The organism is Sphingobacterium sp. FBM7-1, assembly GCF_020687765.1.
Taxonomy (GTDB): Bacteria; Bacteroidota; Bacteroidia; order Sphingobacteriales; family Sphingobacteriaceae; genus Sphingobacterium.
This window is the reverse complement of record NZ_JAJEWJ010000008.1, coordinates 1-115,343: the sequence shown is the minus strand read 5'-3', so window position 1 is coordinate 115,343 and position 115,343 is coordinate 1. Positions and strand designations below refer to the sequence as shown.

Annotated in this window: 87 protein-coding genes and 1 riboswitch (1 of these 88 running past the window's edge); of the genes, 26 read left to right on the top strand and 61 right to left on the bottom strand. The window is 44.3% G+C overall.

The window, feature by feature from the left end; genetic code table 11:
* Positions 1 to 1,398 carry the 3' portion of a protein-disulfide reductase DsbD family protein gene (locus LKO28_RS13220; protein ID WP_227695419.1) on the top strand. The gene continues 327 nt to the left of window position 1, outside the view, so only the last 1,398 of its 1,725 coding nucleotides appear in the window; the start codon falls outside the window, past its left edge; the stop codon is at positions 1,396 to 1,398.
* A gap of 29 nt (positions 1,399 to 1,427) precedes the next feature.
* Positions 1,428 to 2,402, top strand: a complete 975-nt coding sequence (gene pfkA / locus LKO28_RS13215; protein WP_227695418.1) for a 6-phosphofructokinase — start codon at positions 1,428 to 1,430, stop codon at positions 2,400 to 2,402.
* Positions 2,403 to 2,432: 30 nt separating this feature from the next.
* On the opposite strand, the gene LKO28_RS13210 is transcribed toward pfkA, so the two are convergent.
* Entirely contained in the window at positions 2,433 to 3,119 is a 687-nt protein-coding gene (locus tag LKO28_RS13210) for a response regulator transcription factor (protein WP_227695417.1), read from the bottom strand.
* 14 nt (positions 3,120 to 3,133) lie between these two features.
* On the bottom strand, positions 3,134 to 4,993 hold the full coding sequence (locus LKO28_RS13205) for a sensor histidine kinase (RefSeq protein ID WP_227695415.1): 1,860 nt from the start codon (positions 4,991 to 4,993) through the stop codon (positions 3,134 to 3,136).
* A gap of 107 nt (positions 4,994 to 5,100) precedes the next feature.
* On the opposite strand from LKO28_RS13205, the gene LKO28_RS13200 reads away from it, so the two are divergent.
* Together LKO28_RS13200 and LKO28_RS13195 are read left to right on the top strand one after the other, a co-directional pair.
* Positions 5,101 to 5,754, top strand: coding sequence for a 4'-phosphopantetheinyl transferase family protein (locus LKO28_RS13200; RefSeq protein WP_227695413.1), 654 nt, complete (start codon positions 5,101 to 5,103; stop codon positions 5,752 to 5,754).
* Positions 5,755 to 5,835: 81 nt separating this feature from the next.
* Positions 5,836 to 6,666: a UDP-2,3-diacylglucosamine diphosphatase gene (locus LKO28_RS13195; protein WP_227695412.1), complete on the top strand. Its 831-nt coding sequence runs from the start codon at positions 5,836 to 5,838 to the stop codon at positions 6,664 to 6,666.
* On the opposite strand, the gene LKO28_RS13190 is transcribed toward LKO28_RS13195, so the two are convergent.
* Positions 6,663 to 7,184 carry an NADPH-dependent FMN reductase gene (locus tag LKO28_RS13190; protein WP_227695411.1) on the bottom strand — a complete coding sequence of 174 codons (522 nt, stop codon included), beginning with the start codon at positions 7,182 to 7,184 and terminating at the stop codon, positions 6,663 to 6,665. The genes LKO28_RS13195 and LKO28_RS13190 overlap by 4 nt on opposite strands.
* A 406-nt stretch (positions 7,185 to 7,590) precedes the next feature.
* Here LKO28_RS13190 and LKO28_RS13185 point away from each other — a divergent pair, with 406 nt between their 5' ends.
* Genes LKO28_RS13185 through lepB form a run of 5 tightly spaced genes read left to right on the top strand, consistent with a single transcriptional unit; the run spans position 7,591 to position 12,314 of the window.
* Positions 7,591 to 8,388 carry a ParA family protein gene (locus LKO28_RS13185; protein WP_227695410.1) on the top strand — a complete coding sequence of 266 codons (798 nt, stop codon included), beginning with the start codon at positions 7,591 to 7,593 and terminating at the stop codon, positions 8,386 to 8,388.
* Position 8,389: 1 nt separating this feature from the next.
* Positions 8,390 to 9,307, top strand: coding sequence for a ParB/RepB/Spo0J family partition protein (locus tag LKO28_RS13180; RefSeq protein ID WP_227695409.1), 918 nt, complete (start codon positions 8,390 to 8,392; stop codon positions 9,305 to 9,307).
* Positions 9,307 to 10,056 (top strand): DUF5683 domain-containing protein, encoded by a 750-nt coding sequence (locus tag LKO28_RS13175; protein WP_227695408.1) that lies wholly within the window; start codon positions 9,307 to 9,309, stop codon positions 10,054 to 10,056. The genes LKO28_RS13180 and LKO28_RS13175 overlap by 1 nt, the downstream gene beginning before the upstream one ends.
* 13 nt (positions 10,057 to 10,069) lie before the next feature.
* A complete protein-coding gene (dapB, locus tag LKO28_RS13170; protein WP_227695407.1) occupies positions 10,070 to 10,810 on the top strand; it encodes a 4-hydroxy-tetrahydrodipicolinate reductase in 741 nt (246 codons plus the stop codon).
* 13 nt (positions 10,811 to 10,823) lie between these two features.
* Positions 10,824 to 12,314, top strand: coding sequence for a signal peptidase I (gene lepB, locus LKO28_RS13165; RefSeq protein WP_227695405.1), 1,491 nt, complete (start codon positions 10,824 to 10,826; stop codon positions 12,312 to 12,314).
* Positions 12,315 to 12,352: 38 nt separating this feature from the next.
* Here lepB and LKO28_RS13160 read toward each other — a convergent pair whose 3' ends face one another.
* A complete protein-coding gene (locus tag LKO28_RS13160) occupies positions 12,353 to 13,072 on the bottom strand; it encodes a pyridoxine 5'-phosphate synthase (protein WP_227695403.1) in 720 nt (239 codons plus the stop codon).
* Between the two features lie 25 nt (positions 13,073 to 13,097).
* The gene (gene nagB, locus LKO28_RS13155; RefSeq protein ID WP_227695402.1) at positions 13,098 to 13,898 is read right to left on the bottom strand and encodes a glucosamine-6-phosphate deaminase; all 801 of its coding nucleotides are present in this window, start codon (positions 13,896 to 13,898) and stop codon (positions 13,098 to 13,100) included.
* Positions 13,899 to 14,030: 132 nt separating this feature from the next.
* Between nagB and cdaA the strand changes: the two genes are divergently transcribed.
* On the top strand, positions 14,031 to 14,825 hold the full coding sequence (gene cdaA / locus LKO28_RS13150) for a diadenylate cyclase CdaA (RefSeq protein ID WP_227695401.1): 795 nt from the start codon (positions 14,031 to 14,033) through the stop codon (positions 14,823 to 14,825).
* A gap of 5 nt (positions 14,826 to 14,830) precedes the next feature.
* Here the strand turns inward: cdaA and LKO28_RS13145 are convergent, their stop codons facing one another.
* The 4 genes from LKO28_RS13145 to metE all read right to left on the bottom strand — a co-directional run bounded on the left by LKO28_RS13145 (position 14,831) and on the right by metE (position 23,610).
* Positions 14,831 to 19,402: an efflux RND transporter permease subunit gene (locus LKO28_RS13145; protein ID WP_227695400.1), complete on the bottom strand. Its 4,572-nt coding sequence runs from the start codon at positions 19,400 to 19,402 to the stop codon at positions 14,831 to 14,833.
* 38 nt (positions 19,403 to 19,440) lie between these two features.
* The gene (locus LKO28_RS13140; protein ID WP_227695399.1) at positions 19,441 to 20,544 is read right to left on the bottom strand and encodes an efflux RND transporter periplasmic adaptor subunit; all 1,104 of its coding nucleotides are present in this window, start codon (positions 20,542 to 20,544) and stop codon (positions 19,441 to 19,443) included.
* A 236-nt stretch (positions 20,545 to 20,780) separates the two neighbouring features.
* Positions 20,781 to 21,152 carry a hypothetical protein gene (locus LKO28_RS13135; protein WP_227695398.1) on the bottom strand — a complete coding sequence of 124 codons (372 nt, stop codon included), beginning with the start codon at positions 21,150 to 21,152 and terminating at the stop codon, positions 20,781 to 20,783.
* A gap of 145 nt (positions 21,153 to 21,297) precedes the next feature.
* Positions 21,298 to 23,610, bottom strand: a complete 2,313-nt coding sequence (gene metE, locus LKO28_RS13130; RefSeq protein WP_227695397.1) for a 5-methyltetrahydropteroyltriglutamate--homocysteine S-methyltransferase — start codon at positions 23,608 to 23,610, stop codon at positions 21,298 to 21,300.
* Between the two features lie 71 nt (positions 23,611 to 23,681).
* A riboswitch (SAM riboswitch) is annotated at positions 23,682 to 23,783 on the bottom strand.
* A gap of 409 nt (positions 23,784 to 24,192) precedes the next feature.
* Here metE and LKO28_RS13125 point away from each other — a divergent pair.
* Complete coding sequence (locus tag LKO28_RS13125; protein WP_227695395.1) at positions 24,193 to 25,362, top strand: alpha-hydroxy acid oxidase; 1,170 nt, start codon at positions 24,193 to 24,195, stop codon at positions 25,360 to 25,362.
* A 40-nt stretch (positions 25,363 to 25,402) separates the two neighbouring features.
* Here the strand turns inward: LKO28_RS13125 and LKO28_RS13120 are convergent, their stop codons facing one another.
* The 25 genes from LKO28_RS13120 to LKO28_RS13000 all read right to left on the bottom strand — a co-directional run bounded on the left by LKO28_RS13120 (position 25,403) and on the right by LKO28_RS13000 (position 51,114).
* Positions 25,403 to 26,449 carry an AI-2E family transporter gene (locus tag LKO28_RS13120; protein WP_227695393.1) on the bottom strand — a complete coding sequence of 349 codons (1,047 nt, stop codon included), beginning with the start codon at positions 26,447 to 26,449 and terminating at the stop codon, positions 25,403 to 25,405.
* A 38-nt stretch (positions 26,450 to 26,487) separates the two neighbouring features.
* On the bottom strand, positions 26,488 to 27,270 hold the full coding sequence (locus LKO28_RS13115; RefSeq protein WP_227695391.1) for an enoyl-CoA hydratase/isomerase family protein: 783 nt from the start codon (positions 27,268 to 27,270) through the stop codon (positions 26,488 to 26,490).
* A 4-nt stretch (positions 27,271 to 27,274) separates the two neighbouring features.
* Positions 27,275 to 29,809, bottom strand: coding sequence for a DUF5686 and carboxypeptidase-like regulatory domain-containing protein (locus LKO28_RS13110; protein ID WP_227695390.1), 2,535 nt, complete (start codon positions 29,807 to 29,809; stop codon positions 27,275 to 27,277).
* 431 nt (positions 29,810 to 30,240) lie between these two features.
* Positions 30,241 to 31,626, bottom strand: a complete 1,386-nt coding sequence (locus LKO28_RS13105) for an NADH-quinone oxidoreductase subunit N (protein WP_227695389.1) — start codon at positions 31,624 to 31,626, stop codon at positions 30,241 to 30,243.
* Positions 31,627 to 31,645: 19 nt separating this feature from the next.
* Positions 31,646 to 33,091 (bottom strand): NuoM family protein, encoded by a 1,446-nt coding sequence (locus LKO28_RS13100; protein WP_227695388.1) that lies wholly within the window; start codon positions 33,089 to 33,091, stop codon positions 31,646 to 31,648.
* 16 nt (positions 33,092 to 33,107) lie between these two features.
* On the bottom strand, positions 33,108 to 35,027 hold the full coding sequence (gene nuoL, locus LKO28_RS13095) for an NADH-quinone oxidoreductase subunit L (RefSeq protein ID WP_227695387.1): 1,920 nt from the start codon (positions 35,025 to 35,027) through the stop codon (positions 33,108 to 33,110).
* Positions 35,028 to 35,059: 32 nt separating this feature from the next.
* Positions 35,060 to 35,389 (bottom strand): NADH-quinone oxidoreductase subunit NuoK, encoded by a 330-nt coding sequence (gene nuoK / locus LKO28_RS13090; RefSeq protein ID WP_227695386.1) that lies wholly within the window; start codon positions 35,387 to 35,389, stop codon positions 35,060 to 35,062.
* Positions 35,389 to 35,895, bottom strand: coding sequence for an NADH-quinone oxidoreductase subunit J (locus tag LKO28_RS13085; protein ID WP_227695385.1), 507 nt, complete (start codon positions 35,893 to 35,895; stop codon positions 35,389 to 35,391). Before LKO28_RS13085 ends, nuoK begins: the two co-directional genes overlap by 1 nt.
* A 1-nt stretch (position 35,896) precedes the next feature.
* Positions 35,897 to 36,421 (bottom strand): NuoI/complex I 23 kDa subunit family protein, encoded by a 525-nt coding sequence (locus tag LKO28_RS13080; protein ID WP_227695383.1) that lies wholly within the window; start codon positions 36,419 to 36,421, stop codon positions 35,897 to 35,899.
* A gap of 4 nt (positions 36,422 to 36,425) precedes the next feature.
* Positions 36,426 to 37,463 carry an NADH-quinone oxidoreductase subunit NuoH gene (gene nuoH, locus LKO28_RS13075; RefSeq protein WP_227695381.1) on the bottom strand — a complete coding sequence of 346 codons (1,038 nt, stop codon included), beginning with the start codon at positions 37,461 to 37,463 and terminating at the stop codon, positions 36,426 to 36,428.
* A gap of 12 nt (positions 37,464 to 37,475) precedes the next feature.
* Positions 37,476 to 38,486 carry a 2Fe-2S iron-sulfur cluster-binding protein gene (locus LKO28_RS13070; RefSeq protein WP_227695380.1) on the bottom strand — a complete coding sequence of 337 codons (1,011 nt, stop codon included), beginning with the start codon at positions 38,484 to 38,486 and terminating at the stop codon, positions 37,476 to 37,478.
* A gap of 22 nt (positions 38,487 to 38,508) precedes the next feature.
* A complete protein-coding gene (nuoF, locus tag LKO28_RS13065) occupies positions 38,509 to 39,855 on the bottom strand; it encodes an NADH-quinone oxidoreductase subunit NuoF (protein ID WP_227695379.1) in 1,347 nt (448 codons plus the stop codon).
* A 2-nt stretch (positions 39,856 to 39,857) separates the two neighbouring features.
* Positions 39,858 to 40,382 carry a complex I 24 kDa subunit family protein gene (gene nuoE / locus LKO28_RS13060; RefSeq protein WP_227695378.1) on the bottom strand — a complete coding sequence of 175 codons (525 nt, stop codon included), beginning with the start codon at positions 40,380 to 40,382 and terminating at the stop codon, positions 39,858 to 39,860.
* Positions 40,375 to 41,610 (bottom strand): NADH-quinone oxidoreductase subunit D, encoded by a 1,236-nt coding sequence (locus LKO28_RS13055; RefSeq protein ID WP_227695377.1) that lies wholly within the window; start codon positions 41,608 to 41,610, stop codon positions 40,375 to 40,377. Before LKO28_RS13055 ends, nuoE begins: the two co-directional genes overlap by 8 nt.
* An 18-nt stretch (positions 41,611 to 41,628) precedes the next feature.
* Positions 41,629 to 42,132 (bottom strand): NADH-quinone oxidoreductase subunit C, encoded by a 504-nt coding sequence (locus LKO28_RS13050; RefSeq protein WP_227695376.1) that lies wholly within the window; start codon positions 42,130 to 42,132, stop codon positions 41,629 to 41,631.
* Entirely contained in the window at positions 42,125 to 42,679 is a 555-nt protein-coding gene (locus tag LKO28_RS13045) for an NADH-quinone oxidoreductase subunit B (RefSeq protein WP_190315471.1), read from the bottom strand. The genes LKO28_RS13050 and LKO28_RS13045 overlap by 8 nt, the downstream gene beginning before the upstream one ends.
* A gap of 20 nt (positions 42,680 to 42,699) precedes the next feature.
* On the bottom strand, positions 42,700 to 43,080 hold the full coding sequence (locus LKO28_RS13040; RefSeq protein ID WP_227695374.1) for an NADH-quinone oxidoreductase subunit A: 381 nt from the start codon (positions 43,078 to 43,080) through the stop codon (positions 42,700 to 42,702).
* Positions 43,081 to 43,185: 105 nt separating this feature from the next.
* Positions 43,186 to 44,925 (bottom strand): tetratricopeptide repeat protein, encoded by a 1,740-nt coding sequence (locus LKO28_RS13035; protein ID WP_227695372.1) that lies wholly within the window; start codon positions 44,923 to 44,925, stop codon positions 43,186 to 43,188.
* Between the two features lie 167 nt (positions 44,926 to 45,092).
* A complete protein-coding gene (locus tag LKO28_RS13030) occupies positions 45,093 to 46,052 on the bottom strand; it encodes a PstS family phosphate ABC transporter substrate-binding protein (protein WP_227695371.1) in 960 nt (319 codons plus the stop codon).
* 290 nt (positions 46,053 to 46,342) lie between these two features.
* Positions 46,343 to 47,218, bottom strand: a complete 876-nt coding sequence (locus tag LKO28_RS13025) for an energy transducer TonB (RefSeq protein WP_227695370.1) — start codon at positions 47,216 to 47,218, stop codon at positions 46,343 to 46,345.
* A gap of 19 nt (positions 47,219 to 47,237) precedes the next feature.
* On the bottom strand, positions 47,238 to 47,789 hold the full coding sequence (locus tag LKO28_RS13020; protein WP_227695369.1) for an ExbD/TolR family protein: 552 nt from the start codon (positions 47,787 to 47,789) through the stop codon (positions 47,238 to 47,240).
* Between the two features lie 18 nt (positions 47,790 to 47,807).
* Positions 47,808 to 48,458 carry an ExbD/TolR family protein gene (locus LKO28_RS13015; protein ID WP_227695368.1) on the bottom strand — a complete coding sequence of 217 codons (651 nt, stop codon included), beginning with the start codon at positions 48,456 to 48,458 and terminating at the stop codon, positions 47,808 to 47,810.
* 90 nt (positions 48,459 to 48,548) lie between these two features.
* Complete coding sequence (locus LKO28_RS13010) at positions 48,549 to 49,382, bottom strand: MotA/TolQ/ExbB proton channel family protein (RefSeq protein ID WP_227695367.1); 834 nt, start codon at positions 49,380 to 49,382, stop codon at positions 48,549 to 48,551.
* A gap of 434 nt (positions 49,383 to 49,816) precedes the next feature.
* On the bottom strand, positions 49,817 to 50,167 hold the full coding sequence (locus tag LKO28_RS13005) for a translation initiation factor (RefSeq protein WP_227695366.1): 351 nt from the start codon (positions 50,165 to 50,167) through the stop codon (positions 49,817 to 49,819).
* 68 nt (positions 50,168 to 50,235) lie between these two features.
* The gene (locus tag LKO28_RS13000; protein ID WP_227695365.1) at positions 50,236 to 51,114 is read right to left on the bottom strand and encodes a diacylglycerol/lipid kinase family protein; all 879 of its coding nucleotides are present in this window, start codon (positions 51,112 to 51,114) and stop codon (positions 50,236 to 50,238) included.
* 394 nt (positions 51,115 to 51,508) lie between these two features.
* Between LKO28_RS13000 and metK the strand changes: the two genes are divergently transcribed.
* Complete coding sequence (metK, locus tag LKO28_RS12995) at positions 51,509 to 52,762, top strand: methionine adenosyltransferase (RefSeq protein WP_227695364.1); 1,254 nt, start codon at positions 51,509 to 51,511, stop codon at positions 52,760 to 52,762.
* 52 nt (positions 52,763 to 52,814) lie between these two features.
* Here the strand turns inward: metK and LKO28_RS12990 are convergent, their stop codons facing one another.
* The 7 genes from LKO28_RS12990 to LKO28_RS12960 form a co-directional block, all read right to left on the bottom strand.
* Positions 52,815 to 55,265 (bottom strand): DUF4982 domain-containing protein, encoded by a 2,451-nt coding sequence (locus LKO28_RS12990; protein WP_227695363.1) that lies wholly within the window; start codon positions 55,263 to 55,265, stop codon positions 52,815 to 52,817.
* Positions 55,266 to 55,297: 32 nt separating this feature from the next.
* Positions 55,298 to 56,329, bottom strand: a complete 1,032-nt coding sequence (locus LKO28_RS12985; RefSeq protein WP_227695362.1) for an arabinogalactan endo-beta-1,4-galactanase — start codon at positions 56,327 to 56,329, stop codon at positions 55,298 to 55,300.
* Positions 56,330 to 56,341: 12 nt separating this feature from the next.
* On the bottom strand, positions 56,342 to 57,412 hold the full coding sequence (locus tag LKO28_RS12980) for a DUF5111 domain-containing protein (protein ID WP_227695361.1): 1,071 nt from the start codon (positions 57,410 to 57,412) through the stop codon (positions 56,342 to 56,344).
* A gap of 22 nt (positions 57,413 to 57,434) precedes the next feature.
* Positions 57,435 to 59,006 carry a RagB/SusD family nutrient uptake outer membrane protein gene (locus tag LKO28_RS12975; RefSeq protein WP_227695360.1) on the bottom strand — a complete coding sequence of 524 codons (1,572 nt, stop codon included), beginning with the start codon at positions 59,004 to 59,006 and terminating at the stop codon, positions 57,435 to 57,437.
* Positions 59,006 to 61,990, bottom strand: a complete 2,985-nt coding sequence (locus LKO28_RS12970) for a SusC/RagA family TonB-linked outer membrane protein (protein WP_227695359.1) — start codon at positions 61,988 to 61,990, stop codon at positions 59,006 to 59,008. The genes LKO28_RS12975 and LKO28_RS12970 overlap by 1 nt, the downstream gene beginning before the upstream one ends.
* A gap of 27 nt (positions 61,991 to 62,017) precedes the next feature.
* Positions 62,018 to 64,588 carry a hypothetical protein gene (locus tag LKO28_RS12965; RefSeq protein ID WP_227695357.1) on the bottom strand — a complete coding sequence of 857 codons (2,571 nt, stop codon included), beginning with the start codon at positions 64,586 to 64,588 and terminating at the stop codon, positions 62,018 to 62,020.
* 162 nt (positions 64,589 to 64,750) lie between these two features.
* A complete protein-coding gene (locus LKO28_RS12960) occupies positions 64,751 to 68,629 on the bottom strand; it encodes a helix-turn-helix domain-containing protein (RefSeq protein WP_227695356.1) in 3,879 nt (1,292 codons plus the stop codon).
* A gap of 308 nt (positions 68,630 to 68,937) precedes the next feature.
* Between LKO28_RS12960 and LKO28_RS12955 the strand changes: the two genes are divergently transcribed.
* The 4 genes from LKO28_RS12955 to LKO28_RS12940 all read left to right on the top strand — a co-directional run bounded on the left by LKO28_RS12955 (position 68,938) and on the right by LKO28_RS12940 (position 80,430).
* Complete coding sequence (locus LKO28_RS12955) at positions 68,938 to 72,930, top strand: hybrid sensor histidine kinase/response regulator transcription factor (RefSeq protein WP_227695355.1); 3,993 nt, start codon at positions 68,938 to 68,940, stop codon at positions 72,928 to 72,930.
* Between the two features lie 197 nt (positions 72,931 to 73,127).
* Positions 73,128 to 76,178, top strand: a complete 3,051-nt coding sequence (locus tag LKO28_RS12950; protein WP_227695354.1) for a SusC/RagA family TonB-linked outer membrane protein — start codon at positions 73,128 to 73,130, stop codon at positions 76,176 to 76,178.
* 31 nt (positions 76,179 to 76,209) lie between these two features.
* Entirely contained in the window at positions 76,210 to 77,904 is a 1,695-nt protein-coding gene (locus tag LKO28_RS12945) for a RagB/SusD family nutrient uptake outer membrane protein (protein WP_227695353.1), read from the top strand.
* 24 nt (positions 77,905 to 77,928) lie between these two features.
* Positions 77,929 to 80,430, top strand: a complete 2,502-nt coding sequence (locus LKO28_RS12940; protein ID WP_227695352.1) for a sugar-binding domain-containing protein — start codon at positions 77,929 to 77,931, stop codon at positions 80,428 to 80,430.
* A gap of 74 nt (positions 80,431 to 80,504) precedes the next feature.
* On the opposite strand, the gene LKO28_RS12935 is transcribed toward LKO28_RS12940, so the two are convergent.
* Together LKO28_RS12935 and LKO28_RS12930 are read right to left on the bottom strand one after the other, a co-directional pair.
* Positions 80,505 to 82,463 (bottom strand): family 43 glycosylhydrolase, encoded by a 1,959-nt coding sequence (locus tag LKO28_RS12935; protein WP_227695350.1) that lies wholly within the window; start codon positions 82,461 to 82,463, stop codon positions 80,505 to 80,507.
* 16 nt (positions 82,464 to 82,479) lie between these two features.
* Positions 82,480 to 84,174: a BNR repeat-containing protein gene (locus tag LKO28_RS12930; protein WP_227695349.1), complete on the bottom strand. Its 1,695-nt coding sequence runs from the start codon at positions 84,172 to 84,174 to the stop codon at positions 82,480 to 82,482.
* A 214-nt stretch (positions 84,175 to 84,388) separates the two neighbouring features.
* Between LKO28_RS12930 and LKO28_RS12925 the strand changes: the two genes are divergently transcribed.
* The 3 genes from LKO28_RS12925 (at position 84,389) to LKO28_RS12915 (ending at position 86,352) form a co-directional block, all read left to right on the top strand.
* Positions 84,389 to 85,456 carry a glycoside hydrolase family 43 protein gene (locus LKO28_RS12925; protein ID WP_227695348.1) on the top strand — a complete coding sequence of 356 codons (1,068 nt, stop codon included), beginning with the start codon at positions 84,389 to 84,391 and terminating at the stop codon, positions 85,454 to 85,456.
* Between the two features lie 92 nt (positions 85,457 to 85,548).
* Positions 85,549 to 85,938 carry a hypothetical protein gene (locus tag LKO28_RS12920; RefSeq protein WP_227695347.1) on the top strand — a complete coding sequence of 130 codons (390 nt, stop codon included), beginning with the start codon at positions 85,549 to 85,551 and terminating at the stop codon, positions 85,936 to 85,938.
* 159 nt (positions 85,939 to 86,097) lie between these two features.
* Positions 86,098 to 86,352: a hypothetical protein gene (locus tag LKO28_RS12915; protein WP_227695346.1), complete on the top strand. Its 255-nt coding sequence runs from the start codon at positions 86,098 to 86,100 to the stop codon at positions 86,350 to 86,352.
* 71 nt (positions 86,353 to 86,423) lie between these two features.
* On the opposite strand, the gene LKO28_RS12910 is transcribed toward LKO28_RS12915, so the two are convergent.
* The 6 genes from LKO28_RS12910 to LKO28_RS12885 form a co-directional block, all read right to left on the bottom strand.
* Positions 86,424 to 87,650 carry a DUF4998 domain-containing protein gene (locus tag LKO28_RS12910; RefSeq protein ID WP_227695345.1) on the bottom strand — a complete coding sequence of 409 codons (1,227 nt, stop codon included), beginning with the start codon at positions 87,648 to 87,650 and terminating at the stop codon, positions 86,424 to 86,426.
* Between the two features lie 35 nt (positions 87,651 to 87,685).
* The gene (locus LKO28_RS12905; RefSeq protein ID WP_227695344.1) at positions 87,686 to 88,894 is read right to left on the bottom strand and encodes a DUF4959 domain-containing protein; all 1,209 of its coding nucleotides are present in this window, start codon (positions 88,892 to 88,894) and stop codon (positions 87,686 to 87,688) included.
* Between the two features lie 27 nt (positions 88,895 to 88,921).
* Positions 88,922 to 90,901 carry a RagB/SusD family nutrient uptake outer membrane protein gene (locus LKO28_RS12900; protein WP_227695343.1) on the bottom strand — a complete coding sequence of 660 codons (1,980 nt, stop codon included), beginning with the start codon at positions 90,899 to 90,901 and terminating at the stop codon, positions 88,922 to 88,924.
* 3 nt (positions 90,902 to 90,904) lie between these two features.
* Complete coding sequence (locus tag LKO28_RS12895) at positions 90,905 to 94,132, bottom strand: SusC/RagA family TonB-linked outer membrane protein (protein ID WP_227695342.1); 3,228 nt, start codon at positions 94,130 to 94,132, stop codon at positions 90,905 to 90,907.
* A gap of 312 nt (positions 94,133 to 94,444) precedes the next feature.
* A complete protein-coding gene (locus LKO28_RS12890; RefSeq protein ID WP_227695341.1) occupies positions 94,445 to 96,406 on the bottom strand; it encodes an alpha-L-arabinofuranosidase C-terminal domain-containing protein in 1,962 nt (653 codons plus the stop codon).
* Positions 96,407 to 96,423: 17 nt separating this feature from the next.
* The gene (locus tag LKO28_RS12885) at positions 96,424 to 97,968 is read right to left on the bottom strand and encodes an alpha-N-arabinofuranosidase (protein WP_227695340.1); all 1,545 of its coding nucleotides are present in this window, start codon (positions 97,966 to 97,968) and stop codon (positions 96,424 to 96,426) included.
* A 365-nt stretch (positions 97,969 to 98,333) separates the two neighbouring features.
* On the opposite strand from LKO28_RS12885, the gene LKO28_RS12880 reads away from it, so the two are divergent.
* The 3 genes from LKO28_RS12880 to LKO28_RS12870 all read left to right on the top strand — a co-directional run bounded on the left by LKO28_RS12880 (position 98,334) and on the right by LKO28_RS12870 (position 102,485).
* On the top strand, positions 98,334 to 100,010 hold the full coding sequence (locus LKO28_RS12880) for a BCCT family transporter (RefSeq protein WP_227695339.1): 1,677 nt from the start codon (positions 98,334 to 98,336) through the stop codon (positions 100,008 to 100,010).
* A complete protein-coding gene (locus tag LKO28_RS12875) occupies positions 100,000 to 100,887 on the top strand; it encodes a universal stress protein (RefSeq protein ID WP_227695337.1) in 888 nt (295 codons plus the stop codon). Before LKO28_RS12880 ends, LKO28_RS12875 begins: the two co-directional genes overlap by 11 nt.
* A 95-nt stretch (positions 100,888 to 100,982) precedes the next feature.
* Positions 100,983 to 102,485 (top strand): acyl-CoA dehydrogenase family protein, encoded by a 1,503-nt coding sequence (locus LKO28_RS12870; protein WP_227695335.1) that lies wholly within the window; start codon positions 100,983 to 100,985, stop codon positions 102,483 to 102,485.
* Positions 102,486 to 102,527: 42 nt separating this feature from the next.
* Here the strand turns inward: LKO28_RS12870 and LKO28_RS12865 are convergent, their stop codons facing one another.
* The 4 genes from LKO28_RS12865 to LKO28_RS15470 all read right to left on the bottom strand — a co-directional run bounded on the left by LKO28_RS12865 (position 102,528) and on the right by LKO28_RS15470 (position 105,750).
* Positions 102,528 to 103,367, bottom strand: coding sequence for a LytR/AlgR family response regulator transcription factor (locus LKO28_RS12865; RefSeq protein ID WP_227695333.1), 840 nt, complete (start codon positions 103,365 to 103,367; stop codon positions 102,528 to 102,530).
* Positions 103,303 to 104,409 carry a hypothetical protein gene (locus LKO28_RS12860; protein ID WP_227695332.1) on the bottom strand — a complete coding sequence of 369 codons (1,107 nt, stop codon included), beginning with the start codon at positions 104,407 to 104,409 and terminating at the stop codon, positions 103,303 to 103,305. The genes LKO28_RS12865 and LKO28_RS12860 overlap by 65 nt, the downstream gene beginning before the upstream one ends.
* A gap of 129 nt (positions 104,410 to 104,538) precedes the next feature.
* A complete protein-coding gene (locus LKO28_RS12855; RefSeq protein ID WP_227695330.1) occupies positions 104,539 to 105,507 on the bottom strand; it encodes a hypothetical protein in 969 nt (322 codons plus the stop codon).
* 117 nt (positions 105,508 to 105,624) lie between these two features.
* On the bottom strand, positions 105,625 to 105,750 hold the full coding sequence (locus LKO28_RS15470; RefSeq protein ID WP_262906116.1) for a hypothetical protein: 126 nt from the start codon (positions 105,748 to 105,750) through the stop codon (positions 105,625 to 105,627).
* Positions 105,751 to 106,143: 393 nt separating this feature from the next.
* Here LKO28_RS15470 and LKO28_RS12850 point away from each other — a divergent pair, with 393 nt between their 5' ends.
* A complete protein-coding gene (locus LKO28_RS12850; protein WP_227695328.1) occupies positions 106,144 to 106,389 on the top strand; it encodes a DUF6364 family protein in 246 nt (81 codons plus the stop codon).
* A 1-nt stretch (position 106,390) separates the two neighbouring features.
* Positions 106,391 to 106,813 carry a type II toxin-antitoxin system VapC family toxin gene (locus LKO28_RS12845; protein WP_227695327.1) on the top strand — a complete coding sequence of 141 codons (423 nt, stop codon included), beginning with the start codon at positions 106,391 to 106,393 and terminating at the stop codon, positions 106,811 to 106,813.
* 101 nt (positions 106,814 to 106,914) lie between these two features.
* On the opposite strand, the gene LKO28_RS12840 is transcribed toward LKO28_RS12845, so the two are convergent.
* From LKO28_RS12840 to LKO28_RS12825, 4 genes are all read right to left on the bottom strand, one after another.
* Entirely contained in the window at positions 106,915 to 107,922 is a 1,008-nt protein-coding gene (locus LKO28_RS12840; RefSeq protein WP_227695326.1) for a TQO small subunit DoxD, read from the bottom strand.
* 49 nt (positions 107,923 to 107,971) lie between these two features.
* Entirely contained in the window at positions 107,972 to 108,346 is a 375-nt protein-coding gene (locus LKO28_RS12835) for a hypothetical protein (protein WP_227695325.1), read from the bottom strand.
* A 28-nt stretch (positions 108,347 to 108,374) separates the two neighbouring features.
* Positions 108,375 to 108,668 (bottom strand): hypothetical protein, encoded by a 294-nt coding sequence (locus LKO28_RS12830; protein ID WP_227695324.1) that lies wholly within the window; start codon positions 108,666 to 108,668, stop codon positions 108,375 to 108,377.
* A gap of 148 nt (positions 108,669 to 108,816) precedes the next feature.
* Positions 108,817 to 110,238, bottom strand: coding sequence for a hypothetical protein (locus LKO28_RS12825; protein ID WP_227695323.1), 1,422 nt, complete (start codon positions 110,236 to 110,238; stop codon positions 108,817 to 108,819).
* Between the two features lie 152 nt (positions 110,239 to 110,390).
* On the opposite strand from LKO28_RS12825, the gene LKO28_RS12820 reads away from it, so the two are divergent.
* On the top strand, positions 110,391 to 112,313 hold the full coding sequence (locus LKO28_RS12820) for a heavy metal translocating P-type ATPase (RefSeq protein WP_227695322.1): 1,923 nt from the start codon (positions 110,391 to 110,393) through the stop codon (positions 112,311 to 112,313).
* Between the two features lie 437 nt (positions 112,314 to 112,750).
* Here LKO28_RS12820 and LKO28_RS12815 read toward each other — a convergent pair whose 3' ends face one another.
* Positions 112,751 to 113,692 (bottom strand): hypothetical protein, encoded by a 942-nt coding sequence (locus tag LKO28_RS12815; RefSeq protein WP_227695320.1) that lies wholly within the window; start codon positions 113,690 to 113,692, stop codon positions 112,751 to 112,753.
* Positions 113,693 to 114,168: 476 nt separating this feature from the next.
* Here LKO28_RS12815 and LKO28_RS12810 point away from each other — a divergent pair, with 476 nt between their 5' ends.
* Complete coding sequence (locus LKO28_RS12810) at positions 114,169 to 114,375, top strand: hypothetical protein (protein WP_227695319.1); 207 nt, start codon at positions 114,169 to 114,171, stop codon at positions 114,373 to 114,375.
* A gap of 81 nt (positions 114,376 to 114,456) precedes the next feature.
* On the opposite strand, the gene LKO28_RS12805 is transcribed toward LKO28_RS12810, so the two are convergent.
* From LKO28_RS12805 to LKO28_RS12795, 3 genes are all read right to left on the bottom strand, one after another.
* Positions 114,457 to 114,657, bottom strand: coding sequence for a hypothetical protein (locus tag LKO28_RS12805; RefSeq protein ID WP_227695317.1), 201 nt, complete (start codon positions 114,655 to 114,657; stop codon positions 114,457 to 114,459).
* The gene (locus tag LKO28_RS12800; protein WP_227695315.1) at positions 114,641 to 115,150 is read right to left on the bottom strand and encodes a DUF5675 family protein; all 510 of its coding nucleotides are present in this window, start codon (positions 115,148 to 115,150) and stop codon (positions 114,641 to 114,643) included. The genes LKO28_RS12805 and LKO28_RS12800 overlap by 17 nt, the downstream gene beginning before the upstream one ends.
* A 4-nt stretch (positions 115,151 to 115,154) precedes the next feature.
* The coding region (locus LKO28_RS12795) for a fibronectin type III domain-containing protein (RefSeq protein WP_227693547.1) at positions 115,155 to 115,343 on the bottom strand (189 nt) is incomplete at its 5' end.

Sequence of the window (115,343 nt, the reverse complement as noted above, 5' to 3'; positions counted from 1 at the left end):
ATATTCCCCATGGTTCCGCTTACCGTCAGCTTTTTCACAAAAAAAGGAGGATCCAGGGCAAAAGCTATATCACAGGCGCTTTTATATGGATTGTTTATCATCGTTATATATGTGGCATTGGGTATGCTCATTTCCATAACCTTCGGATCTGATGCACTCAACAGGTTATCAACCAATGGCATTTTTAACTTCCTGTTCTTTCTGATCTTGGTCATCTTCGCGGCTTCCTTTTTCGGTGCGTTCGAACTTACTTTACCCAGTTCCTTTGTTAATAAGATAGATGCACAGTCGGATCGAGGCGGGTTGCTAGGCTTGTTCTTTATGGCTTTTAGTTTAGCGTTGGTGTCTTTCTCCTGTACCGGGCCAATCATCGGGACGCTACTGGTCGAAGCGGCATCCAAGGGCGAACGCCTAGGCCCTGCTATCGGTATGTTAGGCTTTTCGATTGCATTGGCTATACCCTTCGTACTGTTCGCTTTCTTCCCGTCGATGCTCAAGTCCCTACCCAAATCAGGCGGCTGGCTCAATAGTGTTAAGGTGGTGTTGGGTTTCCTGGAATTGGCATTGGCGTTAAAGTTTCTGTCCAACGTAGACCTGGCCTATCACTGGAACTGGCTCGACCGGGAAGTGTTCCTTGCACTTTGGATAGCCATCTTCGGATTATTAGGTCTGTATCTTATCGGTAAGCTGCGCTTCGCGCACGACAGCCCACTACAGCACCTCTCTGTTCCACGGACACTCTTGGCCGTTATCGTGTTCGCCTTTGTGGTATACATGGTGCCCGGCATGTGGGGGGCTCCGCTAAAGTCGATATCCGCGTTTTTACCTCCTTCGGCTACACAGGATTTCGACCTTTCCACCGTAAATTTCGGTACGCCGGTTGCCGGGACGACCGAAACCGGTAAGCAGAAAAAGTATTACGAGATCTTTCATGCCCGCGGTACGCCCAAAGGTTTCGATCCGTATTACGACTATGAGGAGGGTCTCGCAGCAGCAAAAGAACTTAACAAACCGGTGCTTATTGATTTCACGGGGTGGAACTGTGTGAACTGCCGAAAGATGGAGGCTAACGTATGGACCGATCCAAAGGTAGCAGCACTGCTACGCGAGGAGTTCGTGATGGTAGAGCTATTCGTGGACGACCGAACAGAGCTGTCGGCAAAGGAACAATACATTTCCGAATATTCAGGCAAGCGCATCCGGACAATCGGCGCAAAAAACAGTGATTTTCAGGCTGCTGCATTTAACAGCAATTCTCAGCCGCTATATGTTATCGTAGATACGGAAGGTAATGTTTTAATACCGCCCAGCGGTGCTGACTATAATGTGAACAGCTACGCCGCTTATTTACAAAAAGGGATAACTGCCTTTAAGGACGCTGAAAACTCGCTAAAATAACAACGTTTTAATTGAAATAAAATAAGGAAATGAAAACTATAAAAAATATCGCCGTTCTGACATCTGGAGGGGATGCTCCAGGCATGAATGCTGGGATCCGTGCCGTCGTCCGTACCGGAATCTATAATAACTTAAACGTTTTTGGTGTGCGTCGCGGCTACGATGGTTTAGTAAAAGGAGAGATTCTTCCAATGGATGCAAAATCCGTGGCAAACATCATTCAACGTGGTGGAACCATGCTTAAAACAGCCAGAAGCGAAGAATTTAAAACTTATGAGGGCCGTAAACAGGCCTACGAAAACATACAAAAGCTCGGGATCGATGCCTTAATTGTTATTGGTGGAGATGGAACCTTTACGGGAGCTTCTAAGTTTATCGAGGAGTTTGATGTTCCGATATTGGGCATGCCGGGAACCATCGACAATGACCTTGCCGGAACAGATTTCACCATTGGCTACGATACGGCTATTAATACCGTTGTGGATGCAGTGGATAAAATACGAGATACCGCCGAATCGCACGATCGTGTATTCGTCATTGAAGTGATGGGGCGAGACTCCGGTTTGATTGCGCTGCGCTCTGGGATTAGTACAGGTGCCGAAGCCGTATTAATTCCCGAACTAAATGTGGACTACGACGCCATCATGAAACGTTTGGATAAGTCCCGTAAAAACAAGTCTTCCCGTATTATCATTGTTGCTGAAGGAGATAAAGAAGGCGGTGAAGTCGTTGCTGACAAAATCAAAGAAAACTTCCCCCATTATGATGTGCGCCTTTCTATATTGGGCCATATTCAACGGGGCGGTAGACCAAGCTGTATGGATAGAGTTTTAGCGAGTAGGTTGGGGGTCGCTTCAGTAGAAGGACTCTTAGAAGGAAGACGGGGTGAAATGGCCGGATTAATCTGTGGACAAGTTCAATTTACACCGTTCAACAAGGCGATTAAGCATATTGACAAGATTAACGAGAACCTGACTCGGATTGTCGAAATATTATCTCTATAACGTAAGTTAAAATGGCGCATATGCGCCATTTTAACTTACCAATAATTTGTAGCCCTTACCGTGCACATTAACTATTTCCACATTGGGATCTTCCCTGAGGTATTTACGAAGCTTACTAAGAAATACATCCATACTACGACCGGTGAAATAGTTATCGTCATGCCATATTTTCACTAATGCTTCCTCTCGTGTAAGCACGTCATTTTTGTTCAGACACAAGAGACGTAATAGCTCTGCCTCTTTGGTGGACAGTTTCTGCTGCTGCCCTTTAAAAGAAATGATCTGGCTGGTGTAATCAAAGAAATAATCGCCGATCTCAAATTTATCGACCAACTCTTCATCCTTTTCTTTCGAAACCCTTTTCAATAAGGCATTAATCCGAAGCAACAATTCTTCCACTCGGAATGGTTTGGTAATATAATCATCTCCCCCTAATTCGAATGCCTGCGTTTTATCTTCCATCATCCCTTTCGCAGTTGCATAGATTATGGGCACAGTTTTGTCCATTTTTCGGACGTCCTTACCCAACGAGAAACCATCTTTTTTGGGCATCATGACATCAAAAATACACAGGTCGTATTTATCTTTACGAAAGGCCATAAGGGCTTCGTCGCCGTCCTGGGCCAGGGTAACATCAAATTTCCCTTTTAATTCTAAGTAGTCTTTCAGAAGTTCCCCTAAGTTAGGGTCATCTTCCGCGAGTAATATCTTTTGCATATGCTTGTTAGTTTTTATGCTTCACGATCCAGTGCAGCTCCTTTTAACGGGAAAATTAACTCAAAGATTGTGCCTCTGTCTTTTTCACTTTTCACCTGGATTTTACCGTTCAGTCGTTTTACGATATCATTAACGTAACTTAATCCCAGACCAAATCCTTTCACATTATGTACATTTCCCGTCGGAATGCGATAGAACTGGTCGAAAATTTTTTCTTTTTGGTCTTTCGTCATACCCATACCTTTGTCGGCTACAGTAATGCCAATATGGTTTTTGGTGTTATAGGTTTTTACCGTGATCTCCGGTGCACCTCTACTATATTTAATGGCATTGTCCACTAAATTAAAAAACACATTCGATAAATGAAGCTCATCACCGATCACCAAATCCTTCTGCGCAGCGATATCAGTATGGAGTGTCCCTTCGGCGCGTTGGAGCTGCAAATTCATACTATCCAAAACGCCCGAAACTACTGCATTGATATTAACATCTACCTTTTCTATCTTTAAATTCTCCTTTTCGAGTCGGGCAATATTCAGCACACGTTCAATATGATTCCCCAACCGGACGTTCTCATCATAAATAATATGCGCCAATCGATTTACCCGCTTACCATCTGCAGCGATCTCCGGGTCACGAAGGGATTCGCTCGCAATCATAATGGTAGCCACCGGCGTTTTGAACTCATGGGTCATGTTGTTCATGAAGTCCGTTTTCATCTCTGAAATTTTCTTTTGCTTAAAGATGATGCTTAACGTGTACGCAAAGGCCCCGATGAGTAAAGCCAAAAGCGCTACCATAGGCAGCAGCATATATCCCATCGTGTCACGAATAACAGACGACTTATTCGGAAAATAAACAGATAGAAGCCCCGGTGAACTGTTTAAATCATTCTCAAATAATTTGGTACTGTATTTTGCAAATTGTTTCCTCGCTTTGGGATTATTATGTTGCAACGTCTCGTAGATGATATAGCTTTGGTCGTCCCGTACTTCAATATTAAATGGAACATAGATATCTCGTTTATTAAGTTCAGCATCCAATTCCTTTTTTAAATATTTAACATTTAATCGCTCCCGAAATGGCTTTTTTGCCAGCATCATACTGGATTGTACATCTTTCAGGATATGCTCACTCTTTCCTCCGATTATTGCCAATGTATCAAACAGCGTCGTAGCTTCTTGCAATTTCCGAGCATTTAATACGACTAGTTGTCTTTCCAATTCTTGTAGCTGTTCAACTATTTCACCATTTACACGCGGAATAAGTGTTGCGGTTTGCATCGCCTCCACTTGATTGTTCCTAAAATAAGGGATAATAAATCGTGTACTGTCGTCTTTGGCCGGAACCAGCGGTACTTCTCGAGTGGCAGATAACCGAATATCGGTATCGAAATAGCCTTCGCCCAAGTATTTATTATCCACATTGAAATTTATAAAACTTTGGTAACGCTTCCTTCTTATATATGTTTCGTAAAATGAATTATTTACATAAATAGCGTTAGGGACAAGTGTCTTTAAGTTTTCTTCTGCTTCTCGATAACGTTGTTGATGATCAAACTGCTGACGTTGTAGTTTCTTGATCTGTTCTTGTATTTTCAATTGGCTCGCCAAAAGCTGCTCATTGCGTTCCCGCATGGCTTGATCAGCTTTAAACTTTTCCTGATTAATACGATCCTGCTCCCGTGCAAATTCAAAAATCTCTTGCTTCTCAATTTTACTAGCAACCGAAGCAAGTGCCGCCGTGACAGCTTCGTCAAAAAGCTGTGACTTCTGTTTAAAGGATTCCCTTACGAAATAGTACTGCATAGCCATGACACCTACAAGGGCTATGGACATTAACCATATAATCAATGTAATACTACGCTTTTTCATCTCAATCCACAAAAATAGGGAGGCTTATCGTTAACGGCTAGCCTTTAACACTATTTAACAGCAAATAAGTTGAAAATTAATTTTTTTAAATACCTTTAGGTACTTATATGGCATTAGTATATCTACGTGAGTTAAATAGTGAGACAAAATTCGCTATATGGAAAATCGAGGAAACAGCTACAGAATTATTGGAGCGCTTACAACTCGATGAACGGGAGCAATCAATATTGGAACGCATCACCAAGGGAAAACGAACACTACATTGGTTAGCGTCACGTGTGTTGCTGCGCTATCTTCTCAAAACGGATTTCTTTATTTCCTGCCCATCCGATGAGAACGGAAAACCGTATTTACCGGACTACCCGTATGAAATATCCTTTACACATTCGTATGATTACGCCGGCCTCATGATGAGTCAAAAAGGACCCTGCGGCATCGATCTTGAGCTCGTAAAAGATAAGGTAGTACGTATCAAAGAAAAATTCATGAAACCGAGTGAATTGGCCTTTATTCAAAACGACCATATCGAGCAATTGTATGCGTGTTGGTGTGCTAAAGAAGCCGTTTATAAACTACAAGGCAACAAAGGAGTATCGTTTTTAGAAAACATAACTATCTCACCTTTCCGCTATAATGCGCAAGGCGTGATGACTGTGATGCTACAAAAAGGAAGCATAACCCGATCGTTTGATGTTTACTACGAAAAATTCCAAGATTACATGCTGGGATACGTCGTGGATGAACAACCCAAAGAACACTAACACAGCAGCAATTTGATAATTTGTTAACCCTTAGCACACCTTAGGTTAATAAGAATAGGTTTACTTTGGAAAAATAAACGAATGAAACGAAGTGTTGAGTTAGTGGTTATCTCTGATGTTCACCTAGGAACATATGGTTGCCGTGCGAAAGAACTGCTAAGATACCTGTCTTCTATCGCTCCTAAAAAACTTATTCTCAATGGAGACATCATCGATATCTGGCAATTTAGAAAAAGTTATTTCCCCGAATCACATCTGCAGGTATTAAAATACATATTGGATTTGGCTTACACGGATTGCGAAGTCGTATATATTACCGGTAATCACGATGAAATGTTGCGAAAGTTCGGAAAGATGCAATTCGGCCGAATAGAACTTACGAATAGAAAACTGCTAGAGATTGACAATAAGAAAGCTTGGATTTTCCATGGCGATGTTTTTGACGCGTCTATACAGCATACTAAATGGCTCGCCAAGTTAGGGGGATGGGGATATGACCGATTGATCCAACTAAACAACATCATGAATTGGGGACTAACTAAACTAGGCTATGAAAAATACTCGCTATCTAAACGTATCAAAAATTCGGTTAAAAAAGCCCTCAAATTCATATCCGATTTTGAAGAGACTGCATCACATCTCGCGATCGAGAATGGCTATGATTACGTGATATGCGGCCACATTCATCAGCCACAAATACGGCAGATAGAAACTAAAAAAGGATGTTGCACCTACCTGAATTCTGGCGATTGGATTGAAAACCTTAGTGCACTGGAATACCATAAGGGGCATTGGAGTCTATTCAGCTACGAGCATCATAAACCTCATTTGGAACAACGCCCGATAGCGGATAGAAACTTGCACAATAATGTGGAAGACCTGTTGAGAAGTATTATAAGCGGACCTATTTAAAATCGTGCTATTTCGTCGATTTGCTCACGGATGAATTTTGTGGTTAACTCGTCAATAAGTTGATCCTCGTTATCTAACTCGTCGTGCACTTTTGGCAAATGGATTTTTAAGGGTAGAACATGCATACGCATATAATTGCACACACCTGTGAAATGATCAACCCCCCGTATATTTCCATATTTTCCCGTAGACACCCCTACTAAAGCTGCTTTTTTGTGAAAAAAGGAGGCTGGAAAAGAACAGGCGTCTATAAAAACTTTTAATATGCCTGGGAAGCTTCCGTTGTATTCGGGGATGATAAATACAAATTTCCTAGCCGCTGAAACGACAGCCTGTATAGGCTCAAATTCGGCACTTCGCTTCCCATATAAGTCTGTCACGGTAATATCGCTCGGCAAATCAGCCAAGGATAATAACTCCCAAGACTCCCCTTTCCGTTGCAACTCCTGCTGATAATATTTTGCAATTTTTAAAGAGTTACTGCGTTCGCGATTCGTGCCCGATATAATTAAATTCATCTAAATATTTTCATTTATTTCTTGATGAGAATCCGATGTAAATAATGATAGCTTTATAGTCACATTTATGACATCTCGATTTCATCTATTTATTTTTTGCGCTTTAATTGTCAGCCGAAGCCCTTGATGATTGCAATAATTACGACACCGTATACTTAATGATCATTTTAATCATATCGGATTCGTATTACACAATCATGCTGTTACAAAAAGCCCGCATGCTATATATATACGGTAATGCTATTTTTTGTATCTTAGCAACCTTAGCCGTTAGGTTAGAGCTTTTGCCAAAAATACGATTTTTAACATCATTTAAGCATTTGCTTTATCTAAGGAATGTAAATTTGCCTGTAACTTTGGGGAAGTTTTATTCGAGCGGTATTTAGATAAAAAAGAGTTCAATCTCATGGGAAAAATTATAGCAATAGCCAATCAGAAAGGCGGTGTAGGAAAGACGACAACTTCCATCAATCTGGCTGCGAGTTTGGCTGTTTTGGAGCACAGGACATTGTTGGTAGATGCCGACCCGCAAGCGAATTCCACTTCAGGGATTGGTTTCGACCCTCGGGTTATCAAGGCAAGTGTATATGAATGTTTGGTAAACGACCTGCCCCCTCGCGAAGCAATCCAACAAACAGACACGCCTAATCTCGATTTACTACCAGCACATATTGACCTCGTTGGCGCAGAAATTGAAATGATCAATATGCACGAGCGAGAGTTCAAAATGAAAAAGATGCTAGATGAGGTAAAGGACGATTACGATTTTGTTATTATAGACTGTTCGCCATCGCTGGGCCTCATCACGATCAACGCCCTTACTGCGTCCGACTCGGTTATTATCCCGGTACAATGTGAATACTTTGCGTTAGAAGGATTAGGAAAATTGTTAAACACCATTAAAATCGTACAAACCCGTTTAAATACGAGTTTAGAAATAGAAGGTATTTTGTTAACCATGTACGATGTTCGTTTACGTCTTTCCAACCAAGTAGTAGAAGAAGTTCGTACGCATTTCAGTGATCTCGTTTTTGACACTATTATTCAGCGCAACACACGACTAAGTGAAGCACCGAGTTTTGGTATTTCGGTGATTATGCACGACGCCTCATGTAAAGGCGCTATCAATTATCTAAATCTCGCTCGCGAAATACTACAAAAAAACGGTCTAGTTACAGAAAATTCGCAAACAGCAACAGTATAACATGGCATTACAGAGAAAAACAGGATTAGGAAAGGGCTTGGGTGCATTATTGCAAGGTGATGATGTACAGCTGTCCAAGAACACGGGTAAAGTAGATGCTGTAACAAAAGAAAATACTCCTACGGCCGCCGGCAGTATTAACTTTATCAAGGTTAGTCAGGTCGCGGTGAATCCGTTTCAACCTCGTGCAGATTTCGATGAGCAAGCCCTTCAGGAGCTTTCCGAATCAATTAAAGTACAAGGATTGATACAGCCGATCACGGTGCGTCAAGTCGGTAAAAATGAGTACCAGCTCATTAGTGGGGAGCGACGTCTGCGGGCCGCAAAATTAGCAGGCATCGACGACATACCCGCTTACGTGCGTACGGCAAATGACCAACAGATGTTGGAAATGGCCCTTATCGAAAATATCCAAAGAGAAAACCTCAATGCTATCGAGGTGGCCTTGAGTTTCCAGCGCATGATTGAAGAGTGTAATTTAAAACAAGAAGAACTAGGTGAACGAGTGAGTAAAAATCGCTCCACCGTAACCAATTACCTTCGTTTGTTGAAGTTACCTCCTGTTATCCAAGCTGGAATTCGAGATGGCCAAATTTCGATGGGACATGCACGCGCGCTTATCAATGTGGGCGAAGTAGAGAAGCAATTATATGTTTATCAAGAAATTATCGACAAGGGATTATCCGTCCGAATGGCGGAAATTTTAGTACGAAACATACAACAACAGAGCAAGCCGAAGAAAAATCCGGTTGGAAAGCAATTGGATTTTCAGTACCAAAAGATTGAAGATGATTTAGCTTCAAGATTCTCTACACGTGTAAAGTTAAACCTGAAAAACAGCAGAGGCAAAGGAGCCATTGAGATCCCGTTTGAGAGTGAAGACGACTTAAGTCGGATCTTGGAATTATTGGACTGGTAATGCAGCGTTATATATTTATATTCTTCTTTAGCATTTCAGCCTTACTCCATAACGCACAGGCTCAGGAACGGGATTCTATCTTGACAAGCGCAGACACTTCGACGATAGACTTATCAGCAGACTCCCTGCACGCCGCGCAAGATAGCGTGCACGAAGAGACCAGAAAAGAACGTAGAGCGAGAGAAAAAGCGGAAAAAGAAAGAGAAAAATATTATTATAAAGATATAAAAAAGGATTCCGCTCGTTTGGAAATCGAGCAGATTTCCCGCACCGCTTGGAGACGTTCTTTAATTTTACCCGGGTGGGGACAATACACGAATAAAGGATTGTGGTGGGTAAAGGTTCCCATCATATACGGAGGTTTAGTTACCGGATATGTGGTATTCGATTATTGGCAATGGTATTATAAAAAGTTTCTGGATGAATTGGAGTATCGCATAAAATACCACGATGCCCCCAACGATCCTGATCTCATAAATTGGAGAACACAGGGCTTGGTCCAACAAAAAGATTATGGCCGTAGAAATCGGGATTTGACCGTTCTGGTAACAATTGGCTTCTGGGGCTTGAACGTTGTTGAAGCTTATGTAGACTCCATGTTGAAATATCGTTGGAATATCGGTTCTGACATGACCATGCGCGTCCGCCCCACACTTATGCCAAACACACATAGGGCACTAGCTGGATCGCATCCTTTAACAAGCTTTGGAGTAACCCCGGGAATCAAACTTACAATGAAATTAAATTAACCAGTTAAAAGATATGAAGGTAGTTATTTTAGGTTACGGCAAAATGGGACAGCTTATCGAAAAATTCGCGATGAAGCGTGGTCACGAAATTTTTCTTGTTGTCGATAAATATAACCGTGATTCTATTTCAGCAAATGATATTGCGGATGCAGATGTAGCCATCGATTTCAGTGAACCGGCAGCGGCATTGGATAATATCCATTTATGCTTCGAAGCAAATTTACCCATCGTGGTGGGAACCACGGGCTGGTACGATCACCTGGACGAAGTAAAATCGATCTGCGAAGACGAAAACCAAACGATGCTCTATGGTTCTAATTTTAGTATCGGCGTAAATGTTTTTTTCCATGTCAACAAATTGCTGGCAAAAGCAATGAATCCCTATAAACAGTATGATGTGCAAGTGGAAGAAATACATCATATTCACAAACTCGATGCACCGAGCGGAACGGCGATTACCATCGCAGAAGGAATTTTAGAAAATACAGCTGCGAAGACAAATTGGGTGAACAATGTTGTCGATGCCGGAGAAGAAGTCATCGCAAAGCCTGATGAATTACTCATTGAAAGCCTTCGTATAGAAGAAGTACCCGGTACCCATACCGTATTATACAGTTCGGAAGTGGATCAGATTGAATTTAAACACACAGCACATAGCCGTGCCGGTTTCGCTTTAGGAGCAGTCGTGGCCGCAGAATGGATACAGGATAAAAAAGGTTTTTATCAAGTAACCGAAATGTTTGACTTTATTTAACAGTGTAGGATTTATGTACTATATCATCTTTGCCCTATTAACGATTGCCTCCTTATATGGATTGTGGCTGTTATTCAAAAAGGCAGGAAAACAAGGTTGGGAAGCTATCATCCCCTTTTACCGCGAATATATTATGGCGCAGCTGACTGCCCGCCCCACTTGGTGGGTTGTCTTATTGCTCGTACCTATTGTAAATATATTTATTTTTTACGCCCTGTATCTCGATTTTCTAAAAAGTTTTGGGAAGCGCCGCTTTTGGGAAACAGTTGCCGCGGTAATATTGCCGTTTATATTTTTGCCCTTATGGGGTCGAGACCCCAATATTAAATACTTAGGTCAATCTAACACCGAAGCGTTTCAACAAAAATATCCGTATAAAAAAACGGCCGTGCGAGAATGGGCGGACGCCATTATTTTTGCGACCATAGCGGCATCCCTGATTCGCGGCTTCCTGATCGAAGCCTACATGATTCCCACAGGATCCATGGAACGCACCTTATTAGTCGGAGATTTTCTATTTGTTAGCAAACTCAATTATGGTCCACGTATCCCTATGACGCCGCTCGCTTTTCCCTTTGCACATCACACTATGCCAATCACCGGTGGGAAAGCCTATTCTGAAGCCATACAACTTCCCTATAAACGTTTACCCGGTTTTCAAAATATAGAACGGAATGATGTCGTTGTATTTAATTTCCCTGCAGGAGATACGGTGGCCTTAGAATATCAGGAAACAACCTATGCAGACCTGGTCCGGGCGATGGGAAAAGAAACCGTTCACAATCAATTTACAATTACAACCCGACCTATCGACAAACGCGAGAACTACATTAAACGCTGCGTAGGCATGCCCGGAGATATTATATCATTGGAACGCGCAGAACTGCTTATTAACGGAAAACCTGCGTTCACACCTCCCGAAATGCAACACGCCTACTTCGTTTACACAGATGGCTCAGGGCTTAATCGGGAAAGGATGCATGATTTGCGCATCGATGTCCAGCAAATGTCTGATCCGAGTATTTTCTTGATGCATATGACGGTGAATCAAGCCGAGATGATCAAAGCTTGGGGAAATGTAAACGACGTTGAAATGATGATTGAGGAAAGTATCGTTGTTTATCCGCATCATAAACAGTATAATTGGAGCGTCGATAACTTCGGCCCGCTTACTATCCCTGCAAAAGGTTGGACGGTAGCCTTAGATTCGCTTACCATTCCGTTATATGAGCGTGCCATACGGGATTATGAAGGGAACATCCTAGAGAAAAAAGCCGGAGATTATTATATTAACGGCGAAAAAGCAACAAGCTACACCTTCAAGCAAAACTATTATTGGATGATGGGGGACAACAGACATAACTCCTTAGATTCTCGTTCTTGGGGTTTCGTTCCGGAAGACCATATCGTCGGTAAAGCATTGTTCACCTGGATGAGTTGGGATGAAAAAGGCAGCTTTCTCTCTAAAATTCGATGGAACAGAATATTTAAGGGAATTAATTAAGCTGCATTAAAAGCATAAGGGCAAAAGAATTTTTGCCCTTATGCTTTTAATGCAGCTAGATATCGTTTTATGGTTTCTTCCAATCCCAAATACAGTGCATCGGCAATCAGCGCATGACCAATACTTACCTCTAAAAGCCCGAGAATATGCTCATTAAAGTATTTTAAATTATGAAGATCCAGATCATGCCCTGCATTTAGTCCAAGCCCTACTTCCTGTGCTTTTCTAGCAGCTCTTATATAAGGCGCTATCGCTTTTTTATCATCATAACCATATTCCGAAGCGTACGCTTCTGTATAAAGTTCGATTCTATCGGTGCCCGTCTCCGCGGCGCCTTCCACCATCTCCTCCTTGGGGTCGACAAAAATAGACACTCGAATCCCCGCATCTTGAAAGCGTTTTACCATATCCTCCAAATAATCCCGGTTTTTAATGGTATCCCATCCATGATTGGATGTAATCTGACCAAGTGCGTCCGGAACTAATGTAACTTGGGTTGGTTTATTTGCTAATACCAAATCCACGAACCTTGGCTCCTGACAATTCCCCTCAATATTGAATTCTGTGCTAATCGCTGCTTTCAGATCATAAACATCTTGATAGCGTATATGCCGTTCATCGGGGCGCGGATGCACCGTTATTCCTTGTGCACCAAAACGTTCGCATGCCAACGCTGCCGCCACTACATTTGGAATATTCCCACCTCTCGAATTTCGAAGGGTTGCTATTTTATTAATATTTACAGATAACTTTGTCATAACACGTTGTCTTTCTATGTAAAGTTTACGCCTCAAGGCCCGTTAATAAGGAGGCAGCTTCATTATCTAGCACAAACTCCACCTGTTCGCAAGTCTTCAAAAATGTAGCAGGTATCGTTGCAGTAACCTCCGTCTCCATCGTTTTCTGAACAATTTCAGCCTTTCCCCTTCCCCAAGCCATTAATAAGATTTTTCTGGCTGCCATTATCGTATCAATTCCCATCGTAATTGCTTCGGTAGGTACGTATTCTTTACTGCCGAAGGCGGGTGCGGCATCCGTGCGTGTCAGGTCATTCAACTCCACTAACCGCGTTTTTGAAAAGCGTGTTGCACCAGGTTCGTTAAAACCGATGTGTCCTGTACGCCCAATACCTAAAAGCTGAATATCGATTCCTCCCACTGCCTTAATTTTATTTTCATAAGCCGAACAGTAGGCCTCTATTTCAGCTCTCGCCAAAGTACCGTCTGGAATATGAACATTCTCCGGTTTGATATCGATATGATCGAACAAGTATTTCTTCATAAACGCGACATAGCTTTGAGAAGAATCCGGCTGCATCGGAAAATATTCATCAAGATTAAAAGAAATTACGTTATTAAAACTGAGCTCTTCTTCGCGATGTAAACGAACAAGCTCTTCATAAACATAAATAGGCGTGGATCCTGTTGCAAGTCCTAGTACGATCTGTTTATTGTCTCGTTGCTTAGCGCGAATTAACGATGCTATACGCTGCGCTACATCAACTGAAGCTGCTTTCGCGTCCGGATAAACAGAAATAACGGGTCGTTCGGGATTGGATTGCTCCAAAGGAAAATTTTTTACCATAATATATACTTGCTTAAATTTCTCTATTCTAAAGATAACAAGCAAAGTAACACAAAACAAACGAAGCTACCTATAATGCGGGTATATCATTTTTAATAAAATTCAAAAAAAAGCTTAAATTGCAAACAGATAATGAACAATTTTGATCCAAACATTCTCAGCGGTTTTCGACTACTAGACATTATTGATATTTTTCTGGTAGCTATTATCATCTATTATATCTATAGTTTGATCAAGGGTACTATTGCGGTGAACATCCTCCTAGGAGTTGGTCTATTCTATGGTATCTATTTGGTGGTAAAACAGATGGAGATGCGCTTGCTGACGGAGATTTTTGGAGGATTCATATCTGTTGGTTCCATAGCGCTCATTGTCGTCTTTCAACAGGAAATACGCCGCTTTTTAATTCATATCGGAAAAAACATTTCGCTCCGGCGGAAGAAATTTTTCTGGTCATTTCTGAATACCAAGAAAACCACACAGATAGACAATGGCGAACAAATAAAACCAATTGTAGAAGCCTGTCGCAGCATGTCTCGCTCGCGTACGGGCGCCCTACTCGTCTTTTCTCGGTACTTTGATGAAGAATATTATCAATCTAGCGGTGAATATATCGACGCACCGGTATCCAAACGCTTATTGGAAAGTATATTTTTCAAAAACAGCCCGCTACATGATGGTGCCGTCGTTATTGTTGACTTTCGCATCATGACGGCGAGCTGTGTATTGCCTTTGTCCGATAGTGAGGATTTACCGCCGCAGTTTGGGTTACGTCACCGGGCAGCGATCGGTGTCACCGAAGTATCTGAAGCTATTGCCGTTATCGTTTCGGAAGAAACGGGCGAAATATCGTTTACAAAAGACGGAAACGTCAATATGAACCTCAGTCCAGAAGAGCTGGAGAAAATTTTGAAAGAGGAGCTTTAACAATTCTATTGCCAGCCTCCTCCTAGAGCTTTGTAGATAACAATCTCGTTCAACAGTTCCTCTTTCTGGATTTCCACCTCATCCAACTCAGCAGCTACCGCATCTTTTTGCGCCGTGATAATTTCCAGATACGATACACGGCCAGCGATAAACAATTCGTTGGCAGCCGATACCGCCCCTCGAAGTGCTTCAACCTCTTCTTGCACATATTGTTGTCGCTGTTCAATATGGTCTTGGGTTTTCACAGCGTTCGAAACTTCGTTATACGCATTAAGCACCCGCTTTTCATATTCCAAAAAGTTCAGCCCATACATTGCCTTATACGTCTCATACTGGCTTTTAAGCTGGCGCTGATTGAAAATCGGCGCCGTCAGCCCGCCCGCTAAGCCGTACGTCAATGACTTATCTAAATCTACAAGCTTGTTAAAAGTAAACGATTGTAAGCCAATAAATGGCGACAATACCACACTCGGCAAGAACGCCGCTTTCGCAAACCTCACATCTTGTTCTGCCCCGATAAGTTGGAAGGAGGCCTCCCGAATATCAGGCCGCAGACCAAGCATTTGAAAAGGTGCGCCCACATCGAGCTTCTCGAATAAAGGCTGCGCGCCAAAACCGGTCTCTGTGCGTTGTACCTGTGTATTAAAGCTTCCTGTCAAATAGTTAATATGGTGCTCTAACAGCGTAATTTCCTGTCTAACCCTTTCCCGTTCCGCTCTGGAGTTGGCCAAAAAAGCTTTAAATTGCTGCACGCCCAGCTGGGTAGTACGCCCCGCTTCCTTCTGCAGTTCTGTAATTTCCAACGCGCGCTCATTCAACACAATATTGTTATTAAAAACGTTGATTTTCGCATCCAAGCTCAGCAACTCGTAGTAGGCGGAAGCGATATTTGTTACGAGCTCCGTTTCGACGAGTCGGCGCGCTTCATTCTCTGCCAGTAAACTATTAAACGCAGCGTTTTTCTGAGCACGTAGCTTACCCCATAAGTCTAGCTCCCAGGAAGCACGAACGCCTACAAAGTAGTCAGGTAGCGCAGGTTCCGGGATCTTTTCATCATCCTTCAGGTTTTCTGAAAAATTCGAATCGTAATTACCGATACCTTCTTCGGTATAGAATCCATACTTCCGTAAACCTGCTTCCGCCGCTAAATCTAAACTAGGCAGTAAGGCAGCCTTCCGTTGCCTAAAACTCGCTTGCGCAATTTCAATACGTTGAATAGCTTGCTGCAAATCGTAATTATAAACTAAAGCAGAGTCAATCAGTGTCTTTAAGTAAGGGTCGGTAAAAACATCCTTCCAAGGCAGGTGCGCAATTGTAATGGTATCTGTATTTGTAGACACCAAGCTATCCCGATTAAACTGTGTTGGTAATGCTGCATGCGTTCCTTTGTCCAGCTGTTTCGGCACGCTACATGATACGATCAAACCTGTGGCCAGCAATAACGTCGCAACCTTAGGAATCATTTTTTTCTTCTTTTCTTTTTTTCTCGGCGAACAAAGTACATATAATCCCGGGATAATAATTACACCCACCAACGTTCCTATCAACATCCCGCCCACAGATGCCGTACCAATCGTTTTATTTCCAACAGCTCCCGCACCTGATGCCAGCATCAACGGTATAAGTCCTGCTATAATCGCAAATGATGTCATCAATATGGGACGCAGCCTCACATATGCCCCTTCGATAGCTGCCTGTAATACGCTCATGCCTTGCTTTTGTTTTAACACCGCGTATTCCACAATCAGAATAGCATTCTTCCCGAGTAGACCAATCAACATAACCAAGGCCACTTGTGCATAAATATCGTTTTCCAGCCCGAGTAATTTAAGGAACAAGAAAGAGCCGAAAATACCCGCTGGCAATCCGAGGATAACTGGTAACGGCAACAAGAAACTCTCATATTGAGCCGAAAGCAATAAATACACGAAGACCAGACACAACGCAAAAATATAAACAGCCTGGTTTCCCGAGATAACCTGCTCCCGTGTCATACCGGACCATTCAATCGCATACCCCTGTGGCAATTCCTCGGCCAGTCGTTGGATCGTTTCAATCGCCTGTCCCGTACTGTAGCCAGGAGCTGGCTGTCCGTTCAACATCGCCGATGTGAACATATTATAACGTGTAATCTGCTCTGGCCCATAAATACGTTTCATCTGGATGAAAGAAGAATAAGGTACCATTTCGCCGTCTGCAGTCTTCACAAACAGATTTAAGACATCTTCCGGTGTCTGACGATAATGCGGGTCGGCCTGTACCATAACCTTATACATCTGTCCGTAACGAATAAAATTCGTCGCATAAAAACTTCCCATTAGGGTCTGCAGCGTCGTCATCGCATTTTCCACAGAAATTCCTCTTTTGGCGGCCATATCGTAATCGACCTCGAGCATGTACTGCGGAAAGCTCACATCAAAACTCGAAGAAACTCCTTCAATAGCCTCTGAATTATTGAGAGCTGTTATAAAATCCTCGACAACTTCCGCTGTTTGATTTAAGTCTTCATTCCCGCTGCGATCCAATAACCGTAATTCGAAACCAGAAGCGTTACCAAAGCCTGGAACCGTAGGCGGCGGAAAAAATTCGATTTCCGCATCGGCGATGTGGGCTGTTTTCTCCTGCAACTCCCGCATCACGTCGTCAACGGTCACATCTCGCTCATCCCACGTTTTGAGGTTAATCATCCCCATACCATAAGAAGCACCTGACACTTCGGTTAACAAGCTGTATCCCGCAAGTGTTGATACCGTCTCGACAGACTCTAAGCTTCTCGCGATCTCCCCCACCTCGTTCAATGCCCGCTCGGTACGGTCTACCGTTGCACCCGGAGGTGTCGTCACATTCACGTACACCATCCCCTGATCCTCGGTAGGAATAAAGCCAGATGGCAATATACTACTCGCACCCCATGTAGCAATAAAGAAGAAAATAAGCATCCCCACCGTTACCATTCTGCGTCCCGCAATGCGCGTCAGAAGGCTTCTGTAGCCACCTGCTGTTTTATCGTACGCCGTATTAAACTTTTTAAAGAACCTGCTTAACCAACTGTTAGATTCTTTTTTATCATGTGGCGAGCGAAGGATAAGGGCACATAAGGCAGGTGTAAGAGTTAACGCGTTGATTCCGGAAATCACAATAGCCGCGGCTAGCGTAAGCGAAAACTGTCGGTAGAACACGCCCACCGGCCCCGAGAGAAAGGCGACTGGAATAAATACCGCAGACATGACCAATGTAATCGCGATCACGGCCGATCCCACCTCTTTCATAGCGGCAAGTGTGGCCTCCATCGGAGGTAAATGTTCTTCCTCCATCTTGGCAAAGACGGCCTCCACCACGACAATACCGTTATCCACCACAATACCGATGGCCAAGACAAGCGCAAATAGTGTTAATAAGTTAATGGAGAAGCCCATCATTAACATAAAAAACAGGGCTCCGATCAAACTGACGGGAACGGCAAGGATAGGAATAATAGTCGCTCTAAAATCTTGAAGAAAGATAAACACGACCAAGAAAACCAGAATAAATGCTTCTAAAAGTGTTTTTACAACACTAGACATCGAGGCATCCAAAAAACGGGAAACATCATATCCCATGCTATATTCCATTCCTGGCGGGAAGGTCATCGTTTTCAGTTCTTCCATGCGATCCTTAACACGCTGGATTACATCCTGCGCATTGGATCCCGGCAGCTGCTTCATCATAATGGATGCTGAAGGGCGACCATCCGCCTTGGAAGCCATTTCATATTCCAACGAACCAAATTCCACATCGGCTATATCCCGAATCCGGAGAATAGAACCATCCGAATTTGCCCGGATCGGCACATTCGCATACTCATCGGGCTCAGAAAAACGACCTGGATAACGCAATACATACTGCTGCATGTTTACCGTCTTATCCGATCCGATCCCGGTTTGTCCCGGGGCAGCCTCAATATTCTGTCTCCGTAGCGCCTCAATAACCTCCTCGGTAGAAATCTGGTAAGCAGCAAGACGATCCGGCTTCAACCAGACCCGCATAGCGTAGTCTTTGAATCCCATGATTTCGGCAAAACCTACCCCCTCGATACGTTTCAGTTCTTTTAAGATATTGATATCCGTAAAGTTGTAGATAAACCGCTCGTCAGCCGTTTCGTCCGTTGTATAGATATTGAGGTACATCAACATACTGTTGACCTCCTTCTCGGTGATAACACCTGCACGTATTACCTCTTCAGGAAGCTCATCTAATACGGTGGATACTCTGTTCTGTACGTTAACCGCAGCGATATCAGGGTCTACTCCCACATTAAATGCTACTTGGATGAGTGTCGTTCCGTTATTTGTAGTAACGGTATTCATGGATGTCATACCCGCGACACCGTTGATCGCACGTTCCAAGGGAATCGCGACCGCATCGGTACTCACTTCTGCGTTGGCACCAGTATAGTTAGCCGTTACGACCACAGAGGGCGGCACAATATCCGGAAACTGTGTAATAGGCAGTGTAAATAAGGCCAAAAGTCCTAGCAAGGTGATAAAAATAGATATCACCAACGAAAGAACCGGCCGTTTTATATAAGTTTCAAACATGAAATTATTTGCTAAAAATTAGTGTATAACCAATATCGTTATTGTTGAGTCAAGGGTTTTATTTTCATACCATCACGAAGCCCGCGCACGCCTTCAAAAACAATTTTTTCGTTCCCCTCCAGACCGCTCTCTACGATATAATAATGTCCTACACGTGATCCTGCCTCGAAAGGCGTCATCTTCACCGTTTCATTTTCACCTACAACATACACATATGCTTTATCTTGAATTTCGACCACCGATTTTTGATGTACAAACCGCGTATCTCCGGTCGATACCGGTACACCAATCTTACCCGACGCACCGTGCTTTAGCAATCCTTCCGTATTAGGGAATTCGGCACGCAGCGATATAGAGCCGGTCCCGGGATTGAATTCACTCTCTACAATCTTCGCTTCTCCACCATAGGGATACTCCTCGCCATTTGCTAAAACAAGCTTGACCGCCCTTTTAAAAGTATTGCTACGGAAATTAGAATCAGTAGCCAAATCCAGGTATTCCGATTCTGAAATATCGAAATAAACGTTGACTTTTCCCAAGTCTGATATCGTCGTGATCAACGAACCTTCTTCAAGCAAAGAGCCTTCTTTGAGTTGAATTCGGTCAATACGCCCATTAAAAGGAGCTCGGATAAGCGTTTGGGAGAGTTTGGTTTGCATTTGGTTCTTCACCGCTTTAGCCTCTTCTATTTTCGATAGCGCGGCTTTGTACTGCACAGCTATAAGATCTGCTTCGGTCGCAGAAACAATATTCTTCGCTACTAGTTTTTTGGTCCGTTCCTTCTCTAACTCTACCTTTTTTGCTTCCGAAACGGCAATATCAAGTGCTGCTTCTGCTTTTGCATAATCTGCTTTGTACTCTTCGTTGTTAAGTTGGAAAAGAACTTGGCCGGCCTTAACCAATGCCCCTTCATCTACATATATTTTTTCCAAAAATCCGGTTAAACGGGACCGCAACTCCACATTTTTTGTTGCTTGTATATCGGCAATATATTCTTTGTATACCGTCGTATCCATGACGGTAAGATTTACTACGGGCAGTTGTTTTACCGCCTCCGCGCTGCTTTCTGTACTCTTAACGGTGCAACTACTGGCGAACAACGCCAATCCCAATACCGGGAACACCAATGAAAGTGTCTTCATTTATTATTACTAAAAAAGTGATTAAAATCTGTATTAATGTTAAGCCTCTTGCAATAGGTAACATGTTTAACTATTTCCCTCTACAGGACTTGTTTACTCCTGCTTACGAGAAAAAATGCTTAAAGTCAATGGAATAACATATAGTTCCTTATCTATTGCTACGCGTGGGGGACAAACCCAAACATTAATACCTGCGAAATTGTTCGAAGATGTGGGGAACTATTGGGAATTAAAAGCTAAAAGGGCTGTAGCCTATGCAGGTGTGTGTAATAATTCGGTATAATTATTCGTTTTTTACCATCGTATACCGGATGCTTTACATATCGAGCTAGTTGTTCAAACGGAAACAACAATGTCAACACCAACACAAAGAGCGATAAGGACAAAGCCTGATACTCGTGCGAACGATATTCATCGTATAAGATTTCTACATCCGCCGCATCTTTATCAATCGGCAATGCTAAAACGTCATCAAGAACGATCTCCAAAAGCGATTCCCCATTTAAAAGAGAATCATCATACCGCATAGCATACCCAGATTCTGGTTGGTAAACCAGAATATTCAAGTAACATAGCAATATAATGGAATGAACAATCTTAAATAACATGTCGAGCAAAAATACTAAGCTTACGTTAAGTAATTGACCTCCTATTGTAAAAAAAATGTTGCCCGTTCATTTGTATCAAAAACGATACAGCCCGAAGAATCCTTCGGGCTGTATCCACTTTTATAATACTAAATTGGTGTCGATATTACTCTGCGCGTAAAATCTTAGCTGCTTCAACCATCGATTCTAACGCTGCTTTTGTCTCCGGCCATGCACGGGTTTTTAAACCACAATCTGGGTTTACCCATAGTTGTTCGGCGGGTACCACCGCTTTAGCCTTACGAAGCAAATGCACCATCTCCTCTGTGCTTGGCACACGTGGCGAATGGATATCGTATACCCCAGGACCAATATCGTTTGGATATTTGAAATCGCCCGCAAATGCATCCAGCAATTCCATTTGAGAACGTGAGGTTTCTATCGTGATAACATCCGCATCCATAGCTGCGATATCTTCAATGACATCATTGAATTCCGAATAACACATGTGGGTGTGGATCTGCGTATCATCTTCTACATTGGATGAGGAAACACGGAAAGCACGGACCGCCCAATTCAAGTAATCTTTTTGTCCTGCCTTACGTAGCGGCAACCCTTCCCGAATAGCCGGCTCATCGATCTGGATGATTTTGATGCCTGCTTTTTCTAATGCCTGCACCTCATCCAAAATGGCTAAGGCTATTTGATAAGTTGTCGTCGAACGCGGTTGATCGTTACGTACAAATGACCATTGTAAAATCGTAACTGGCCCGGTCAACATACCTTTTACCGGACGATCGGTCAAGGACTGTGCATACGCAGACCAACGAACAGTCATATCCTCCGGACGATAAACATCCCCATAAATTATTGGCGGCTTCACACAACGGGAACCGTAAGACTGTACCCATCCATTCTTCGTGAATGCGTAGCCTGCCAATTGTTCACCAAAGTATTCCACCATATCATTACGCTCAAACTCTCCATGCACTAAAACATCAATATCCAAGTCTTCTTGCAAACGTATCGTTCTTTCCGTTTCTTCAGCAATCTCTTTATCGTATTGCTCTTGCGTAATGACGCCTTTTTTCAAATCTGCTCTCCACTTGCGGACATCTTTCGTCTGTGGGAAAGAACCGATGGTGGTCGTAGCAAAACCCGGCAAGTTAAATTTAGCCTGCTGTGCGGCTTTACGAACCGAGAACGGAGAAGTACGCGTTGCGTCGTCATCTGTAATATTCGCGGTACGCTCCTTGACCTCCGGTCTGTGAATCAGAGGTGATGTGCGGCGACTTTCCGCAGCAGCTTTATTCGCATCAAAGCGTGCCGCTGTTTTTACATCCACTTCACCATTCGCCAATACGGATAGATCTTTCACTTCGGCTAACTTTTGTTTTGCAAACGCTAACCAATTCTTTACCTCGGCAGGCAACGATTCTTCATTATCTTCGTTATCCAAATCAAACGGAACATGAAGCAACGAGGAAGACGGAGCAACCCATACCCGTTCTGCACCGAGCGCTTCCACGGCCTGTTTAATTTTTTCTAATGATTTCTCATAGTCGTTTTTCCAAATGTTTCGTCCTTCAACAACCCCCAACGAAAGTGTTAAGGATGCCGGAACCTTTGGCAAAATGGTATCGAGTTGATTTTCTCCACGCACAAGATCGAGATGAAGCGCGTGTACGGGCAAGTTCACAGCAGTTTCCTCATTATCCTGAAGTGCTTCGAAATAAGTTGCTACGATTAATTTAATGTTTTTTGCGGCAGCTGCTAATTTCTCAAACACCTTACCATATAAAGACCGCGTAGCCGCATCAATATCCAAAGCCAAGTAAGGCTCATCGATTTGTACATATTGTGCACCGGCATCGGCCAACTTCGCTAAAATTTCTTCATAAACAGGCAACAAACGATCAATCAAGTCGATACGCTGAAAACCTTCTTCTTTTTCTTTACCAATTAACAGGTAAGTTATCGGGCCAATCAGTACAGGTTTCGTTTCAAAACCTAAAGATTTGGCCTCCTTATACTCGTTCAAGAATTTCTCCGAAGTTAACTGGAATGTTTGATCTTTCGTAAATTCCGGAACAAGATAGTGGTAGTTAGTATCAAACCACTTCGTCATTTCCATCGCGGTAACGTCAACACCCTCTTCTTGGAAACCACGTGCCATCGCAAAGTATAGATCAAGGTTATATTGACGGTCAATTCGATCCAATAGGGAGTTGTAACGTGCTGGAATAGCTCCCACGGTTAACGACAAATCCAAAACTTGATCATAAAAAGAAAAGTCGTTTGATGGGATCAGGTCGATGCCTGCTTCCTGCTGTGTCTTCCAATTGCTTTCCCGGATTTTAAGTCCAGCTTGCAATAATTCTTCCGCGCTGATTTTCTTAGCCCAATATGCTTCATTGGCCTTTTTCAATTCGCGGAACGCACCCACTCTGGGGTATCCTAAATTGTTTGTTAATAACATAAATATAGTTGTTGTGTTTAAATTCTTTTACCGTTTGCTTTGGAGAAAAGGACACTAGAAGAAGTGTACTCAGCTTATCTTTCTCCTAATCAGGAGTAGAATGTAGCACCTTGTCAAGAGACAGGTTGCTAAGGCTTCTTCGGGTCTACTCCCTCTGCCTTTCTCTATAAGCGAGGCTAATATATGAATAAAATGGGATTTCACCAAATTTTATTTATGCTCCTTTTTTAGAAAAAGGAGCGTAAAAATCGCCGCTTCGAATGTTTTACATTAGGGATGGTACTAGGAATGAGTTTGTACAGTTGTAAAACATTCGGATGCGGCCTCAAAAGTTAAGAAGGGATAATACAATTGCACAATCCTCCTTTAACCTCTGAATGCCACATGTAAAATTTTGAAATATGTAAAAATATTATAGATGCACTACCCACTCTTTCAAAATTTTAAAGTGGCGAGTTTTTTTGGTTACTTTTTTTGCGAAAAAAAAGTAACAGCCTCGCGGCTCGAGCGACACACAACAGGACAGTAAATATTGAAATTGTGTGTATATTCGCTACACTTTTTAAAATTACTTTTTCAGAAATGAGTGAGAAAATCGTATATCGATATAATTCAAAATATCCTTCTATCGCAGATTTACGGAAAAAAGCGAAATCCAGGATTCCAAAATTTGCATTTGATTACCTCGAGGGAGGCTGCAACGAAGAATGGAATTTAGCAAAAAATGAAAGCGACTTCGACGATATTATACTGAAACCACAATACCTTCGCGTAGCTGGAGATATTGACATGTCCGTTGAGCTTTTTGGAAGACGCTATAGCGCGCCTTTCGGTATCTCTCCCATCGGGCTCCAAGGATTAATGTGGCCTAATGCGCCCGAAATTCTTGCGAAAGCCGCTGCCAAACATGATATTCCATACACCTTGAGCACGGTATCGACCAGCAGTATCGAACGTATTGCAGAAGTTTCAGAAGGAAAGGCCTGGTTTCAACTCTACCATCCTACCGAGAATAGGCTTCGTGACGATATCCTACGCCGCCTTGAAGCTGTAGAATGTCCTGTACTCGTTGTCTTGGTCGATGTACCTTCCTTCGGACTTCGCTACCGCGAAATAAAAGCGGGATTGTCCATGCCTCCTAAGATGAATATCTCCAACATTACACAAGCGATGATTCGCCCATTGTGGGGTATCAAAACATTGCAACATGGCATCCCTTCTTTTGCGACGTTAAAGCCCTATATGGAGAAAGGCCTCGATTTAGCACAGCTTGGGAAGTTTATGGATCGTACGTTTACCGGTAAAGTAAACATCGAAAAAGTGAAAGCGATTCGCGACATCTGGAAAGGTGCACTCGTCGTTAAAGGCATTACAACGGATGAAGATATGGAAGCGGTAATCGGTATTGGTGCGGACGGTGTGATCGTATCCAATCACGGTGGACGTCAAATAGACGCCGGAGAGTCCTCTATTAATTCCCTGATTCACCTAGCCGGAAACCCTACTTATAAGGAGAAAATCAAAATTATGCTGGATGGTGGTATACGCTCCGGTGTAGATTTAGCCCGGGCACATGCGGTGGGTTCTGATTTTAATTTTATGGGACGTCCGTTTATGTATGGTGTCGGCGCCTTGGGCGACGAGGGTGGAGAACATACTGTTAATTTGTTCAAAGCCCAACTCTATCAGGTGATGCAGCAGCTGACCTTGGAAAACGTCAGTCAATTCCCAGAAAGATTATTGAAACGATAAGGTAGCAGGAGCTGTATCGCTACTTATCGATACAGCTCCTTTATTCTTGTTTTTCTCTTAGCTGTTCTTGTTGTAAAGATAAACGCTTATTCGTTTTGTATATCTTCAATGCCAAAAGAAAATAAGCTAACAGCAACGGACCATATACCAGCCCTATAAGACCAAACAAGGGCAGTCCAATAATAACCCCCACTACGGTAATCAATGGGTGGATATTGCCAACTTTCTTATTGATAATAAAGCGGAGCACATTATCGATATTGATAACCAGCGCGAATCCCCAGATGAGCAATCCTATTCCCTGCCAGGTTTGACCTTGAGACAGTAAAACCAACGTGGCGGGCACAAAGATCAACGGAGGTCCCAAGAGCGGGATAAAAGATAATATAGCGCAGATTACGCCCCAAAACAACGCATCACCCACACCAAATATCCAAAATCCAATGGCGAGGCATCCACCTTGAACAATCGCTACAATCGTTTGTCCCACAATATTGGAATAGGTAATGTTTTTTAACTCCGTGCCAAACACGACCGCCTGCTCTTCATCAAAAGGAAAATAGTATAATATGCCGTTTTCAAAGCCTTTATAATTCACCAGCATAAAGTACAAGATAAAATACATCACGGTGATTTCCAGAAATATGTTTGCTGCACCACCCAATACCGCTGTCAACAGCTTACCGAAATAAGCCGCACTTGCTTCGAGTTGCTCTTGCAGGAGATCTGGTTTTCCCAATGTATCGCCGGCAAATTGATTCACGGCGTCTATCACCTGTTTTATCCAAGCGGGATTTTCCTGTAACGCTATGGCCTTTCGGACCAACATACTGCCAATACCTATAAACGGCAAGACAATGATAAAAACAGAAAGGATAATAATCAGCACCGCAGACAAAGGTTTCGGCCATCGCCATCGCTCGATCAGGAAAATATTTAAGGTGCGAAAAAGCGTATACATGACCAGTGTCCCCAGAAATGCACCGAAAATGCCCCGCGTTGCGTAGAGGAGAATCCCTCCCAAAGTCAGCACGATTAAGAGAATAATAATATTTCTCTCCTTTTGAGAAAAAACAGGGTTGTTCATACTGTTAACGACGTCTATACCGTAGAAGAAACAAAATATCAAAAGTTTGGTTTTCGCTTTGCTAAGAAAGCGGACACGCCTTCTTTAAAATCTGGACTATCGAACGCAGCGGCAAATGCGTCCCTCTCTTCTTCGTAACCTTTCTCCGGTTCCATCAACCCTATATTCACGGTGCGGATAGCGGCAGTGATCGCCGTTTGGGAACGTCCGAACATCTTCTCCAAAAGCCGCTCACAGGTAGCCATCAATTCATCTGCCGGCACGGTGTAATTTACCAAGCCCCACTGCTGTGCTTCTCGCGCATCGATCATTTCCCCGGTCATGATCATTTCCAAGGCTTTTCCGCGCCCAACCAACTGGGGTAATCGTTGTGTACCGCCGTACCCAGGAATAATGCCTAAGGACACTTCGGGAAGCCCCATCTGGGCATTTTCAACGGCTACCCGAATGTGGCAAGCCATCGCAAGCTCCAACCCACCACCTAACGCAAACCCGTTGATCGCAGCAACTACCGGCTTTGGATAGGTGTACAACTCATCCATCACTTCTTCCTGTCCGAATTTTGATAAGAGCCATGCCTCGTCGGAGGAGAAATCTTGAAACTCCTTAATATCGGCTCCTGCCACGAAAGCCTTGTCTCCTGCGCCGGTCAAAATAACCCCGCGCACCTGATCATTCGTTTTTAAGTCGGCTAGTATTTCCGCCAACTCCTTTAGGACTAAAGTATTCAACGCATTCCGCTTATCGGGTCTATTCACCGTGATGTAGGCTATATTTTTCCAGATCGCTAGCAGGAAATAAGTATATCTCTTTTCTTGCATGGGTTTAAAAGTTTAAGTGGAGGCTCACGCGATACCTGTCTTGGTCGACATTCGGTAAGCCAATATAACTTAGCCGACGTATATATTCAACACGCAACAATCTAAAAATATTATCGATACCGACCTTCCCTTCCCAATAAGGCACCTTTTTATCAAATACGTGCGTCATGATATGGCCGTCCGCATCGGTATCAAAATGAACCACATCCTTACTAATATAGGGGTTGTTCGCGTCGCTTAGCCGACCATAAAACATCTTGCCTCCCCAAATCTCCCGTAGTTTCAGTTTCTTGATCAATGGAATCTTATTGAGGATAAATCCCTCCAGTTGATGTTCAAATGCCAAACGTATGTACGCATCGGCGACAAATTCCATACTACGCATCATCGAAAAATCGATTTCATGTCGCGTATCTTCGTCGCGGAAAACGTTCGGCATCTCCAATAGAGGATAAGGTAGCGCACCCCAGATCTTCCCACCGCTCAACGTCATATCTGCAAAGCCCAGTTGGTTGAGGAAAAAACGCTTAGACACCGAGCCACGCAACGCATCAAAAGCATAGTCACCGTCCCAGAAGCCCTTCAACCCCCGGTTATATTGCAGTGTAAATACTGGATATTTCTCGATGATCGTATTGCGGCTGAGATTACGGTAGTAAAATTTCTCTTTGGGCGCCCAGCGTAGTATAAACTCCATTTCATTGGTATTGATATGAGCAATATCCCGAGGTATTTCACCAGATGAAATAAATTGTAAATCTCCAATTGCCCGCCTACGGTGATGGATAAAAGAACTTTGTAAACTCACGTGATTGCCAAATTCTATCAAATGTTTGAGTTGATACGCATACGTATCCATCCATTTCGTCGGACGATTGCTTCGTATAGACTGAAAAAAACTGTCGCCTTTTTTGAAACCGAGCATTCTCCCCGGATCAAAAATATCATGTTGCACCGCTACTTGTAAATAATGAGCCGGAAACCGGGCCACAGATTGGCCATTTAGCGAAAAAGTAGGCCGGACGAAGTATTTAAACGCACCGTCTTGCGTGCCGTAAGCTAAATACCCTTCGATAAACAACTTCTCCGAAAAGCCAAGCGTCGTCCGTCCGCTTAATCGTATCCGGTTGCCCTCGATATTATTTCGCGAATACAAATACTCTAGTGGGCCAAACTCGATCGGTCCAGCTGGATAGAACCCTTGTGCCAGCAGATAACCGGCAGCAAGCATTGTTCGAAACGTACGGTTATCGTTCAAAGAATCTACATTAGCATAAACGCGGTTTTCCACCTTCGATAGCTGTACGGGACGTTGCTGTTGAACAAGGATTTCATTGTCTTTCGCTGTTTTCAATGTCTCTATAGGAGCTCCTTTAAAAACATCGTCCGAGAAAGAGGGGGAAAAATCGTAATCATAGTTATGCGTAGTCTTCCGGCCATATACGGCATCGCTTCGGTTCGTCCCAAACATAATATCCACATCACTACGCTCCAAGAACATATACCGTTCTGCATTCGGACGAAATTGCAAGTCAATCGTTATATCATTTACCCAATTCAGATTCGCTTCCTTATTCGCCCGTAGGGTCGCCCCCTGCACCGCAAACCGACCATCTGTCGTTATCCGTAATTTACCACTAAGCAACAAATCTGTCTTGTTTCTAGGCTCGAAATTCAGCTCTATTAAACGGCCATCTTCTGTATCAATCGTATCTGTAATATAATACTTATAGAAAACCGGCGCATTATTGGCTATCGGACTGAGGAATAATTTATTGATCAGAAAGATGTTTTCATCATAAATCTCAACCTCCTGAAAGAGATAGGATAAATACGATTGGATATTGTGGTTGTTGACATATCGGTCGTCAAAATCTGTCTGCTTGATGGATTTCACCCGCTTTTTAAACGCCTTGGGATCATTCTTGGAATAGACATCGCTTAGCTGCTCCTGCATAAAAATGGTAAGCAGTTTATTCCCCGGCGATGTCAATGTATCCACATTATCGAAAAAAAAGCTTAAGCTTCCCATCCGCTTATTATACTGCTCCGGCGGGTTTACAAGTCCAAATTGCAATTTGTCATACTGTTGAAAAGACAACTTCGGTTGGTTCTCCAAGCGATTGGAGCGTTTGTGTTTGATGACCTGGTGGATAATATCCACTGCTGGATTTCGATTCCGGTATTTCTGACGACGGGAAATTTCCACGGCGTCAATAAGCTGCTTATCACTTTCCAATGCGATTTGCAAATGCTGCGGAAGGGAATCAACGCTTATGATAAGCTGTTTATAGCCAACAGCAGATACCACAAGTTGCAGCGGAAACGGACTCGTCGTTGTTAAGAAAAATTGCCCTGAAGCACCACAGGATGTTCCATCCGATGTCCCTCGTACTTGTACACTCGCCTGCGGAACACCTTTTCCTGCTACATCGTCTATAACGGTTCCACTGATTTTTTGTTGAGCCAGACCTTGCTGTGCAGCAACGCCAAGGGTAAATATCAATATCAATAATTTCAGCAAGCTTATTCTCCTCATATTCAAAATGGCTCTCCCCCTAAAGATACGATTTGCTTTTAGTTTTGATAACGGTTTTCTCTTCATTTTTTCCTTGATAAAAAAACGAAGCAAAAAAACCGATCGAAGTGAGCTGATGGACACCAAAATAAACGCGAATCCATAAATCAAGGCTGAATATAGTTTTGCTATTTGCCATCGAATTTATTTTTTATGGAGATGGCGCTATGATGAGCATCTATATTTATACACATCATGGTTTCTTTGTCTATTCCTAAGTAGCATGGAACCCGCATAACCGAAAGACATTATTGACCACTTTTACTTCCGCAATTGTACTGCCCTCTATTAACATTGAATGTCACATCCGGATATTTGAGGTCTGTAGAAATTCATATTAGCACTACCCTCTTTCTCAAATATCCGAAGTGACGATTTTTTGGTTCTTTTTTCTAAAAAAAGAACGAGAGAATACTATCGGGATAAACCCCAATGATCAGCGTCGATGCGGCGGCTACAACCAATACAAACTTATAACTGGCTGGAATATGCTGTTCTGCTACTTCCTCTTCAGGTTTGCGAAAGTACATATTTACCACCACGTGCAAGTAATAATATACGCCAATTGCTGCGTTAATAACCGCTAGGATTAACAACGTGATGTTATAGGTTCCCATGACGTTATTGAACATCATAAACTTGCCCATGAAACCTGCCGTCAAGGGGATACCCGCAAGCGAAAGCATGGCTATGGTCAATACCAACGCGAGCATAGGTTCTCTTTTTGCCAACCCGTTAAATGACTCAAAATTTTCTGAGCCCGTACTACGTTTCACGATAATAAGTGCTCCGAAAGCCACTACGGAAGCTAGTGAATAGGCCGTCGCGTACACCAACATACCGGATGCAGAAGTTACACCGATGGATACGATAGCAAAGAGCATATAGCCGGCATGTGAAATACTGGAATAGGCCATCATCCGCTTAAAGCTAGCTTGCAACAAAGCCGTGATATTCCCCACAAATAGTGTAATGATAATAATGGTCAATAATACTGGTGTCCAAAAGTCGTGTAGAGGAACCAATACCATACTAAATAACCGCAGAAACCCCACAAACGAGGCAACTTTTACTACCGTACTCATATAACTTGTAATCAGGATTGGTGCTCCGTCATACACATCCGGCGTCCAGAAGTGAAAAGGTGCGGCTCCCACTTTAAAACATAAAGCACAAAGTAATAAGAGTACACCGCCGTAGAACAAAGGAGAGATCTCCGAGGATGTCTGTACATAAGCTTGTAACTCCCCAAGATCGAAGGTACCTGACGCGCCGTATAAGAGTGTAATACCGAACAGAAGAAAGCCCGTAGAAAATGCGCCCATAAGGAAGTATTTTAGCGCAGCTTCATTCGAAGCTAAATCTGTTTTCCGGATGCCCACCAAGATATACAATGCCACGGACATCACCTCAATGCCAATAAATAGCATGGCAAAATTATGATATGCATTGACAAGCAATGCGCCCATCAGCGAAAAAATAATCAACGAAAAATATTCAGAAAGGTACGTGCTGACATGTTTAAAATATTCTTTCGAAAGTAGGATAATGAAGCCTGTGATAACCACACAGAGCACTGAAAAAGACAGTGCTAAGCGATCAAAAATCACCATCCCATGGAATAACGGAAACGCTTCGCTGTTCCATTCTCCCACGAGAAACCCTAATGTAACGACCAAGCCCAGCAAGGTGACAGGAATAAGCGCATTCTTTGCTTTGAATAAGCCCAGATATAACACCACGATTCCCAAAATACCCAATGTAATAATTGCCCCCATAATATTCTACAGTCGCTAGTTAAAATTTAATTTGATTCAATAAGTTTGTTACTGAGGCCTCTGAAAGCTGTAAAATCGCTTTTGGCCACACGCCTAAAAACAGGGTGAAAAACACGATAATCGCCAATACAACCAATTCGTATCCTTTTATATCCAGTACACCTGCATAACGTTCAGGCAATACGCCCAACATCGATTTTTGATACAAACGCAACATATAAACCGCTCCTAAAATCAAGGTGAGGCCTCCGAAGACCGCATACCATACACCATAGCCGAATACGCCTTTCAACAATAAAAACTCCCCAATAAAGCCATTAGTCAAGGGCAAGCCTACTGCGCCCATTAAGATGATGAGAAAGGCTGTTGCTAAACGTGGCGCCTTGCTTGCTATTCCTCCCCAATCCGTCATTGTACGCGTGCCCGTTCGTTCCTGTAGAATATCTAGGATAAAAAATAGTCCTACCACACTCAAACCATGGTTTACCATCTGGATGATAGCACCTTGCAATCCGTCAATATTCCAAGAGAATACCCCTGCGGAAATTAGTCCGACGTGCGCAATCGACGAATAGGCAATCAAACGTTTGGCGTCCTGCTGTTTAAAGGCAATAATCGAAGCGTATACGATACCGATAATACAGAGAACCATCACGACTTGGCTATAAGCCAACGCTCCCAAGGGAGCTATCGGCAACAACCAACGGATTAAGCCATATACCCCCATTTTAAGCATAATGCCGGCTAATAGCATCGTCCCAGCTGCAGGTGCGTGTGTATAGGTATCTGGTTGCCAGGTATGGAATGGAAAAATCGGAATTTTGATCGCAAACGCCAAAAAGAAGGCCCAGAATATCCATCTTTGGGTAGATTCTGATAAATCTAAGGCGACGAATGCGGACCATTCAAAGCTCGGAGTAGCGCTTTGATTGTACAGATAAATAAGTGCGATCAACATCAGCAAGCTTCCGAAAAACGTATACACAAAGAACTTAAGATTAATCCGGATACGGTCTCCGTCTCCCCAAAGGGCACAAATAAAATAAATCGGAATTAATGCCACTTCCCAACCTACGTAGAATGTAAAGGCATCTAAAGCCAAAAATACCAGTAAAAGACCCGCTTGCATAAAGGAGATCAATGCAAAGAAACTTCCTTTATGGGCTTTCTTAAAAGCGGCTAAGACAATAAGTGGTATTAAACCATTTGTCAGCAAAATCATCGGAAGGCTGATGCCGTCTAAGCCAATATGAAATTGAATTCCTAAAGATTCTACCCATGTCCAACGCTGTTCAAATTGTATACTCGCATCCGGTACAAATCCGCATAGGAAAGGAATAGAAAGCCCTAACTCTAATAATGCCACAAACAGCGCTATCCATTTAGCTCGTACCGCATCTTTGATAAAACATAATACGATAGCCGAAATAACAGGAACTAATAGTAATATAAATAGGTTACTCATTGTTTAAAAGTCAAAATTATATACTAAATACGGCATACAGCAAAATCACGATTACACTCACCACCATCATCATCATATAAAACCCGACATAGCCGCTTTGCCACTGTCTTATGCCTCTTCCAGCACACAGGAAAAAATTTCCTATTCCATTTACAAATCCATCTATACCTGTACGGTCTATATAGTTGTAAAATCCTACCGACAACCTATTCAAAGGCCGTACGATAAGCGCATCATAAAACTCATCTACATATAACTTACGATAAGACAATTTATGTAGCCCTTTCGATGCTTGTGTATCGGCAGCCGGCAAAGTTTCTTTTTTCACATACCGGTTGTAGGCTACAAAAGCCATAATCAACGCACCACCAGCGGATATCCCCATCAGTAAATACTCCGTGCTATGGCTTAACGTCAACGCCTCTGCGTGTACACTTCCAGCTTCGAAAATCGGAGCCAAGAAAACTGCTAGGTTATGTTGCCCGCCCAATGCCTCGGGAATATTGATAAATCCGCCCACAATAGATAGTACCGCCAAAACAACGAGGGGCACGGTCATCTGCCAAGGCGACTCATGCAAATGCTTTTTCTGTTCTTCTGCACCCCGAAACTTACCAAAAAAAGTCAGGTATAATAAACGGAACATATAGAATGCCGTGCACAACGCTGTTAAAAAGCCGATTGCCCACAAAATAGGTTGATGCTGAAAAGTATGTGCTAATATTTCGTCTTTGGAAAAGAATCCAGCAAACGGTGGGATACCACTAATCGCAATGGTACCGATAAGCATCGTTATAAAGGTGACGGGTAGCGCTTTTCTCAAGCCTCCCATACGCCGCATATCCTGTTCGTCGTGCATAGCATGGATTACTGATCCTGCACCTAAGAACAACAATGCTTTAAAAAATGCGTGGGTCAAAACATGAAAAAAAGCCCCGGTGAACGCACCTACCCCGAGGCCCAGAAACATGTATCCCAATTGGGATACCGTCGAATATGCCAACACTTTTTTAATATCGGTTTGTGTAATCGCTATAAAGGCAGCCAGCAAGGCTGTTGCCAAACCGACAACTGCCATGATCTCCATGGTTATTGGAGAAAGCGTAAATAAAATATTTGACCGAACGACCATATAGATACCTGCTGTTACCATGGTCGCCGCGTGGATCAAGGCTGATACGGGCGTCGGTCCAGCCATCGCATCTGGTAACCAGGTAAACAAGGGGATCTGCGCAGATTTACCCGTTGCCGCTACAAATAATAAAAGCGTAATGACAAGTAACGCAGTACTTCCTACAGGCATATTTGCTGCTTCCGCAAATACAGCACCATATTCTAAGCTACCGAAAGTCTCCAGAATAAAAAACATGGCAATAAGGAAACCCAGATCTCCGATACGGTTCATCACAAAAGCTTTCTTCGCAGCGGAAGCATATGATGTATTTTTGAACCAAAAACCGATTAACAGGTAAGAGCATAGGCCTACACCTTCCCATCCGATGAACATGACCAAATAATTCGAGCCTAACACCAGGATGGTCATGAAGAAAATAAAGAGGTTAAGGTAAGCGAAAAACTTCCCAAATCCATCATCAGCCGCCATATAGCTAGCGGAATAAAGGTGAATGAGGAAACCTACACCCGTAATAACTAAAAGCATAATAGCACTCAACGGATCTACTAAAAAAGAAAGCGCTACATTTAGTTTGCCAACGGTAAACCAATCAAAAAGATGGACGAATATCTCTCCGGAAGCACCGGTATCCCGCGCTGCCGCGACTTCAAAATAAACGAGCAAGCTTAATACAAAAGAAAGGAGTACCGTACCACATCCCACCACGGCTGTAACCGCCTTCGGCACACGATTTCCTATTAAGCCGTTTATCACAAACCCTATAAAAGGAATCAACGGGATTAGCCAAATTAATTCAGACATATAATTTCTTACTAAAAAATTCTACTATTTAGTTACCACCGCAATTTACTCAATGACTCCACATCCACCGATTTAGTATTTCGGTACACCATAATGATAATTGCCAGTCCAACCGCTACTTCTGCAGCAGCTAAAGCCATAATAAAAAATACGAAAACCTGTCCTGCCGGATCTCCCCGATAGGCTGAGAAAGCGGCCAACAACAGGTTAACCGCATTCAACATCAATTCAATAGACATCATTATGATAATCACATTCCTACGAATAAGCACACCCGTAACACCAATAGCGAACATGATACTACAAAAAATGATGTAGTGGTTGAGCGGGACGCCCTGAATCTGCGTTACTATATTCTCCATTATGCTTTTTTAATCTCTTTAACTTCTTTTTTTGCCAATAATACCGCTCCAATCATCGCTATTAGCAATAAAATTGCTGAAATCTCAAAAGGCAGCAGAAACTCATTAAACAACACATTGCCCAAATGTTTCACGAGGCCTATCTCCGTATTGCCGGTTACCAGCTCGTTGGATGGCTCTATGACACGGAAGGCTCCTAGGAGCGTGGCAAACAAGCACATCCCGGCGATAACACCCATAATCTTGACCAGATTTGACTTCATTGGCTCCGTATCCTCGTTTAGGTTCAGTAGCATGAGGACGAATAGAAAGAGCACCATAATTGCGCCCATATATACGATAAAATTGACGACCGCTAGAAACTGTGCATTCAATAAAATATAATGAACCGACAGCGTAAAAAACGTCACCACCAAATACAGCACGCTATGTACCGGATTTTTAGTGAAAATTGTCATCAGCGCGAAAAAAATGGCGATAAAGGCAACAAGATAAAATAGAGACATGCTAGTTCGTTTTTTCCGGGTTTAGTTTTGTAATATCAAATACAGGCTCGACCAACTTATCTTTCCCGTAAATAAAATCCTTTCTTAGGTAATCTGCCGTCACATGTGGACCATCCAAATAAATTGCCTCTTTCGGGCAAGCCTCTTCACAAAGGCCACAAAAAATACAACGCAGCATATTAATTTCATAAACCGCCGCATATTTCTCTTCGCGATATAGATGCATCTCCTCTTTTGTCCGCTCTGCTGCTATCATCGTAATTGCCTCTGCCGGACAAGAAAGTGCACAAAGCCCACAAGCGGTACAGCGCTCACGTCCCTCCTCATCGCGTTTCAGTGAATGCAGCCCCCGGAAATTCTTTGAATAAGGCCGCTGTTCCTCCGGATATTTTACTGTCGGTATTTTCTTAAAAAAATGTCGTATCGTAATACCCAGGCCTTTTGCAATCGCTGGCAGGTACATGCGTTCCCAAAAATTCATGGGCTTCTGTTCGATAACTTTTTTTCTATTTGATAAAGATTGCATAGTCCTAAAAATAAGTATCCTTCACAATGATCACTGCGGCAGTCAAGACAATATTTGCTATCGCCAGCGGAATCAATATCTTCCATCCGAGACCCATCAGTTGATCATAGCGGAAACGTGGCAATGTCCAGCGTACCCACATGAAGAAAAAGATAAAGCCGAAAATCTTCAGGAAGAAAACCAACACCCCGATGATCGTAATCCAATTCTCGGACAGACCCAACTCATACATAAACGGGAAATTATATCCGCCGAAGTACAGGGCAGCCATCAGTGCCGATGAAACAAACATATTGATATACTCGGAAAACATATACAGACCGAGTTTCATCGACGAATATTCCGTATGGTATCCCCCGATAAGCTCGGTTTCACACTCAGGCAGGTCAAAAGGAACACGATTACACTCCGCAAATGCACAAACCATAAAAATCAAGAAACCGATCGGTTGTGCCCAAATATTCCAGTTGACAAAACCCGACTGCTGGGCAACGATTTCTCCCATAGATAAAGTTCCCGTAACCATCAACAAGGCAATGATAGAAAGCCCCATGGGAATTTCGTAGCTAATACTCTGCGACGCTGCACGTACTGCCCCCATTAACGAGAACTTATTGTTTGATGCCCACCCCCCAAGCATAATACCATATACACCTAGTGCTACCACACCAAAAATATATAATACCCCTACGTTAATATCCGCAACCTGCAAAACTACCTCACGACCACCTATAGTCAGTGTTTGACCCCACGGAATAACAGCCGAACTAATACAGGCCGTGATAATCGCCAGCGTTGGCCCCAATACAAACAGGGGTTTGTGCGCGCCTGCTGGAATAATTTCTTCTTTAAAAAAGAACTTCCCACCATCACAAAGAGGCTGTAAGATTCCGCCGAACCCTGCTCTGTTCGGTCCGTGGCGATCCTGCATAAAGCCCGCTATTTTACGCTCCGCCAAAGTCGAATACATCGCTATGACCAAGGAAATCGTGAAAACAATCACGACTAAAATTAATTTTTCTAAAATAAAAGCTCCTTCCATCTGTTTCTTTCCTTATTTTAAACGTTCCGTCCTTGCGAGCTGTTCTTCATTCGCTTCCTGCAACCTCGGGTTTTCTTTGATCACCGGAGGTGGATTAAACACATCGTAGTGATTCGAGTTGATAACCGACTGCTTACTGATAGGCGTAGGCTCTTCCAATACCCAATCGGCCGTTTTCTTTTTCCCAAAACGACAAGTATCGCAGATAAACTCTTTTACCTCGTTATATTCGTCTTTACGTGCGGTGACGCGCAATACTTCCTCTCCCTTATACCACAAAGTAACCTTACCGGAGCAAGTGGGGCAGTCGCGATGCCCATCTACCGGTTTAGAGAACCATACCCGATTCTTAAAACGAAACGTTTTATCCGTCAATGCTCCTACCGGACATACATCAATGACATTTCCGATAAAATCATGGTCCAATGCGTTCTCAATATAGGTCGATATTTCCGCATGGTCGCCTCGATTTATGACACCATGCTCGCGTTGTTCCGTTAACTGATTCGCCACATACACACAACGATAGCATAAAATACAGCGGTTCATGTGTAATTTTATCTTATCACCGATATCGATAGGCTCAAACGTACGTCGTTTAAATTCAAATCGTGTATCCGCTACGCCGTGTTCATAACTTAAATCCTGCAGCTTACATTCACCGGCCTGATCACAAACCGGACAATCCAAGGGGTGGTTGATCAATAACATTTCCACCACGCCTTTACGTGCTTCCAGGACATCCGGCGATGAAATATTTTGCACTTCCATACCGTCCATAACAGTTGTTCTACAGGAAGCAACCAGTTTCGGCATTGGTCGCGGATCTCTCTCTGAACCCTTAGAGACTTTAACCAAGCAAGTACGGCATTTCCCTCCGCTTCCCTCTAAAGACGAGTAGTAGCACATAGCAGGAGGCACGATTTCCCCGCCGATCTGACGCGCCGCGTTCAATATCGTCGTTCCCGGCGCCACTTCGACCGGAATCCCATCTATCGTTATTTTAAATTTTTCGTCTGCCATTTGTTTGTTTCTTTAATGACCATCACCCTTCACTCATCACCCGTTCATTGACCAATCCATAATTCCTCGTCTGTGCTTCCTGTGGGTTCAAAACATGCCATTCAAATTCCTCTCGGAAATGCCGGATAGCACTTGCTACCGGCCAGGCGGAGGCGTCCCCTAACGGACAGATGGTGTTACCATCAATACTCTTCTGTATATCCCATAATAAGTCAATATCAGCCATGTCCCCGTATCCGTACTCAATTTTATGCAGTACTTTCTCCATCCATCCTGTACCTTCCCTACATGGCGAACATTGCCCACAACTTTCGTGATGGTAAAAACGCGTATAATTTAAAGTATTGCGCACGATACACTGGTCCTCATCAAATGCAATAAAGCCGCCAGAACCCATTGCCGTACCCGTTACAAATCCACCATCTGCCAACGACTCATACGTCATCAGCCTCGGTTCTCCCTTTGCTGTTTTCAGAGCCAAATGAGTTGGCAATATGGGCACCGATGAACCGCCAGCGACCACCGCCTTCAAGCGCTTTCCATTTGCTATCCCACCACAATATTCATCCGAATAAATAAATTCCTCCATGGGTAAACCCATGTCGATTTCATATACCCCCGGGCGCACGAGATTCCCCGAAGCAGATATCAACTTCGTACCTGTACTGCGCTCGATACCGATTTTCGCATATTCTTCACCGCCATCGTTTATGATAGGTACCGTTGCCGCAATTGACTCCACGTTATTGACCACGGTCGGACAACCATACAATCCCGCTACCGCCGGAAACGGAGGTTTAATCCGCGGATTGCCGCGTTCGCCCTCAAGCGATTCCAACAGCGCCGTCTCTTCTCCACAAATATATGCTCCACCTCCGGGCTGAACGTGTATATCTAGATCATAGCCTGTTCCTAAAATATTTTTACCGAGAAAACCTGCTGCTTTCGCTTCCGCAATCGCCTTTTCCACAATGCGAATCTGTGGCATCATTTCCCCACGGATATAGATATACGACGTATTTGCGCCCAATGCATAACTGGAAACGATCATACCCTCCACCAACAAATGCGGAATATAGGTCATTAAAAAGCGATCTTTAAATGTTCCCGGCTCGGATTCATCTCCGTTGCAGACTAAATAACGTGGAACACCTTCCGGCTTTGCCAAAAATCCCCACTTCATCCCCGTCGGGAAACCAGCGCCACCACGACCACGAAGTCCAGACTTTTTCACTTCCTCTACCACATCGTCCGGCGACATCGTCTTGAGCGCCTTTTCTACCGCACGATACCCTTCTTTTTGACGATACACTTCAAAAGTATGGATACCAGGGACGTCGATATGTTCCAACAATAACTTACGTGCCATACTTATTTTCTTTGTGCTTTTTGCTTCAGTTCATCAATCAATTGATCCACGCTATCTTCCGTCAGGTTTTCATAGAATGTATATTCCGGACCGATTTGCAGGACCGGGCCAAACCCACACGCAGCCATACACTCTACACCTCGCCAGGAAAATAGTCCGTCTGTCGTTACCTCACCTTCTTTAACACCAAGTTTGTTTTCTATGTACTGCATGATACGCTCAGCCCCCACCAAGCAACACGGACCCGTGCGACAAACCTCCAATACATATTTGCCTTTCGGTTGAAGAAAAAACATCGTATAAAATGTAGCTACTTCGTATACCTCAATGGGCCGTATACTGAGATAAGCAGCGACTTTATCCATAGCGTCCAAGCTCAGCCAGCCATATTCCGCCTGCACGAGGTGCAAAATCGGCAAAAGCGCAGATTTCTGTCGCCCCTCTGGATAACGCGCGACCACTTCCGCAAACTGTTCCAATAAAGGAGCGTCAAATTCTACCAGCATATTTTCTTTAACACTAAGCATCTAATTCTCCCGCAATAACGTTTAAACTACTCATATTGATAATCGCATCAGAGATAAGCATCCCGCTGCTCATGGGTGCAAACATCTGATAATTGACGAAGGATGGTCTTCTAAAATGCAAACGATAAGGCGTTCGCCCTCCATCATGTATAAGATAAAATCCCAATTCGCCATTTGCACCCTCTACCGCATGGTAAACTTCCGATTTTGGTGTTTCCCATTCGCCCATCACAATTTTAAAGTGATAAATCAGCGCTTCCATATTCGTATATACCTGTTCTTTCGGCGGCAAATAAAATTCCGGCACATCGGCATGAAATACACCTATAGGTTCTTTTTTTATTTTCTCTAAAGCTTGCTCGATAATGCGTAGCGATTGCCACATCTCGTCATTTCGTACCATGAAACGGTCGTATACATCGCCGTTTGTCCCGACCGGAACGTCAAATTCAAACTCCTCGTATGATGAATATGGCGCCGTCGCCCGGACATCATAATCTACGCCCGTTGCACGAAGAATCGGGCCTGACCAGCTGTAGTCCAGCGCTACTTCCGGCGTTACCGCCGCAACACCTGCTGTTCGCTCGATGAATATACGGTTACGAACAAACAGATTTTCAAATTCTTTCAACACTGGCGGGAAACGTTTTAGAAACTCCTCGATTTTACGAAAAGCTACTTCGTTAAAATCACGTTCAAACCCACCAATACGTCCGATATTGGTCGTCAGGCGCGCACCACAAATTTCCTCGAAAATTTCGTAAATAAACTCCCGCTCCTGCATCACATAGAGGAATCCAGAGAAAGCACCCGTATCCACACCTAAGATACCATTACAAATGATATGGTCAGCGATACGTGCTAACTCCATTACAATAACCCGCATGTACTGCACCCGCTTGGGCAGTTCAATGTCCAGCAACTTTTCTACAGTCATGTGCCACCCCATATTATTTATCGGCGACGAACAATAGTTTAGTCGATCCGTTAAGGGTGTAATCTGATAAAAAGGACGGTGTTCCGCGATCTTCTCAAAAGCGCGGTGTATATAACCGATCGTAGAGACACCACTTACAATACGCTCCCCATCAATCTGCACAACATTTTGAAACACCCCATGCGTAGCCGGATGCGTGGGCCCAATATTGAGCGTAATCAGCTCATCCTGCGGATCGTTATCAAAAAACACAGCTGCATTCGGGGTTATCTTGGTTATCGGTTTACTCATTTTACTCTCCTCTAGGATTTAACGTCCAAAATAAAAATCTTTCTTATCTACCCGATTCGGGTCTTCAAGTGGATATTCCCTACGCATTGGAAAGACGTCCAATTCGTCCATATTCAGAATACGACGTAAATCGGGATGCCCTTCAAACACTATTCCGAAAAAATCATAGGTTTCGCGTTCCATCCAATTGGCACCATTCCATAGCGCCGTGGCCGACGGAACTGTCGGGATCGGCCCACTGATAAATACCTTTATCCGCAGGCGCAGATTCTGTAACAGATTATGCACATGGTATACCACACAGAACGGTCGTTCGTCATTCGGGTAATGTACTGCAGTAATATCCGTCAGGTAATTAAAGCGCAATCGCTCATCTTCTTTAACAAAAGCGAGCAAATCTAAAATATTACTAGCTTCCGTGACTACGGTAAGTAAACCGTGCGATTCTGTGAGGACACGCACCTGCTCCCCAAATTGTTCCTGCAGATGATTTATAACGATTTGATTATCCAGCTTATCCATTATCTGTCACTATTCCATATTTTTCCAACAAAGCCTTATATTCCGGCGTATTCCGGCGATTTAGGGATTCATTCTTCACGATTTCCTGTAATTTCAACACCCCATCCAATATGGCTTCGGGGCGCGGCGGACAGCCGGGAACATACACATCCACCGGAATAATCTCATCTATACCCTGCAACACCGAATAAGTATCAAAAATCCCACCGCTGGAAGCACAAGCCCCCACGGCTATTACCCAGCGCGGCTCCGCCATCTGCGTATAAACCTGTTTTAAGACCGGCGCCATCTTTTTGGCTATTGTCCCCATAACCAGCAGCATATCTGCCTGTCGCGGCGAGAAACTTGGACGTTCCGCACCGAAACGAGCTAAATCATATGTGGAACCCATCGTTGCCATAAACTCGATTCCGCAGCATGATGTTGCAAACGGAAGCGGCCATAGGGAGTTTGCCCTGGCCAGCCCGATCACTTTATCTAAAGACGTCGCAAAAAATCCTGCTCCCTCTACGCCTGGTGGCGCTTCCGCCAATGTCACTTTACTCATGATTTTCTGTTATTTTGCTATTAATCCCAATCCAGCGCACCGCGTTTTACCTCGTACACTAAACCGAGAACGACAATACTCAAAAAGATCCCCATTTTCCATAGGCCGTCCACGCCCATTTCTCTAAAATTAACCGCCCAAGGGTACATAAATATAACCTCCACGTCAAACACCACAAACAAGATGGCCGCCATAAAATATTTAACGGAAAAAGGTTGCCTCGCGTTACCGATGACCTCCACACCCGACTCGAATGCACCCAACTTATTTTCGGTACGAACTTTCGGCCCAATCAAATGTGTTCCGATAATCGTTAATACACCAAACGCGACAGCCACTCCCAATTGTATGAGGATGGGAATATAATCTACAGGGGTGCTATCAAAGGTTACACTTTCCATATTTTCAGTTTCCTAGTTATGTTCTGCTTCAAACAAATATATCATTTTTTCGCAACAAAAAAAGGGGCTATAATCAGCCCCTTTCTTATTTGTTATCATTCTAAATTACAGTTGATCAACGAATTGTCCAGCAAATTCATCATCCGGACTAACCTTAATTGTTTCTTGGAAATGTCCTTTGGCTTTTTCTGTTTCTCCTTTCAAATAAAAGTAGTAACCCAAGTAATTATTTGCATCGACAATGTAGGAATTTACTGTAGTTTCGGGCAATTCCGTATTCTGCACACTCTGCAACAATTGCGTAAAAGAATCCACAAACAATCCTTTTGCATTTTCAGGATCATACATTACACCATCCAACGCCAATTCAGACAAACCTTTGTAATACAAAGAGTTTACTAGATATTTTTTCTTTACATCCTCTTTTTCCGTGGCGATAACAGTAGCAAATGATTTAATAGCTTCATCAAGCACTGGTTTTGCCGCGGCAATTTTCTGTACTCCCAACTCGGGGGTTATCTCTTCGCCTTCCGCTGGAGAAACCAATCGAGACCCTTTAGTATACTGGCCTAGACCCACGAAATAATTAGCATCGAAGTAATAATCCGATTCGGGATTCACCGCTGGGATACGAAAGATTTTAACTGCTTCCTCTACCTCGCCGTCCTGATACTTAGCAAATGCTGTTTCGGCGATTTCAGTTTCCAAATTATCCTCCTCGGTTTGGTTCTCAATCGCTTGCTTCAACAAAGCCTCACCTTTTTCCGCATCACCTACGCTCAAATTGGCCAATCCCGCATATAAGTAATCACGTGGAATCAAACGCTCCTGCTCTACCTTAGAGAATAAGGTATTCATATGCTCCGCAGCTTTCGCGTAATCTTTGTCCTGATTGTACGCGATATACCCTAAATAACGGTACACCTTCGCGTCCACACCTGGCATATTTGCTAATTCCTGCGCCACCGTTTTCAATTCTTCATAGTTACCGGAATAAACTAAGAAATCCGCATAGCGTGTTTTCGCTTCCACAGTAGCATCCCCTGTTAAGCTTAGGTATTTTTGATAAAATTCTAATGCTTTCTGGTTAATTTCACGATAAGAATCTTCCGGCGCTTTAAGAGACGATAGATAATATGTTTCTGCAAGTTCACGGTACAATGGAGCGTAGTCTGGATTCTCGCCCGACAGTTTAGTCAGCGATTCGATAACCACGTCATAAGCCTGCGCCCTTCTTGAGATCAAAGCCTGCCCGATTTTCGGAGCCAACAAACTCTCGTCAAGGTATTCGGCATCGCGATAACTTACAAAAGCTTGGCTACTTTCACCCATGCCAGCGTAAGCATCCCCCAGCGCAATTAATATATCTGGATCTTTTTGGTTTTTCGCCTTCGCTTGTGTTAGATACTCAATAGCTTTGGTATAATCCGGCTCTGGCGCTTTGACATATGCCTGTCCGACATACAATAAAGGCAAATACTCCCTTCTTCCTAAGTCAGATACAGCTGTTGAAAACTTTGTTTCCGCAGCCACTTTATCACCTTTCATCAGGTCGACAATACCTAACCCAACATTATTCAATTTTTCCTTAGGCGCGTTGGTTACGCCCTGATTAAAGGCATACGCAGCAGAATCGACTTTATCGTTAATTAGGTGGATCTGTCCTAGATAGAACCAATTCTCACCATCTTTTGCTTTCTTTTCTACCAACCTCTGGAGCATACCTTTTGCCTCATCATATCGCTCTTCGGCTATAGCCGCCTTCGCATCCTTTAAGCTCTGTGCACTAACAGAACCTACTGCACCCGCCAATAATAGACTTAAAAATAATTTGCTTCTTGTCATAATCTATTTGTATTCTATTTTTCCTTTATACTAATTAACTCACGAATTTAACAGGAATTATTACAAAACCTAAACGAATTACATCTTTTTTTTCCTTGCACATATTCCTTATACTTTGTTTAATCTCTTGTACTTTGACTAAATATCTGGGGAAATGTTTAATTGACTCAAAGTGGGATCTCGTCCCTAATAATAATGTCACGGCCGGGCATGTCAGCAGGAACCAAGCCTGATTTCAATACGATACGCTGCCCTCTATCCCCCGTCAAAAATGCAGAAAATCCAATACCTAATCCTAAGTTAGGCTGATAGTTTTGCACGTAAAAAGTGCGGCGCAGGGGGTATTGCTCTGCGGCGATGGTAGACTGACTTGGCTTATAATATATATTATCCGCCAACTCCCCAATTGTGTTTTGGACGCTTAAGACACGAATATTATCCTTACCAGGAAACGATGTGATTAAATCTAAATATATGTTAAAACCCAAAACCCCAATTTTATTTGGATCGTTCGCAACCGCCTCAAGCACTTTCTCGCTGCTCGCCTGTGCTTCCACAAAATTAGCGGCTACTTTATCCAGCTTGCCCAATTCCTTTAAATGACGGAATGTACTCGAATTCAAATTATCAAAAACAATTTTCTTCTGATCGACACTCTCGCCCTTCATCGCTTGAATAAGATACGAAATAGTAACGGTCGTATCCGGCTGTTTAGTATTAGCGACAACCACAATCGCATCTGTCCATACTGGAAATACCCGGGGTTTAATAGAACGTTTCTCGAAATAATCGTACTCCTTCTCGTTGAGCTCCCTCGCTAAGATAGCAACTCCTGCCGTTTTGGATAGTAATTCACGGACGGCCAGCAACTCGGGCTTAGCGATAATGTTCAATTTTGTGTTGGGATAAGCCGACAAAAACACCTCTTCTTGTTCTTTAATCAGCGGCAAAACTGTCTCGTCCACCACCACATTAAGTTCACCTATCAAGATATCTTCCTTCGCGCCACTGCTCGTAACCTTCTCTTCGGACGAAGTACTCCCCTGTTCTGTACGTGTACAGGTGGAACAACCTGAAAAAGCCCATAGTATAACTATTAAAAAACCTAAATTAAGTATGTACTTCATATTATTCGAATAACGAATGACTAATAATCAATCTTTTTGTAATCGCTTTTATCTAATAAAATTATTCTGCCATAACCGGGCAAAACGCAAGAAGGAATAAACGATGAGCAAAATACCAAACACATTTTTATAGGCGGCATCAATGTTTAATGGAAATTTATCCCAAAAAATAATTAGAATCCCCAAAATAAAATAGAAGGCAAACATCGCTAGCCCTAAAATAGACAGAAATCGCTTTGTTGGCGATTTCTGTCTAAATTTTTCTTTGTTGTTATACAAACTAGTCATGCTTATTGCTGAAGGTTCAACGTAATAGGCAATGTATAAGCCACCCGAACCGGACGACCGTTCTGAATACCCGGTTTCCAAGGTTTCGCTTTTTTCAACACATTTACAGCGGCAGTACCAGTACCATACGACAAGTCTTTTATCACTTTGATGTCCGTTAAGCTACCGTCGCGTTCCACTACGAAAGAAACAACAACTTGTCCCTTTACTCCCGCATCTATAGCACCTTGCGGATAGCTATAATTACGCCCTACCCATTCCCGAAAAGCGTTCAAGCCTCCGTGTGGTTCAGGATTAACCTCTACCGCAGTGAAGATCTTGTCAGCACCACCATCCGGGTCGCCTGTAGCACTACCAGTAATTTGCCCCTCTACCTTCTTCGGACCAAATTCTCCAGTAGGCACACCCGAAGCACCTTTAGTACCTTTCAGGGTAATCCGTGCTGGCGTTTTATTTTCCTTTTTTATCTCCTCCTGGGAGACCACTTCCTCTTTTACCTGGCTTTCAGGCACCACTTTCGGCTCTGGGAAACGCACCAAATCCTCGGCTGGTGGTTCTTGTGCAATCCGCTGAACTGGTTCCTCTTCCTGTGGAAGTGGCTCTTCTTCCTCTTCTTCGGGCTCCGGTATATCCAAATCTTCCAGGGTTACTTCCGTAATTACAGGAGCTTCTTCCACTGGCTTATCCGGAAACACCTTAATGTTAAACATTTTTGGAGCACTCAAAACAAGAACAACCGAAACGATAGAGAATAGCGCAACATTGGTTGCCTTTGATGAAAACTTACGTAAGTCATAGGCACCATACTCTTTATTTCTATTCTCAAAAACGACATCAAGCCATTCTTTTTTGAATATATCTAATTTAGAACCAAACATACTTTACTTAATTATGCGATTAATCGTTAAAAAGACCTTCGCTTTTTAACACTTCTATTTCGTCACTATTGATTTTTGAAATCATGTAGCGCTTCACATCCACAATACGCATTTCATCCAGAATATCTACTAGATTGCGTTGTACAGATTTCTCGCTAGGCCTGATCACGACGATCAAATCTTTCCCGTCAGCACGCTGAGGAACCTCTTTCTGCATTCGGAGCAATACTTGACGAATCCCATCTTTACCATAATCTATCGTTGTAGGCGGGTAGATCGGTTTCGCTAATTGACCATAATACCAAGAGATTTTGTCGTCCGATCCCAATAAAAGCGTAATGGAACGATTATCTGCTATTTCCAAATTATCGTTGGCATCCATCTTATTTTTATCAGGCATAGCTACGTCCATAGCTTGTGGCGTATTGAGTGACGTGGTTAACATGAAAAAGGTAATCAATAAGAACGCTAAGTCAACCATGGCGGTCAGATCGACCTTACCACCTGCTTTCTTGGCTCTTACTTTTCCGCCTTTTCCGCCTTTACCACTATCTTGATTTAATTCTGCCATTTTATTCTCGTTTATGCGTTAATTCTCGTGTCTCAACCCGGTCACAAAACTAAATTTGTTTTGTTTCTGATTACGTAGCGTTTCAATAATTAGGTTGATTACCGGATACTTTTCTTCGGCATCTGCCTTAATAGCTACTTTCATCGGCCCTGGATCCACGAAGTTCTGTTCCCCTTCTCGAGAGCGATTAAACTCAATCGTTGCCCGACGCGCTTCTTGCACCCAAGAATACAATTCATTGGAGTTGGTTTCCGTACTATCTACAGGAATACCTGGTTGAATGCTCTCTGTTCTTTGTTCATCTGGCAGTGAAAGCAACTGACGAAGATTTTTAATCGGAACACCAAATTCATCCAACTGCTTAAACTTCTCATATTCCTCAGCAGAAAAATTAACATTATATTTCTGCGACATGTTCTTCAACGTTATCTCCCGCACATTCGGGTTTTTCACGCCAAAGAAAATTTTACCATCAGCCACCGAAATAATTCCCAGACCATCATCTGGCAGTTTTTCCGGGCTCGTAGAAGCAGGGGTATCGACCACCAAAACTTCAGGCTGACGTGCCGTTGCTGTTAATACGAAGAATGTAAGAAGCAAGAATGATACGTCACACATCGCTGTCATGTCGATGGAGGTACTAGCTCTTTTTACCTTTGCTTTACCCATTATCTTTACTTCCTTTAATTAACAATTCTTATCTTTTTATAACTATGATGTATATCTTTCACAAATTCCATAAAAGAATTTGTGATTTTTTTATTTGTGGTTTGCAGCGTACGTCTGTACAATAGAGAAACCAGCCTCATCAATAGAATACGTTAATTTATCTATTTTAGCAGTCAAGATGTTATAGAAAACAATCGCGAAAGTAGATGTTGCGATACCTGTTGCCGTGTTAATCAACGCCTCGGAGATACCGTTCGCTAATTTTGCTGAATCTGGAGCGCCACCGGTTGCCAAAGCAGAGAACGCCTTGATCATACCTGTTACTGTACCTAACAAACCAACCAACGTACCAATAGACACCAAAGTAGCCAAAACATTCATGTTTTTCTCTAACATCGGCATTTCTAATGCGGTAGTTTCTTCGATTTCTTTTTGGATAGCTACGACAGATTTTTCTGCATCTAAGCCCACGTTGGCTGAAACATCTTTGTATTTCAATAAGCCTGCTTTTACCACGTTTGCTACAGATCCTTTTTGTTTGTCACACTCCGTGATTGCAGAATCAATATTACCGCCGTTAATCAACGATTGCACTTTTCTCACAAAGTTACCCACATTACCTGTACCGGAAGCTCTACCGATAACAATGAAGCGCTCTACCGCGAATACAAATACCATTAAGAATAATCCTAAAAGAACGGGCACTACAGCACCGGCGTGGTAAACCATCCCTAAGTAATTACCAGGAAGAGGTTGGTTATCGGGATTGTTGTCGATAAAGTTGGAAGGATTTCCCATTACGAATTTATATACGACGAAACCAATCACGAAACAAATAATGATTGCTAAACTCGCAAATAAATTTCCTGAATTTCCGCTTTCTTGTTTCTTAGCAGGAGCAGTAGTTTTTGGTGCGTTTGCCATTTTACTAATTTTTAGATTTTTACTGTTGTTTAATATTTAATATTTAATTCAATTTGTGCAATCCAAGAGCATTTATTTTGCTATAGCGCAAAACAAATATACTATTTTGTGTTAAAAATAAAATTTTCCAGACATTAATTTATACATCTTTCAATGCGTCGCATATTAGTAAACCATCAGCGGTTCCGTATCCTTTCTAAATATGCTATTAGCTTTACGGATTAACGTTAATACCGCGCTAATATTTTACAATGAAAACCATTTTTTTTGGTTTATGCAAATTAAAAAATCATTAACAGAAAAAAATAAGTAAGTATTTACTCACGAAAGGGAAATCAAGTTTTTAACGAAAACATCATCAAACGATTGTCATAATTTCTAGTGTCAGGCAGCCATTTTCCGCGTAGAAGCACCACGTGTATTAGTATAACCCTCTAACCTCCAACCAATTTAACAATATACCCATCGCTGCGCAGCAAATCAAAAACTTTCTGCTTAAAATCACCCTGTATCAAGATCTCTCCGTCTTTTGCAGCTCCGCCAACGCCACATTTTTGTTTTAACTTTTTTGCGAGATCGTTCAAATCGCCATCTGTACCAATAAACCCTTGTACAATTGTAACAACTTTTCCTTTCCGTGCCTTGCGGTCCAATAAAACCTTTAGCTTTTGCTGCGAGGCCGGTAAAGTCTCTTCTTCTTCCGTACTTTCAGCGTCTACATATTCAAAATCGTCTGACGTCGAATAAACGATACCTTCAAAACGTTGCTTCTTTTTCTTTGTCATATATTTCTAGTTCTTACAAAATGCCTATGCCTTTTTCATCCGACGGCATTAGCAATCCATCCTTTGTCTCAACAAATAACTTTCAATGATCTCGGTTTGATCGTGATATCCAGCTTCTCTCCCATTTCTACAGGCTCTCCATCTACGTGTACCGGACCTTTTTCGTCCCGTAGAATCGTAATTTCCTTTCCGGGGATTATTTCCACATATTCCGACTGATCAGCACTTTTCGTAAACAAATGGAACACCATCTTTGGAAATAGATAAAGCGGAAATTTCTTCACAATACACACATCTAACACCCCATCATTGATCGACGCATGGGGAGCGATATATGCGTTATTACCGTACTGCGGCGAATTGGCGACACTCACCATAAAGGCTTCTCTCTTATGCTCTTTCCCGTCGATCGTTAGGGTATAGATACTAGGTTGGAAATCACTTAGCACATTAATCGCGGAACGCAAATAGCCGATCGGTCCTCGGATATTGTCCGTAGCAAAGCGATCACTCACCGAAGCATCGAAACCTAAGCCCGCAATATTAAAGAAATGACGTCCGTTGACCACACCTGTATCGACTTCAACGGTTTCGAAGCGATTTATACGTCTAATAGCGGCGGATTCGTTAAGTGGGATACCTAAATAAAGTGCTAATCCGTTTCCTGAACCTTCTGGTATAATCCCTAAAGGCATATCCGTACCTAATATAGCAGAACCTAGCTCATTGATTGTACCGTCTCCTCCCACCGCCACAACTGCATCATACCTTTCGGCAATTGCCAATCGTCCCAATTCAAAGGCATGGTTAGCATGATCGGTGATTTTGAATGTCGGATCAAATTTTTCTAAATCCAGCACTTCTAGCACTTGCTTATTAAACGCCGTCTTCTTTTTCCCTCCAGAAATGGGGTTAATAACAAACAATATTCGCTTACGTTGACGCATAACTTTATTCGGAAATAGTTTATAAAGATAATGGATTCTTTGTTACTTTCTTAGCCATTAGCAATTAGTTTAAACGGTAGGGTTAGCACTTCGTGATTTTTTCGCAAAAAAATGAAGTTGAGAAATAACAAAAGGATATCTAGCCTTAACTGTTTGTCTATTATTTTTTCGGGCAAAAAAGTGGAAAAAAGATTAATTCTCATTTTTTGAATAAAGAATTGTACTTTTGTACACGAAAAATGTGGACTGATTTGCGTGCTACATATTAATTAATATGGCAGAAGGAGATTGCAACCACAGTAAAAAAAAGTGCTAAAACCAGAATTACAGTCGTTTTTCCACTTCTACTTAGACAACTCCTTTCGTACGTTCAATCAAAAAGATATAGATAATAATGGCTTATTTATTTACATCCGAATCGGTGTCGGAGGGACACCCTGACAAAATAGCGGATCAGATTTCCGATGCATTGATTGATAACTTTTTGGCGTGGGATGAAAACGCCCGCGTCGCTATTGAGACCTTGGTAACAACCGGACAAGTTGTTTTAGCCGGCGAAGTAAAATCTAAAATCTATTTAGATGTTCAGAAAATTACCCGCTCGGTGATTCAGAAAATAGGCTACACCAAGTCTGAATATATGTTTGAAGCAAACTCTTGTGGCATCTTATCTGCCATTCACGAACAATCTGCGGAAATTAATCAAGGTGTGGATCGTAAAACCAAACAAGAACAAGGAGCCGGTGACCAAGGCATCATGTTTGGCTACGCGAGCAACGAAACCGAAAACTATATGCCCCTGGCTTTAGATCTCGCCCATCGCTTGTTGTATGAACTAGCTGCATTACGCCGGGAAAATAACGAGATAACCTATCTACGCCCGGATGCAAAGTCTCAGGTTACACTGGAGTATAGCGACGATCATAAACCACAACGTATTGATACGATCGTCATTTCTACCCAACATGACGATTTTGCGACAGAAGAAGCGATGTTGGAAAAAATCACACACGATGTCAAAAACATTCTGATCCCGCGTGTAAAAGCACAATTAAAACCAGATTTACAAAAGTTGTTTACCGACGACATCAAATTCCATGTTAACCCGACTGGAAAATTTGTTATCGGCGGGCCTCACGGCGACACCGGCCTGACCGGGCGTAAAATTATCGTGGACACTTATGGTGGGAAAGGTGCACACGGCGGCGGTGCATTCTCCGGAAAAGATCCATCTAAAGTAGACCGTTCAGCAGCCTACGCGACTCGCCATATCGCTAAAAACCTAGTAGCGGCTGGTGTAGCAGACGAAATTTTGGTACAAATATCCTATGCTATTGGCGTCAAGGACCCTATGGGCATCTACGTAAATACTTATGGTAAAAGCAACGTTCCTTACAACGACAGCAAGATTGCAGCGAAAATAGGGGAAATTTTTGACATGACACCTTACGGTATCGAGACCCGTTTAGGGCTTCGCAATCCCATCTATTCCGAAACCGCAGCTTATGGTCACATGGGAAGAACACCCCAAACTATTACCAAAACATTTGAAAGTTCTAACGGCGAACAGAAAACCGTGGAAGTGGAATTGTTTACTTGGGAGAAATTGGATTACGTGGATGTCATTAAAGAGGCGTTTGGATTATAATTCAAAGCTTAATAAATAGCAAGAACGCCACCCTTTTGGGGCGGCGTTCTTGCTATTCTACCTTCACACGTATCTTCCCACTCTTCAACCCCTGGCTTTTCGCTTCCAGCTGAATATCTCCCGATTGTTCCCCAGCCTGCACAATCGCCGTCAGCTGCCCGTTGAAAAGGTGCATTTTTGGCTCATGGAATAGATCCAGACAGGTTGGATCACCGTTTGCAGCTGCCCGGTATTGGCCTGCACCGGTTACGGAGAAATGTACCAGCGCATCCTCGTTCGGACATAAGTTACCCTCCTTATCCAACACCTTTACGCGTACATAGGCCAATGATTTTCCATCTGCCGCAATGACCTTATGCGGGGTCTCCAACACAATTTGATGGGCCTTACCCGCTGTCCGGACGATCTTTTCCTCCGCTGGCTTTCCTTCGTCATCATAGGCCACCACTTTCAGTTCACCAGGTTCATATACCACATCCGTCCACATCAAGCGGTAGCGATGTTGTACCGTCTCCTCCGTTTTCCGGCGCACACCTTGGCTCTTACCGTTAATAAATAACTCCGCACTTGGATAGTTCGTATAAACAAATACCGGAGTCACCTGTCCTATGCGTTCCGGCCACGTCCAATGCGGCAGTACATGTAAGGTGTTCTCCCGTTTATTCCACACACTCTTATAAAGATAATAGCGATCCTTGGGAATACTCGCCAAATCGATAATACCAAACATCGAACTATGGTTCGGCCAAGCATCCGTATCATAAGGAGAGGGCTCCCCAAGATAGTCAAAACCGGTCCATACAAACTGTCCCAGTGACCAAGCATGGTCGTCGGCCATAGCTAAGTCTTCGTCTGGTAAATTTGACCAAGAACAGTATTCCAGATCGTAAGAGGAGGACTGATGATCAGCATACACCGCCTCCGCTTTTTTCTCGACCGGAAATTTATAAACCCCGCGAGAGCTTACTGTCGACGTGGTTTCCGCTCCCAACAGCAGATTTTGGGGTAGTTTTGCATAAGCCTCCTGATAGCGGTGCACCCGGTAGTTAAATCCGGGAATATCGAGCATGCTCGCAAAACCATTTTCCAGCACACAGCTTATCTGATCCATCCCGCATGTTACCGGACGGGTCGGATCTTCCCGATGGCAGATATCCTGCAAGAAACGAGCTACTTTATATCCCTCCGGACTACACTGCGTAGGCACTTCGTTGCCGATACTCCACATCACCACCGATGGATTATTACGGAAATGACGGATCATATTCACCATATCCCGTTCGGCCCATTCGTCGAAGAAACGGTGGTAGCCGTTCAGGCATTTGGCAATATCCCATTCGTCAAAAGGTTCGATCATCATCATCAAGCCCAGTTCATCACACAATTCCACCAGTTCCGGCGCCGGCATATTGTGTGCCGTACGGATCGCATCACAGCCCATCTCCTGTAGCAGCTCCAGTTGGTACCGCAGCGCAGAAACATTGATCGCCGCCCCCAATGGCCCTAGGTCGTGGTGGTTACACACACCCTGAAACTTGCGGTGCTTCCCATTCAGAAAAAAGCCTCTTTCGGCAACAAATTTAATGTCTCGAATACCAAATCGTGTTTCGTAGCTATCCAACAGTTTGTCGTCGACAAAGATACGCGATACGGCCTTATACAATGCCGGGCTCTCCGGGCTCCACAGGCTAGGATCCAACACTTCCAAGTGCTGTACAAACGGTTGCCCATAGTTTATCTTTTGTGCATTGTCTTTAGACGACACCACCTTACCCTGTCCATCAATAATATCGGTGGTAACGCGAACCATCTTACCATCTGCATTCTCTATATTAGTCTCTAGCCGTACTGATGCCAACGTGTCCGAAACAAAAGGCGTCGTGACGTACGTTCCCCACACCGGCACATGCACCTGATCCGTTACAATAACGTGCACATTCCGGTAAAGGCCGGCTCCCGGGTACCAGCGAGACGATTGCGGTCTATTTTCCAACCGCACAGCCACCAGATTATCCTTGCCGGAGGGATTTATGAATTCCGTCACATCACAATGAAATGCATTATATCCATACGGCCAAAAGCACACCTCCTTTCCGTTGACATACACCCGAGCTTCACTCATCGCACCGTCAAACTTTAATACAACACGTTTATTCGATCGCTCAAAAGATGTCACATCAAATGTATTTCTATACCACCCCACACCGACATACGGCAATCCTCCCGTGCGTCCCGTTTTTACGGTAGCCACCTTTTCTCCATTCTGCGTAACGGCCACCTCCTGCAAATCATGTGCCCGGTCAAACGGACCGTAAATAGCCCAGTCGTGCGGCACCGTTACCTTATCCCATCCATGATCATCAAAGTCGGTTAACTCCGCTTGTTTAACATCTCCCTTGGTAAACCGCCAATCTTTTTCTAACAAAAATGTCTCCCGCAACTCCTGCGCAGCAAGCACGAAAGGGCAAAAGAGTAAAAAATATAAAAAAACACGTATCATCATAAAACTATCCAAAAAAAAAAGAATCTTACTTTTTACTTAAAGGCCTCCCATGCTTTCGTTGGCCGACCACTATCATCCATCGCGCCCAACGTATAGCCGTTCCAACCATTGTACGACAAGGGTTCCCAATAGAAAACACCTAACACCTGACCAGCCGGAAATTGCCGGCTCCTATCGATCAACTCCGTCAGAAATGCCTTAGCAGCATCCTCTTCGTCCCAGCTCATCCCCACTTCACAGATCATCACCTCCGAATCATAGCGCGCAATCATATCCTGCATATTCTGCACACACTGCTGTGTACGCTCCTGCCAGTTATCCTTATCTGGGTAGAGCGACATGCCGATCACATCCCATTTACCGCCGTTGGACTTCAAACCATCGAACAACCAACGGAACAAGCTGTTATCATAGCCATTATGCACGTGCACAATGACTTTCGCTGCTGGAAAAACAGCCTTCACCGCGTCGTACCCCGCATTATTCAATGCCGCATAATTTGCCATACTTTCCGATGCCTTTCCGTCCTCCCACAGCATGCCGTTTCCGGTTTCATTGCCAACCTGCACCCATTCTGCAGTTATTCCGTTATCCTTCAACAACTGCAAGACTTCTTTCGTATGTTCCGCTACGGCTGCCTTCAACTCATCCAACGATAAAGATCCCCAAGCAGCTGGTTTATTTTGCTGTCCGGGATCTGCCCAATGATCACTATAATGGAAGTCAATCATAATACGCATGCCCAGATGATGTGCCCGATATGCTTTTACCAATACATCCTCCTTGTTGCACCACCCGTTCGCCGGATCTACCCATACGCGCAGCCGCACCGCGTTCATACCTAACGACCGCAGCAGTTTTAGACCATCTGTTGCGATACCGGCCTGGTTATAGAACGACACGCCGGCCGCCTCCATTTCGGTTATCCAACTGATGTCAGCACCTTTCGCAAAGCTATCTTGATCCGGTATTGCCGGCGCCGCATTATCGTCCTTGCAGCTCCCCATTCCAAAAATACCTATACACATCCATAACCAGGATAATTTCTTTATATATACTTTCATATCTTATATAGATTATAAAGGTTCAACACTATAACGGAATGCCTTCGGATCCCGCAAATCGAGAATCAACCGATAGGTACCCACCTCTTCATAAGCAAAACCATCTGCATCTGCCGTATAGAGATTACATACCCCTTCTGTTTCCGATCCTCCAAAAAACCAACTCCAACTCTCGTTAATCAGTATTTTCATCCCCCATTGCTCTGGAGCAGCCGTCGTGATGGTTGCGGTCCAAACTTGTTGCTCCTGATCGTACACCATGGGATTCGCAGACGCACTCCATCCGTTGAAGTCGCCCGTAACCGATAAGCTTCGAACAACCGTCTCGCTCCACGCCATCGCATTGACATCCGCCCGGAGATAAAGATATCCGCCGTTATTCGTCCAACAATTCCAACGATCATCGCCAGCATACAATACATATTGATTCCCGTCCACCGGATAAGATCCGTAAATCGTACTCGCATCTGCACTTGCTTCGTTCGCTAAGTAAAAATTATACCATTGGTCTACCTGCACAAAACCATCATATATGCCATCTTCCAACCGCGCGCAAAGTTTCCACGGAAATGCAGAGAAATCACCATTGGCCATAAAGAGATAGTCGCCATCCTCCACCGGTTCAAACGCAGTCACCGCCAACTCCAGCACATTGCTATACAGCGGTTCCACATTTGGTGCCAACCGGCAGACTACACGCGCATATATCGGCTGCTGCTCCAACGGCACAAAACCCAAGGCCAGTACCATACTATTAAGCTGCTGGTGGGTATAGCTCAGCGAAGCACTTACTACATCAACCGATCGGCCGACAGATGCAAACGATGCGTTGGTTGAAAATTGCACCGTTGTCTTCATTTGCGATAATGCTATTGTTTCAGTGCTTTGCAGCTCGCTTATGTTCCACATCAGTTGTAACGCCACCGCTTTCGGTGTCGTCGCCTCCAAAGGCACTTCTGTTTTGGAAGCTGTCAATGTCGCCGGTTCCACACCCGTTATAGTCGGCGTGCCTCCTTCTTTTTCACAGGCGGCCAGCAACAACAGTATGAAGCCAACCACCACATAGTCATATAATTTTTTCATGGTTTTTTAATTGATCATTATGCTAATATCCCGTATTTTGAATCAAATTTGGATTTGCGGCCATATCCGTAACCGGAATAGGATACAAGTTAAACTTGGCATCCGTTGCCCGGCCATCGACTACGCCACCTTTCCACTGCCACAGGTAACTCCTCCCTGTAAACCGTCCGAAGCGGATTAAGTCTGTTCGGCGGGTTGCCTCCCAGAATAATTCCCGTCCTCTTTCGTCCAAAATAAAATCCAAGGTCAACTGTGCCGTAGAAATTTTACCCTCCTCACTACCAAATGCCCGGTGTCGGATCTGATTCACCAAATCCAATGCCTGCTGCAGATCTCCACCACCACCGCGGACAACCGATTCGGCATACATTAAATACACATCCGCCAAACGGATCATCGGAAAATCCGTACTCACCATTCCTTCATCTGTTACGAACGTCCCGTCATCTTTCAGATTCGTAAATTTCACGATACTGTATCCTTGGCTAGAGGATGAAGGGTCATCAATATTCAAGGTTTGACCGTCCGTCCAGAAGTTGCCACGCGTATCTGCCGCATTAAAAATCCCGACAAACTCCCGCAATGTCCGGAAGCTGTTCCACCCTGACAGCACACCATAATCTTCCGCTTTCATGCTCCCCACAATAGGGCCATTCACCAAATACGTCGTCGCTCCCCAAGTACTTGTATGAGCAACATCGGCCTGAATAGCAAAAATAATCTCCTCTGTCCGCTGGTCATTATCGGCATTGAACAGCTTCTTATAATCGTCCTGCAGCACATACCCAGCATCCATTATTTTTTGGCAATAATCGATGCAATCCCCATAACGTGCTTCACCCGTATATACCTGCGCATTTAAATAGTTCTTCGCGAGTAATGCCCAAGCTGCCTCGCGGCTCACGCGTCCATAAGCGTGCTGATGCCCTTCCGGCAAGAGTTCCGCTATTTCGCTTAGTTCACCTTCGAGGTAGCGAAATAATTCCGCACGTGTTATACGTGGCGGAAAAAATGCGCCGACCACGTCCTGCTCCGTTACAAAAGGCACATTCCCATATAAATCCATCGCGTGGCTATAAGCCAGCGCACGTAAAAAACGTGCCTCTGCAGCAAACTCCCGAATAGCCACTTGATCCGCCTCTGCAAAAGCAGCCAGCTTTTCGTCTGTCACATTACGCAAGAACTCGTTGCATATCGCAATGGTATAGTAAATACGGTAATACATGGCATTCACCCACGTATCCGAAGCCCCCCAGTTCATAAACTGTATCTCCACAAGGTTATCTCCTCCAGCCCACGTATACATCACCTCATCCGTCGGGATTTCCTGCAAGTTGAAGTACACCCGCAAATAACCCCAAGAAGCCGTTGTACCTGCCATATCCGGATCATCATCCCCACGGCCGTTTCCCGCCACAGCAAAAGAAGCGTACAACTTTGCCAAAACCGATTGGTAGCCTTCCACCGAGGTATACACCTGTTCAGACGTTGTCTCCACGGATGGAAACTGATCCAGATCTTTCGTGCAGGATGTTGGCAAAACGATGAAACACATCATTCCGGCCAACCATAATATTAAGTTTGTCTTCATCATTAAAAGTCTAAGTTTATACTTAAAGAATACGTCCGGGAGCGCGGATAGAAAGAGCTATCAAAGCCGTTGGGCACTTCGGGATCTATTCCCGTGTATTTGCTGATGACAAACACATTTTGTACGATCGCGCCGAGTCGTAGATTCGAAATACGTCCCATACGTCCCATATTATAACCCAACGAAATATTTTCCATACGCAAAAACGAACCATTCTCTACGTAGTAATCCGAAAAATACTGTCTGGCCTGAAAACCAGTACGGAGATAATCCCGATGTAAGTTGTTGAGTGCCGGATCCACATACTGTAGCGTTTCCCATGCACTCAGGTTCATTTTGGTATTGTTGTATACATAATTGCCTACATGCGCTCTTAATGTCGTGGACGCCGACCATTTTTTGTAAGACACCTGTGTGTTGAATCCAAACATCCACTTTGCTGCCGGCGACTGATAGCGATAGAGATCACTTTCGTTGATGCCGCCGTCTCCATTCAGATCTGCATATACCCCCTCCAGCGGTTTTCCCGTCTCGTCATACATTTGCTTGTAAACATAGAACATATACGGTTCATATCCGGGCGTCAAGATTTGTATACCACGCTCATTCACTTCGGGTCCGGCATACGTTCCTACCGATGAAGCATCGGGCACCATCGTGATATTCGTCACCTTCATGTGTTGACTGGTGGCATTCAGGTTTACCTCCCAACGCATACCTTCCCGATCGATCGGCACCGTATTCAATTGAAATTCAAACCCACGACTTTCAATATTACCCACATTGGTTGTCGCCATCTGATCGAAGTTAGTTCCAGCCGGCACCGCCACATTGGCCAATAAATCATGCGTTTTGCGTGTATAGTAATCCACAGCCCCCGATATACGATTTTGGAACAGGGCGAAATCCAGACCATAATTAAACGCCTTCGTCGTTTCCCAGCGTAAATCCCTTACATACACCGAAGGCCGGTAGACCAAGTGGTACTGGTTTCCAAAACGATATTGGGCATACGGCGTTCCTTGATTATAAATAGGCAGATAGCCATAATTCCCGATACCTTCCTGTTGGCCCGTCACCCCGTAGCTCGCGCGCAGCTTTAGATCGTCCAGAAAAGACACTTCCTTTAAGAACTGTTCTTCCGAAAGTCGCCAAGCCAGCGCCAACGAAGGAAATGTTCCCCAGCGGTTTTCAGGACTGAAGCGAGACGTTCCATCACGTCTTACCGTCGCCGTCAATAAATAACGGCTATCATAACCGTAATTCAGCCTTCCATAAATCGACATCAACGTATGCCGTTGATCTCTCGCTATAGCCGTTGAACGTACCTCCTCCCGATCATTGTAATACGTAATCGGCGGCCGTGTAGCGCTCCAATATTGGTAGTCATGCCCCACCGTTACTTCCAGATTACTTTTTAAATCCGGCAACTCCTTATTGTAGTTTAGATAGCCGGTAAACAGCCGGTTTTTTAAGGTTTCTTCGTAGGTATCGTAGGCTCCGCCAATTAAAAAATTATTCGCTGCGGTTTCCGGTATATGATTGTAACCTTCCCCTTTCGCATAATCATAGCCGAGTGTCACGTGCGCTTTCAATTCCGGTAAAAAGTGAAACTTATAATCCATATCGAGGTTACCAATTAAACGGTTCACGTCGCTCCGGTGTTTCTCCTGATGCAACAGGCCGAGCGGATTGAGATTTGCTCCCGTCGCCGGAAGGCCTGCATTGTCCAGACTTTCATAATAACCTCCATACGCCTCGTCGCCCGAATATATAGGCTGTGTAGGATTAAAAGCGACTGCCGTCCAGATTGCGTCCGTATTGGCAAATCGGTTATTATTGCGGGATCCTTTCAGATTCGCCGTTACCTTGAGGTGATCCTCCAAAAACGAAGGGTTTAATACAAGCGATCCCGTAACCCGTTCGGCTCTATCCGTCAGCAAGGTTCCCTGCTGATTGTAGTAACCTGCCGATGCCCTAAAAGGCACACGCCCAGCAATCTTACCCGTGGCACTCAGGTTATCATCTGTTCCCCAAGCCGTCTGGAAGACTTCCTGGAGCCAATCCGTATCCGCTTCACCGACCAGTGCTTTTTGTTTATCGTTACCTTTCGTATCAATCAATGACCGAAACTCGTCTGTACCGAGCATATCCGCGACTCCCCAAGGCTGTTGAGCGGACAACACGGAGGATACCGAAAAGCGCAGCCGATCACCTTTTCCTTTTTTTGTCGTAATCAACAACACGCCGTTGGACGCCCGGGATCCATAGATAGCCGTTGCAGAAGCATCTTTCAAAATCGTCATACTTTCGATATCATTAGGGTTGATGAGGCTCAGAAAATTACCACTATTACCACTGATACCTCCGGCCTCTAAGGGCACACCATCCAGTACGATAAGCGGATCATTACTTGCACTCAAAGAAGCCCCACCACGAATACGGATCGTACTTCCGGCACTCGGCGAACCGCTGTTCGACATCACCTGCACGCCAGCCGATTTTCCGTTGATCAGCTGTTCGGGCGAACCCACCAGTCCCGCATTAAAATCTTTGCTGTTCACGGTACTCACCGAACCCGTCAAATCTTTCTTGGTCATACTACCATATCCCACCACCACGAGTTCTTCGAGTACATTTCCCGCTTCTGTCAGGAAAACATCCAATACGTTCCCCGTTGCTGTCAACGTTTGTTCCTCATGTCCAAGGAAAGTAAACGAAAGTTGTTTGGATCCCGCAGGCAGCGATATGCTGTACGTCCCATCTTCTGCGGTCAATGTGCCCACATTTGTACCAACCACCCGCACCGAGACTCCCTGCAAGGGTATCCCGTCCTGATTCCGGACCACGCCCTGAACAAGCTGCTGGAACCGGGATACCGTCTGCTCCTGCGTGCCAGCATATACCGACCCGAAAAGCATTATGCTTCCCGTACCGCAAACCAACGACAAGCAGGCCACGCCAATTTTTATAATAAAAGGTTTCATATGTTTATAATATATATTAGATTTTTACTATTCCATCCATACCGCTCCGATGGTGATGGCAGCGTTTTTATCTACGGCGCCATCCGTCGAAATGATCAATTTCTCGCTATCTTGAATAGCGAATGATATCGGTGTCACTGGCACAAAATAACGTTCTAAGAAGGTGGGGTAGGGCGCTGGTAGCAAGGCGGTCGGTACCAGCGTTAATTCCTCCAAAGGAACACGAAGCGTCTGCTGCGCATCCTTCTCGAGCTCTACCGTTGCCGCATACGTATAGCCCATGTTGGACACGAATCCTATTTGTATCTTCCCGTCAAACGACTGATTCCCCACCGCTATCATCAAGTTTTTCACCTCATCAATCTTATACTCCCGTTCCCCGATCACCTGTTTGATGTCTTTCAACCAGAAGAATTTCGTCTCGCTATCGTGTCTGGCAAACGTATAAGACCACATCGGTACCGTCATCGGATCTTTTTGTGTTTTCCGCACTTGGCTATAAGCTGTTTCGGGAATAGCATAGGTTTCCCACGCCGGCTGCGCCGACAACGATTTTGCAAGCACAATAGGCGTCGTGCGGTCAACAATTTCTGTCATCCAATACCTGTCTATAGTCGTATCCCAATCCAAGGGCGCCCCCGATGTTCCCTGCGGAAACGTATATTTTTTCCCATCCACAAATACAGTCGCCGTATAACGAACCCTATCCCCGCGAAGCATAGATTGCGGAAGACGGCCGATAAACCGATATCCTTCTTCATTTTCCAGCTTTATATACGTATTGTCATCTCGCCAGAATGATACTTCATCCGTCTGAACAATCACCGAGTCGGGCGTCACAGCCGATACGACATGGAGAGAAATAGCTAGATCCTTACCACTTTCGTGATAACCGGCAGGTGTATGTACGACCGTGGGTGACTGTTGTACGGACGCTGCCGGCGCCACAAAATGTCCTAATGAATAGCGGTTCCATACTGTCGAGCTGTTCCATTCTGCCCACGCCGGCTGATCTTTCCGACCGAGTATATAGACCCCTGGTGTAACCATCATCGCTGTCCCGTCCGCCTGTCCGCGTGACGAAGTTTCGGGTGCTAATTGCTTCCAGGAAAAATCCTCCCCTAGATCTGGCAAGCGAATTTCCATGTTGTTTTCCGACCAAAGAATCTGTACCACCTCCCGGGATAAAGACGGCTTCGCAAAGGGATCGTTCACCGTCTCTGCATCGGGCATAACCTCCAAGCGCCACACTCCATCCTGCAATTTATCCAAAAAATAGGCGCCCGAGCCACTGTAGTCTACTACCGGCGAGCTGCCGTGTCCGGCTATTTTTCGTAATGCTTGCACGCTTTTTGGGTACACATCCGTATTATTGGTATAATAAAAAGCGGTATCCACATTCATTACGGCGAGATCCTGTTCATAGCTCACCATAAAATCCCCATACAGCGTATCTTGCGGATAAGCCGGGAAAGACTGGTTTCGCGGGATTCTATAGGCTGTTTCGGCCGCGATCATCATACTGATCGCTTTCGCTGGCGTATAGGCTAGGTTCAGATAGTGGGTTTGGTATTCGGTATTGTATGCTGCCATATCCAGCGGATCGTACGCAAATTGCGTTATCCACTGGAAACCATTGGAGCGGAACGTCCGGCTCATGGCAGGATGTATATAACTATATAGGATATCCGCCGGATCATACTCATACACTGCCTTGGCTTTATTGGCAAAGCCTTTTTCATCTGCAAACGGGATAACATAGCGATCTACATACGGCAGAAAATTACCTTTTCGCTCCTTTCCTGCGACCAATCCGATAGGATACCATTGATACGTCGTCCCCTGCACATCCGATTTAAAGTAGGCTGGTACATGCTCCATATTGTGGCTTACATTGTAAAAAACCGGCTTCTTGTTTCCTGCTTTTTTCATCGCAGCCAGCATTTCACGGATATAATGTTCGGTAGTACTTACCTCTCCCGTATGGCAAGGTTCGTTATTAATTTCAAAGCCCACCACATAGGGATCATCCTGATAGGCAAGACCGGTATGTGGGTTCACATGGCGCAGGAGTCCGGTGATATACCGCTTTTGTGCAGCTATAGCCTGCGGGTCCGCATGTATCTGACACTTGTCGTATAAATACGAAAACCCGCCCGTCTGCACGTTCCGTTCAGGATAACCGTTTCCAAAGTTCGTCATGGCAGTTATCAGTATCCGGATACCGTTTTCCTGTAACCTGAACAAGAGATAATCCAGTAATTCCAGATGCTCGTTTTCCAGTAAGTTTCCTTCTCCATCTGCAATTTCTACATCCCAGATATGGATACGATAAGCATTGAAACCTAATCGTACAAGATGATAAACGTCGCGATCAATCGCTTCTTTGTGGTCTATACCTTTATATTGTAAAGCCCGGTAAGCATGCGCAAAAGGCGTTGTGTAATTTACACCAAAAAAAGATGCTTCCTGCTTCGTATCCGACCAGCGCATCACCCCCTGTTTATCCACATAGATAGTCGGTACATTTTTGTCCGCTTGTGCAAAAACAGCCAAGAAGAAAAAACAGGCAAATAAACCTAGAATACATTTACGCATGATAATACTTGTTTTATAATTTTATGTTAGCGAAATAATAACACAAACCTAACAAGCATTACCAATTAAAGCGACCACGTTTCGGACAAAGCCTAACACAAATCGGACATCCCGTCTATCCAAAGGTCTAAATAAAGAAATAACAAGCTGTGAATAAACAGATTAAGCAGAACCCCCATTTAGCTGGTCCATATAATTTTTAGGTGTGGTTCCGAATTCTTCCTGAAAGCATTTGGAGAAATAGGACGCATTCGAATACCCGACCATATACATCACCTCGGCGACGGTGAACTTCCGTTGGCGCAACAGTAATGCTGCCTTTTTCATCCGTACTGTCCGGATATAGGTTACCGGCGTATGTCCCGTCAGTTGTTTAATTTTTCGATACAGCTGCTTCGCACTTACCCCTGCCTGATCAGCTAGCCGTTGCACCGAAAAATCGGAATCGTCCATCGCATCTTCGATAACCTGTGTTATCTTATTCAACAATTGCTCATCAGGCGATACAACAATCTGTTGTTCGCGAGGTTCACACAGTTCATCTATACGTAGCTTGGTTTGCAATTTTGTCTTTTTTAAGAGTAGTTGTTGCATTTGTAACTTCAGTAACTCCAAATCAAACGGCTTCTGTACGAAAGCATCTACACCTGCTGCAACGCCAGCCCGCTGGAGCTGTTCATCACCAACGGCAGTCAATAGGATTACCGGAATAATGGCTGTGTCCGTACGTTTGCGCAACTGCCGTATCATTTCCAGGCCGTCCATCCTAGGCATCATTGCGTCAGACACGATGATATCTGGCTTAAAGGATTGATCAATCAAATCGATGGCCGCCCGTCCATCCACCACTGTTCGGCAATCATATATATTTTCAAAGGCCAATAGTAAAAAGGACGATAACTCCTCATTGTCTTCAACGATAAGCAACTTTATTTTCTGAGTCTTATTATCCACAGGAGTTGGCTCAACATACACACTATTTACAGGTATGTTAATGGTTACGGTGGTTCCTTCCATCCACTGTGAGTCGAGTTCCACCGTCCAACCCAATTGCCCTGCGTAGTTGCGTACCAGATAAAGCCCTACCCCCGTTCCATCAATAGCCTGAACCTCTTCCGATGCCGCACGGTAGAACTTACTAAACACATACGGCAGATCCTTTTTCTTTATCCCGATTCCGTTGTCCCGTATCGTAATGACAATTCCCTTTTCGTTTTCATTCAGATACAGTTCCACCACAGCCCCTTCCGGTTTACTATATTTACACGCGTTGGCCAGCAGGTTATTCAGCATAGATTCCAACTTGGAAACGTCCGTTTGGATAAGGAGGCCTTCCGTATCTGCCACCAATCGCCATTCGATATGTCTATACATATCTACCTGCTTCCATTCGTCTCGGCAGCGTTCGACAAAAGCCTTTAAATCTAGCTGCGAAGTAATCAATTCACCCATGCCTGACCGTTCCTCCTTCTTCTCAAAAGTCATCACCTCCTGAATCAAGCCGTTGATCTTCATGGCATTCCGGTGTACACCGTCCAATAACTTTTTGTTATCCGGGTTCTTGGTTTTCAGCATCAGCTGGCTCACGGGTGCCAAGATTAAGCTTAGAGGGTTTTTCAGATCATGGGACACCGCAGTTAAGAAATCCATTTTCATTTTAGAAAGCTCCATAACCTTTTTTCGCTCCCGTCTTTCCCATTTCAATTTGTTTCGTACCCGAAAGAAGTTTACTATCCAAAAGAGCAATCCAAGAACAGCTAATGCATACACTATCCTTGCCCAAACCGTCGCGTACCAAGGATAATTGATCTTGATATCATAAAGCGAAATTTCGGAAATGACCTGCCCTAACATATCGACCTTTGCCACCTGCAGCGTATAGCTTCCTGACTGCAAGTTGCTCAATTGTATTTTGTTGTCCTGCTGTTCTAGCGGTATCCAAGTTTCATTGGCTGCCTTAAACGCATAAGCCAAGCGATGTCCAAGGTGGTTGCCATAGTCCAAATCAGAAAACTCCAGCCGAAGGTTATTCTCCTGATAATCCAACACAATTTCACGACGGTAGCGCAAGCCATAGCCACTTGCCCCAAAACGCTCGTTGTTGACATACATCGCGGTCAGCACAATCGCCGATGCCGACTTTGGCTCTGCAAACTGTCCCGTCGCCGGCAATACCACGACTTCGTTTATTCCGCCCAGTAAGATATCCTGAGTTTCCGCTTGGTAAAACATCGCCGTGATGCCGCCACCGTAACGCACCAACGTACTCTGAAGTGTCCTTTTATCAATCTTCCAAAGGCCCACGTTATTGGCTACCCAGATATATTTTCCAGCATCCTCCACAGCGGTCACCTCTCCCAATCCGCTTGGATCAAATACGAGCGATTCTTTTTTCCCTTCCTTGGAAATCCGCATCAGCTCGCCATGTTTCCCTACCCAAATTGTTCCTTCCGTATCAATCAGCATAAATACCGCATCCGATATCGACTTCCCGTCTGCACCCTTTACCTCCGCAACTTCGCCAGTACGCGTGTCGATAGTGTTGATGCCTCTGTTGTAGAAAAGAACCCAAATTTGATCTCGGTGATCCAACAGAATCTGATTCGGAAAATTAGCCAACAGTCCACGCGATTGATCATAACTTTCACCCGTCACATATCCGTCGTCCGACTTTCTTAAGCGTTCCTTATCTACCACGAAAACACCTCCCATATACGTTGCGGCCCATAGATTTCCGTTCCTATCCTCCTCTAGGTCATACGCCCATTTGGCATTTTTTTTACCGCTACTGTCCACAATCATCAAACTTTTAAATGATTTTTTATGTGGATCAAACAAACTTATCCCACCGTCCGATGCTACCCATAGCATACCCTCGCGATCCTCATAAATATCGCGCACGCGGTTATGAGGTAGCGCGTATTTTGCCGCATCCATCCGATACCAATAAGATTCCGCCACGTTCTCATCAAAGGCTGTCGTACGTATCAATCCGTTGTCGCCACCCAACCAGTACCAACCCGATCGGTCTTGCCATATTCGGTAAAACTTATTCCCGTTGCTACTATGTGTAAACTGATATATCGGAAATTTCCTTTCCCGCCATCTTTCCGTCCATGCTGAAAAGCCCAAATCGGTACCCACCCAGACATCTCCCGTCCGGCTGGCGAAGACACTCCATATAATATTATTTGCGAGGGAAAACGGATTTCGCGCATCATGCTTTATCCGTTGCAACGTCTGTTGTTGCGGACCATAAACGAAGAGCCCATCGTCTGTACCAATCAACAGGGTCTGCGCATCCCGTTTCGCCATCGACTTCACCGGCAATTTCTGCAATAGCGGGGCTTTAAGCAACCGCGCTTCGTTATCTGCATAGATGTATAACCCGTACTCTGTGCCGATATACGCCTGTTCTTGATCAAAAACGAGGATAGAATTAATAAACTGGTTTGCACCCTCCTTGTATTCCGGCAGTACAAGTCGTCGTAACGAAACTGTTTCCGGCGTAAGCTCGAACAGTCCGTTGTAGGTCCCGACGAGAATTTTGTTTCCTTGTCGCGCCAAGGTATATACTTGGGTTGTCAATTCCGATTTCAGCCTTTCTGTAAAACTGGCAAAGGTCTTCCGTTTCACATCATAAGTATACAAACCTTTCAACGATCCTATCCATAAGGTGTCACCAACCAACAATAATGCTCTGACCTCCGAAACATTGACCATCGGCAAGTCCTCATAACAATCCTTTTTATAGTTATACAGGACAACACCCCTTTCGGTACCCAACGCCAGTCGACTACCGTCCAATACCACTATACTATAAATATAAGTCTGGTATTCTGGCTTCCCATCTACTGCCGCGTGCAAGGTATAACCATCGTAATGATACAGCCCATTGTTACTCCCCAGCCAAAGCAACCCTAGACTATCTTGCGCAAATGCATGCACCGTACTGGCTTTCGCATCGAGCGAAATGTTCCGGAAATAATGGAAATCAACCGCTTGTGCAGATGCGGTAAAGATACCGACCAGCATATACATTACAGATAGTATATAACTATGCATTTTTTCCATTCGTATCAACTCGACGCTTTGATTAGACCCACAAGATCATATTACATGGCGGCATCAAACCCAAAATTTAGTACAATTCGGCAATTAAGATAGTGGTTTCTGCAAGAAATTCAAAAAATAAAAACCCTCCAACCTACCGCCATGTCGCACGCTACCCTGCAGCGAAATTTGCAAATCCCATTCTAATTCTCAATTTTTGTTTATCATAAACGTCAAATTAACATTTTTTTAAATCGCTTGTCACGAATTAATAAACACCACATAAACACGTGTACATGACATTGGGAAAGTTTCAGCTGCTCTTGTTTTTATTACTATCCGGATTCGGTATATCCTTTTCCCAGGTCAACCAATACAAAATACTTTCACTGGAGCAAGGTATTTCCAATATCAATGCCCTAAGTGTCGTTGAGGACGACCAAGGATTCATCTGGGTAGCGACCGAACTGGGGCTTAATCGATTTTCCGGAAATTCGTTCACCCATTATTACAAGTCCGAATTGGTTGACGGATCCTCCGTCAATAGCAATGAAATCAATAAACTGCTGTACGATGACGGGTTGATATACATCGGCACCCGCGCAAACGGGCTGAATATCTTCGATACAAAAAGACAGACCTTTTCCTATTTTACCCATGATCCGCGTGATCCGACGTCGATTGCCACAAACGATATCACGGATATGATCAAAGGCATAGACGGCCATATTTGGCTTTCTACCTATCACCGTGGTATACAACGTTTTGATATTGCCACCCAAACGTTTACACATTTTGGTATGGAAACTATCCCTGACCTGCCGAGTAACAGTATATGGTCTGTGGCACAAGATCAGCAAGGTAAGCTTTATAGTGGACATGTAAATCATGGTGTTTCTATATTGGACCCCAAAACAGGAAAATTAGAGCATCTTCATGTACAGAATACAGCCGGCGCTCTTCCCCATAACGAAGTGAAGATACTTTTTTGTGACAGTAGAAATAACATTTGGATAGGTACAAGAAAGGGGCTGGCGGTGTATACACCCCACAACAAGAAAATTCGGCATATACCACTCCATTCGACAGCAGGTAATGCCAACGAGCCTTTTGTACATACCATTCGGGAAATCGGCGAGGATATATGGGTGGGAACAGAACCTTCCCGCGTATATGTTTTAACACCTCGTTACAATAGCGATCAAGAGTTCCTAAACGTAGACAATGTACGTTCAGTTGATATTAGCAATTCCATCTCTGTTCAGGATATGATCCCCGACAAATTTGGAAATGTTTGGTTAGCATTATACGGTAGTGGACTGGGTTTCGCTAGCCATTTTACACCCTTCTTCCAAACACTTCCTGATGTAAAAGCCGTCGTTAGTGGAATAGTTATCGATCGGCAAAATACAGGCTGGCTTATTACGGACGGATCTGGACTGCTTCGATGGACCGCTGATAAAAATCTTGTAGAGGAGGTTATAGCACCTGGCAACATACGCAATCGCACATTTCTAACGGCTTATCAAGATCGACAGGACAATATTTGGCTAGGGCTAGCCGATAAAGGGGTAGCCCGGTTTCACACACCTACAAAACGATGGCATAAGATTGAACTAGACGGAGAATTGAATGAAGTACGAGCTATCTTAGAAGACCAAACCGGAAAGATATGGCTTGGTACAATAAATGGACTGGTAATTTATGACCCGCTATCCCAATCGTTCGAGACACTACGTATCAACATGCCATCGTTAGGTGATTACGCTCCACGTTCACTCATAGAAGATAGTTCGGGGAATATCTGGGTAGGAACTTATGGACAAGGTGTTTATGTATTTTCTACCGAAACCCGAGCGTTGATCGCCCATTTTGATGCAACCAACGGACTTAGAAGCAACAGCATTAATCACCTGTTCCTGGACCGCGAAAACAACATCTGGATTGCTACTAATGAAGGTATGGCGGTGCAATACGCAAAACAAGAGCTCGGCACACTGAAAAACATCACACCGCCCAAACTTAACGCTTGGCTTTTTATCCAAGCCATTGCCCAAGACCAAAAGGGAGATATTTGGTGCTCTACTAAAGCTGGCCTACTGCGGTACGTGCCAAAAGACAATCGCTTTTTTAGTTATGATCAGGATTTTGGTATCCCTTTAGGTGGTTTCAAAAACAGCAGTGTAGCGACGAACAAACAGCACCATCTCTTCTTCGGCATGCAAAATGGCCTGTGTTTTTTTAATCCAAAAGACATACCTATCCAACTTCCCATATCCCCCGTCCATATCCGAAAGTTCACCACCTTCCGTAGCGGAGAATTGCCTCTACAGGAGGAAAAACAAACTTATGGTATCCAACAACTTGAGTTATCTTATCAGGAAAACAGCTTCAGTATAGAATTTAGTGCTGCGGATTATGCTCTACACGGACTGATGGAATATAGCTACCAGCTGCAAGGCTTTGACAGCGACTGGACGAATATAGGTGGTGAACAAGTGCTGAATTTCAGAAATATTCCATACGGAAACTACGACTTACTTATACGGACACGATTAAAAAATGAAAACTGGTCGGGTGATGTCACACGTCTATCGATCCATATTCAGCCACCGTACTACCTTAGTCCGTACGCAAAGGCGCTCTATATCCTACTGGCGAGTGGCATCGCTTTTGCCATTTTCTTTTTTTATCATCGAAAGATCAAAGCCGAAGGGGAATTACGACTAAAAAAACTAGAACATCAACAACAGCAACAGCTCGCGACAGAACGTCTGCACTTCTTCACGAATATCACGCATGAACTGCGGACACCACTCACCCTTATCTTAGGGCCGTTGGACGATCTGCTACGGGAGAACAATCTATCCACAAAACAAAAAAAATTAGTACAGGTTGTTCAAAAGAGTTCTAACCGTCTGTTTAGCCTGGTCAATCAATTGCTGGAATTCCGAAAAGTAGAATCACGACATAAACCACTTGTACTCGGTGAAGGCTATTTAGGAGATGTGGTGCTAGATCTCGTTCATAAATATAGAGAGTTGAATGTCAAAGATGGGCTACAGATACGCTGTCAGCTACCCTCTCCGGATTTGCGTACGACGTTCGACGCCGAAATTATCCATATTATTTTAGACAACCTGTTGTCTAACGCCTACAAATATACCAATACGGGTGCGATCGATGTACAGCTAACGTATGAACAGGATCAGCTCAATACTTGGTCTGTGCTGCGTGTAAAAGATACGGGATGTGGCATTCCTGACGAATATTTGGAACGCATCTATGATCGCTTTTTTCAAATTGATCATCAAGCACAACCGGGTACCGGAATTGGTCTGGCCATGGTCAAGGAACTGGTCGCCGTACATTATGGAAAAATCGATATAAAAAGTAAGGTTGGAGACGGCACTGAATTTTGTGTCCGCTTGCTAACCAACCACATTACAATTACACCTCAACAAGAGAAAATGGCTGATGATGCTATACATTTGGAAAACGAGGATTCGCAACCGGTTATCTTAATCGTAGAGGACGATGTCGATTTAAGAAATTATATAGTCGCTTCTTTAGAAACACATTATACCATCCTCTCGGCAGACAATGGTATCCAAGGCTTGGATGCGGCAACCAAACATATCCCAGACCTTATTATCAGCGACGTGATGATGACAGGTCTAGATGGATTTGAAATGGTCGGGAAGCTCAAGGAAAATCGTTCCACCAGCCATATTCCGATTATTCTATTTACAGCAAAAGATCAGGAGATAGACCGACAACGAGGATATGAGCTGGGCGTAGATTCATATTTAATTAAGCCTGTGCATCCAGCTTTATTGCATAAACGCATTGAAAATATTTTATCCAATCGAAAGAATATCCACAACTATGTATTGCAGAAACTACCTTCAAAGACAGAGAAACCCACGAATGAACTGGATACCGACCTTTGGAAGGAAAATACTTTCGTTCAGGAATTTGTAGAAATCGTAGAACACTACATGCAGGATGATGTACTAGATGCCGCCAAGCTGGCTGAAAAAATGAACATGAGCCAATCGACACTGTACCGAAAACTCAAAGCATTGACCGGAAAAAACATCAATCAGCTGGTTCGTAAGATACGGATACAAAAAGCTGCTATCCTGCTTCAATCCGGCCAGTATAATATTACGGAAGCTTCCTTTATGGTGGGGATACATAGTACGATCTACTTCCGCCAATGTTTCAAAGAGGAATTTGGCCTACTACCCTCCGAATATCTAAAAAACGTCTCAGAAAGCAAATAAAGTCAATATTTGACGAAAATACCATCGAAATCTGACGGATTTATATATGTCCTATCCGTCGATAATCTATTATGTTTGAAGTGCGTTTTCAATTATAAATTTGATAGTACTCTACACGGGAGAAAATAAGCTTCTTATACAATCCAAGTTTCTTTTTTTGCTAATTGAATCGCAAATAATTAACAAAACTAAATATTATGGTAAATTTTAAACCTATTCTTTTACATGTACTGATATGGATGCTACCATTATTTGTGCATGGACAACAGCAATTATCGGGACGCGTCCTTAACGACGTCAATGAACCAATCGCGGGCGCCAGCGTATTCGTCAAAGGAACCACACAAGGTGCCACGACGGACGCCTCGGGTAATTTTGAGCTCGTTGCCCAAGGTGATTCCCTTTCGGTAACATTCATTGGCTATAAGCCGCAGACCGTCGCTATCGGCGGCCAAACAACCTTCACTATTCTATTGGAGACGGACGATCAATTTCTGGAAGATGTAGTAGTTGTGGGTTATGGTACGCAAAACAGAGCTACTGTAACCGGATCGATTTCCGAGGTAAAAGGAGATGATCTTATAAAAAGTCCACAGCCAAACCTATCCAATTCCCTCGCTGGAAGATTTTCAGGTTTAGTTGCTACCAATCGCGGAGGAGAACCAGGCTATGATGGTTCACAGCTACGTATTCGCGGAGCGTCTACAACGGGTAATACCGATGTATTGGTCGTCGTCGATGGCGTACCCGGCCAAGTCGGAGGTTTAGAGCGTCTAGATCCAAATGATATAGAAAGCGTAACCATTCTAAAAGACGCGGCCGCAGCTGTATACGGAAGTCGTGCCGCAAATGGTGTGATTCTAGTAACAACTCGTAAAGGTAAACAAGGCAAGCCAACAGTTTCCTATTCCTTTAACCAAGGTTTCTCGTCGCCTACACGCTTGCCAACCATGGCCGACGCTGCAACCTATGCTGAGATTCGAAACGAGATTGACTATTACAATAATCCTGCGGGTGGCATGAACCAATTTTATAGCGAAGAGGATATTCTGAAATTTCGCGATGGCTCTGATTCTTTCCATTTTCCAAACACCGACTGGCAAAAAGAGGTTTTAGCAAAAACTGCTCTTCAAAACCAACACAACTTGTCTGTTTCTGGTGGCACAGAGCGTACACGATATTTTGTATCTGCAGGTACGCTGATGCAAGATGGTATCTTCAAAGATGGCGTAACCAAATATAACCAATACAACTTCCGCTCCAACATCGACATGGACGTAACCGATCGATTTAAAGCTGGACTCTCGGTCGCCGGACGCGAAGAGAAACGTAGATTTCCTACTGTCGGTGCAGGTGAAATTTTCAGAAATATCTATCGTGCGTACCCCACCATACTATCTCGTTATGAAAATGGATATCCGAGTACCGGAATTGAAAATAATAATCCCGTCATGATGGTGACAGACGCCGGAGGTACCAACCTGAATCCGAAACTCGTGTTCAATGGGATTCTACGTGCATCCTATGATTTACCTTTTTTAGATGGTTTGATGTTAGATGGTTTTCTTGCTGTAGATAAATCACAGGAGTCTGGAAAGAACTTCATAACACCTTATTTAGTCTACAATTATGACGCTACTAATAATCAATACGAATCCAGAAATGTTGGGGAAGCAAAGGCTCAACTACAGCAATTCCAGGAAAACACGTCGTTGATGACAGCAAACATTAAATTAAACTATGAAGAGTCTTTTGGAGATCACAACGTAAAAGCATTCGCAGCTTACGAGCAAAGTGAACGTACTTTATCCCGTTTAGAGGCGGGGAGAAGGAATTTTCCGACATCCCTTACCCCAGAAATTTCACAAGGAGGAACCGCCTTAGAAGATCGTACCAACGCCGGACTTAGCTGGCGAGAGAGCCGCGTGAGTTTTATCACCCGCGCAAATTATGATTATAAACAGCGGTATTTGTTGGAAGCTCAATTACGGATAGATGGTTCGTCGATTTTCCCACCAGAAAGCCGATTCGGCTATTTCCCGGGTGTTTCTGTTGGTTGGAGGATGTCTGAAGAAGATTGGTTTAACACGGGGTTAATCAATGATCTGAAACTGCGGGCTTCCTATGGCGAATTAGGGGGAGACAACATCTCCGCAAATCAATTCGTAAATAATTATATTTTCAACAACGCCTATACAATTGGGAACAGTATATATCCAGGGGTTGATCTATATAAATTGGCAAACCCAGCCATTACTTGGGAAGTTTCTAAAAAAACTGATGTAGGATTAAATGCACGATTCTTAGATAAATTTGATTTGGAATTTGTTTACTTTAACGAGAAACGATCTAATATTCTCCTACCGCGTAATGCTTCTATCCCCGGCGTTATAGGTATTTCCAATCCATATGATGCGGAAACACTTGTTCCTGCAGAAAACATTGGCCGAGTAGACAACAATGGTATAGAAGCAACATTAGGATACCAACACAGGGGTAACTTCAATTTCGGTGTAGCAGGAAACGTCACGTATGTCAAAAGCAATGTCGTATTCAGAGACGAAGCTCCGGGAATACCGGATTGGCAAAAAGAAACCGGCAATCCGCTAAATACTTACTTATTATATCGGTCAATTGGCATATTCCGCACACAGGAAGATTTGGATAATTATCCACATGTTCAAGGTGCCGGTTTAGGCGACCTTATATTTGAAGATTACAACCAAGACGGTGAAATTACGGCTGACGATATGGTACGAACCAACCTTGGAAATATCCCGCAGCTAACTTTCGGACTTACCTTAAACGTCAGCTATAAGAACTTTGATTTGTCTACGGTATTCTCCGGACAAGGACGCTCGCGTCAATATATCCTATCAGAAGCGGGTACAGTTGGTAATTTCTACAATACATGGGCAGAAAACCGCTGGAGCCCGAACAATGTAGACGGAACTTATCCGAAGGTAAACGAACGTGCATCAACGGCCATCAGTGGAGGTCTCTTCCGCAACGACTTTTGGTTGTTTAATACCGCTTTCGTACGCTTAAAGAACATCGAATTGGGGTATACCATACCGACACCCATTATTGAACGTATCGGGTTAAACCGTGTACGTCTGTACGCTAACGGATTTAACGTATTTACGGTCACAGGTTTAAAAAACTTCGATCCCGAAGGGGATAACGAAAGTGGACACTTCTATCCACAGCAACGTATCTTTAACTTGGGGGTCAACATCGGCTTTTAACCGTTATTATTACAACTAAAAAAATAAATAGATGAAAACTATAAAATATTGTATCTTATTCTTACTTGGCGGCATAGTCGCGGTAAGTTGTAACAAGGATTTTTTAGATGTGACGCCGACAGATCGACTATCGGATGCCGCAGTCCTATCCGACTCTGTTTTGTTTGAAGCCTTTGTGGTCAATCGTTATATGGGGGCAAGATTAACCAATAAAGAAGCAGAAGGTACTCCTCCTGGCTTCGGACGAGGCTTTGAATATGCGCTTTGGGCATCGTTGACTGATGAATCCGTCTATAATAACGATGACGACACCTGGCTTATTCAGCGCGGGCAGCTGTCACCGGAAAACACCGGCATAGCTGGAACCATCTGGAGTCGTAGCTACCGTAGCATTCGAGAGTGTAACTTTGCCCTAGCACATATCGACGAAGTTCCGATGAGCGATATGCTGAAAACAAGACTGACGGCAGAGCTGAAATTTATCCGTGCTTTCCGATACCACGATTTGATCCGTAACTATGGAGGTGTTCCGTTATTAGCCGACAAAGTTTATGAATTGACAGATGACTTTACCGATCCCTCCATTTATGAACGTCAAGAACTAAAAGTCTGTATCGATTATGTATTAAATGAATTGAACGATGCTGCCGCTCAATTGCCTGCAGCGAATGACAATGGTTGGCCGTTAGGACGTGCTACCGCGGGAGCTGCTTTGGCACTAAAATCCAGATTAGCATTATATGCTGCAAGTCCTTTATACAATGCAGGCACCTGGGAGCAGGCCGTACAAACTTCAGCTGATGTTATCGCTTTAAATAAATATAGCATTTCTCAAGGCGGTTATCGTGCGTTATTTCAAAAAGCATCGAATAGCAACGAAATTATTTTTGCTCGTTATTACTCTGTAGGAGCACGCCATGTCGCTATGGAAATTGCCAACGGACCAAATGGATACGATGGATGGGGAGGCAACGTTCCGTTACAAAACTTAGTCGATGCCTACCGCATGAACAACGGGAAAGCCATAGACGAAAGTGGCTCTGGCTACGACCCTCAAAATCCTTACGAGAACCGTGATCCACGATTTTACCACACCATATTACACGATGGTGCATCGTATCGCGGCCGCGTTGTAGAAACTTTTGTTCCAGGTGGACGTGATAGTAGAGATGGAAATTCGAATTGGAATACGAGCAGGACAGGCTATTACTTATATAAGTTCATTGATGACGATATGCCGATCAATAACCCTTGGGAGATTGCGGGTCTACAACCCTGGATTTATTTTAGATATGCAGAGATTCTACTCAATTTTGCCGAGGCTGCTAACGAAGTCGGAGGTCCAGATGCCATACCGTCCGGAGCAACATTGAGCGCTCGGGAAGCTATTAACCAGATACGTGCCAGGGCTGGTGTTGATATGCCAGAAGTAGCTACAGGACTCGGCAAGGACGCCTTCCGTGAGATCATACGTAATGAACGACAAATCGAGCTGGCCTTCGAAGAACATCGGTTCTATGATGTCAGAAGATGGTTAATTGCCGAAGAAACCGAAAATGAGCCAGCCTATGGTATAGAAATCACAAAATCCGGCAATACACTAACTTATCAGCGCAAAGTGGCCCTGGAAGGACGACGTTTCTTAAAACGTCACTATTGGCTTCCAATACCACGTGCAGAGATTTTGGCTTCCGACAAACGCCTGCAACAAAACCTGGACTATTAAAATTAATATCTGTAAAACATTGCTATGATTAAAACAAAAATAACTTCTTATTTGGCCGCTGCCATTTTACTCTCGTGTGGTGCGACACAATCACTTTTCGCACAGCCTGGTTTCGGCCAGGCTGAAAAAATAAATAACAACTGGCGTTTCCATCTAGGCGACACCGATCAAGCCGTGACACAAGACCAGTTGGACCGCGGATGGCGTCGCGTCCAACTACCACACGACTGGAGTGTGAAACAACCACTGAGCCCTACCTTGGCAAGCGCCACCGGATACCTTCCCGGAGGTATCGGATGGTATAGAAAAACCGTAACTATCCCACAGGAAGACCAAGGAAAAAAACTCTATATCTATTTTGAAGGCGTGTACAACCGCAGTGAAGTGTTTATCAATGGACAATCGATTGGCAAACGTCCGAATGGATATATCTCGTTCAACTACGACATTACACCCTATATCAAATATGGTGAAGAAAACACCATAGCAGTCAAAGTAGACCACAGCCAGGACGCCGACTCCCGCTGGTATACCGGTTCAGGAATCTATCGAGATGTATGGTTGGTACGTGCCAATCCAATCCACATAGAGCAATGGGGTGTATACGCCTATCCGGAAGTTAAGAACAACCAAGGAACACTACACGTACAGACTGCTGTACAAAACGAAACAGGTCAAACCGCATCGTTGTCTGTCCTGACAGAACTTCTGGATCCCCAAGGCCAAGTCGTCGCAAAGAAAATCACAAAAACAAGCCTCGCAGCAGGTGCGAACAACGAAGTTAAAACCACGTTGAATGTCAAAAATCCGCAGCTATGGAGTTTAGAAACCCCACATCAGTATACATTAAGGACCCGCGTTCTACAAGGAAAAGAACAGATCGACGCATCCGAAGTTAAAACAGGTTTCCGTACCTTAACTTTTGATCCTAACAAAGGTTTTGCTCTTAATGGCGAATGGATGAAGATGAAAGGCGTCTGTATCCACCACGATGCCGGAGTATTAGGTGCCGAGGTTTATCCGGAAGTCTGGCGTCGCCGTTTATTAGCATTAAAAGAACTCGGCGTCAATGCCATCCGCACCAGCCATAACCCGCAAGCTCCTTCCCTATACGCCTTGTGCGATGAGCTTGGCCTCCTCGTCATGAACGAAGCATACGATGAATGGGAATTCCCGAAGAGAAAATGGCTAGAAGGCTGGAACGTAGGGACACCAGGATTCCAAGGGTCGTATGATTTCTTTGAAGAATGGGGCGAAAAAGATTTAGAAGACATGGTAAAACGCGACCGCAACCACATCTCTATCTTCGCCTGGAGTATCGGAAATGAGGTAGATTATCCTAACGACCCCTACTCCCACCCCGTCTTAGACGGTAGTTCCGAAAGTGGATTTACCCAAGCTATGTTTGGAGGCTACAAAAAAGATGCTCCGGATGCCATGCGTCTGGGCACCATTGCTAAGCGCCTCGCGGCAGTCGTGCGCAAATTCGACAACCGCCCTATAACGGCCGGATTAGCAGGCGTAGCTATGTCTAACGAAACGGAGTATCCGGGTGCATTGGATATCGCGGGATATAATTATACCGAAAGTTTCTACCAGCGCGATCATGAACGCTATCCCAAACGCGTGATTTACGGAAGCGAAAATAGACACGACATGGGCGCTTGGAAAGCCGTACGGGATAACGAACACATCTTCGGACAATTTCTCTGGACAGGCATTGACTATCTAGGCGAATCGGGTCGTTGGCCATCACGCGGTTTCTATTCCGGACTATTAGATTTCGCCGGTTTCGTCAAGCCACGCGGCCATTTCCGTCAAGCACTATGGGCAGACAAGCCCGTAGCACACTTAGGCACCTATCCGCTACAAGGTGGCGGTGCTGCTACCGATGTGTGGTCTAGACTGGAGGCCGAGCAAGGACAACGAAAAGACCAGGCACCATCTATGGATGCTTGGCCAATCTGGAACTACCAGGAGGGCCAACAGATACGCGTGGTATGCTACACCAACAGTGCACAAGCACGCCTGGAACTCAACGGGAAAGTCGTTGGTGAAACCAAAGCCTACAACGATGAGCATGGAATTATTTATTGGGATATCCCGTATACCGCTGGAAAACTGGAAGTGGTTGGACTGGATGACAACAACCAAGAGGTCGTTCGTCAACACATCCAATCCAGCAAGCGGTCGCACGCCGTTCAAGTCCTCTCGACTAGCAGCACATCTATTCGCGCTCAGGGAGGTGTTGCACAGATTGAACTGCAGATTGTCGATGAGGATGGCCTACCGGTTATCTTAGCAGAAGACGAGATCACCTGCCACGTTGCCGGAAATGGTCGATTGCTCGGTATGGAAGCCGGTAACAACAGCGATATGGGCGATTATACCGACAATAAACAACGAGTCTATCACGGCAAGATGATTGTCTATGTACAAGCCAACGGTGCACCGGGTGATAAATTGGCTGTGCGGTTTTCTGCCCCTTGGCTAGAAGCTGCGGATGCCGAGATCACCTTACAGTAATAAGCTACCGCAATAAAAAAGCGCTGTACCACTTTGGTTACAGCGCTTTTTTTTACTATCTATCTTTTATTGCATTATTGCACCCCTTCCGTAGTCATCACGATACGCTTGATGGTTCCATCCTCCTGATGGTGTAACCGGTCAATACAGATCGAACGGCTGTAACTGCCGCCGTCGGTATTGATACCACCATTATGGTATATAAAATACCAATCTCCTTTAAATTGTACAATAGCCTGATGGTTCGTATTGCTATTGCCGGCAATTTCATTGAGAATACCCTTATATTCATAAGGACCTTCGATATTGTCTGCCGTAGCATAGGCAATCTTCTCCGGAAATTCCGTCGCATATGTCAGGTAGTACTTCCCATTATAAGTATGTATCCATGGAGCCTCTGTAAAACTAAAACCATCAAACGTTATCTGCTTAATATCGCCATCAATTTCGATCATATTATCTTTTAGCTTCGCATAATAACACTCTCTGTTTCCCCAAAAAATCCATGCTTGTCCGTCATCGTCCACAAATACCGCCGGATCGATACAAGCCCAAGAGTGGGTAGAAGCAAAACAATCATCATTTGTCAACAGTGGCTTACCCAAAGCATCCTTGAACGGTCCTTCGGGACGATCAGACACGGCTACGCCGATTCCCGACCAATTCGTGCTGATATACCAATAATATTTGCCGTCTCGTTTCACCATATCTGCCGCAAACGCATCACCACTTTTTGCCCAGGAAAAATCCGTTATTTTCATCGGCACTGGATATTCTGTCCAATTTTTCATATCGGTCGTAGAAAACACCAACCAATCTTTCATCTTATATCCCCGCTGGCCTCCCGCAAAATCATGCCCAGCATATAACCATAGGGTATCCCCTTGCACAAGAGCCGCGGGGTCAGCCGTATAATGATGTGTAATAATCGGGTTGCCTTTTGCTTCGAAATGATAACGATCTCCTTTTTCGAGAGGTTGTAGCAATGCCGTCGGTACACCTCCCCATTTCGCATGTAGACGACGTGCTTCCTCTTTCGTAATACCGATGACGCTTCCATGCCGCGGATGGAAATTCTTATTAAACGATTCCGTCTTTGCCGTAAAGTCAAATAAATCGGTACTCCGCTGGAATTCATACCGCCCGTCGGCATAAAGATCATACATCAAGATATATACATCGCTATCATTCAGCTTGAAGACACTCGACCCTTCAACCACAACAGATGTATCGGCATACGCATCCAAATATTTAAAATCCTCTTTCCAAGGTCCTTTCAACGATTTACTGGTTGCTTGTTGAATACCATTTTTAAACTCCTTTCCTTCGGCGTCTTTGGTATTTCCTTTATAAAAGAAGTGATAAAGTCCGTCTTTGTAAATAATATCACCATCAATACCGCCAAACTTGGGACTGAACAACAATGTCGGTTCTTTTTCAAATCCCGTAAAATCTTTATTGGCATACGCGCCATAAAAATCCAGTTTGTCATCGTCATGGAAGCGTACCGTAAAATATACGAGATATTTACTGGCTTTATGGTCATAAAATACCTGCGGCGCCCATACCCATTTCACATTCCCAAACTTCTTAGGGTATAATTTAGCCAGATCCAAAATACTATGCTTCCAATCCAATAAGTCGTCCGATTTCATCAATACGATCCCCGGGTTCGTATCCCAACCATTCTTTTTCGTAAACATATCCGTCGCGACCATATAGAAGCTATCTTCATTTTCACCCCGATAGATATGCGGATCACGTATTCCGCCCGTTTGGGAAATATCGGCGGAAGCCAAGATAGGCCTGTTTTCATTTAGGGCCGTCCAATTTACGGCATCTGCACTAACCGCAAAGCGTAGTTGTTCTTGTTGCTCTCCCTTTCCCGTTCCTTCAAAATAGGCGAATAAGTATCCCTCAAATTTCGGCTTGTCCAACGATTGCCCGTAGCTATCTAACACCAAGAAGAATAAGCTACAGAAAGACACTAGCCTGAACAGCGAAAAACGTACTAGTTTTGATAACATCATCATATTTAATCTATTATTTTTATAAATGTAAGTCCCTTATTTCCACACGCTGGTCCAGCAAATTATTAATATAAGTACGCAGCACTCCCTCTTTATAGGTTAAGGTGAGCTCAAAACTTTTCAGTTTTGCCGGCGGATACCACTTGCCATTCGTTCCTCGATCAACATATCGCCAACTATCAGCCGTCCCCAGCACGTTAGTACTGCGGTAACATTTCCCCTTATAGACAATTTCTGGCTTCAGCGTTTTGCCATCCAGCCGATAGGATAGGTCGCCCCGCTGGAATAGCGTTCCGTGATATTGCCCGCTGTCCATATCGATTTTCACGGAGATACGGAAATCACAATCCGTTTTGACCGACGACTCAAGCCCCTTAAAATCAGTGTAGATCGCCGTCGGGTACCCCGGTCGCGTTTTGCTGACAATCCAGTCGTAATAATCGCCCTGCATCCAAGTCAGGCGTAAAGGCGTTCCGGTACTTCCGCCAATGACATAAGGACGCACATTATTTTTTCGTGAATCGGCCGTGATCGCTTCCGTCGCCAGGATATCACCAGCATCATCAAGGGTATATTTTATCAACTCGTATACAGAACCATGCGTACCATCTACTGGGACAGAACAATATACCTCATTTACCTTATCCGGATCAATTGTCATTCCACCACTATAACACATTTCTAAGTTTTCCGTCTGGTGGAAATGTCCGCCACCGTTTGCTAAAAATGTTTTCTGCCATTCGGTTCCAGTCCACCGTCCATAATAATAATCGTGTGACTTTTTGTCTGCGCTAATTCGTACGAAGCCAATCACGGGAGAACCACCTTTATCAATGGCCACCTGCCAAACCCAATCGCGCTGTTGCGGATTATCCACCACTGTGGCCAGAAACTCCTGGACATATGCATCCGTTTTGTTTACACGAAAAGCCCCCTCTTCAATTTTGGCGAGTTCAGTACCTTGTACATCGTGCAATGTCAGGCTATTTATATCCACATAACTGAAATACAAGAAATTTGGATTTTCGTTATCCGGATGGCCTGTCGTATACGCGATATAAATTTTGTCTTTACCATTGGATACATATTTAGCATAAGGTCGGGAACCTGTAGATTGTACAATCTGACGTGGTTCGCCTACAAAGGCTACGTTATCTGCTGCATCAGGCAAAGACAAACGAGCAATCGTCGGATGCCAATTCAGCCCGCGCCAGCAGAGATATATATGTTCCGAATCATCCGTCAAAATAAAAGGAGACGGATAAGTTGTATTGTGATCGGTTTCCAGCCGTTTTTCTTCACCTAGTGTTGTAATATCGCCCGGCTTTTGTGAAATCCGATAATAGAAACAACGCTCATCCGTATGTCGGGAATAAAACACCATTACCCGATCATCCGGCAACACCAGAAACGTAGGGTTATTATGGTCATCCGGCTGGAACCAAGAACGTATCAATACCTCCACCTGCTTACCAGTCACAAAATCGTATTGCATAGCTTTGATATTACCGTGTACGTCGATGTAACCAACATACGTTTTGCGAATATCTTTCTGACCATTTTCATGATGGATGGCTCTCGGATCCGCAAACCAACACCAGGCCCCTTCGGACGATAGCTCATAACCTTGTCCGACAGCAGGAACCACTACCGTACAAAAAGAACCTAACACAGCCAAAGCGATGCACCATATTCTCTTAATTATACCGTTCATATCTTTTGAATAAGTCTATAAATTTGGGTAACGGTTGTAAAAATGTATTAATATTTGCACTTCCGTGTAGGCTAATGGCCCAAAAAGATTTAAAATGCATTCATCAATAGCTTTCGCTGCAACACGAAATAAAAATAAATGTTATTTTTACATTTGTCAAGAAAATTATATTTATTTAGCAAATTCATTACCACACACTGACTTAAACCCTTGTATGATGAACAGCAATTCCATGAAAAAACAGCACTTTCTAAACTACCTCTTGCTGCTAAGCTATCTCGTGATCCATACCACATCAGCGATAGCACAAGATTTTACGAAACAAGAAAAAGACATGAGCGCCTACCTCATGGTATTCCATCAGGATGAAACGCACAGTCTACACATGGCCGTAAGCCTAGACGGCTACACCTTTACGGCACTAAACGACGGCAAACCCGTTATCGCAGGCGATACAATTGCCGACCAAAAAGGCATCCGCGACCCCCATATTTACCGCGGTCCGGACGGCTCGTTCTACCTGGCCATGACCGACCTGCATATCTACGCCAAACAAGCTGGATACCGCGACACCGAGTGGGAGCGCGAAGGTTACGGCTGGGGCAACAACCGCGGATTGGTGCTCATGAAATCTCAAGACCTGATCCATTGGAAACGGGCAAACCTACGGTTAGACAGTCAGGCTCCTTTCTTTCAGGATATCGGATGTGCGTGGGCTCCCGAGACCACCTTCGATGAGGAAGCCGGAAAACTCATGATTTACTTTACCATGCGATACCGCACCGATGCCGCAAAATTATATTATGCGTATGTCAATGATGATTTTGATCATCTGGACTCCACCCCGAAAGTACTATTTGAATACCCCGACAAAAAAATTACGGCGTTGGATGCCGATATTACCAAAGTAGGAGACAAATACCGGATGTTCTACGTTTCGCATGATGGCGTAGCTGGCATAAAGCAGGCCGTATCGGATCGTGCAAACGGAGGTTATACTTTCGATCCGCGTTGGTATGATCCGGAACCCCAAGCCTGTGAAGCTCCTAACGTATGGAAACGCATCGGTGAAGAAAAATGGGTGCTGATGTATGATTGTTACGGGCAATCGGTTCACAATTTTGGTTTTAGTGAAACCTCTGATTTTGTTCACTTCGAAAACCTCGGACAATTTAATGAAGGCGTCATGAAGACAACCAACTTTACTTCGCCCAAACATGGCGCGGTTATTCATCTCACCAAAGCGGAGGCTGATAAATTAATAGAAAAATGGGGATTATAGGTTCGGTAAATTCAGGGAGTACGTAGGCAACTACCACTTTTTTGTAGCAAAAATGCTATCCTCTTCGTTAGTCTTAGAAAACGTATTGGATTATGAAAAGACTATTATTGTTGCTTTTATTATTCAGTAGCATTTCTTGCAAGGATAGCTTAGATGGTACTTGTGATTCTCCTTTTGTGATTAAGGTCGATAAGCCAATTGTTGAAGGAGCAGAGAAGATTTTCTCTGTTAGCGTGAAAAAAAATAGTGGGTGGTGGGTTAGTAGTATTTCGGCTAATGGTGGTGAGGTAGATCTTGAGGATAAGCCGTTAAAAGACGCATTTGTAATCGAAAATGATGGATTTGTTTTTGAGAAAATAAACAATAGTGCTATCAAAGTCACTTTTAATGAAAGCCAAAGTGACGAACCAATAAAACTAAATATTATGCTGCAGGCAGGAAATTGTTTCAGTGGATTTGAGTTGCTGTCTACAAGTGAGTAAGCGGCGGAGAATCGGTAAACTTACAACAATGTTACGTAATATTAGCAACTGGCATTCTACGTTAACCGTATTGCAGATGGAGATCTTACGATACTGTACCGATCCGGCTTCCCCATATTCACAGGACGGAAAAAAGGGCTTAATCCTGACACACCCGGCTTGCCTGTACTCAAAGACAGTATCCTCAGTGGCGAAGCTGTACTTTCGTTCCAACCGGTAGGACGCGACATAATCTACGAGTACAATGTCGCCGATCATATCGATAGCAGTACCAAAGAGCCCGCCTGGGGAGAGATGAGATACACCACCCGATCGTTTAAGAATATCATCAAAGGATATAGTGCCGGGCAGTGTATCTGGGTCCGTGTCCGCGCCCGCAATAAGCACGGTGCTCCAACTGGACGGAAAGTGTGAAGTGGATGATAAGGTGATCGTTTGCACGATCACCTATATAAATAGCCTCTTTAATCACAGAAAGATTTTAGTTACTCTTCCGGTTCTACTTCCTTTAATCGTACTTCAGTAATCCGCCAGAAGGTACCATCACCTCCACCTTTATTAGCCAAGTTTCCAACAAATCCGATTGCAACTTTCGTTTCTTCCGCCAATGAAAAGGATAAGATATGAGTTCCAGGCGAATTGGTCTTCATAAACGCCAAGGATGTAGTTATATTTTCTGTATCCGGAACTTCGTCACCACTTGCGACGACCGTATAAAAATCGCCTCCGGCTGTACAATCCGGAATATCCATCTCAAAAAGATATTCACCAGGCGGCAGGGTAGTCTGCTGATAAATTTTACCATTGGTAATTGTCGCCATATTATCCACTGACCAGCCAGCTTCCATCGCTAAAAATGGTCCTCCAAACCAAAAATCTACTCCACCAAAATAATTTCCATTACCATCCCTAAAATTACGCACAGCCGCATTCGTTATCCAATGCGCAGGAATCCCCCAGCGATCAGACACCGACACGGTTTCTATAGGCATCTTCGTGTTTTTCAAGAACCTATAAGTCAGCTTGGTAGCTTCATAATCCGTATAGAACGTATCAATACTTGTGGGTTGTGGTAAGAATAAGGTCCGGTATTCTATCGTCTTTTCAGACAATGACACATCATCCAATACCGTTACCGACTCGCTAATAGGCGTCCGTACGACCTTCTCTTTGTTGTCCTTCGTAAGATACTTCACTTCCATCGCATAAGGCCCCGCTGAAAGATCCATATCTGCCCATTCAATCTGCGCTATACCATCCTCTACCGATGCATCTTCTACTAAACGATTGGACAGGCCATTCTGATAACGATCTCCGTATGCTCTACCCACCGCCGTGACAGCCACCGATTTATTTCCGGCATCATCATAGGTATAAAACAACAAGCTCACCACGCCTTCCGCCATCGGAATCACCTCTTCAAAAACCCTTTCCCCGATAGATGGGCTGATATCAAACAGCACGGAATCCGCCCTGTCGTTCCAAAAAACCTGTACCTGTCGAATTTTAGGATCAGGCTTCAGCAATGCCTTTATCTTTACTCGATCCTTACCAGACAGAATTTTAACCGAATCTAAGCGTCCTACATAGACGATCTCTCCATCTTCGATATATTGCTTAAAATCATCCCATTTCGAACAGGACGTTAGCATAAGGAATAACAAGATTCCCATCCACGAAGATTTTATGCCATTATATATACCCGTTTTCATACTTTTTATTTTTAAAGTGTAAAAGGATTATACGCTTATTCAAGCGTTGATCCGTAAACTTCCAGTTCATTAATGCTTTGTGCCGTTCCGCCGGCGAAGTTTTCCAGACAACGAATTCGGATATAGCGCACTTTTGGTGCATTCAGATCGACTTCCCAGTTAAACCCTGCTCCTGCTGTAGCTTGATCTTCTGCATTATCTGTTCCATAAGGAAGCCCAGATGGCTTCACCACCTCATAACTACCTAGAAGCATCCAACTATCATCCAACGCCCCTGACAAGGATGGGCTTGTCGCCCCATAGATCTCAAACCGCTTCATCGTACTCAAATAGTAAAAACGAGTTCCCTCCGGAAAAGGTCTGATCCATACCCTACTGATTTTCGCCAGTACCCCTGTATCAAAGGTGATCATGTGCGGTTGGTCTCCCCCGTTAATCTGGTGAGTGAAGCTGGTATATGGCCAGCCTAAACGGCCATCCCAAGCGTATTCTAATGCCGCCCCGTTTGTTACCTGTGGAGCATCCCCGGGTAATACATAGCTTCGGAAGTTGTTCGGATCAAGCTTCTCCTCGAATATCGGTTTCACCTTGGTATAAAGGGTATCCGAGGGGTTGCCCCAACGATCCCGGACATATACCGCAAACTCATGCTCTAGCGTATCCAAACCCCGTATCTTAGAAATAATCTCATCCGTGCGTGTATATACCGACTTGAAGTTATCTCGCTCAAATTCGTTAAAAGCATTACGTTTCATGACAATGATCGAAATGTCATCTCGATTAGGGTTATCCGCTGTTAAATTATACCCCCCAAAAGCATTCGTTATCTCGATAGAGTTGAATACCTTTCGAAACGAAGCTTCCAGTGGCTGCACCTTAACCACAACCGGATCGGACAGTACTTCATTACGACTCACCGTATAGAGTGTAACCTCATGTTCCTTTGTGTCGGCAAACCCCTCCACAATAATAGAGTCTGTGAAAATGGATGATTTTGTCTCCGCTAGTTCGCCTGTTCCCATTTTATACACCGCTTTTACATACAGCATATTTGGACTTTTCGGTAAGGCATAAGTAATCTTCGCTTTACCCGCCCGGTTTTCCACTTGAATATTTGTAACCACATCAGGTTTCGTTGCGTCATCACCGTGAGGCTGTCTGAATTCCAGATCTTCCTTACAACCCATCCAACAGATGAGGATGGTTAAGAACCCCAGATATAGTCTTATTTTTTGCAATTTCATCACTCAAAAATTAAAGGTTAAAACATATTACCATCCCGGATTTTCTACCAACAAAGGGTTTCTCCGGATATCCCAATTACCAATAGGCCAGAAATAATCACGTGGAGCAATAAACGTCTGGTTAAAAATCGTCTTCTCGATATTGTATGTCGCAATCGTTTTTCCCGTCATGGTAAAGCCCGTAATGTCCTTATTCAGTTCTTCCGCCGACTTTTTCCAACGCCGAAGATCCCAAAAACGTTTGCCTTCAAACGCCAGCTCGATCAATCTTTCCCGATGGATAATCTCCCGGAGCCCCTCTTGTTCCTGATATTTCTCGGGCCTTTTAGCGTAATTCGTCCAAGAGGTAACCACCCCCTCCAAGCCCGCTCGTTCACGGATTCGGTCTAAGTATGCAATCGCCTCCGTAGAGCCTCCAGTTATTTCATTAAGCGCTTCCGCATAAGCTAGATAAAGTTCTGCCAAGCGTATTTCCGGCCATGGATATTGCTTCCAGGTTGGCGCATTTGTCGTATTTGTTGTCGATTCCCAATGCACCAGTTTTTTAATAAAATACCCCGTCTCATTCCAATTGGTAAAATGGCCAAAGCCCGCCCGTTCGACGTTTTTGGACTGTACATACATACCGTTCTCGTCACTCGCGGTGGATGTACCATCTTTCATATACCAACGCCCCCCATCAAAACCCAAGCTTGCATAAAAACGCGGTTCCCGATCATAATTTAGACGAGCCGTCTGATATCCCGGTTCGATAAGGAAACGCTCTTCGTTCACGGCCGTACGCACCGTCATATAATCCGTGTAGTCCAAGGTCTTGTCTTCCTCAATAGGCACCCCATTTTTTGTATAATATTGCTTCGCAATTTTAATAGGTGCACCCCAAACGCCCTGCAGTTGAAAACGGTCTACGTTCGTACCACGCGCTAAGGGAGGCATACACAAGGCCTCATTAACAAAGTAACTGTTTGACAATCCCCAGATAACTTCTTCACCCCAGCGCTCCGTCACGGCGTTCCGGATATTCAGTTGCGTCCGAGTATCCTCACTTAGACCATATCGATCATTCGTATAATAATAAAGCTCTGCACCATCTTCTTCGGCCATGTCAATCGCTGCTTTAGCCGCATCACGCGCCTTCTCCCATTTTGCCGGATCGTAGGTGCTGTTAAACAAGTGTACGCCATCCTTATCGATAAAATTCGCATAATCCGGATTGCCATTAAACAAAGGTGATGCCGCCAGTAACCAAAGACGTGCCTTCACGCTCAAAGCAATCGCTTTCGTTGCCCTGCCCAATTCTTTGTTTTCATCCACTATGCGCGGCGGCAATTTCTCAGCGGCAGCGTCCAGCAAATCCGAAATGTAACTCACGCAATCGTCTACCGGTTCCCGTTTGTAATATAAGTCTTCCGGCTCCGAAGATTCCAACGTATTCACATCAATAATCGGAACCGGTCCGTACATCTGAAGCAGATAGTAGTGATAATAAGCTTTCAGAAACTCTACCTCTCCTATCCAACGTTCGCGCTCGGCAAGCGGAAGATCCGGCACCAGCGATTCATCCCGTAAGTTTTCCAGGAAAATATTGCAATGTCGAATGCCTTGAAACATTTTCAGGTAATTGAACCTTCCGTCGCCACCTTTCTGGTTTCCACCCCATTCATTGAAAAGCGGATCCCCAACATTTTGCATGCCTTGTGCAATGCGGAAAGCTGGATGCCAATGTGCCTGATCTTCCTGTGGCAACCAGATTTCATCCCCCGACATCATCCCCACGTTAAACCATCCATCTCCATTCTTCGGAAGATAAGAGTAGCAAGTAAAAAGATATTTCTCGGCTTCTGTCCGAAGCTTAAACGCATGTTCTACAACCGCCACGTTGTCGGGTATAATGTCCAAGAACTTCGAACAAGAACTTGTAGATAGTGCAGCCGCAACAAACAGGCTGCCAACTAAACTTTTTATGCCGTAATTTGATTTTTTCGTTTTCATAATAATCTTCTCCATGGTCTACAAGTTAATTTGTACGCCTAAATTGTATACGGACTGCAGAGGATAATTCATGCCATTTCCGCGCATCTCCACATCCCATAACTTAAATTGACTCAACAAGAATAAGTTTGTTGCCGAAAGGTATACCCGTGCATTCTTGATCTTAAATCGCTCCAGACTTTTGATATTATAGCCCACATCCACGTTTTTCAATCGGAGAAATCCGCCGTTACGCATCCACCAAGTCGATGTCTGGTTATTCGGACTCACCCGCCAGGTACTGAGCCGTGGCCAAAACGCATACGCGTTTTGGTTCGTTTCCGACCAGTAATCATTGGCAATCGCATCCAGCAAACCCGTTTGATATCCATTCTCTTGGAAGAAAGGCTGAATCTGCGCCGAATTGATGAAGAAAGAATAACGCGCAGCCCCCTGGAAAAAGAAACCAAAATCAAAATTCTTATACCCAAAGCTCGAACCAAAACCATAGATAACCTCTGGCTCAGTAGGGTAACCCAACGGAACCATGTCGTCCGAATTCACCAGGCCATCACCCGTAATATCCCGATATTTGATATCGCCGGCGAGCAGCCCTTGATCTCCAAACTGTAACGGCGAATTTTGCACCTCTTCATCATCGATAAACAAGCGCTCTGCAATATAACCCCAAGCCTGATTGACCGAATACCCTCTCCTTGACAGATGCGACAGAGAAGACGGATAAGGCAGCTCATCCACTTTTATGATCTCCGAAGTAGCATAGGTAAAAGTACCTCGCGCGTCCATCCAAAAGTTCGGAGAAAAACTTCGGCGATAATTGATCGACATATCTAAACCTTGGGTATTTACCCGTCCGTAATTGGACATCGGTACCGCCATCAAACCCGACGCATTATCAATGTTCGACACCGGCTGTAAAATATTCGTCCGTTCTGTTTTAAAAGCATCCACAATCAACTCAATACTATTAAATAAACCCAAGTCTAGACCCAAGTTAATTTGTCTAGATTGCTCCCAGGTAATATTTGGGTTTGCATATCGCGAAATAGACACTCCCGGACGGCTATATACTGCTGCTCCATCATTGCGGCCAAAGGACGCACCATAGTTTCCATCATTTAGATTCACATTGGAAAGGTAAAAGAAACGATCGTTAACGTTCCCAATAGCGTCATTTCCCACCAAGCCGTAGGTACCTCGGAACTTCAAGTTATTAACCACCGAACGGATTGGTTCAAAAAAGGGTTCTTCAGAAATCCGATATCCCAGTCCAAATGAGGGGAAGAAACCCCATCGGTTGTCGGCATCGAACCGTTCGGAAGCGTTATACCCAAAGTTAAACTCTGCCAGATATTTGTCCGCGAAACCATAAGAGAATCGACCGGATACTCCCACATTTCGGGACGGCAAGGAACGTATCACATCATTTTCGTCCGCCGTCTCGTACGTTGACAAATAAGAAACAAGCATCCCGCCTACCGCGTGCTTGTCTTTGAATAAACGATTGTAATTGATACTACCTTCCACCCATAGCCGTGAATCAATATTTTTGGTGTCTTGATTAAAATCGAGAAACTCTCTGCCCACAGGAGCTAAAGAATTGGCCGATCCATCATTCAGTGGAACTAACGAATAGCTTTGATCTTGTGGATTAATATTCGCCGCATAATAAAACGGCACATAGCTTCGGTTAACGCGATAAAATGACACCCGTCTCAAGTATCCCATGGCACGAGCCGATAAACCCGGTGTAATCCAATCAAAATCCTGTTTAATTTCCAATTGGGGCATCAAGTTCGAGGTTTTATAAACCTGATATCCCTTTACCATTTCCGCATAAGGGTTAACATACATCGTCGAACTCAGACTTAGATCTGAATTTCTCGTCTGTCCGGAACCAAACAATGGATGCTCTATAAAAGGCAGCTTCTCCGCCGGATACACAGCAGGGAACATCACCGGGTTGGCCCTCAATGCGTTTCTATACGTCGTCTCTCCTCCAGAAATCGGATTCCCGTTTTCATTAAAACCGCCAATAGGCCCCTGATAATCATCAAACTGACCATACATACGCACGATCAGCGTTGTTGAATTTGTTACATTGAAATCCACATTGGATCGTAGCGAGTAATTGCTCAACCGTATATTACTATTAAAGTTGTTGATTGGTTCCACTTGCAATATACCGTTGTCTTTATTATAAGTTCCTGCGATATAATAGCGCGCCCTTGGCGAGCCACCCGTCACATTTAAGTTATATCCTTGGTTGAACGTATAATTCTTCAATAACATATCCAGCCAGTTGTTATTCGGGAACAAATATGGGTCAGCTCCTGCAATGGTACTATTGATTTTATTCTGTGTATACGGTTCCGCCGCATTCGGTGTCCTTGTCAACGCAGCTTCATTGGCCATACGCATATAGGTGATATTATCGGCAAACTGAAAATTCTTCGTATTCGAAGACAAGCGACCTTCCAAGCGAAAATTGAACTGCGGCGTACCATCCTGCCCCATCTTCGTGTTGATCAGCACTACCCCATTGGCACCCCGCGCGCCATATACTGCAGCTGCAGCCGCATCCTTCAACACCGAGAAGTCTGATATATCGTCCGGTTGCAAACGTGCCATATCAGTCGGCGAGGATTCGACTCCATCGATCAAAATTAGCGGATCCTGTTTCCCGGTTCCAAATGTTGACAAGCCTCGGATGTAGAACGTCGAATTATCCGTTCCCATCCCCGGCTCCCCACTACTCTGAAAGGAAATCATCCCCGACACCCGGCCTGCTAACGCATTGGTCAGGTTGGAGGAAGCCGTTTTCAACTCCTTCACATTGACCGTTGTAATAGAACTTACGAGACTCGCCTTACGCTGGGTTCCACCAAATCCCGTCACCGTAACCTCCTCAATTACCGCATCATCCTGTAAGAGCTGGATATCCAGCTCCAATCTGTTCGATGCATCAATACGCTGTTGATTCAGCGCGATCGTTTGCGACTGGAAACCAATCGCTACAAAGGTAAGGGTCGATGTTCGCGGAACCTGAAGTTCAAATCGCCCAAAACCATCTGTCACTGCAGTGAGTGGCTTCGTCCCCGTCACTTTGATGGAAACAGCCGGAAGTCCCGCGGTAGAGTCGCGGACTACGCCTTTTACTTCAACCATTTGGTCCTGCGCCACAGCTTTAAAACACAGGGATTGAAATAATAGGAGAAACAGGTTTAAATAGAATACATGCTTCATAACTATAGTTTATAAAAAAAATGATTATAGGTCTATAAGTCGTGTTAACGTTTAAAATGTTAACATAACACTTATCTACATTAGCCAACTATATGCCGACCGAATACTGTCGGTCATCACTTCGATGACTATGAAAAAAGACTACTGTCTACGACTTGTTTATAATTTTGTTCGTAATTGTATTGTAAATGTAATCAAAATAATACAATTATAGAAAAAACATTTATTTTTTGGTTCGCGGCTAGCTTAGGTCGTAAAGGGCAAAAAGGTTTAAAAAGGAGGCCTTCTCTTACGAGCGGCCTCCCGTATTTGTTATTGTATCGGCACTTTAATCACGGTGAAGGAATAAGGAGAAAAAGTATCTTTAAGCACTTTACCTTTATAACGCACCTGTTCGGTCTTCGGTTGTATCATCAGGGGCTCTTCAATGCTATTTGCAACATTCAAGTCCGCGTTGGCCAAGGTAATCTTGGTAGCATCCCCTTTGATTTTCTTCTTCGTATCCAGTTGCAAACTGACGTCGACCGAGCGATTGTTATAATTAACAAGTTTAACAATCAACTCTTTAGCATGGGCATCATACACCGCTGAAGCGTAGATGCTATCCTGTCCGATCACGTTCTGCCCGCCCAGTTTTACCGGGACGATATCAGTTCCTTTGTTCAACGAATACAACTTCTGCACGTGGTAACTAGGCGTACCATAAACATTTAGGTTATCTACCCAGATCAAGTCAGGTGACCACTGCCAACCATCTACATGGCCAAACAAAGGCGCATACGAAGCCATCGTAACGACATCACCATTCCGTTCCAAGCCCGTTAGGAAAGCTGCTTCTGAAAGCGCTGCCTCCCACGTACTTCTTCCCGGACCTTGAGGTCGTGTTGTGTGCGACGCATATTCTCCGGCAAAAATCTTCGGCCCGTTACGGTCGTAATCATCATAACGATCTGCTCCAGAAAGGAACCACGCCGGTGGACGGTAATAATGCTCGTCAATGATATCGATTTTCATTTCACGCAGCTTCTCATCTAGGAACTCAAACCGCTCCCCTTGAGGATCCGTTCCCGAGCTGGCGATAATCTGTATCTCCGGATGCTTTTCCTGCAATACTTTCTGGAAAATTGCAAGCCGTTCGATGTATTGCGGCCCCCAGTTTTCATTTCCGACACCTAACATCTTCAGGTTAAACGGCTCCGGATGCCCCATTTCCGCCCGGAGTTTCCCCCATTGCGTATTGGTACTCCCATTCGCAAACTCGATAAGATCCAGGGCATCCTGGATATACTCGTCCAGTTCATCCAAAGGAACAACCTCTGCCGTATTAAACTGGCAAGCCATCCCACAATTCAGGATCGGCACCGCTTCCGCCCCGAGATCTTCCGCCAACAAAAAATACTCATAAAAGCCCAACCCAAACGTCTGGAAATAATCCGGCGTCAGTCGATGATTAAATTCGGTATTCCAACGGTTGATAATCAATTCACGTTCTTCGATCGGGCCCACCGTTTTCTTCCATTGAAAACGGTTCGCCAGATCTCTTCCCTCGACGATACAGCCGCCCGGGAAGCGAATAAAATCCGGTTCCATATCCGCCAATATCTGCACCATGTCTTTCCTTAGTCCTTTCGGCCTGTTCTTCCAAGTTTCTTTCGGGAAAAGCGACAACATATCCACTTCAACATCCCCAGCCCCTTCAATCCAGATATTTAATTTTCCTTTTGCAGAAGTTTCCGACGACGTGAAGCTCACTGTTCCCGTCTGCCAGTTTTTACCCTCCGATAGAGGGAGTACCGTTGTACCAATAACCGCTTCCTGTTCATTTAACAACTCCACTTTAATCCGCATCCCAGGAGACGCTTGCCGATAAAGCAACGAAAACTCATAGCCTTCTCCTTTTCTCACCCCCATGCCGCGGAACCCCTCATTTTGCAGACCCGCTTTAAAATCTACCGGTTTATGTATCCGCAAGGAGCGTGGATTTCCTTTCCTCCGGCTATCGTTAACAAATAAAAAAGCCCCTTCTGGCACGTCGCCTAAGCGTTTCCACCCCATCATCGGATGGTTAAACTCAAATGAGCGGTTCTTTACCAACTCCGCATAAATACCGCCATCGGCGCCGAGATTGATGTCCTCAAAAAACACCCCCCACATATGGGGCGATATTTTACCCGTACTCCGATCCAACTGAACGTTCAGATCAACCGTATTTTGGGCGTATAACAACGAGCCGCATAAGGCGAGCACCGTTGTCAGCGATAATATCCTCTTCATATTTTCTTTCTTCGTTATTAAATAAGTTCCAATACAATAACTGAATGCGCCGGAATCTCGATATCTATCCGATTATCCTTCATCTTCGCGCCTTTATATTCCGTTGGAAACACCGTATTCGGTTGTTCGAACGTATTGTGTTCCCGAAGATTTTCTGCCGTCAATATTCTTCCTGTTAAGCTTTTTGCTTTAATAGATCCCAGATCTAACGACACCTTCCTATTTCCCTTCGGATCAATATTAACCACAGAAATATGAACCTTACCTTGCTTATCTTTTGATGCCGAGGCAGAAATAGCCGGTAACTCTTCATCACCGTACTTGTAACTATCACTCTGGAGCTCGATCGGGATTAATTGCGCATCCTGATGAACCTTATACATTTCCATAACATGATAAGTAGGTGTTACGAGCATATCCTTTCCTTTAGTCAGGATCACCGCTTGCAAAACATTAATAGTTTGTGCAAGGTTCGCCATTTTCACCCGTTTCGCATGGTTATTAAAGATGTTCAAGGTCATTCCTGCGATCATGGCATCCCGCATCGTATTCTGTTGGTATAAGAAACCCGGATTTGTTTCCGGCTCCACCTCATACCATCCGCCCCATTCATCCACCACCAAGTCTACACGTCCTTTCGGATCATACTTATCCATGATAGCACTATGCTTTTCCACCAGTTCATTCATAAACCAAGCAGATTTCATTGTTTTGAAGTAATCCTCGTCCGAGAACTTCGTAGAAGAGCCTTTTTTATTCCAGTTGATAACCGCATAATGGTGTAACGCGACCCCTTTCATCAAGTGGTTCGGTATATTTTTCATCAGCGTTTCTGTCCAATGGTAGTCCGCGCTATTCGCACCCGAAGCGATACGGTATAAACCGCCGCTATTGTCCCAATCGGCCATAAAGGTTGCGTACTTTCTATAAATATCGCTATAATATTCAGCGGTCATATTTCCACCGCAGCCCCAAGCCTCGTTGCCGACACCCCAGAATCTAACGTTCCACGGCTTCTCTCTTCCATTTTCACGCCGCAAATCCGACATCGGACTTTCTCCCGCAAAATTAACGTACTGTACCCAGTCTGCCAACTCCTGCACCTCGCCGCTCCCTACGTTTCCAGCTAAGTATGGTTCCGTTTCCAACAGCTCACACATATTCAGGAAATCGTGTGTACCAAAAGAATTATCTTCCGTCACACCACCCCACCAGTTGTTCACGATTGATGGACGTCCTTCTTTCGGTCCAATACCATCCTTCCAGTGGTAGGTGTCCGCAAAGCAGCCACCCGGCCACCTTAAGTTCGGAATCTGCAGTTTTTTCAACGCTTCGACCACATCGTTTCGCACACCATTCGTGTGCGCGATAGAATCATTCGCCTCACCAACATAAAAGCCATCGTAAATACATCTTCCCAGATGTTCGGCAAAATGTCCGTAAATGTGCTTGTTAATGGTAATTTCCGTTGGCGGATCCGTTAGCTTAATACTGCTTTGACTATGAGCCAGCATACTCACAGATAATAGCGCAACGCTTAAATTTAATTTTACGTTTATCATTTTAGTTGTATTTATGTGTTTTTTCGGTTTATAACAACTTTTAAAATTAATGTCAAAATAACACTTATTTTAATAAACACAAAATAAAAAAGAAAATAATCGTCATCCGTCTTTTATATATGGATATAATTTAAATAGCTTATAAAGCAAATTTAGGCAGGCTGTCCTAATTTCAGCATACACATAACGGTCATAATTCGATAGCAAATTCGTCAAAATGCCCTCTCACACCCCCAAGTAAAAACAATTTACTGTTTCACGTGTATATACTATCATGTAAGTTAGTTATCAAAGCGTCCCAACTCACCGGTTTGCAAAAACCCCTTAAATAAGGGTATGTTTGCTTACATCACCGAAGATCTACTATGATGTCCATAAAAGCGAACAGAAGAAATCCCGTTACGAACCTTTTAGGGCTGGTTGTAAACAAAACTGTGTTTTTAGCCTCCATTGTCGTCATTGTAGCGTCCATTGGAGGCACGCTCCTGTTTCAGGAGCAAGCCGACTATTATTTTGGCTTAGCCCAAAGCTATGTTTCCGCACATGGCGGCTGGGTTTACACCTTGGCAGTCAATATCTTTATCATTTTTTGTCTTTACATGGCCTTTGGTAAATACGGCTCCATCCGGCTAGGCGGAAAAGACGCCAAACCAGAATTCAACCTGACCTCGTGGTTTGCGATGCTTTTCAGTGCCGGAATCGGCAACGGCTTAGTGTTATTCAGTATAGCCGACCCGGTGCGCGACTTTTTAAATCCGCCGCGGCTTGCCGGCGAGAGCCCCACCCTGATAGCGCAGGAAGCACTTAATTTCTCCTTCCTGCACCATGGTATCCACGGGTGGGCCATCTACTCTGTGGTAGGTTTGTCCCTAGCTTATTTTACATTTAACCGGAAAATGCCCCTGACCCTTCGGTCGGCCTTCTATCCCCTTCTCGGCAACCGTATATACGGCTGGATGGGCGATCTGATAGACGTCATGGCCGTGCTGACCACCCTCTTCGGATTAGCCACCACCATCGGCTTCGGTGTCGGACAAATCAACTCCGGCTTCACCCATATCTTTGGCATACCCTCCTCCCTCTTTTATCAAATCATGATCATTATAGCGGTCACATTGGCCGCTACATTATCTGCTTTCAGCGGGCTCAACAAAGGAGTAAAGATACTGAGCGTGCTCAACGTTCGCGTCGCCCTCATCATTTTCATTCTTGTATTAATCCTCGGCCCAACCACCTTTATCCTAAAATCATACATACAAAATATCGGGAGTTATCTGACAAACTTTATCGACATGTCTACTTGGACCGAGTCTCTTCAAGACACCGAGTGGCAAAAGATACGAACCATTATGTATTGGGGATGGTGGATTTCTTGGTCACCCTTTGTCGGCACCTTTATTGCTCGAATTTCACGGGGGCGCACGATCAAGGAGTTTATGCTCTGCGTGTTGATATTACCTGCTATGGTCACCTTTCTTTGGTTCACCGCCTTTGGCGGAACCACAATGAAAGATATCCTTGCGGGTGACACCGCCTTGATAAGTGCCGTCAACGACAACATTTCGACCGCATTGTATGTTTTCTTCGACAAGTTTCCTTTAGCTATCGTACTAAAGATCCTCGGTCTAATACTAATTTGCAGCTTCATTATTACCTCGGCCGATTCTGGCGCATTGGTGGTAGACAGCCTTACCTCAGGCGGAGCTAAGACCCCCGCTTTCCAACGCGTGATCTGGGCCGTAGCAACAGGCATAGTAGCAGCCGTCCTGATGTACGGTGGCGGACTAAATGCATTACAGACCGCCGTTACCATTTCCGGACTACCCTTTGCCATCCTGCTCGTCATGATGTGTTTCTCGCTCTTCTCTGGCCTGCAGGAAGACTACCAAAAAGATGAACGAAAAAAATTGCTTAGTGAAAAAGAAACCTATCAAAAAAATATTTTGGACTTAGTCAATCGAGAACGAGAAGAGCGCCAGCAACGCAGCCAGGCCGCCCCACCTCCTCCGGCTGATGATAATACCCCTAAAAATGATGAATAAGAAAAATACCCTCGATAAAAAACTGAATATTTTGGTGGCGCTCGACTTGACCGAGATGGATGCCGTATTGCTCCGTTATATGAGCTTTTTAAATAGCATCTTCTCCATCCAGCACATCTATTTTGCACACAATATCAAGCAGTCCGTACTCAACCAACTATACGAAGATATTCTTGGCGAAGACATCCGAATCGACGAGATCATCGAAGAAGAGCTCAAACGCAATATCACCCAGAACTATACCGGTGCCAGTGACCATTCCCTTATCGTAACCAACGAGCAACACACCGAAAGTGCGCTGACCGAACTAGCCGTCGACCACCAAATAGACGTCGTCGTTGTGGGCGACAAAAGCGAGCTAAAAGGAACCGGCGGCCTGCCCCAGAAGCTTGTTCGCATGCTAAACACCCATTTGCTCCTTGTACCTGAAGGCGCCCGTCTCGAACTCCAAAAGATCCTTGCTACGACTGACTTCAGCGGCAACTCCGTCCAGGCCTTGCAAGCCGCTCTGCTACTCGCACGACAGACAAAAAGCGAAATCGAGGCCCTGCATGTGTATGGTATCCCTTCGTTTTACTTCCCCTATATCGACCGGGAGAAAGCGCAAGAACAAACCAGGAAGCACTTACACAGCCGTTTCTTGGAGCTCCAGAAGAAACACGCCTTACCAGCCGATATCCAATTTAAGTATGTCGATAAAAAAGAATATTCGGTCGTGGAGGCCATCCGGCGCGAAGCCGAAAAAGGAAAATTCGATATGATTGTGATTTCCGCCCGGGGCGCCAACAATATAACACGACTTTTCATCGGAAGTACCACGAATGACCTCATACGGAGCAATCAGACCATGCCCATACTTGTGATCAAAAAGCGGTAAAGGAAACACCTCTCCATAAATTTTTCAAATTGAATATCCCGAATACAGGGCATTTTGCGTAAGTTTGCTCATCAATATTATTTAAAACGTGTTACATGGAGTCAGGTAAGGAAGAACTGTCCGTATTTATAGCAAAGTTTAATCAGGTCCTTAAGCGTGTCTTTCACGAGCAGCAAGACATTAATGAATTAAGCCACGACCGAGGACTACCTCCGCACATCTGGCGGGACATCATGGAAACCCATCCACTCGCAGTAGCCGTCCCGACAGCCTATGGCGGCCGTGGCAGCGTAGTGAAAGAGTGTTTAAGTGTTCTTTCCGCCGCATCCTACGAATCCCTTCCCCTTTCCCTCACGTTTGGTATCAATATCGCTCTGTTTTTAGAGCCATTGGCCAAATACGGCGACGATAAAATAAAAGAAAAAGTATTTCCAGAATTCCTGAGCGGTCACCGCATGGGCGGACTCATGATTACCGAGCCCGATTACGGAAGCGATGCGTTAAACATGCGCACCGCTTACCGCAATACAGACGAAGGTTATGCCATCAGTGGAAAGAAACACTGGCAAGGTCTTACCGGTCAGGCCGATTACTGGTTAGTCGCCGCCCGCAAGCAGGTAAGCGACGGTGAACTGGCACGGGACGTTGACTTCTTCGTCACGGACAACGCCGATCCTAAACAACACATTAAGGTAGAACAGCTATACAGCAACCTAGGCTTATACATGATTCCATACGGTCTAAATGTGATTGACCTGGAGGTTCCGACCTATCAGCGATTACAGCCAGAGAGCACCGGCATCAAGATGATGCTGGATATCCTGCACCGCAGCCGTTTGCAATTTCCCGGCATGGGCATGGGCTTTATCAAACGTATGTTAGACGAAGCACTACAACACTGCACCAACCGTATGGTCGGCGCAGGTAACCTGCTCGCCCTAGATGCCGTACAATATCAGCTTTCCAGAATACAAACTGCTTTCACGATCTGTTCCGGCATGTGTGCCCGGAGCAGCACTATCAGCGGTATCGAGTACAACCTCGCTACCGAAGGCCTCGAAGCCAACAGCATGAAAGCCTTAGTCACCGACCTCATGCAGGAATCCGCGCAACTTTGTTTGCAAGTTTCCGGTGCCAACGGATACAAAATCAACCATATTGCCGGAAGAGGCATTATCGACAGCCGGCCGTTCCAGATTTTTGAAGGATCGAACGAGATGCTATACACCCAAATCGCAGAAATCGTTTTAAAACGGATGAAGCGTCAAAAAGAAAGCTCGTTCTACCAATCATTGGCTAGCTTACCACAAACCGAGAAAGCCGTTCCCCATTTCCGGGAACAACTTCAATTTACGGTAAGCGATAACCTCGCACAGCGAAAATTAGTCGACCTCGGAAAAATAATTGCTAGACTCGTCAACATCCAATATGTGCTCGATATGCAAGAAAAAGGATTCCGTCAGGATCTGGTCGAAAACTGCATTTATAATATGCAACTCGATATTGCGCAGCTAGCGTCCAACTTCGCGTTAAGCAACCATGCCGAACTCGTTGTCAGCTACGAAGGCGAAAGTGACTGGCTCGACTTCGCCTTTTAGGCAAGCAGGATCACGGCACCGGTACATTACCGGTGCTCCATCTTATTCTCTCAGCGCTATTGTCGAGACCTTCTTTCCGCGAATAGCATTTTCACCCAACCATTGCTCGAACAGCGGATACTTATCTTTCGCTCCTATAGGAATTCCGGTATCCGTACCGGCCAATTGAATTCGCTTGTCCTTACTCCCCGTGACACTTATTATCTGTTTAAAATGATTGAGCGAAATCGCATAGCTACGGTGCACCCGCACAAAATTCGCTTTCGGCAGCCGTAGCAACACCTCGCTTATTTTCTCGTACGTTTCAAAATATTCGGTCTGACTAATCCATAACCAGGTCTTATCATCATTCGCTTCCACATAAATGATCTCATCATAATTCAGTCGGGCAATTTCCAAACCCCGCTGACCATAAACCAGCAAACAGTGATTGTTCCGATCCAGGTAATTCAGCCCTAACGGCAGCAATCGTTTTTTGACCTCCGCAACAGCCTCGATATACCGATCAAAATAAATAGGCTTCGTGAGGTAATCCGTCACCTTACGATCAAAAGATTCCCGCGCAAAATGTTCGTGCGCCGTACAGACCACCACCTGCAAATCAGCGATCAGCGGATTTACCGTTTTTAGAAAATTAAGCTGTGGAATAAACTTCATCCCATGCATCCCCGGCATTTCCATATCGAGGAATAACACATCCACCGCGTCTTTCTTGAGCCGGGCCAACATCTCCCGAGGATTATTGGCCGTAAAGACCAATTCAAAATCATCCGTCAATCTAATAAAGTCAACGAGATGTTCTACCGCATCCTGTTCGTCATCCAGCACGGCGACCCGAATTTTCTTTTTCGCATCCGCTAGCTTCAAAATTGTTTTGTACACGTCCATTATTTACTCGTATTTCGATCTCTAAAAAAAATGTCTCGTTTTCCGTACGATATGCCAAACGCGCCCTATCCCCATACTGCATACCGAGGATATCTTTTAGTTGTTGTAGCCCCGCTCCACCCTCTTGATACACCCAAGCCGACCTTGGAGCCAACCTATTTTCCGTCCGCACTACTAGCCTGTCTGTCGCACAATCGACTTTAAAAACAGCATCCGATTCCGATTGTACGTCACCATGCTTGTACATATTTTTATAGAGCGCCAACAAAGCCATCGGTAGCACCTGCACACCGCTCGTCTCTCCACCAACCTCCACTTGAAGCGTCTCCAGCGGATACATCCCCCTTAAACGTTTCAGATGATACAATTCAAGATCCAAAGGAATAAAGAAACTCTTTTCTCTGGCTATAATACGCATGCCAAATGCCCAGATGATACCATAGGATTCCAGCACACGGAACGAGGCGTTCCCCTTCTTGATTGCAAAAATTAGGCTCTGATTCAAATTACCCAAGAAATGGGAAATCCATCGCTGCATACAGATACGTTGACGCTCCTCCTCCAAGATCTGTCGCTTTCCTGTCAGATAGACGTAGCGCACCTTTAGCAAATTATAGAGAACCTCTGCCGCAGCCAGTCCCAGCCCCTTATAAGCAAACGCCCAATAAAACCCAGCAACCTCAATAACAAACATCGTAACATCAAACACCGGATTCTCGGGCGACCGCAGTATACGCTCCGAAAATTCATTGGGAAAACCATATAACACTTGATAGCCGAGATACAATAATAACAGCAGATAAAGCGGGGAGAGTCCAATACCTTTCCAGTTCCATCCGTTCTTAAAAAGCTTTCGCAACCCATTCCAATTAAAATAGAATATAGCCAACATAACCGGCGTGAGCGCCAAGACTACCCATAGGTGGCTCCAACCGTATTTAAAAACATTGACGCCGCCTATCCATAGCAGATAAACTACCCAGCCGATTACGTGGATATAAATAGGAAAAGGTTTAAAAAGGATAGCTTTCGTCATATATACACGAATTAAGACCGCTAAGTCATTACTGCATGATCCGCCATCTGAGACATGCAGCTATTTATTTCTTAAGAGATTATTCTTGAAACTTAAAATTACATAATATTTTTATTAAACAGCAACAAACTAAAATATTTTTGAAATATGTACCCGTAAATCCTCTACCGCCGACTGCGCTTCCTCCCGACAGGCCAAAATCTGTCTAGATCCCATATTAAAGATTCTTATTTTTCCCTGTACATCCACGGGCACCAATAAATCGTCCCGGTCAGGAACCGGTACCGATTCCATGTTCGCAAATAGGTGATGGGGAAATTCCCACTGAATAAACTCTTCCGGCCGTAGCGTCTCCAACAATTGATAAGCATATTGCAATGCCGGACCATAATCGTCCTTGCACGTCACTGCAATTTCCGGACGATAACGTACCCGCAGCCTATCCTCCTCCACGGTCATCAACAACGGACATATGGGTGTTTTAGTCCATTGACTCAAAACCGCCATCCCTTGTCGCACATCCAGCGGTATATGATGCACATTCACGCTCGTCCAGCCCCGATCGGCGATAGCCCCTTCCTGTCCATCAACATAGCATAGCACATGCAACCCCCTTTCTATACAATGTCGCAATTTAATAAGCGCGCCCATTTCTTCTGCACATACAAAATACAATTCCGTTGGCTCCGGCGCTCTGCCGAACATACGCTTAAAATGCTCCACATATATCGGGTATTGTTCCTTATAGACGGATTCCTTCAACAATACCACCAAACCTTCTCCCCGCTGGAGGAGTGCACGAGCCAATAAGGCATACGGCCCCACATGAAAGCAGGCCCATATCTTTGGCCCCATAATGGGCGGTAAATGTCCCTGTAATTGCGGCAATAAGGTCTCATCATGCTTAAAAGCTCCCTGCATTATCCAGTTCTGATAAAGCCCCATGATGCGAAGTGCATCTTCATAGCCCTCGATCATCCCCCAATGGTAGAGTAAGGTAATACATTTTATACCCTTGTTCCAGTCATCGGCCGATATCTCATTCCTATCGGCACCGGTGTGCACAAGCACCCCTGTATTTTTCATTTTCTTGTTCATAGATACGTTTTTAATGTATGGGTAATTGGTTAGCTAGACCCCTTAGGTTCATGGTTGGCGTCGGCTATGGAAAAGGGGGTGCGCCCGGTCCCCCCTTTTATCCCTGCCTATGCACGGTTAAATAAAATAAAGTTTACACTTCTCCGAAGTTCCCACGGCCATCATCTGCAAACTTTCATGTTGACTGAAAGTATAGGCCGCAGTCTCCGCGAGACGTTGAATGGTTTCCATGTATTTTTCCATTTTTCTGTTTTAGCTAGTTTAACGAAGCATCTATCGGTTCTAGATAGATCGCTGTGCCCGAAGGCTTGTGATCACTGTGCCAAAACTGGATCTTTCTGATCAGGAACACCAAAAAAAACCTGCAATAACCCCTACAGCCACGCTAAACCAGCTGGGTGAGCTTTAAAACCATTTCACAGCACCTCCCGGCAGTTTCACAACCACTAGAAGGTGTATTCACCCCTGCGTTCGTCGTTAATTGAATCCTAATGTTTAAAATGGAATTGTAAAATTAAGGGGACGAAAAGCAGAAAAGGGGGTAACTATTGTTCCGTTTAGGGGTAATAATTGTTCTAGGTATACTTTGTATTTACCAACAAAATACGTATATTTATCAAAAAGATACGTATAGTCATGGCAACAAAATTAACCCTCACAGTCGAAGAGCGCATTATTGAGAAAGCCAAAAAGTATGCGAAGCAGACAGGCCGAAGTTTGTCCGAATTGGTAGAAAATTATCTCGGTACGCTCGTTGAAGAAAATCAAGACTTGCAACAAGTCTCTCCTAAACTGAGAAAAATAATAGGTTCGGTAAAGTTACCTGATGATTTCGATGAAAAAAAGGAATTATCGACATATTATGAAACAAAACACCTCTAGAATGCAGCATATATTTGTGGACACCAATATACTTATAGATCTATTGTCAGATAGGCGTCCGTTCAGCAAATTCGCCATTGAAATTTTTGATTTAGCGAGTAAAAACAAAATTAAGCTGTACACCTCGTCCCACTCTTTTGCGACCACCCATTATCTGTTGAAGAAATATATCAAAGAACAGGAGTTACGAAAAATTTTATATTCATTATTAGATTTTATTGAAATCATCCCTATCGACATAGCTATTATAAAAAAAAGCTTATTATCGAACCATGATGATTTCGAGGATGCTATCCAAATATTAGCCGCTCATTCCGTAAAAAAGCTAGACTTCATCGTAACTCGTAATGTAAAAGACTTTAAAAAATCAGAGATTATCGCCCTACCACCCGACGAACTTCTTTTACGACTTAGCCATCAATAATGGCATACTGGTTTGAGGATAACTCAAAATTACCTGAAACAGGGAGAAGCAAATGTGCAATCTGAAAATCTGCTTTCCAAATTGCACATACGCCTCCGGGTCTAACTAATTGTAGCTGTCCATGTTATCCCGCTAATATCGATAAGCTTTAGGCGATATCCATCGCGCAGCGTAATATCTCCCAAATCGATCGTAAGATCTGCTTTTGCGCCGAGGGGTAAAATCAGGCTGTGAAGACCTGGTTTAATCTTAGCAACATAGTGGTTATGAATGCGCTCCACAGGAAACTGTGCCAACTCCTCTTGATCGATAGATTTTACAATACGATTATTTTCGTCCAGCACCTGTATACCGATCAAGAACGAGCCATACACATCGGCCCCCTCCACTCGAAACAGTCGAAAAGCTAACTGAGAACCCTGCTGTTGTACATGCGAGATCTCGACTTTCGGTTTGACCGACTTGTTATGAAGTTGACCAAATACACCCCCATGAAAATATTGATTCGTAAATAACGTCAGCCCGGCTATGAGTATCGATACAAACAAAACTTTCGGAGCCAGGTTTTTTATAGGCATGATACCCGAACCTAGATAAGTAAACCACTTTTTACCCGTAAACGAATACGATCGTTTTATGAAATAATGATCAAGCGAATAAGGCCCACTGCCCGTCAGGAACAAGACGAAGCCGCTCGCCACACCGAGCACACCAATTTGCCATTCATCCAAGCAAGTGGTTCCTAGCCATCCCGAGCCCAACAGTATCCCCATCGCTAAAAAAAACACGCCTACGCTCATCAGCCGCGTAAACAAACCCAATATAATAAACAGCCCGACAACAGCTTCCACAATAGTGAAGGCGATCATGGCTGTTTGTAACGCATCCGGGTTCAGCACTAAATATTCGATAACAGGCTTGATGCCCAAAGCATTGGGGAGGAAGTGGTTAAATTTCTCACCGATATAACCGGCTTCTTCAGGAATTAATTTATTGTCTAAAATCAGACGTCTCCAAAAAGCTGAAAAATAAGTCCAGCCGATTACCCATCTCAGAGACAGGGTAAAAAGTCCAGCCTCATGGGCTGCACGATCCATATATTGTTTCATTGAATTGCTATTTTATTTAAACGTAAAAAATGTCATGTGATTTATCCAATCACACCACATCCAATTTCCATCGTTTAAATAAAATATATTTAGGCGGGCTATTGCCCGTAGGCGGGTTTAGACACGTACCGCATACCTTTATCGTATAAACATCGGTGCGCCGACCAGCTAAACCTTCTACAATACGGTGGTAGATATCCTTGACAGGCGCATGTTCCGCACCCGCTTGAACACGATCCTCCGTAACATATTGACAGTAGTTAACAAAAGCAGCGACTTTATTCTTATTCAGCGTCTGGACAAGCTCCGCGTCCACCGCACCGAATATAACAGCCTTCAAAGCACAGGGCGTAAACGCAAATAAAATAAACCATATCAACGCAATGCGTTTCACAGGGGCGATATGGTCACGTGCTTTGAACATGTATACAAAGGTAGCAATTTTTATCTAGCTATGCCGATACCTGACCTCTCCCCTCAAAATGCTCTTTGAGCGCCAAAAACTCCTCCCCCAAGTGAAGATATACCTGATCATCGAAATTGATAACAATTCCATCATCCAAAAAAATGTAGATACGTTCGCCACCATAGTCACGGCCGTCGTCATTCCAGGAAATATGCAGTATACTGTTCTTGAATTCCGCTAAGTCAGCAATACAAGACACCTTTTTATTGTAATTATATCGCTTCGCTAACAAACGAAGTACTCGGTTAGCTTCTTCCAGCAGTAAACTATTATTTTCCATTATATCGCTTATCTATGTGTACTATAATTGTTAAATGAACGTAGAAAAGGAAAAATAGTTTTTATGTAAGCTAACGTCTAACGGATTTTATTAGGAGACCCTTTCCTTATAAATAGCGATTTCCAAGAAAAAATGAAGGCGGGAATGCCTAGTATTCCCGGTGGAACGTCCGGAACGACGAACGCAGGCCAAATGTAACGATCGTAGCTTGCTGATAGGCATCCGTAACGCTGTTTTTATGGCGACGGTCAATTAGCCCCAGCTCCCAGCGGAGATTATATTTCGGGTTCATGACGTAGGAGAAACGCAGTTCCTGATAAAACAAGTTACTCCGTTCAGCGCCGTAGCGCGCATACAAGGACTGGCCGTAGAGCTCCCAGCGATTCCACCGGTAGGTCGCGATACCCAGCAGTTCCTTAAAATTCGATCCCGCCGGATGCGCCAAGGCTTCGGCATTGCTGGTATAATCGATCCGGCTATTCGGATGTCCATAGGTATCCCGCGCCGCTTGGTTATATTCGGCGGTCAAGTTCAAATTCGTCAGGCCAAACAGATCATAGGTCTTTCCCCCCAGCTGAAACGCCATCCGGTTGCTCGAAAATTCATCCGCATAGCCTTGTGCGTAAAAGATATATTGTGGCAAAGGCCGGTACTTCACGTTGAGCCCTAAGCCGCCATTCGCCTTTCCACCCACTTGCTGATTGTTCTGTGCCCAAATCAAGGAATGAAACAGCCCCAGCGAGAGCTTGTCGCCGGCGAGGTAATCCACATACTGAAAGGCCCCATATTTAACCCCATTTCCCAAACGTGGCGAAAAAGGATCCTGCGCATCCACCACACGCGGATGCCGCAAATCGTTCATATAGGCCCAGATGGAGTTGTACTGCCAACGCCCCACCTTACCCGACACCCGGGCATGCGTAAAATTATAGGGATTGTCCGAGACCAGCACCGAACGGTACCCCTCGCCAATATGCAATTTATCATACGCCACACTCAGGTTCAAAGCATCCGAGACCTGGTACGTCAGGTTGGCCGTCGCGTTCATCCAGTCGTATTTACCCGAATGCAGGTTTTTGGAAAAACCCTGCCCCGGCAAGTTCCCAATCCGTTGCGCGGTGCTGTCAATAAAACTCGCGTAGCGTGCCTGGTTCTCGTAAAAACTCACATAGAGCGAAAACTTCTTATTGATCGAAAGCCCCGCCTGCGCACCCCGCGTATTCGTCCATAAACTCTTGCTATTTGTCCCGCGCTCCGAACCTAGGATAAAATCTGGCATAAAGTCCAAGTAAAAGGTATGGTCATCCTTCACCACTTCCACCAAATGTTCCTGGAAAAGCTTGCGGTATCCCCAGCTACGCGAGGAATCGCGTGCTCCGATTTCGTGCCGCGGATCGATATGCGACCCCACAAATGGCTTGACAGCGGTATGTGTTATACTATCGCCATAGAGCTGCGCCATATTTCGTTGGTAATGCTCGTAAGAATAAGGCTGGTAATGTATCTGCGACTGCCCTGCTTTTGCAAACAACAAGCCCAAGCATAACAATGTGAGGCGTATGTATTTCATAGTTTCTTTCCTTATGGCTCAAAAGTACAAAAATCCACCTAGAATGGTGATTTTCTATGAAAAGCCCGATTATAATCTGGAGGTCTGACTTTGTTTGCGCCCTGATTTCTAGCGGTGTCATTCATTTTTCGTAATTTTAAAAATAAAACCCTATGAACTACGCTCCTAAAGAAACAAATATTCCACACGACCATGCCCATGAAGCAGATACGGTTTCTATTTTCAACCTATTTCTTCCTGCCCTCATCTCGCTTGTGCTCTTGCTGGGCGGTATCGTCATGGATCATTGGTTTCCGCAAACGTGGTTTACCGATTGGGTACGGATTATTTGGTATGCGGCTGCTTATCTGCCCGTTGGCTTGCCGGTACTCCGAGAAGCCCTCGCGCATATTCGAAAAGGCGCTATCTTCTCCGAATTCTTTTTGATGGGTATCGCCACTATCGGCGCATTTGCCATTGGTGAATATCCCGAGGGGGTTGCGGTGATGCTGTTCTATTCCGTTGGCGAGGTGTTTCAAGCTATGGCTGTTTCGCGCGCAAAATCAAATATCAAATCTTTACTTGACCAGCGGCCCGATGAAGTAATGGTTTTAAAAAACAATGAGGCGCAAACCGTGAAGGCTGAGGCGGTTGGCATTGGCGAGATCATACAACTCAAACCCGGCGAAAAATTAGGCTTAGACGGCGAACTGTTATCCCAAACCGCTTCGTTCAATACATCGGCCTTGACTGGGGAAAGTAAGCCGGACACCAAGCACAAAGGCGAAACCGTTTTGGCTGGGATGATCAACCTCAACACCGTGTCACAGGTAAAGGTTACGACCGCCTACACCGACAGTAAGCTGAGCAAAATTTTAGCATTGGTGCAAAACGCCACTACCCAAAAAGCACCGACAGAATTATTTATCCGGAAATTCGCAAAAATCTATACCCCGATCGTGGTATTCTTGGCCGTAGTGATTTGCCTCTTGCCTTATTTCTTTGTGGAAAATTATGTGTTTAGCGATTGGCTGTACCGGTCTTTGATATTCTTGGTTATTTCTTGCCCCTGTGCGTTAGTTATTTCCATTCCTTTAGGTTATTTCGGTGGAATTGGCGCGGCAAGCAGCAACGGAATCCTGTTTAAAGGTGGTAATTTTTTAGATGCCCTTGCCACTATCCAAAACGTCGTGCTCGATAAGACCGGCACCCTCACAGCAGGCGTTTTCAAGGTTCAGGAAGTTGTCTTTGACCCAGCCTTCAATCAGGAAGAAATATTGCAGCTGGTCAATGTATTGGAAAGCCATAGCAGCCACCCCGTCGCTACCGCTATTCACGAATACGTTGGAAAACCGAATCCTGAAATCCGACTGGAACACACCGAGGAAATTGCCGGACACGGACTAAAATCAACGGTTAATGGCAAAGATTTATTGGTCGGAAATTTCCAACTGATGAATAGGTTTGGCATCCCCTACGACGTAGACCCCAACAGCATCGTTTATACGACCATTGCCGTGGCCTACGACAACAAATTTGTGGGCTACATCACCATTGCAGACCGTATCAAGGAAGACGCGCAGGAAACCATCCGTCTGCTGCATAAGCTCAACGTTAAAACCACAATGCTCAGCGGAGATAAAAATACCGTTGTAAAATATGTAGCCGAGCAGTTGGGAATAGACAACGCCTTTGGAGATCTATTGCCGGAAGACAAAGTAAACCGCGTTAAAGCCATCAAAGCGCAAGGCGAAAGCGTTGCTTTTGTCGGCGACGGTGTAAACGATGCGCCTGTCGTGGCATTGAGCGATGTTGGTATCGCCATGGGTGGCTTGGGAAGCGATGCCACCATCGAAACGGCAGATGTGGTCATACAGGATGATAAGCCCAATAAAATACCGATGGCCATACAGATCGGCAAACAGACCAAGAAAATCGTTTGGCAAAATATCGGCTTAGCCTTTGGCGTCAAAGCAATTGTACTCCTACTAGGAGCCGGCGGATTGGCGACGATGTGGGAAGCTGTTTTTGCAGACGTCGGCGTAGCGTTACTGGCTATTTTAAATGCCGTAAGGATACAGCGGATGAAGTTTTAAAGTTTCAATTTGATGCTCATTTAAAAGTTGTTATGGTATCTTCCAAGCTTTTCAGTCGTCTTTTCCAGATCCTACACAAAACGCCAAGTTGAATTAGAAAAAACGCGATAATGATAATGAATGAGATATATTTATTAGTAGTCAGGGTGATCCCATATGTTAAAAACAACAGAAGTCCCACTATTATACTGGAACGTGAAAAACGAATACCTATTCATATATTAAATTTAGACTATAGGTAGTCGAAAACACAAAAAACTTACAGGTCAGTACTATTATTTTCAACGGACTCAACGCTGTCTATTCCTGAATCATTGTCCCGGCTGAAACCAGCTAATGCTTGGTGTTCTTGGCTATCTGTTATAACACGCAAGTACAAATTAAAACAGGCGCTTCCTTTACCAGAAAGCGCCTGCTCATATAATATTGTTAAAAAACTATTTCAGTTTTTCGACCTGTTCAACGGTGAGTCCCAAACCTTCAGCAATATCCTTTACGGGGATACCCATATTTTTGAATTTCAAAGCAGATTTAAGTTTTTCAGCTAACTTTTCAGCTTCGGCTTTGGCACGTTCTTCCAAACGACCTTGCTGTCTCCCCTGTTGCCTTTCCTGTTTCTTTACTATTTCTATAACACTCATATCGACTGAACCTCCTGTCAATTGTATAATCTCTTGATCAAATTTACTATTTATTTTTGAATTGTTAATATACAAAAAATTTTTGAGAAAGATAAGGAAATTCGTGATGCGATCTTTATCGTAATTATATCCTATCAGTGTTTTCGCTATACTTAGCCTATCCTCACCCAATTCCTCATCTGGCACCTTGCCTTCAAGCAATGCTTTTTGGCAAGCTAAAACTACAAAAGCAAAGATATTGTCCATCGCCAATAATTCTTCCTCGCTGTGATCGAAGATATGGTAGGCACGATATCTAAAACGGATAGAAGTATCCAGTACCACATCGATGTATTCGGAAGGTTTCGGTTGGTTACGACTTCCTGTATAAACTGCGATAGTGGCTAGAGGAATACCATATCGGTCTCTAATTCTATAATTATACTGGTAGATGCGTTTCGCAAATTCTGCATCATTACCACCCTCTATCTCCGTGTTGAGCATAATGTATTTTTCCGTTCCATCTTTCAGATAGACCTTTGCCAAGAGATCGGCTATGCGTTTGCCCTTTTTCCGCTCCCTGTCGGGGATAATCGCCAACAACTCCTTATCCATAAATTCGATGGCTCTGGAGAAGTCAAATATATCGTCGGCATTTGGGTAGAGAAACCTCAGAAAATCAATGAAATTTTCTTCAAATGCTCCTTTGAGCAATTCGTCGTTTTGCTTGCGTGGTCTTGGTCGCTTGTTGTTGGTCATAATTAATAAGGCAGCATGTTATAATTGTTATTAGTTCAAGTATAACCTTTTACAATCAAAAATGCAAGTAGGAACATTTCTGAATCACCGCTTCGCATATCTCTAATTAAAATCCCTCAATCGAATCTAAGACCCCACTCTCACCGAATTTATAGCTCATAGAACGCTTAGGAACCTAAGCACGCCGGAGTATCACGAAGATTATCTCGGAGCACTTCGCCAGTTGACGCCCAGACAGCAGCCAGACAACTTTATCCTTATGCGCCAGCGGGCGCGACGGTTCAGTGCAATACTGACCGGGGAGGACATGGGCGCCATGCAAAGAGTGCTCGAAGCGAGCAACGCCTTCAAGGAGGGCGATGAACCAATCCTTCGCTAAGAACAGGCATGTAACAACTTGCAGTTCAACGGTTAGATAATTAAAATTTATTGTGTATCTTGGATCATACGCATTGTAGGTTTTAAACATATTAAACATGAAAATTTTGTTAGAAGTTAAAGAAAATAAGGTTGAGTTTCTTCTGGCTTTATTGAATGACCTTCCTTATGTGAAAGCCATACCCGTAGAATACCAAGAGAGTGATCTCTTAAAAGAAATCCGAGAAGCTATCGAAGATGTCAATCTCATTAAACAGGGTAAATTGAAAGGTCGTCCTGTAGAAGAACTTTTGAATGAGTTATAAGATAATCACAATTCGCGCATTCGACAGACAGGCAAAAGGTTATTGAAAAAATTTCCTTCATTGAAGTCGGAGTTGCACGAATTAGTGACCGTGCTTAAAGCCCTCCTTTCCCGTAGTTTCAGTCGGACCCGATTCTTCTTTCTCCTGGTCGAGCACCGTCTCGATGATACCCAAACCCACCGCCACATACTTCAGTACCTGCAAGGCCTTTACGGGCAGCTTGATCGGCGCCAGCAGTACCACCTGTACCACTTGGCTAATTTTTCTAACTATCTTTTTCATCTTCGTTCTTTTTTGATTTACGCTTTGCTTTGGGCTCCGGTTGAATCATATCCTGCACCACCACAAATACCTCCTCCTTTTCCATCGCAGCAATTATTCTCTTGTAAAGCGCCACATAGGCCTTTTCCGAATCCAGGATCTCATAGTCATCGAAATCCCTGTCGTATACCATGGTATAACCCACCAATAGGCAGCCCGAGGTATCCGAGAAGTTGTTGCCGATATGGATGTAGACGTAGCTGTAGTTGGGCACATTCTGGAGCTCTAGCATTCCCTTATGAAAGCGCGGAAAACGCTTGCTGTACCGGCCGTGCATACCGCCTAGCTGCCGGAAGGCAAGTTTATAGCGCCCCACCGGAATCGCTGTTTTCGTGGGGATTTTCTCCTCGCGCACCGAATCCTCCAACACATAGCAAATGTGCTCGCCGCCGATATAAAGTTCAGACAGGGTACTATTTTTCCCCTGCCTGCTGCGTTTCACGTAGACTTCCATCCCGTTAACGCACTACATGTGAAACCATCTCTGACCAATCCGAACGCCCATAGCCGTTTATGGCCCGAACACGAACACCGTAACGCAGGAAAGGCGTAAGCGGCGCGATCGTGTGATTCTTTGATGAGGTCGTGATATAAACCTCGCCCCATTCATCCGGCATACCGTGCGCATCAATTTCGCAAATTTGATA

Coding starts and splice junctions, on each gene's coding strand:
- nuoE (WP_227695378.1), bottom strand. CDS start 40,382: ATGCTTAGTGTTAAAGAAAATATGCTGGTAGAATTTGACGCTCCTTTA.
- LKO28_RS12860 (WP_227695332.1), bottom strand. CDS start 104,409: ATGACGAAAGCTATCCTTTTTAAACCTTTTCCTATTTATATCCACGTA.
- LKO28_RS13100 (WP_227695388.1), bottom strand. CDS start 33,091: ATGAGTAACCTATTTATATTACTATTAGTTCCTGTTATTTCGGCTATC.
- LKO28_RS12810 (WP_227695319.1), top strand. CDS start 114,169: ATGAAAATTTTGTTAGAAGTTAAAGAAAATAAGGTTGAGTTTCTTCTG.
- nagB (WP_227695402.1), bottom strand. CDS start 13,898: ATGGTAAAAAATTTTCCTTTGGAGCAATCCAATCCCGAACGACCCGTT.
- LKO28_RS13035 (WP_227695372.1), bottom strand. CDS start 44,925: ATGACAAGAAGCAAATTATTTTTAAGTCTATTATTGGCGGGTGCAGTA.
- LKO28_RS13145 (WP_227695400.1), bottom strand. CDS start 19,402: ATGTTTGAAACTTATATAAAACGGCCGGTTCTTTCGTTGGTGATATCT.
- LKO28_RS13110 (WP_227695390.1), bottom strand. CDS start 29,809: ATGAGGAGAATAAGCTTGCTGAAATTATTGATATTGATATTTACCCTT.
- LKO28_RS12850 (WP_227695328.1), top strand. CDS start 106,144: ATGGCAACAAAATTAACCCTCACAGTCGAAGAGCGCATTATTGAGAAA.
- LKO28_RS13015 (WP_227695368.1), bottom strand. CDS start 48,458: ATGGGTAAAGCAAAGGTAAAAAGAGCTAGTACCTCCATCGACATGACA.
- LKO28_RS12970 (WP_227695359.1), bottom strand. CDS start 61,990: ATGAAACCTTTTATTATAAAAATTGGCGTGGCCTGCTTGTCGTTGGTT.
- LKO28_RS12905 (WP_227695344.1), bottom strand. CDS start 88,894: ATGAAATTGCAAAAAATAAGACTATATCTGGGGTTCTTAACCATCCTC.
- nuoH (WP_227695381.1), bottom strand. CDS start 37,463: ATGGAAGGAGCTTTTATTTTAGAAAAATTAATTTTAGTCGTGATTGTT.
- LKO28_RS13020 (WP_227695369.1), bottom strand. CDS start 47,789: ATGGCAGAATTAAATCAAGATAGTGGTAAAGGCGGAAAAGGCGGAAAA.
- LKO28_RS12840 (WP_227695326.1), bottom strand. CDS start 107,922: ATGAAACAATATATGGATCGTGCAGCCCATGAGGCTGGACTTTTTACC.
- LKO28_RS13140 (WP_227695399.1), bottom strand. CDS start 20,544: ATGAAGACACTTTCATTGGTGTTCCCGGTATTGGGATTGGCGTTGTTC.
- LKO28_RS12960 (WP_227695356.1), bottom strand. CDS start 68,629: ATGTATATGCTGGTCGGTATCTTTACCGCATCTGCACAAGCGGTTGAT.
- LKO28_RS12940 (WP_227695352.1), top strand. CDS start 77,929: ATGATTAAAACAAAAATAACTTCTTATTTGGCCGCTGCCATTTTACTC.
- nuoF (WP_227695379.1), bottom strand. CDS start 39,855: ATGGCACGTAAGTTATTGTTGGAACATATCGACGTCCCTGGTATCCAT.
- LKO28_RS12910 (WP_227695345.1), bottom strand. CDS start 87,650: ATGAAAACGGGTATATATAATGGCATAAAATCTTCGTGGATGGGAATC.
- LKO28_RS13040 (WP_227695374.1), bottom strand. CDS start 43,080: ATGGAAAGTGTAACCTTTGATAGCACCCCTGTAGATTATATTCCCATC.
- LKO28_RS13085 (WP_227695385.1), bottom strand. CDS start 35,895: ATGTCTCTATTTTATCTTGTTGCCTTTATCGCCATTTTTTTCGCGCTG.
- LKO28_RS13120 (WP_227695393.1), bottom strand. CDS start 26,449: ATGAACAACCCTGTTTTTTCTCAAAAGGAGAGAAATATTATTATTCTC.
- LKO28_RS12900 (WP_227695343.1), bottom strand. CDS start 90,901: ATGGAGAAGATTATTATGAAAACGAAAAAATCAAATTACGGCATAAAA.
- LKO28_RS13200 (WP_227695413.1), top strand. CDS start 5,101: ATGGCATTAGTATATCTACGTGAGTTAAATAGTGAGACAAAATTCGCT.
- LKO28_RS13185 (WP_227695410.1), top strand. CDS start 7,591: ATGGGAAAAATTATAGCAATAGCCAATCAGAAAGGCGGTGTAGGAAAG.
- cdaA (WP_227695401.1), top strand. CDS start 14,031: ATGAACAATTTTGATCCAAACATTCTCAGCGGTTTTCGACTACTAGAC.
- LKO28_RS13000 (WP_227695365.1), bottom strand. CDS start 51,114: ATGCGTCAACGTAAGCGAATATTGTTTGTTATTAACCCCATTTCTGGA.
- LKO28_RS12855 (WP_227695330.1), bottom strand. CDS start 105,507: ATGAACAAGAAAATGAAAAATACAGGGGTGCTTGTGCACACCGGTGCC.
- LKO28_RS12875 (WP_227695337.1), top strand. CDS start 100,000: ATGATGAATAAGAAAAATACCCTCGATAAAAAACTGAATATTTTGGTG.
- LKO28_RS13180 (WP_227695409.1), top strand. CDS start 8,390: ATGGCATTACAGAGAAAAACAGGATTAGGAAAGGGCTTGGGTGCATTA.
- LKO28_RS12880 (WP_227695339.1), top strand. CDS start 98,334: ATGATGTCCATAAAAGCGAACAGAAGAAATCCCGTTACGAACCTTTTA.
- LKO28_RS12935 (WP_227695350.1), bottom strand. CDS start 82,463: ATGATGATGTTATCAAAACTAGTACGTTTTTCGCTGTTCAGGCTAGTG.
- LKO28_RS12990 (WP_227695363.1), bottom strand. CDS start 55,265: ATGATGATACGTGTTTTTTTATATTTTTTACTCTTTTGCCCTTTCGTG.
- LKO28_RS12895 (WP_227695342.1), bottom strand. CDS start 94,132: ATGAAGCATGTATTCTATTTAAACCTGTTTCTCCTATTATTTCAATCC.
- LKO28_RS13055 (WP_227695377.1), bottom strand. CDS start 41,610: ATGAGTAAACCGATAACCAAGATAACCCCGAATGCAGCTGTGTTTTTT.
- LKO28_RS13115 (WP_227695391.1), bottom strand. CDS start 27,270: ATGCAAGAAAAGAGATATACTTATTTCCTGCTAGCGATCTGGAAAAAT.
- LKO28_RS13045 (WP_190315471.1), bottom strand. CDS start 42,679: ATGAGTAAAGTGACATTGGCGGAAGCGCCACCAGGCGTAGAGGGAGCA.
- LKO28_RS12980 (WP_227695361.1), bottom strand. CDS start 57,412: ATGAAAAAATTATATGACTATGTGGTGGTTGGCTTCATACTGTTGTTG.
- LKO28_RS13010 (WP_227695367.1), bottom strand. CDS start 49,382: ATGGCAAACGCACCAAAAACTACTGCTCCTGCTAAGAAACAAGAAAGC.
- LKO28_RS13005 (WP_227695366.1), bottom strand. CDS start 50,167: ATGACAAAGAAAAAGAAGCAACGTTTTGAAGGTATCGTTTATTCGACG.
- metK (WP_227695364.1), top strand. CDS start 51,509: ATGGCTTATTTATTTACATCCGAATCGGTGTCGGAGGGACACCCTGAC.
- LKO28_RS13070 (WP_227695380.1), bottom strand. CDS start 38,486: ATGGCAGACGAAAAATTTAAAATAACGATAGATGGGATTCCGGTCGAA.
- LKO28_RS12830 (WP_227695324.1), bottom strand. CDS start 108,668: ATGGAAAATAATAGTTTACTGCTGGAAGAAGCTAACCGAGTACTTCGT.
- LKO28_RS13195 (WP_227695412.1), top strand. CDS start 5,836: ATGAAACGAAGTGTTGAGTTAGTGGTTATCTCTGATGTTCACCTAGGA.
- LKO28_RS13135 (WP_227695398.1), bottom strand. CDS start 21,152: ATGTTATTTAAGATTGTTCATTCCATTATATTGCTATGTTACTTGAAT.
- LKO28_RS12805 (WP_227695317.1), bottom strand. CDS start 114,657: ATGAAAAAGATAGTTAGAAAAATTAGCCAAGTGGTACAGGTGGTACTG.
- LKO28_RS13125 (WP_227695395.1), top strand. CDS start 24,193: ATGAGTGAGAAAATCGTATATCGATATAATTCAAAATATCCTTCTATC.
- metE (WP_227695397.1), bottom strand. CDS start 23,610: ATGTTATTAACAAACAATTTAGGATACCCCAGAGTGGGTGCGTTCCGC.
- LKO28_RS12800 (WP_227695315.1), bottom strand. CDS start 115,150: ATGGAAGTCTACGTGAAACGCAGCAGGCAGGGGAAAAATAGTACCCTG.
- LKO28_RS13080 (WP_227695383.1), bottom strand. CDS start 36,421: ATGCAATCTTTATCAAATAGAAAAAAAGTTATCGAACAGAAGCCCATG.
- LKO28_RS15470 (WP_262906116.1), bottom strand. CDS start 105,750: ATGGAAAAATACATGGAAACCATTCAACGTCTCGCGGAGACTGCGGCC.
- LKO28_RS13190 (WP_227695411.1), bottom strand. CDS start 7,184: ATGAATTTAATTATATCGGGCACGAATCGCGAACGCAGTAACTCTTTA.
- LKO28_RS12945 (WP_227695353.1), top strand. CDS start 76,210: ATGAAAACTATAAAATATTGTATCTTATTCTTACTTGGCGGCATAGTC.
- nuoL (WP_227695387.1), bottom strand. CDS start 35,027: ATGTCTGAATTAATTTGGCTAATCCCGTTGATTCCTTTTATAGGGTTT.
- dapB (WP_227695407.1), top strand. CDS start 10,070: ATGAAGGTAGTTATTTTAGGTTACGGCAAAATGGGACAGCTTATCGAA.
- LKO28_RS13210 (WP_227695417.1), bottom strand. CDS start 3,119: ATGCAAAAGATATTACTCGCGGAAGATGACCCTAACTTAGGGGAACTT.
- lepB (WP_227695405.1), top strand. CDS start 10,824: ATGTACTATATCATCTTTGCCCTATTAACGATTGCCTCCTTATATGGA.
- LKO28_RS12815 (WP_227695320.1), bottom strand. CDS start 113,692: ATGACCAACAACAAGCGACCAAGACCACGCAAGCAAAACGACGAATTG.
- LKO28_RS12820 (WP_227695322.1), top strand. CDS start 110,391: ATGAACTACGCTCCTAAAGAAACAAATATTCCACACGACCATGCCCAT.
- LKO28_RS12845 (WP_227695327.1), top strand. CDS start 106,391: ATGCAGCATATATTTGTGGACACCAATATACTTATAGATCTATTGTCA.
- LKO28_RS12920 (WP_227695347.1), top strand. CDS start 85,549: ATGAAAAGACTATTATTGTTGCTTTTATTATTCAGTAGCATTTCTTGC.
- LKO28_RS12870 (WP_227695335.1), top strand. CDS start 100,983: ATGGAGTCAGGTAAGGAAGAACTGTCCGTATTTATAGCAAAGTTTAAT.
- pfkA (WP_227695418.1), top strand. CDS start 1,428: ATGAAAACTATAAAAAATATCGCCGTTCTGACATCTGGAGGGGATGCT.
- nuoK (WP_227695386.1), bottom strand. CDS start 35,389: ATGGAGAATATAGTAACGCAGATTCAGGGCGTCCCGCTCAACCACTAC.
- LKO28_RS13030 (WP_227695371.1), bottom strand. CDS start 46,052: ATGAAGTACATACTTAATTTAGGTTTTTTAATAGTTATACTATGGGCT.
- LKO28_RS12885 (WP_227695340.1), bottom strand. CDS start 97,968: ATGATAAACGTAAAATTAAATTTAAGCGTTGCGCTATTATCTGTGAGT.
- LKO28_RS12825 (WP_227695323.1), bottom strand. CDS start 110,238: ATGAAATACATACGCCTCACATTGTTATGCTTGGGCTTGTTGTTTGCA.
- LKO28_RS12985 (WP_227695362.1), bottom strand. CDS start 56,329: ATGAAAGTATATATAAAGAAATTATCCTGGTTATGGATGTGTATAGGT.
- LKO28_RS13050 (WP_227695376.1), bottom strand. CDS start 42,132: ATGGATAAGCTGGATAATCAAATCGTTATAAATCATCTGCAGGAACAA.
- LKO28_RS13175 (WP_227695408.1), top strand. CDS start 9,307: ATGCAGCGTTATATATTTATATTCTTCTTTAGCATTTCAGCCTTACTC.
- LKO28_RS12955 (WP_227695355.1), top strand. CDS start 68,938: ATGACATTGGGAAAGTTTCAGCTGCTCTTGTTTTTATTACTATCCGGA.
- LKO28_RS12835 (WP_227695325.1), bottom strand. CDS start 108,346: ATGTTCAAAGCACGTGACCATATCGCCCCTGTGAAACGCATTGCGTTG.
- LKO28_RS12930 (WP_227695349.1), bottom strand. CDS start 84,174: ATGAACGGTATAATTAAGAGAATATGGTGCATCGCTTTGGCTGTGTTA.
- LKO28_RS12975 (WP_227695360.1), bottom strand. CDS start 59,006: ATGATGAAGACAAACTTAATATTATGGTTGGCCGGAATGATGTGTTTC.
- LKO28_RS12890 (WP_227695341.1), bottom strand. CDS start 96,406: ATGAAGAGGATATTATCGCTGACAACGGTGCTCGCCTTATGCGGCTCG.
- LKO28_RS13205 (WP_227695415.1), bottom strand. CDS start 4,993: ATGAAAAAGCGTAGTATTACATTGATTATATGGTTAATGTCCATAGCC.
- LKO28_RS13025 (WP_227695370.1), bottom strand. CDS start 47,218: ATGTTTGGTTCTAAATTAGATATATTCAAAAAAGAATGGCTTGATGTC.
- LKO28_RS12925 (WP_227695348.1), top strand. CDS start 84,389: ATGATGAACAGCAATTCCATGAAAAAACAGCACTTTCTAAACTACCTC.
- LKO28_RS13105 (WP_227695389.1), bottom strand. CDS start 31,626: ATGGGGGCAATTATTACATTGGGTATTTTGGGAATCGTGGTGTTATAT.
- LKO28_RS12965 (WP_227695357.1), bottom strand. CDS start 64,588: ATGCGTAAATGTATTCTAGGTTTATTTGCCTGTTTTTTCTTCTTGGCT.
- LKO28_RS12950 (WP_227695354.1), top strand. CDS start 73,128: ATGGTAAATTTTAAACCTATTCTTTTACATGTACTGATATGGATGCTA.
- LKO28_RS13160 (WP_227695403.1), bottom strand. CDS start 13,072: ATGACAAAGTTATCTGTAAATATTAATAAAATAGCAACCCTTCGAAAT.